At 53.9% G+C, this 115,343-nt stretch carries 101 protein-coding genes and 1 tRNA gene (2 of these 102 cut by a window edge); 47 read left to right on the top strand and 55 right to left on the bottom strand.

What is annotated here, in order from left to right:
• On the bottom strand, positions 1-242 hold the 5' end (the start) of the coding sequence (locus BC440_RS20745; RefSeq protein WP_071241229.1) for a D-2-hydroxyacid dehydrogenase family protein. The gene continues 754 nt to the left of window position 1, outside the view; only the first 242 of its 996 coding nucleotides appear in the window; it begins with the start codon at positions 240-242; its stop codon lies beyond the left edge, outside the window.
• Between the two features lie 109 nt (positions 243-351).
• Entirely contained in the window at positions 352-672 is a 321-nt protein-coding gene (locus tag BC440_RS20740) for a hypothetical protein (protein WP_071241228.1), read from the bottom strand.
• Positions 673-796: 124 nt separating this feature from the next.
• Here BC440_RS20740 and BC440_RS20735 point away from each other — a divergent pair, with 124 nt between their 5' ends.
• Entirely contained in the window at positions 797-1,696 is a 900-nt protein-coding gene (locus BC440_RS20735) for a LysR family transcriptional regulator (protein WP_071241227.1), read from the top strand.
• Between the two features lie 102 nt (positions 1,697-1,798).
• Positions 1,799-2,887 carry a DMT family transporter gene (locus BC440_RS20730; protein ID WP_083379459.1) on the top strand — a complete coding sequence of 363 codons (1,089 nt, stop codon included), beginning with the start codon at positions 1,799-1,801 and terminating at the stop codon, positions 2,885-2,887.
• Here BC440_RS20730 and BC440_RS20725 read toward each other — a convergent pair.
• Positions 2,884-4,713 carry a GSCFA domain-containing protein gene (locus tag BC440_RS20725; RefSeq protein ID WP_071241226.1) on the bottom strand — a complete coding sequence of 610 codons (1,830 nt, stop codon included), beginning with the start codon at positions 4,711-4,713 and terminating at the stop codon, positions 2,884-2,886. The two genes, BC440_RS20730 and BC440_RS20725, sit on opposite strands and share 4 nt — an antisense overlap.
• 1,064 nt (positions 4,714-5,777) lie before the next feature.
• Here BC440_RS20725 and BC440_RS20720 point away from each other — a divergent pair.
• Positions 5,778-6,254, top strand: coding sequence for a hypothetical protein (locus BC440_RS20720; RefSeq protein ID WP_071241225.1), 477 nt, complete (start codon positions 5,778-5,780; stop codon positions 6,252-6,254).
• 60 nt (positions 6,255-6,314) lie between these two features.
• Here the strand turns inward: BC440_RS20720 and BC440_RS20715 are convergent, their stop codons facing one another.
• Positions 6,315-7,211 (bottom strand): SDR family oxidoreductase, encoded by an 897-nt coding sequence (locus BC440_RS20715; RefSeq protein WP_071241282.1) that lies wholly within the window; start codon positions 7,209-7,211, stop codon positions 6,315-6,317.
• Between the two features lie 124 nt (positions 7,212-7,335).
• On the opposite strand from BC440_RS20715, the gene BC440_RS20710 reads away from it, so the two are divergent.
• Complete coding sequence (locus tag BC440_RS20710) at positions 7,336-8,322, top strand: AraC family transcriptional regulator (RefSeq protein WP_071241224.1); 987 nt, start codon at positions 7,336-7,338, stop codon at positions 8,320-8,322.
• A gap of 300 nt (positions 8,323-8,622) precedes the next feature.
• On the opposite strand, the gene BC440_RS20705 is transcribed toward BC440_RS20710, so the two are convergent.
• Both BC440_RS20705 and BC440_RS20700 read right to left on the bottom strand, forming a co-directional pair.
• Complete coding sequence (locus BC440_RS20705) at positions 8,623-9,366, bottom strand: hypothetical protein (RefSeq protein ID WP_071241223.1); 744 nt, start codon at positions 9,364-9,366, stop codon at positions 8,623-8,625.
• A 9-nt stretch (positions 9,367-9,375) separates the two neighbouring features.
• Entirely contained in the window at positions 9,376-10,029 is a 654-nt protein-coding gene (locus tag BC440_RS20700) for a hypothetical protein (RefSeq protein ID WP_139192162.1), read from the bottom strand.
• A 649-nt stretch (positions 10,030-10,678) separates the two neighbouring features.
• On the opposite strand from BC440_RS20700, the gene BC440_RS20695 reads away from it, so the two are divergent.
• The 10 genes from BC440_RS20695 (at position 10,679) to BC440_RS20650 (ending at position 21,890) form a co-directional block, all read left to right on the top strand.
• A complete protein-coding gene (locus tag BC440_RS20695) occupies positions 10,679-11,929 on the top strand; it encodes an integrase arm-type DNA-binding domain-containing protein (protein ID WP_071241221.1) in 1,251 nt (416 codons plus the stop codon).
• On the top strand, positions 11,922-12,632 hold the full coding sequence (locus tag BC440_RS20690; protein WP_071241220.1) for a hypothetical protein: 711 nt from the start codon (positions 11,922-11,924) through the stop codon (positions 12,630-12,632). The genes BC440_RS20695 and BC440_RS20690 overlap by 8 nt, the downstream gene beginning before the upstream one ends.
• Before the next feature lie 71 nt (positions 12,633-12,703).
• Complete coding sequence (locus BC440_RS20685; RefSeq protein ID WP_071241281.1) at positions 12,704-12,892, top strand: helix-turn-helix domain-containing protein; 189 nt, start codon at positions 12,704-12,706, stop codon at positions 12,890-12,892.
• Positions 12,892-13,380: a helix-turn-helix domain-containing protein gene (locus BC440_RS23015; RefSeq protein WP_139192161.1), complete on the top strand. Its 489-nt coding sequence runs from the start codon at positions 12,892-12,894 to the stop codon at positions 13,378-13,380. Before BC440_RS20685 ends, BC440_RS23015 begins: the two co-directional genes overlap by 1 nt.
• The gene (locus BC440_RS20675; RefSeq protein WP_071241218.1) at positions 13,377-14,456 is read left to right on the top strand and encodes a site-specific integrase; all 1,080 of its coding nucleotides are present in this window, start codon (positions 13,377-13,379) and stop codon (positions 14,454-14,456) included. Before BC440_RS23015 ends, BC440_RS20675 begins: the two co-directional genes overlap by 4 nt.
• A gap of 133 nt (positions 14,457-14,589) precedes the next feature.
• A complete protein-coding gene (locus BC440_RS20670) occupies positions 14,590-16,152 on the top strand; it encodes a type I restriction-modification system subunit M (protein ID WP_071241217.1) in 1,563 nt (520 codons plus the stop codon).
• On the top strand, positions 16,149-17,366 hold the full coding sequence (locus BC440_RS20665) for a restriction endonuclease subunit S (RefSeq protein ID WP_071241216.1): 1,218 nt from the start codon (positions 16,149-16,151) through the stop codon (positions 17,364-17,366). Before BC440_RS20670 ends, BC440_RS20665 begins: the two co-directional genes overlap by 4 nt.
• Position 17,367: 1 nt before the next feature.
• Positions 17,368-18,546: an anticodon nuclease gene (locus tag BC440_RS20660; protein ID WP_071241214.1), complete on the top strand. Its 1,179-nt coding sequence runs from the start codon at positions 17,368-17,370 to the stop codon at positions 18,544-18,546.
• Complete coding sequence (locus tag BC440_RS20655; protein ID WP_071241212.1) at positions 18,543-21,644, top strand: type I restriction endonuclease subunit R; 3,102 nt, start codon at positions 18,543-18,545, stop codon at positions 21,642-21,644. The genes BC440_RS20660 and BC440_RS20655 overlap by 4 nt, the downstream gene beginning before the upstream one ends.
• Before the next feature lie 18 nt (positions 21,645-21,662).
• Positions 21,663-21,890, top strand: a complete 228-nt coding sequence (locus BC440_RS20650) for a hypothetical protein (protein ID WP_071241210.1) — start codon at positions 21,663-21,665, stop codon at positions 21,888-21,890.
• 108 nt (positions 21,891-21,998) lie between these two features.
• Here BC440_RS20650 and BC440_RS20645 read toward each other — a convergent pair.
• From BC440_RS20645 to cysE, 13 genes are all read right to left on the bottom strand, one after another.
• Positions 21,999-22,075, bottom strand: a tRNA-Met gene (locus BC440_RS20645).
• A gap of 170 nt (positions 22,076-22,245) precedes the next feature.
• The gene (gene mnmA, locus BC440_RS20640) at positions 22,246-23,406 is read right to left on the bottom strand and encodes a tRNA 2-thiouridine(34) synthase MnmA (RefSeq protein ID WP_071241208.1); all 1,161 of its coding nucleotides are present in this window, start codon (positions 23,404-23,406) and stop codon (positions 22,246-22,248) included.
• Between the two features lie 290 nt (positions 23,407-23,696).
• A complete protein-coding gene (gene tenA, locus BC440_RS20635) occupies positions 23,697-24,395 on the bottom strand; it encodes a thiaminase II (RefSeq protein ID WP_071241206.1) in 699 nt (232 codons plus the stop codon).
• Positions 24,396-24,542: 147 nt separating this feature from the next.
• Positions 24,543-24,740: a Fe-S cluster assembly protein IscX gene (iscX, locus tag BC440_RS20630; protein ID WP_007091921.1), complete on the bottom strand. Its 198-nt coding sequence runs from the start codon at positions 24,738-24,740 to the stop codon at positions 24,543-24,545.
• 50 nt (positions 24,741-24,790) lie between these two features.
• Positions 24,791-25,126: a ferredoxin family 2Fe-2S iron-sulfur cluster binding protein gene (locus BC440_RS20625; protein ID WP_007091922.1), complete on the bottom strand. Its 336-nt coding sequence runs from the start codon at positions 25,124-25,126 to the stop codon at positions 24,791-24,793.
• 115 nt (positions 25,127-25,241) lie between these two features.
• Positions 25,242-27,143, bottom strand: a complete 1,902-nt coding sequence (hscA, locus tag BC440_RS20620; protein ID WP_071241205.1) for a Fe-S protein assembly chaperone HscA — start codon at positions 27,141-27,143, stop codon at positions 25,242-25,244.
• A gap of 26 nt (positions 27,144-27,169) precedes the next feature.
• Positions 27,170-27,814, bottom strand: coding sequence for a Fe-S protein assembly co-chaperone HscB (hscB, locus tag BC440_RS20615; RefSeq protein ID WP_083379458.1), 645 nt, complete (start codon positions 27,812-27,814; stop codon positions 27,170-27,172).
• Positions 27,815-27,972: 158 nt separating this feature from the next.
• Positions 27,973-28,314, bottom strand: a complete 342-nt coding sequence (locus BC440_RS20610) for an iron-sulfur cluster assembly accessory protein (RefSeq protein ID WP_007091925.1) — start codon at positions 28,312-28,314, stop codon at positions 27,973-27,975.
• Between the two features lie 43 nt (positions 28,315-28,357).
• Complete coding sequence (gene iscU, locus BC440_RS20605; RefSeq protein WP_007091926.1) at positions 28,358-28,762, bottom strand: Fe-S cluster assembly scaffold IscU; 405 nt, start codon at positions 28,760-28,762, stop codon at positions 28,358-28,360.
• 59 nt (positions 28,763-28,821) lie between these two features.
• On the bottom strand, positions 28,822-30,045 hold the full coding sequence (locus BC440_RS20600) for an IscS subfamily cysteine desulfurase (RefSeq protein ID WP_071241204.1): 1,224 nt from the start codon (positions 30,043-30,045) through the stop codon (positions 28,822-28,824).
• 27 nt (positions 30,046-30,072) lie between these two features.
• Complete coding sequence (locus tag BC440_RS20595; protein ID WP_071241203.1) at positions 30,073-31,203, bottom strand: cysteine desulfurase family protein; 1,131 nt, start codon at positions 31,201-31,203, stop codon at positions 30,073-30,075.
• 57 nt (positions 31,204-31,260) lie between these two features.
• A complete protein-coding gene (locus BC440_RS20590) occupies positions 31,261-31,743 on the bottom strand; it encodes an Rrf2 family transcriptional regulator (RefSeq protein ID WP_063095783.1) in 483 nt (160 codons plus the stop codon).
• Between the two features lie 136 nt (positions 31,744-31,879).
• Entirely contained in the window at positions 31,880-32,608 is a 729-nt protein-coding gene (gene cysE / locus BC440_RS20585; protein WP_037988060.1) for a serine O-acetyltransferase, read from the bottom strand.
• Positions 32,609-32,852: 244 nt separating this feature from the next.
• On the opposite strand from cysE, the gene BC440_RS20580 reads away from it, so the two are divergent.
• Positions 32,853-33,491, top strand: a complete 639-nt coding sequence (locus tag BC440_RS20580) for an alpha/beta hydrolase (protein WP_007091931.1) — start codon at positions 32,853-32,855, stop codon at positions 33,489-33,491.
• 38 nt (positions 33,492-33,529) lie between these two features.
• On the opposite strand, the gene BC440_RS20575 is transcribed toward BC440_RS20580, so the two are convergent.
• Entirely contained in the window at positions 33,530-34,660 is a 1,131-nt protein-coding gene (locus BC440_RS20575) for an anhydro-N-acetylmuramic acid kinase (RefSeq protein ID WP_071241202.1), read from the bottom strand.
• A 109-nt stretch (positions 34,661-34,769) separates the two neighbouring features.
• On the opposite strand from BC440_RS20575, the gene BC440_RS22505 reads away from it, so the two are divergent.
• The 3 genes from BC440_RS22505 (at position 34,770) to tyrS (ending at position 36,785) form a co-directional block, all read left to right on the top strand.
• Positions 34,770-35,060 carry a BrnT family toxin gene (locus BC440_RS22505; protein WP_083379457.1) on the top strand — a complete coding sequence of 97 codons (291 nt, stop codon included), beginning with the start codon at positions 34,770-34,772 and terminating at the stop codon, positions 35,058-35,060.
• Positions 35,020-35,406, top strand: a complete 387-nt coding sequence (locus tag BC440_RS20565) for a helix-turn-helix domain-containing protein (protein ID WP_247643628.1) — start codon at positions 35,020-35,022, stop codon at positions 35,404-35,406. The genes BC440_RS22505 and BC440_RS20565 overlap by 41 nt, the downstream gene beginning before the upstream one ends.
• A gap of 125 nt (positions 35,407-35,531) precedes the next feature.
• The gene (gene tyrS / locus BC440_RS20560) at positions 35,532-36,785 is read left to right on the top strand and encodes a tyrosine--tRNA ligase (RefSeq protein WP_007090264.1); all 1,254 of its coding nucleotides are present in this window, start codon (positions 35,532-35,534) and stop codon (positions 36,783-36,785) included.
• Between the two features lie 69 nt (positions 36,786-36,854).
• Here tyrS and BC440_RS20555 read toward each other — a convergent pair whose 3' ends face one another.
• Entirely contained in the window at positions 36,855-40,391 is a 3,537-nt protein-coding gene (locus BC440_RS20555) for an AsmA-like C-terminal domain-containing protein (RefSeq protein ID WP_071241200.1), read from the bottom strand.
• Between the two features lie 284 nt (positions 40,392-40,675).
• Here BC440_RS20555 and BC440_RS20550 point away from each other — a divergent pair, with 284 nt between their 5' ends.
• From BC440_RS20550 to adhP, 5 genes are all read left to right on the top strand, one after another.
• Positions 40,676-43,645, top strand: coding sequence for a bifunctional [glutamine synthetase] adenylyltransferase/[glutamine synthetase]-adenylyl-L-tyrosine phosphorylase (locus BC440_RS20550; RefSeq protein ID WP_071241199.1), 2,970 nt, complete (start codon positions 40,676-40,678; stop codon positions 43,643-43,645).
• A gap of 130 nt (positions 43,646-43,775) precedes the next feature.
• Entirely contained in the window at positions 43,776-44,240 is a 465-nt protein-coding gene (gene bcp / locus BC440_RS20545; protein WP_071241198.1) for a thioredoxin-dependent thiol peroxidase, read from the top strand.
• Positions 44,241-44,481: 241 nt separating this feature from the next.
• Positions 44,482-45,252, top strand: a complete 771-nt coding sequence (locus BC440_RS20540) for a hypothetical protein (RefSeq protein ID WP_037988051.1) — start codon at positions 44,482-44,484, stop codon at positions 45,250-45,252.
• Between the two features lie 144 nt (positions 45,253-45,396).
• Positions 45,397-46,215, top strand: coding sequence for a ferritin-like domain-containing protein (locus BC440_RS20535; protein WP_007090269.1), 819 nt, complete (start codon positions 45,397-45,399; stop codon positions 46,213-46,215).
• A 140-nt stretch (positions 46,216-46,355) separates the two neighbouring features.
• Positions 46,356-47,378, top strand: a complete 1,023-nt coding sequence (gene adhP, locus BC440_RS20530) for an alcohol dehydrogenase AdhP (RefSeq protein ID WP_007090270.1) — start codon at positions 46,356-46,358, stop codon at positions 47,376-47,378.
• A 71-nt stretch (positions 47,379-47,449) separates the two neighbouring features.
• Here adhP and BC440_RS20525 read toward each other — a convergent pair whose 3' ends face one another.
• The 9 genes from BC440_RS20525 to BC440_RS20485 all read right to left on the bottom strand — a co-directional run bounded on the left by BC440_RS20525 (position 47,450) and on the right by BC440_RS20485 (position 58,672).
• Positions 47,450-48,085 (bottom strand): glutathione S-transferase family protein, encoded by a 636-nt coding sequence (locus BC440_RS20525; RefSeq protein WP_210766379.1) that lies wholly within the window; start codon positions 48,083-48,085, stop codon positions 47,450-47,452.
• 101 nt (positions 48,086-48,186) lie between these two features.
• Positions 48,187-48,714, bottom strand: a complete 528-nt coding sequence (locus BC440_RS20520; protein ID WP_071241197.1) for a methylated-DNA--[protein]-cysteine S-methyltransferase — start codon at positions 48,712-48,714, stop codon at positions 48,187-48,189.
• A complete protein-coding gene (locus tag BC440_RS20515) occupies positions 48,711-50,237 on the bottom strand; it encodes a DNA-3-methyladenine glycosylase 2 family protein (RefSeq protein ID WP_071241196.1) in 1,527 nt (508 codons plus the stop codon). Before BC440_RS20515 ends, BC440_RS20520 begins: the two co-directional genes overlap by 4 nt.
• A gap of 82 nt (positions 50,238-50,319) precedes the next feature.
• The gene (locus BC440_RS20510; RefSeq protein WP_071241195.1) at positions 50,320-50,922 is read right to left on the bottom strand and encodes a nucleoside deaminase; all 603 of its coding nucleotides are present in this window, start codon (positions 50,920-50,922) and stop codon (positions 50,320-50,322) included.
• A 156-nt stretch (positions 50,923-51,078) separates the two neighbouring features.
• Complete coding sequence (locus tag BC440_RS20505) at positions 51,079-51,330, bottom strand: hypothetical protein (protein ID WP_007090275.1); 252 nt, start codon at positions 51,328-51,330, stop codon at positions 51,079-51,081.
• 243 nt (positions 51,331-51,573) lie between these two features.
• A protein-coding gene (gene prfB / locus BC440_RS20500) for a peptide chain release factor 2 (protein WP_139192160.1) occupies positions 51,574-52,702 on the bottom strand; the annotation gives its coding sequence in 2 pieces (ribosomal slippage) (positions 51,574-52,632 and positions 52,634-52,702; 1,128 coding nt in all).
• Between the two features lie 171 nt (positions 52,703-52,873).
• The gene (locus BC440_RS20495) at positions 52,874-54,457 is read right to left on the bottom strand and encodes an alkaline phosphatase D family protein (protein WP_071241193.1); all 1,584 of its coding nucleotides are present in this window, start codon (positions 54,455-54,457) and stop codon (positions 52,874-52,876) included.
• A 213-nt stretch (positions 54,458-54,670) separates the two neighbouring features.
• Complete coding sequence (locus tag BC440_RS20490; RefSeq protein WP_040059878.1) at positions 54,671-57,100, bottom strand: penicillin-binding protein 1A; 2,430 nt, start codon at positions 57,098-57,100, stop codon at positions 54,671-54,673.
• 276 nt (positions 57,101-57,376) lie between these two features.
• Entirely contained in the window at positions 57,377-58,672 is a 1,296-nt protein-coding gene (locus BC440_RS20485; protein WP_007090279.1) for an N-acetylmuramoyl-L-alanine amidase, read from the bottom strand.
• Between the two features lie 179 nt (positions 58,673-58,851).
• Between BC440_RS20485 and BC440_RS20480 the strand changes: the two genes are divergently transcribed.
• The gene (locus BC440_RS20480) at positions 58,852-59,031 is read left to right on the top strand and encodes a hypothetical protein (RefSeq protein ID WP_139192159.1); all 180 of its coding nucleotides are present in this window, start codon (positions 58,852-58,854) and stop codon (positions 59,029-59,031) included.
• A 297-nt stretch (positions 59,032-59,328) separates the two neighbouring features.
• Positions 59,329-62,340 (top strand): ribonuclease E/G, encoded by a 3,012-nt coding sequence (locus tag BC440_RS20475; RefSeq protein WP_071241191.1) that lies wholly within the window; start codon positions 59,329-59,331, stop codon positions 62,338-62,340.
• An 80-nt stretch (positions 62,341-62,420) separates the two neighbouring features.
• On the opposite strand, the gene BC440_RS20470 is transcribed toward BC440_RS20475, so the two are convergent.
• Complete coding sequence (locus tag BC440_RS20470) at positions 62,421-63,572, bottom strand: aminotransferase class I/II-fold pyridoxal phosphate-dependent enzyme (RefSeq protein WP_071241190.1); 1,152 nt, start codon at positions 63,570-63,572, stop codon at positions 62,421-62,423.
• Between the two features lie 75 nt (positions 63,573-63,647).
• Complete coding sequence (locus BC440_RS20465; protein WP_071241189.1) at positions 63,648-65,051, bottom strand: gamma-glutamyltransferase; 1,404 nt, start codon at positions 65,049-65,051, stop codon at positions 63,648-63,650.
• Between BC440_RS20465 and BC440_RS20460 the strand changes: the two genes are divergently transcribed.
• The 3 genes from BC440_RS20460 (at position 65,038) to BC440_RS20450 (ending at position 67,919) form a co-directional block, all read left to right on the top strand.
• Positions 65,038-66,384 (top strand): M48 family metalloprotease, encoded by a 1,347-nt coding sequence (locus BC440_RS20460; protein ID WP_071241188.1) that lies wholly within the window; start codon positions 65,038-65,040, stop codon positions 66,382-66,384. The two genes, BC440_RS20465 and BC440_RS20460, sit on opposite strands and share 14 nt — an antisense overlap.
• Positions 66,381-67,070, top strand: coding sequence for a hypothetical protein (locus BC440_RS20455; RefSeq protein ID WP_071241187.1), 690 nt, complete (start codon positions 66,381-66,383; stop codon positions 67,068-67,070). The genes BC440_RS20460 and BC440_RS20455 overlap by 4 nt, the downstream gene beginning before the upstream one ends.
• An 87-nt stretch (positions 67,071-67,157) precedes the next feature.
• Positions 67,158-67,919 (top strand): DsbA family protein, encoded by a 762-nt coding sequence (locus BC440_RS20450; RefSeq protein ID WP_071241186.1) that lies wholly within the window; start codon positions 67,158-67,160, stop codon positions 67,917-67,919.
• 112 nt (positions 67,920-68,031) lie between these two features.
• Here BC440_RS20450 and thiS read toward each other — a convergent pair whose 3' ends face one another.
• Positions 68,032-69,027: a sulfur carrier protein ThiS gene (gene thiS, locus BC440_RS20445; RefSeq protein ID WP_063095751.1), complete on the bottom strand. Its 996-nt coding sequence runs from the start codon at positions 69,025-69,027 to the stop codon at positions 68,032-68,034.
• A 243-nt stretch (positions 69,028-69,270) separates the two neighbouring features.
• On the opposite strand from thiS, the gene aroQ reads away from it, so the two are divergent.
• From aroQ to accC, 3 genes are read left to right on the top strand one after another with little or no spacing between them, the layout of a single operon-like run.
• A complete protein-coding gene (gene aroQ, locus BC440_RS20440; protein WP_037988093.1) occupies positions 69,271-69,717 on the top strand; it encodes a type II 3-dehydroquinate dehydratase in 447 nt (148 codons plus the stop codon).
• An 11-nt stretch (positions 69,718-69,728) separates the two neighbouring features.
• Entirely contained in the window at positions 69,729-70,175 is a 447-nt protein-coding gene (gene accB, locus BC440_RS20435) for an acetyl-CoA carboxylase biotin carboxyl carrier protein (protein ID WP_007090289.1), read from the top strand.
• A gap of 17 nt (positions 70,176-70,192) precedes the next feature.
• Positions 70,193-71,536 (top strand): acetyl-CoA carboxylase biotin carboxylase subunit, encoded by a 1,344-nt coding sequence (gene accC / locus BC440_RS20430; protein ID WP_007090290.1) that lies wholly within the window; start codon positions 70,193-70,195, stop codon positions 71,534-71,536.
• 84 nt (positions 71,537-71,620) lie between these two features.
• Here accC and BC440_RS20425 read toward each other — a convergent pair whose 3' ends face one another.
• Complete coding sequence (locus tag BC440_RS20425; protein WP_071241185.1) at positions 71,621-72,235, bottom strand: LysE family translocator; 615 nt, start codon at positions 72,233-72,235, stop codon at positions 71,621-71,623.
• A gap of 156 nt (positions 72,236-72,391) precedes the next feature.
• Between BC440_RS20425 and aat the strand changes: the two genes are divergently transcribed.
• The gene (gene aat / locus BC440_RS20420; RefSeq protein WP_007090292.1) at positions 72,392-73,039 is read left to right on the top strand and encodes a leucyl/phenylalanyl-tRNA--protein transferase; all 648 of its coding nucleotides are present in this window, start codon (positions 72,392-72,394) and stop codon (positions 73,037-73,039) included.
• A gap of 70 nt (positions 73,040-73,109) precedes the next feature.
• Positions 73,110-73,592 carry an N-acetyltransferase gene (locus BC440_RS20415; protein ID WP_071241184.1) on the top strand — a complete coding sequence of 161 codons (483 nt, stop codon included), beginning with the start codon at positions 73,110-73,112 and terminating at the stop codon, positions 73,590-73,592.
• A gap of 67 nt (positions 73,593-73,659) precedes the next feature.
• Here the strand turns inward: BC440_RS20415 and serA are convergent, their stop codons facing one another.
• Positions 73,660-74,901 carry a phosphoglycerate dehydrogenase gene (gene serA / locus BC440_RS20410; RefSeq protein WP_007090294.1) on the bottom strand — a complete coding sequence of 414 codons (1,242 nt, stop codon included), beginning with the start codon at positions 74,899-74,901 and terminating at the stop codon, positions 73,660-73,662.
• A 228-nt stretch (positions 74,902-75,129) separates the two neighbouring features.
• Between serA and BC440_RS20405 the strand changes: the two genes are divergently transcribed.
• On the top strand, positions 75,130-76,278 hold the full coding sequence (locus tag BC440_RS20405; RefSeq protein WP_007090295.1) for a GNAT family N-acetyltransferase: 1,149 nt from the start codon (positions 75,130-75,132) through the stop codon (positions 76,276-76,278).
• Positions 76,279-76,359: 81 nt separating this feature from the next.
• On the opposite strand, the gene BC440_RS20400 is transcribed toward BC440_RS20405, so the two are convergent.
• The 7 genes from BC440_RS20400 to BC440_RS20370 all read right to left on the bottom strand — a co-directional run bounded on the left by BC440_RS20400 (position 76,360) and on the right by BC440_RS20370 (position 84,944).
• Positions 76,360-78,042 (bottom strand): methyl-accepting chemotaxis protein, encoded by a 1,683-nt coding sequence (locus BC440_RS20400; protein ID WP_037988022.1) that lies wholly within the window; start codon positions 78,040-78,042, stop codon positions 76,360-76,362.
• A 12-nt stretch (positions 78,043-78,054) separates the two neighbouring features.
• A complete protein-coding gene (locus BC440_RS20395; protein ID WP_071241183.1) occupies positions 78,055-78,672 on the bottom strand; it encodes a hypothetical protein in 618 nt (205 codons plus the stop codon).
• 506 nt (positions 78,673-79,178) lie between these two features.
• Positions 79,179-79,733 carry a hypothetical protein gene (locus tag BC440_RS20390; protein WP_007090298.1) on the bottom strand — a complete coding sequence of 185 codons (555 nt, stop codon included), beginning with the start codon at positions 79,731-79,733 and terminating at the stop codon, positions 79,179-79,181.
• 101 nt (positions 79,734-79,834) lie between these two features.
• A complete protein-coding gene (gene clpA / locus BC440_RS20385) occupies positions 79,835-82,156 on the bottom strand; it encodes an ATP-dependent Clp protease ATP-binding subunit ClpA (protein ID WP_071241182.1) in 2,322 nt (773 codons plus the stop codon).
• A 3-nt stretch (positions 82,157-82,159) separates the two neighbouring features.
• Positions 82,160-82,486 (bottom strand): ATP-dependent Clp protease adapter ClpS, encoded by a 327-nt coding sequence (gene clpS, locus BC440_RS20380; protein ID WP_037988091.1) that lies wholly within the window; start codon positions 82,484-82,486, stop codon positions 82,160-82,162.
• Positions 82,487-82,747: 261 nt separating this feature from the next.
• Complete coding sequence (locus tag BC440_RS20375; protein ID WP_175484513.1) at positions 82,748-83,977, bottom strand: phasin family protein; 1,230 nt, start codon at positions 83,975-83,977, stop codon at positions 82,748-82,750.
• Positions 83,978-84,281: 304 nt separating this feature from the next.
• Positions 84,282-84,944: a hypothetical protein gene (locus BC440_RS20370; RefSeq protein WP_071241180.1), complete on the bottom strand. Its 663-nt coding sequence runs from the start codon at positions 84,942-84,944 to the stop codon at positions 84,282-84,284.
• Positions 84,945-85,206: 262 nt separating this feature from the next.
• On the opposite strand from BC440_RS20370, the gene BC440_RS20365 reads away from it, so the two are divergent.
• Positions 85,207-86,517, top strand: coding sequence for a D-alanyl-D-alanine carboxypeptidase (locus tag BC440_RS20365; RefSeq protein WP_223305133.1), 1,311 nt, complete (start codon positions 85,207-85,209; stop codon positions 86,515-86,517).
• A 71-nt stretch (positions 86,518-86,588) separates the two neighbouring features.
• On the opposite strand, the gene BC440_RS20360 is transcribed toward BC440_RS20365, so the two are convergent.
• The 6 genes from BC440_RS20360 to BC440_RS20335 form a co-directional block, all read right to left on the bottom strand.
• Complete coding sequence (locus BC440_RS20360) at positions 86,589-88,004, bottom strand: phosphomannomutase/phosphoglucomutase (protein ID WP_071241179.1); 1,416 nt, start codon at positions 88,002-88,004, stop codon at positions 86,589-86,591.
• Between the two features lie 9 nt (positions 88,005-88,013).
• Positions 88,014-89,330, bottom strand: a complete 1,317-nt coding sequence (locus BC440_RS20355) for a UDP-glucose/GDP-mannose dehydrogenase family protein (protein WP_063095731.1) — start codon at positions 89,328-89,330, stop codon at positions 88,014-88,016.
• 75 nt (positions 89,331-89,405) lie between these two features.
• Positions 89,406-90,293 carry a UTP--glucose-1-phosphate uridylyltransferase GalU gene (gene galU / locus BC440_RS20350; RefSeq protein ID WP_007090306.1) on the bottom strand — a complete coding sequence of 296 codons (888 nt, stop codon included), beginning with the start codon at positions 90,291-90,293 and terminating at the stop codon, positions 89,406-89,408.
• Between the two features lie 114 nt (positions 90,294-90,407).
• Positions 90,408-91,118 (bottom strand): DnaJ domain-containing protein, encoded by a 711-nt coding sequence (locus BC440_RS20345; protein ID WP_071241178.1) that lies wholly within the window; start codon positions 91,116-91,118, stop codon positions 90,408-90,410.
• Positions 91,119-91,216: 98 nt separating this feature from the next.
• On the bottom strand, positions 91,217-91,978 hold the full coding sequence (locus tag BC440_RS20340; RefSeq protein WP_247643627.1) for a VWA domain-containing protein: 762 nt from the start codon (positions 91,976-91,978) through the stop codon (positions 91,217-91,219).
• A gap of 52 nt (positions 91,979-92,030) precedes the next feature.
• Positions 92,031-92,930, bottom strand: coding sequence for a division plane positioning ATPase MipZ (locus BC440_RS20335; protein ID WP_007090309.1), 900 nt, complete (start codon positions 92,928-92,930; stop codon positions 92,031-92,033).
• 209 nt (positions 92,931-93,139) lie between these two features.
• On the opposite strand from BC440_RS20335, the gene BC440_RS20330 reads away from it, so the two are divergent.
• The 4 genes from BC440_RS20330 (at position 93,140) to BC440_RS20315 (ending at position 97,250) form a co-directional block, all read left to right on the top strand.
• The gene (locus BC440_RS20330; RefSeq protein WP_247643626.1) at positions 93,140-94,174 is read left to right on the top strand and encodes a hypothetical protein; all 1,035 of its coding nucleotides are present in this window, start codon (positions 93,140-93,142) and stop codon (positions 94,172-94,174) included.
• A gap of 21 nt (positions 94,175-94,195) precedes the next feature.
• A complete protein-coding gene (locus BC440_RS20325) occupies positions 94,196-95,329 on the top strand; it encodes an NAD(P)/FAD-dependent oxidoreductase (protein WP_071241175.1) in 1,134 nt (377 codons plus the stop codon).
• Complete coding sequence (locus BC440_RS20320; protein WP_247643625.1) at positions 95,326-96,516, top strand: endo alpha-1,4 polygalactosaminidase; 1,191 nt, start codon at positions 95,326-95,328, stop codon at positions 96,514-96,516. Before BC440_RS20325 ends, BC440_RS20320 begins: the two co-directional genes overlap by 4 nt.
• 140 nt (positions 96,517-96,656) lie before the next feature.
• Entirely contained in the window at positions 96,657-97,250 is a 594-nt protein-coding gene (locus BC440_RS20315) for a 2-hydroxychromene-2-carboxylate isomerase (protein WP_007090313.1), read from the top strand.
• An 89-nt stretch (positions 97,251-97,339) separates the two neighbouring features.
• On the opposite strand, the gene BC440_RS20310 is transcribed toward BC440_RS20315, so the two are convergent.
• Entirely contained in the window at positions 97,340-97,573 is a 234-nt protein-coding gene (locus BC440_RS20310; protein ID WP_007090314.1) for a hypothetical protein, read from the bottom strand.
• 576 nt (positions 97,574-98,149) lie between these two features.
• Between BC440_RS20310 and BC440_RS20305 the strand changes: the two genes are divergently transcribed.
• Positions 98,150-99,196, top strand: a complete 1,047-nt coding sequence (locus BC440_RS20305; protein WP_071241173.1) for a Glu/Leu/Phe/Val dehydrogenase dimerization domain-containing protein — start codon at positions 98,150-98,152, stop codon at positions 99,194-99,196.
• A 109-nt stretch (positions 99,197-99,305) separates the two neighbouring features.
• Here the strand turns inward: BC440_RS20305 and BC440_RS20300 are convergent, their stop codons facing one another.
• The 3 genes from BC440_RS20300 to putA form a co-directional block, all read right to left on the bottom strand.
• Positions 99,306-99,539, bottom strand: a complete 234-nt coding sequence (locus tag BC440_RS20300; RefSeq protein WP_065702021.1) for a (2Fe-2S)-binding protein — start codon at positions 99,537-99,539, stop codon at positions 99,306-99,308.
• Positions 99,540-99,696: 157 nt separating this feature from the next.
• Entirely contained in the window at positions 99,697-100,326 is a 630-nt protein-coding gene (locus tag BC440_RS20295; protein ID WP_071241172.1) for a BON domain-containing protein, read from the bottom strand.
• A gap of 264 nt (positions 100,327-100,590) precedes the next feature.
• Positions 100,591-104,400 carry a bifunctional proline dehydrogenase/L-glutamate gamma-semialdehyde dehydrogenase PutA gene (gene putA, locus BC440_RS20290; protein WP_071241277.1) on the bottom strand — a complete coding sequence of 1,270 codons (3,810 nt, stop codon included), beginning with the start codon at positions 104,398-104,400 and terminating at the stop codon, positions 100,591-100,593.
• A gap of 185 nt (positions 104,401-104,585) precedes the next feature.
• Here putA and BC440_RS20285 point away from each other — a divergent pair, with 185 nt between their 5' ends.
• The 7 genes from BC440_RS20285 (at position 104,586) to BC440_RS20255 (ending at position 111,940) form a co-directional block, all read left to right on the top strand.
• A complete protein-coding gene (locus tag BC440_RS20285) occupies positions 104,586-105,059 on the top strand; it encodes an Lrp/AsnC ligand binding domain-containing protein (RefSeq protein WP_007090318.1) in 474 nt (157 codons plus the stop codon).
• Positions 105,060-105,092: 33 nt separating this feature from the next.
• Positions 105,093-105,794: a 2-hydroxychromene-2-carboxylate isomerase gene (locus tag BC440_RS20280; protein ID WP_247643624.1), complete on the top strand. Its 702-nt coding sequence runs from the start codon at positions 105,093-105,095 to the stop codon at positions 105,792-105,794.
• Positions 105,795-106,055: 261 nt separating this feature from the next.
• Positions 106,056-107,666 carry a carboxyl transferase domain-containing protein gene (locus BC440_RS20275; protein WP_071241170.1) on the top strand — a complete coding sequence of 537 codons (1,611 nt, stop codon included), beginning with the start codon at positions 106,056-106,058 and terminating at the stop codon, positions 107,664-107,666.
• Between the two features lie 7 nt (positions 107,667-107,673).
• Positions 107,674-108,495 carry an enoyl-CoA hydratase/isomerase family protein gene (locus tag BC440_RS20270; protein WP_071241169.1) on the top strand — a complete coding sequence of 274 codons (822 nt, stop codon included), beginning with the start codon at positions 107,674-107,676 and terminating at the stop codon, positions 108,493-108,495.
• A gap of 2 nt (positions 108,496-108,497) precedes the next feature.
• Complete coding sequence (locus tag BC440_RS20265; protein WP_071241168.1) at positions 108,498-110,501, top strand: acetyl/propionyl/methylcrotonyl-CoA carboxylase subunit alpha; 2,004 nt, start codon at positions 108,498-108,500, stop codon at positions 110,499-110,501.
• Position 110,502: 1 nt separating this feature from the next.
• Positions 110,503-111,432: a hydroxymethylglutaryl-CoA lyase gene (locus BC440_RS20260; RefSeq protein WP_071241167.1), complete on the top strand. Its 930-nt coding sequence runs from the start codon at positions 110,503-110,505 to the stop codon at positions 111,430-111,432.
• 58 nt (positions 111,433-111,490) lie between these two features.
• Positions 111,491-111,940 (top strand): GNAT family N-acetyltransferase, encoded by a 450-nt coding sequence (locus tag BC440_RS20255; RefSeq protein WP_223305140.1) that lies wholly within the window; start codon positions 111,491-111,493, stop codon positions 111,938-111,940.
• Here the strand turns inward: BC440_RS20255 and BC440_RS20250 are convergent.
• From BC440_RS20250 to BC440_RS20240, 3 genes are all read right to left on the bottom strand, one after another.
• Positions 111,937-113,604 carry a methyl-accepting chemotaxis protein gene (locus BC440_RS20250; protein ID WP_071241166.1) on the bottom strand — a complete coding sequence of 556 codons (1,668 nt, stop codon included), beginning with the start codon at positions 113,602-113,604 and terminating at the stop codon, positions 111,937-111,939. The genes BC440_RS20255 and BC440_RS20250 overlap by 4 nt on opposite strands.
• A gap of 199 nt (positions 113,605-113,803) precedes the next feature.
• Positions 113,804-115,078 carry an MATE family efflux transporter gene (locus tag BC440_RS20245; protein WP_247643623.1) on the bottom strand — a complete coding sequence of 425 codons (1,275 nt, stop codon included), beginning with the start codon at positions 115,076-115,078 and terminating at the stop codon, positions 113,804-113,806.
• A gap of 91 nt (positions 115,079-115,169) precedes the next feature.
• Positions 115,170-115,343 carry the end of a hypothetical protein gene (locus BC440_RS20240; protein WP_071241164.1) on the bottom strand. The gene runs 1,176 nt beyond the window's last position, so the window shows 174 of its 1,350 coding nt (coding positions 1,177-1,350); its start codon lies off the right edge, out of view; it ends in the stop codon at positions 115,170-115,172.

Raw genomic sequence — 115,343 nt, 5'->3', positions numbered from 1 at the left:
TGGGGATAAGCACTGCGCTGGCTGATCAGTTTTACACCGGGCAAATGCGATAGCAATTCATCGGTGATTTTGGTGCGTTCACGAAAAAGCACGACCGCCTCCGCATCGCCAATTGCGACCGCCAGATCGGCCGGATCATCATATTTCTGCCGAAGGATCGTCACGTCATGCCCGGCCAGTTTTTCATAGCACGGCAGATGAAAAATGCTGTCGAGATAGTCGTCAAGAATTGCGATCTTCATTCTTAATCCCGCTATATTTTGCGCCATGATTACGGCACTTTAGGCAATACTCGCATCACGGGAATACCGACGCAAGACAGATCACCCTGATCCGGTTTTCTCATCCCGGTCACCTTTGCTTTGTCATCGGGTTTTGCGGTGTACGATCCTGCAAAAACCTTGAAAGCTGCCAACCCGGATTGTGCCGATTGGCCAAAAGGCTGTGTTTCGCCGCGATGATATCGCCATGCCCGACCCCATAGACGTCTTGCAGCATCCAGTCTTCCATCGCCAGCATGGCATTAACCCCGTGCAGGTTCCTGCGATAGGACTCCCGACGCGCGCGCCATTTGGCCCACAAACCCGCCATTCTGCCCCACACCCCATCGGACCTGCTGGTCACGTCGGTTTTGGCGGCTACCGTCGGTTCGCATGAAATTTGCGCTGCCATGGCCATCATCCTTTTCAAGTTTTCCCAATCACTGATAACGGGATGATGAGGATTTCTTATTGATGAGACAAACGAGAAGATTTAACATCTTCCATTGAGAAAACTCACAAATTGGCAATCACACATGTCCTCTCTGCCCGAAAACCTGCCAAATCTTGACCTTGATCTGGCGCGGACCTTCGTCGCGATTTGTGAAACCGGCAATTTTTCGCGCGCGGCAGAGCGGGTCAATCGCAGTGCCTCTGCCATCAGTCTTCAGGTCAAAAAGCTTGAGGATATTATCGGATGCAGCCTGTTTGAACGCGAAACCCGCCGGGTGCGACTGACCCCGGATGGCGAGGTTTTATTGGGATTTGCACGACGTCTTCTGCAGCTTAACGACGAAGCCATGTCGCGCTTCCGCACGCCTGATTTTGCAGGGAAAGTGCAGCTTGGCGTGCCTAATGACAATGGCATCATCGCCATTCCCGAAATTATGCGCCGCTTTGCCATCAGCCACCCGCATGTCGAGGTCGATGTCTTTCTCGGTCCGACCGCAAGCCTGCGCCAGCGCATTGCCGACGGCACCACCGATATCGCCGTTTTCAGCCATGACCCCGAACTTGATCCGCAACCGCCAATCCATAGTGAACCGCTTGTCTGGCTTGGCGCACGCAACGGAATGGCGATTGAAAAACGCCCGCTTCCGGTCGCACTGGCCGAACCGGGATGTTATTGGCGGGCGATGGCATTACGGGCGCTTGACGAAGCGGGGATCAATTACCGCGTTGCCTATACCAGCGAATTTTGTCAGGCCCAGATTGCCGCAACCGAGGCTGACCTTGCGATCTGTCCGGTCCCGATCAGCGTGATTTCCGACCGCCTGATCCATCTTGATGCCCGCCACGGACTGCCTGAGCTTGGCGAATACCGCATAACCCTGGCCAAGCGCCCCGGTACCGGCCCGGCAGGGGATGCTTTGGCCGAGCATGTCGTTAGCAGCTTCAAGATGGCGGCAGAGCGCGGCATGCGTCTTTTTGCCTGAGCATTTTTACCATTCGGCGTTGATGTCCGAATCTGGCCAGCCAGCCATGCCAACACGCTTTAACATCCACCCCGTCACCACACATTTTGACGGATCATGGATATGAGCACGGATACCTGGATTGCCCTCAACCCGGAACATGACCGCGACCGCACACGAGTCCGGCGTATTTCGGCGAGCCCGAAAACACTGCCGCCAGAACCGGAAAACATCGACCAGAACAATGACCTATCCCCGCGCATGGATGGGCAAAGCTGGGTGATGCTGATTGTGCTTTCGGTACTTTGGGGCGGGTCGTTTTTCTTTACCGAAATCGCCCTTGTCGATTTGCCACCCTTTACGCTTGTGCTCGGGCGGGTGGCGATTGCGGCAATGATCCTGTGGTGGGTGGTTCTGTTGCGCCATATCGACATCCCGCGTGATCCGAAGATATGGTTAAGCTTCCTTGTTATGGGGGTCCTTAACAACCTGATTCCGTTCAGTCTTATCGTCTGGGGACAAACCCATATCGCAAGCGGTCTGGCGGCAATCCTGAATGCGACGACACCGCTTTTCACCCTGATCATCGCGCATCTGGCGACCCGGAATGAAAAGCTGACGCGGCGGAAAACGCTTGGTGTGCTGACCGGTTTTGTCGGTGTGATGATCGTGATCGGTTTGCCGGACGGAATTGTTCCCGCGATTGAGCCCAGCGCGAATACCAGCTCACCGGCGGGCGTTTTTGCCCTCGCCCCATTTGCCCCGCTGGCGGTCCTGATCGCCGCAATTTCCTATGGCTGTGCCGGGGTGTTTGGCCGCCGATTCAAAAACACACCGCCGATCCTGACCGCGGCGGGGCAAACCAGTGCATCGAGTCTGATGCTGCTTCCTATTTGTATGATGATTGATACGCCGTGGCATTTGCCGTTTCCCAAAACCGAAACCATCCTTGCCGTTCTGGGCATCGCGGCGTTTAGCACGGCGCTGGCCTATATCCTGTATTTCCAGCTTCTGAAACGTGCGGGGGCCAGCAACCTTCTGCTCGTCACCTTCCTGATCCCGGTCAGCGCGATCCTGCTGGGTGTTATGTTCCTCGGCGAAACGCTGGCACTACGCCAGATTGGCGGGATGGCCGTCATAGGCGCGGGGCTTGCCGTGATTGACGGGCGGCTGATCGCGCGCCACGCACGCCAGCGAAAGCCCCGAACCTAATCTGCTTTCATCAGTTCCATTAACCGTGTGACCGCATATTCGTAATAATCCTTGTTAACGTGAATATTGGTCAGATTGTCACTCCCGGCGAACTCGTTTTTGGTAAAGCCGGTTTCGTTGCAAAGGTCCGGCCAGGGATGAAGAATGAATTTTGTCCTGCCCAGATTATGGGCGAGTATTTTAAATGCCTCTGTGTATGCCCGTTTGTGGACATTGTAATAACCGCCATCGACAAAGTGATCCCCCAACCGAAAGCGTGCAGTTTGTTCGGGCATGTCAGGCGAAACGATCCAGAATATCCGTTTATAGGCGGTCAGCTTTTCAAGCTGCATGCCGAAGACAAGATTGGGCGTGATTTTCTGGACATACATCTTTACCAGCTCAGGCGTGACTGCATCCAGACACGGCAGGGACGGTGTAATATCGCTGCCGCCCGCGCCCTTGATTTCAGGTTTCATCTCCCCGTGTGCACGGATGATGTTATCGCCAAACAACCCCACCCCGACCAGAACCAGATCCTGCGGATTCTGGACAAAAAAATCTTTGAAGTTGAAATGTTCCTTTCGGAACACAAATGTCCTGAAACGATGGATATTTATTTCGCGATGAGGATTGTTGGCAAGAAGCCGGATCGGGGCAAAGGCAAATTTTCCCTGCCGATCATATTGATCGATCATCTGGCTGCATCCCGTCAAATGGCTGTCACCGAACGCGACAATAACGTCCTTGCCATCCCCCCCGTTTTCATATTGCCGGTTGGCAAACCCTTCGAGCATTTCTTCCTCGCAATCGGCATCCATTGATTTTGGAACCGTTGTTGAGGCGCGCTTGTTATTTGCGAGCGGCAATTCTTCTTTGGCGGCGGTGCTGTCCTGATTTCGCACGATGCCATCGGGAAAGTAGCATGTCATGAAATGGGTCATGACAGTTTCGACCGCATCGGATTTTACGGATCGGAGATTGTCTTCGAAAAAGCTGCTTCTGGCGGCCGGATTATTGATGATCTCGAACGACGGAAAATAATCGGCAAACCCGTTTTCCGATGCAAAATCCCCGGCAACAGCACGCAACACTGCCTTGGAATAGGTTGTGGATTGCAGGATGTGCCGTTCTTCATAAGTCGCGGTCAAAGGTACTGGCGACACCGTCAGGATCAGCTTGAAATCCCGCCCCCCGCGCATTTCCCGGATTGCCGTGCAAAACTGTTCAAGGTCGGCACGTATTTCAGGATAGGTGAAGTTTACAAAACTGTATTTGAGCGGATCAAAATCTCCGCCCGCAACGCCGGGCGCGACCGGAAGAACCGTGCCACAGGCATTCACCTGCCATGCCTCAGTCAGACCAAGGGTGAAAACGAGAATATCAAGATCGGTAAATGCCTTCTCGACCGCCTTGAGATGGGCTTTGCGCAATTCACCAATCGCATCACCGCTGGCCACCGGTGCCACAAACACATTGGGGCGCAGCGGATCGACAAAACCATCTTGCGCCTGCCAGGCCGTATCGGAGCAGCGCCGCAGCCCGGCGATTTCCGCAGTCAGTTGCAGGGCCTGCCTGACCGTATAGATATTGCCGTAATTGGCCGAGAAATTCCGCGATTTGATATTGTCATCGGTATCAAAGAACGGAACATTCAGATCACGTTCGCGCAGCCATGTTGCAATATGCTGGGCAAAGCAACTGCCCATCGTCACAACCGTATCGTCCGGCGCAATTCCCCATTTCGGCGCATGAATATTGGCAACATTGCGCGGGTCAGAAAGCGCAACCCCGTACCGCCAGAAACGTTCCTGTTTCAAATCTTTATAAGGGTTGATCAATGTCATTTCTCGCTGCAAAAGCCATGTAACACAATATTGGAAACAGTTTTTATCGGATGGTCGATAAAATCAAATCCTTTCCCCCAGATTCCCGTTTCCAGCCGCATATAAAATTTCATGAAAAAGTTCTTGATTTGTTCTTTTAACTATGTCATAAGATAAAAGTCAACGGGAGAAATGCACCCGGACCGAAACCCGCAAGGCCTTGTGCCTAGCGGGTTTTTGCGTTTGGGGCTGGATGAAAGAGGTGATCGGGATGCAGGGACAAAGACACAAAACGGGCGGCGGGGCGATCCGCAGGATGTTGATCGGGGGATGGCGGAGCCATTACGGCGGCGTTCTGCCCTAGGATTAAGGGGGCTAACCCGGTCATTTGTCATGACGGGAGAGGTGCGTCTTTTTGGCAAGGGAGCGTTAAATTCGCCGGGAGCGGCGGCAATGGCAGCATGAGCGGCAGCGGGCGATGACCCGCCGACGATGGACGGGGCTGACAAGTGTGAGGACCGTGTGCCCGAAAACCGTTTGTGGGTGAGTTTGGCGCAAGCCCGAGGTTTGTCTGGAGGCCAGAGCGGCACGTTGCTGCCGGGACCGGAAGGTGAGCGGCGTGGGCCGGGAGCCCGATGGTGGTCCGTCGGCGAGGTTGGTGAACGCCTGAGGTTTATCTGAGCACCGGAGAAGCAGGTTGCCGCCACCGCCCGAAAGTGAGCGACGTAGCCGAGAACCCGAAAGCCGTCCGTCGGCGAGGCTGGCAATGGCCCTTGGTCTGTTCGGGCGTCGGTGGTTGCGGCAAGTCGGGTTTTGGGGGCCGGTTTTGGGTGGCGCGCCCTACCCCTTCGGGGTCGCTGGCCGATCTGGGATGGTGACCCTGCCGCCGAATGGGCGCATCGAAAATGATCAGCACGGAGCCAGTCTGTGCGGGCCGTCGAACCGATGATGCCAGAAGCAGGCAATCCCGGCCGGGCGGCTTTATGGTGCTGTGCGGCACCCTCCTGCCCACGACCCTCATCACAAGCCAGTTTCAAAACCGTCTTTGCAGATCAGCATAAATACCATCGGCAAAGAGGTAACCAATGAAATTCAAAACAGATGACGATGCACATAGTTTTGACATCTCACCAGAAGGTGCAGGTCTGGAAGGAATATATGATGGCGACAGCACGCAGAAATCATCGCTTGAATTCACCAATACCCTGCCAACAAGCGACGGTAAATTCAGCAAAGTTCCCAAAGGATGGATTGCACAGGACGGCTATATGACAACCAACCCCAAACAACAGGGACTTGGTTACATGATGTCATTTGCCGGCGCGACCATGGCCGCACAAGGCGGCATCGAAAATGTGTTTGTGTCTTCTGGCAGTGTGGGGGGCGGCGGACAGGCCGTTATTGCCGCACTGGGTGGTGCAAAATACGACCTTTCCGTTACCATGCAGGACGGCAAGACTGAAATCTTTGGCGGTTATGCGATCCCGGTCGCCAGCATGCTGGAAAAATCCGCACAGGGATGGAAGGCAAAAGGCTGGGTGATCACGGACGAGACGCTTTAATCGACCGATCCCAGATATTTCAGCCCCGGGCAGTTCAAGCTGACCGGGGCGACAACATCCTTACTGGTCGAAATAGCAATCCTGATCGATATCGGCGAGCAATCCGGCCTCTGTCGGGGACCAGCCCAATTGCCGACGCGTGATGGTATTTGCCGCCGGGCAATCGAGTTTGGCGAAATGGGTGAACCAGCCGAAATGATCGGCGGCCTCGTCGGCGGTTTTGGAAACGACCGGAACGCCCAGCCGTTTGCCGATCACCCCGGCGATCTCGCGAAAGGCGATGCCGGTCTCGGCAACGGCGTGATAGACGCTTCCCGGCATCGCGACCTCGACCGCGCGGACATAGGCGCGTGCGGCGTCAAAGCGATGCACGGCGGGCCAGGCATTGTTGCCATCGCCGATATAGGCCGAAACGCCGGTCTGGCGTGCAATGCCAATCAGGATCGGCACAAAGCCATGATCGCCCTTTCCATGTACCGAGGGCGGCAGGCGCATGAGCGAAACATTAAGCCCCTGCCCGACAAGCTCGGCCACGGCGCGTTCGGTCGCGACGCGGGGCATGGCGTTTGGGCCGAAATCGGGCATGTCCTGCTCCGTCACCTGCATCCCGCCGGCCAGAAGCCCGAGGCCAGAGGTCACGACAAGCGGCTTTTGCGTGCCGGCAATCGCCTCGCCAAGGGCGGCGATGACCTCCGCATCCTCGGCACAGCTTTGGGCGTAGCGTGAAAAATCGTGATTGAACGCGGTGTGAATGATCCCGTCGGCCTCAAGCGCCCCGGCGTGCAGGCTTTGGCGATCATCAAGATCACCGCGATGCACCAAAGCCCCGGCCGCCAGAAGCGCACCTGCCGACGCATCGGACCGTGCGAGCGCCAAAACCTCATGCCCGGCCGCGATCAGCTTTTCCACCACCGCCGATCCGACAAAGCCACTCGCCCCGGTTACAAAAATACGCAATTCCGTTCTCCACTTCACATTGCACATGATCAATGAGCAAACGATAGGCGATGGCGATTGGACGATCCATGCGCTATGATCCATATTAATTTCGCAATCGTCCAAAAGAAGGCTCCCCCATCCCATGGATCCGCTTTCCGATATCCTGTCGCTGCTTAAGCCGCGCAATTACATGTCGGCCGGGTTTGACGCCGCCGGTCCCTGGGCCATCCGTTTTGCCGATCAGGCCAATTCCATCAAATGCGGCACCATCGTTTCCGGGCAATGTTATGTCAGCGTCGAAGACCTTGCGGGTCCGGTGCTGTTGACGTCGGGAAGTTCCTTTGTCCTGCCGCGCGGGCGGACCTTCTTTCTGGCAAGCGATCCCGATTGCCCGCCGGTTGAAGCGCCGCACATCTTTGCCAAGGCCCAAAGCGGCGGGATCGTTAAGCATAATGGCGGCGGCGAATGCTTTATCGTCAGCAGCCGCTTTGTCCTTTCGGGGCCGCATGCCGACATGCTGATGGCGGCCCTGCCGCCGATTGTGCGGATTGAGAGTGATCAGGATGAAGCCAGCCTGCGCTGGCTGGTCGAACGGATCATGCAGGAATTGAGCAACCCGCAGCCGGGCGGCTTTCTGGTGCTGCAACATCTGGCGCATACGGTGCTGGTGCAGGCGCTTCGGCTGCATCTGAGCAATGCGCAGCAAGCCAGCGGCCAAAGTGATCGGGCCGCCGAAACCGGCCAAACCGCCACCCACGCGCCCGACATCCCCGACTGGTTTGCAGCGCTATCGGATAAACAGATCGCAACCGCGATTGCCTGCATCCATGAGGACCCCGCCCATCCCTGGACGCTCAAGGAACTGGCCCGCCATGCGGGCATGTCGCGCTCGGCCTTTGCCGCGCGGTTCCGCGATGTCGTTGCCGTCCCGCCGATGGCCTATCTGACCCGCTGGCGGATGCTGCTGGCGGGGGACCGCCTGACCCATTCCGGATTGCCGATTTCAGAAATTGCCCTGTCGGTGGGATATGAGTCTGAAAGTGCGTTCAGTACGGCGTTTAAACGTGTGATGGGGTGTGCGCCGCGGAGGTTTGGGCAGGCTGGCAGCCATATGCAAAGTATGTTCTAAACTAACGCTTAAGTGTAGACGCCTCGCGGGGACACCGGGCAATTATGTCGCTCTTTAGAGAAACATGCGCGAAACTGCTACGAACAGTACCGCCCTTGCTGCAAAAATATGGACTGGCCGGAACAAAAATCCGCAGAGTCTCTATCCCCTATCAAACAACGAATCCCCAACAAGCAACTAACACAATTTGTCGTGTTGAAACGGATTATTTTAGCAGTTGAAGAGATGGATTAACTGAGAGGAAATTCTCTCACAAATAATTATAGAAAACATAAAATCAACTTTCTCCAGCCGCTGAATTCACGAAAAACTACGCATCCTTGCCTCAAGGAGATTTATTTCCAAAAGTGACATCCAATTGTTAATTACCTCTTCTCGTTTTAAGTATTTTTTTCCAGAACGAGCAAAACGTCGCTGAATTATTACTCTGGCAAAATGTAAATTCAAACTTCCGATAGAAATATCCTCCTCCGCTCGAAACTTCTTAATTTCCTCAAACATTTTTCTTTGAAAATCTCTAAGAAAAATTAGATCAAAAACCCCAAACTCAACCACGCTCTGAGAGCGGAAGAATGCATTCAACTGCAACTCTCCATTGTGAACAAGAAAACTTCCCGATACTAAACAAGGAACATAACCAGGACGCTTCCTGCGGATCAAATCCATCGGATCAAACACAGAAAAAACCAACCCACCAGAGTTAAATTCCTTTTCTGATATACTTAAAATATTTTCAAATTGATCAATCCCATCATCATTGTAGTTATTTATCCTTTTCAAATAACTAGGCTTCGTAACACTATCAACCTCATTACCAAAAGCTTTATAAGCCCTTCTTTTGCCAAAACTATATAAATCGGAGATCTCCTCCTCTATGGAATTTGCAAATTTTTTCATGTCCTCATAGCTATCTTCTGAAAATGGAATTGAGCAGAAAAAGGGAGCAACTTGCCACGCACCATCTGCACCCTCCTTCCTCTCGATGCATATGTTGGCCGCAGAAAATAGATAAGAGAGCTCACTATCAACAAAAATATTTGACAAACAAAAACCTCAAAAATAAAAACTATACAAAGAAAAAGACACTAAAACAAACGACAAATAATAAACAAAATAACGCATAACAACCCTCATATTTTTGAGAGATTCACTTTTATGCTTCTGAAGTATTTGAAGTATAAATATTTGCTCCAAATCCTCTCTTAAGCTAAAAACATTGTCAAAATTTCTCAAAGCCCTTTTAAAAAATAATTTCCTTTGCTCAGAAACACCAAAAACCCTCTCCCGAGGATTACTAACACTCGTTTCAGATAAATTATATTTAAAGTACCAAAACCGTATATCTGATATACTTCTGTATGGACGATGAGCATCTAGCTCTTCATTGAATAGGTAAATGTTTCTACAAATTGTCACGCAAGACGAAACTAAAACGCACATGACAACAGAAATTACTTCATCATTTGGCTCAATAATTTTAGCGGATGCAACAGAGGCTAAGCCAGCAATAACAACAGCACATATTGTTGTCGATATATTAAATACTACTGTTCTTTGATGCTCATACCAGTCATGTCGGTTTATTGCATAATCAATAGCATGAAATATTTTATCTCTCAAATACCCATCTTGAATTTCATTCTCACCTGTAGATTTAATTTCCTTTCTTAACTGCTCCCTCTCTAAACACTGAAGCTCTTCGCGCAATCTAGTATACTCCTTCTGATCTTCCTCTTGCCTAGAAGAACAGTCCGTACACAGTTTATCGCGAACCTTACTCTTGAGCCACTCCAGTCCATCTGGATATACAAAAAGAACTGTCAAATAAATAACAGAAACCGTGTAATAAAAAAAACCGACCACAGAACCCCCAAACATAAAAAATATAGAAAACTATGAACACCTCAAGAAACTATTCAATACGCCCAAAACACCACCCTCGCCACCCAATGAAATCTCGCGCTCCCTCCACAATAAGGTCATCAGGCTGGAATGAGTAGTGCTACGTTTTAAGACGAATAATCCAAAAAAATAATGATCCAAACATCAAGTTCTGACAAAGAAAAAATCAAAGCACTAAAGGCAATTCACCTCGAAAGCTGCCTACATCGCTTTCTCGCGAACCAGGGGGGTTAAAGCCCTCTCCGAGGGTGCCAATTAAAAACCCCGCCAGGCTTTGCCTGACGGGGTTTTTAATTGGTAGCCGAGGAGGCTACCTAACCCCTATCTTTTGAGGTCCACTGAAACTAAATTAATCATTGTAAAACAACATAATGTAACCAAACCTTGTTTACTGGCGTCCATAACCATATACTACTACCCACAAATTGTTTGTGGGTAGTTTTGTGGGTAGAATATGGCGCGCCAGATAAACAAGCTCTCAGATCGACAGGTAAAAGCCGAGAAACGCCCCGGCAGGTTTGCTGATGGCAATGGGTTATATCTGCAAGTCAGCCAATCCGGGTCAAAATCTTGGCTGTTCCGCTTCATGCAAGACGGCAGATCCCGCGAAATGGGGCTTGGCTCAACAAACGCCGTTTCCCTTGCTGAGGCCCGCACAACCGCGATTGAATGTAAAAGGCTTTTGCGCGATGGCATCGACCCTATCAATGACCGCAACGAGCGCCTATTTAAGACCAAAGCTGAGAAGAAAGACGCCCTGACATTCAAACACTGCGCCAAAGAATACCTGAAGGCTCATTCAGCTAGCTGGAAAAGCGACCGACATGCGGAAATATGGGCCAGCTCGGTAAAACGGTACGCTGAGCCGGTCATTGGCGAAATGCCGATCAATTTGGTAGACCACGGCCATATCATGCGGGTACTCGACCCTATTTGGCGGACCAAAACCGAAACGGCAAAAAAGCTGCGTGGTCGCCTGGAGAGCATTTTGGATTGGGCCACGGTACAGGATTACCGGAAGGGCGAAAACCCTGCACGCTGGAAAGGGCACCTAGACAAACTTCTTCCCAAACCTAGTGAAGTTTCCAAGGTGAAACATTTCCCAGCCCTGCCATACCAAGAGATAAACGCCTTCATGGATGAACTGCGCCAAAGGGAGGCCCCCAGCGCTCTGGCACTCAGGCTTATCATCCTGACAGCAACGCGTAGTGGCGAGCTGCGTGGGGCGGTATGGCCAGAATTTAATCTGGCCAATGCAACATGGACAATTCCGGCAGAACGCATGAAAGCAGGAAAGGAGCACACTGTACCGCTGTGCCCCGAAGCAGTTTCGATATTGGAGGCGCTGCCGCGCATGGCTAACACAGACCATCTTTTCACCGGCGCGAAGTCTGGTAAGCCCCTATCTGACGTAGTTTTCAAAAAGCTGATGGAACGCATGAACCGCGTCGGCATCACAACGCATGGATTTCGATCCACTTTCCGGGACTGGGCAGCCGAGCAAACATCTTTCCCACGCGAAGTCATTGAAAATGCTTTGGCGCATCGACTCAAGGACAAAGCTGAAGCTGCCTATTTCCGCAGCAACCTTTTGAATAAGCGGCGTGAGTTGATGAACAAGTGGGGCAAATATACAAGGATTCCTACCGTACAAGAAGCCAATGTTATTCAGCTTTCGTCAAGGGAGGGGGGTTCAAATGGATGACGATGAGTACCACCGCCTGTCAGACCGCGTTGCACAAAATTTTTCCATTGATGACTATTTAAAGCATCGCGACAAGTTCCCTGACCACGACACATACCTACCCCTTTTTGTCGCCAACGAGGGCTATGTTTCGATGACAGGGTTAGATATTGCCTTCAAATTCGAGCAACAGTTCAAAAATTTAGGAATATCGCCAGAGGATTTTGTTGGTGTGCTTGATGGCGATGAAGCGTGCATTGAAAGATTATCCCTATCCTGTTTGCGCGCAATATCTGACCGGGAAAAGCAGGAACTAGACAAGCCCCATATTGTTGCAAACGGCCAAGCTATCAGCAATTCGCTTCTGGATATGTTGATTTGCACCATGGCTGAGGCGATCTCCAGCTTCTATCTGACACCACCGTCTTCTTGGACCGTCTTGTTAAAGGTGCGCCTTAATGCATTTAGCCACAGCGTGCTGGAAAAGGTGCACACCAGCAACCGCCGAAGTAATGCCATTGGCCTATTTGCTGCTAATTCTGAAATCAAGGACGCCTTAGTTGCAAAAATTGTTGGGGTGAATAAAAGCACTGTATCTAGGTGGAAAAGCGACCCGGATTTCATCCGGTGCATAGAACAAAGTCGCAAGTTCTCAGGCATTTCTGGTGACGACCATCCATTGAAACTAACAAACCTATTGAGACCGTTGCGCACGGAAGAATGAGCGCAACTAACTGAAGTCCTATATGTCGTTTCCATAGCCACCTGAACACAGGCAAACACATGGAGACGAAAATGGCCACCGCCCATACCCCGCTCTTGCTATCCCTCAATGACGCCGCGAAATCAATCGGCGTTTGTCGCGCCACCTTCTATAACCTACTGGACCAAGGGCTGATCGAAAGCGTCAAGATAGGCACGCGCAGATTGATTGTGCAGGAGAGCCTCGTTGCTTACGTGAAAAGCCTGCAAACCGCAGACTGATGAGTATTAGCAAGCGCACATACAACACGCGGCGGATTAAGCGCAATTATCCCTATTATCTGCAAGAAATCGCCGAGCTTTTTGATATCCACAAAAACAGCGTGCGCAATTGGGTAAAGTCCGGGTTACCCCTAGTCGACCAGATACGCCCGCATATGGTTCATGGGTCTGCGCTGATAGCATTCCTCAACGAGCGCCAGTCAAAACGCAAGCATCGATGCCTGACTCATGAGTTTTTCTGTTTCAAATGTCGCCAGCCGCGTCCACTCTGGGAACGCCTTGCTGATATCACGATTACCAGTGCAACACGGCTTCAGCTTTCCGGCATTTGCAACACCTGCAACACCCAGGTTTTCAAAGCCGGATCGGTCGCAAAAATCCCCGAATACACCAAAACCTTCAACCTCCAGAAGGTGCAAGGGCGACACATAATAGAGCACAGCAACCCCAGCCTTATGTGTCACTTTGAAAGGCCAGAAAACACATGACAAACATCAATCCCCAGAATGAGCGGATCAAGAAGGCGTATTTCATCTATTTGAAGGAAGCCGACCAGAAGGCCGAAACCACGATAGACGCCATTCGAAAAGCAATCCTGCGGCTGGAGGAATACACCGGCTTCAAGTCATTCAAGAGCTTCAACAAAGAGCAGGCCATTGCGTTCAAGAAATGCCTTCTACAGACAAGAGGTACACGATCCGACACCCCTCTTGCCAAGGCAACAGTTCTCAGCACACTAAACGCCTTAAAATCGTTTCTGGCCTGGTTGCGGTTTCAACCTGGCTATAAGTCACGCATCCACAAGCATGACATCGACTATCTTAATTTGTCAGAAAAAGAGACCCGAGCGGCCAAAGCGGTGAAAACCAAGACCTTTCCAACCATTGAGCAAATACGCGCTGCGCTTTTTGCGATGCCGAACAAGACTGACATTGAAAAGCGTGACCGCGCTCTACTCGCCTTTACCATCCTCACCGGCATGCGGGATAGTGCCATTATCAGCTTGAAGATAAAACACATTGACCTGACAAGGGAATATGTTGACCAAAACCCCGCCGAAGTGAAAACCAAATTCAGCAAGAAGATTGACACTTTCTTTTTCCCTGTTGGCGATGACATCAAAGCTGTTTTTGTCGGCTGGGTAGCGTTCCTGCGCAATGACAAGCTTTATTGCATGGATGACCCGCTATTCCCGCAAACAGCGCTCAGCCACGACGAAAACAGAGCCTTCACCCCTTCGGGCCTGGAGCCAAGGCACTGGAGCACCGCAACAGCCATGCGCAAGATTTTCAAGGATGCTTTCGAGCGAGTTGACCTCCCCTACTTCAGCCCCCACCGCTTTCGGGATACGCTGACCCACCTCGGCCAAAAACTTTGCACCACCCCCGAGCAATTCAAAGCCTGGAGCCAGAATTTAGGTCACGATAGCCCGCTGACTACTTTCACAAGCTATGGCCATATCGCCCCAAACCTGCAGGGGGAATTGATTGCCCACGTTGGCAAAAGGGATGAAGAGCAGATCACCTTGCAAAAGCTGGCCAAAATGCTGGAAAGCCAAAAATGACACGTGCTACAACGCCATGGCGCTCGGCATCACTCTGCGACAAACTTCGATTGCAGTCTGATGATGTTTGCTTAAACTTCGGGCAAGCTTCAGCTACCGAAGCATATTTTTTAGTTGAAACAGGAAGATTTTCATGACCGGCAACCAACAACGCGCCGCCCTGCAACGCCAAATATGGGCCATTGCCAACGATGTGCGTGGCGCGGTGGATGGCTGGGATTTCAAGCAATATGTGCTTGGCGCCCTGTTTTACCGTTTTATCAGCGAAAACTTTGCCAGTTATATCGAAGCCGGAGACAGCAGCATCAACTATGCAGCTCTGCCCGATAGCGTCATTACACCGGAGATCAAAGACGACGCTATCAAAACCAAAGGCTACTTCATTTATCCAAGCCAGCTATTCGTCAATGTTGCAAAAAATGCGAACACTAACGAAAACTTAAATACCGACTTAAGCGAAATCTTTGCTGCAATCGAAGCCTCAGCTAGTGGCTATCCTTCAGAAAGTGACATCAAGGGACTGTTTGCTAGCTTTGATACAACCAGCAACCGCCTTGGTAATACGGTAACACAAAAAAATACCCGCTTGGCTGCGGTACTCAAAGGTATGGCAGAGCTGGAATTTGGCAATTTTGAAGGAAGTCAGATTGATCTGTTCGGTGACGCCTATGAATTCCTCATTTCCAACTATGCCGCCAATGCAGGTAAATCCGGTGGTGAATTTTTTACCCCGCAACATGTCTCCAAACTGATCGCGCAGTTAGCAATGCACAAGCAAACCAGCGTCAACAAGATTTATGACCCGGCCTGTGGTTCGGGCTCGCTGTTGTTGCAAGCCAAAAAGCATTTTGATGCCCACACTGTTGAAGAGGGATTTTTCGGTCAGGAGATCAACTATACGACTTACAACCTGGCTCGGATGAACATGTTTTTGCACAATATCAACTATGACAAGTTCAATATCCAGCTGGGAAACACCCTGATCGACCCGCATTTTGGGGACGACAAGCCCTTTGATGCCATCGTCTCCAACCCGCCGTATTCGGTAAAGTGGATCGGCAGTGACGACCCCACCCTGATCAATGATGACCGCTTTGCTCCGGCGGGTGTTCTCGCACCAAAATCAAAAGCCGATTTCGCCTTTGTTCTTCATGCGCTCAGTTACCTTTCCAGCAAGGGGCGTGCGGCCATTGTGTGTTTCCCCGGTATTTTCTACCGTGGCGGGGCGGAACAAAAAATCCGGAAATATCTGGTGGATAACAACTACGTGGAAACCGTGATTTCATTGGCACCCAACCTATTCTATGGCACCACAATCGCAGTAAATATTTTGGTACTGGCAAAAAACAAGCCCAACACAGATATCCAGTTTATTGACGCGAGTAGCCTGTTTAAAAAAGAAACCAATAACAACGTACTCACCGATAGCGAAGATCAGCAAAACCCAGGTCACATTCAGCAAATAATGAAGGCGTTCGACAGCAAAGCGAACATAGATCACTTCGCCAAGTCAGTGAGCTACGCAGCAATCACCGCCAAAGACTACAACCTTTCAGTTACTAGCTACATTGAGGCCGAAGACAACCGCGAAGTGATTAATATTACTGAGCTCAATGCTAAGATTGAAACCACCACCGCCAAAATCAACCAGTTGCGCGCAGGTATTGAGACCATTGTGGCGGAGATTGAAGCATGAGCGATTTAGGCTTTATGGACAAATTGCTGAATGGTGCTGAGGTAGTCTGGAAGCCATTGGCTGAGATCGCAATTATTGGAACAGGAAGCCGTAATACAAATGAAGCTACTAATGACGGTAAATTTCCCTTCTTTGTGCGCTCCCAAATGCCAAGATCAATCAATGAATATGAGTTTGATGAAACTGCGATTATTACAGCAGGGGATGGTGTGGGAGTTGGAAAAGTCTTCCACTACATGTCAGGGAAATATGCCCTTCACCAAAGAGCATACCGCATTGTTGTAACGAAAAATCACATTAGCCCCAAATACTTATTCCATTATATTAGAAGTAATTTCGCTCAGTATTTAAAACAGATTTCTGTTCATGCGTCTGTAACTTCGCTTAGAAAGCCGATGTTTGAAAAATACCCGGTTCCAATCCCCTGCCCTGACGACCCGGAAAAATCGCTAAATATCCAAGCGGAAATCGTCCGCATATTGGACGCCTTCACGGAGATTACAGCCGAGCTTAGAGCCGAGCTTAGAGCCGAGCTTACGATGCGCAAAAAACAATACGACCACTATCGGGATCAGTTGTTCACCTTTGATAAGAACGATGTACCTCAACTGCCTATGGGGCATAGCGATATAGGCACGTTCATTCGTGGTAGCGCATTGCAGAAGAAAGACTTTACTGAAAAGGGCGTGGGTTGCATTCACTATGGTCAAGTTTATACACATTACGGGACATATACCTACGAGACGAAGTCTTTTATTTCAGAGAGTTTTGCTATGAAAGCCCGCAAAGCTAAAGCCGGTGACTTGATCATTGCAACAACAAGCGAAACTGATGAAGATGTTTGCAAAGCTGTTGCTTGGCTTGGTCCTGATCAAATAGTGGTTAGTAGTGATGCATGCTTTTATACTCATAATCTGAACCCAAAGTATGTCGCTTACTTTTTCCAGACAGAACAATTTCAAAAACAAAAACGACAATACATCACAGGCACAAAAATAAGGCGTGTAAATGCTGACAATCTAGCCAAGATTTTAATTCCTGTGCCGTCGAAAAAAGAACAAACACGGATCGTCTCAATTCTCGATAAATTCGATACGCTCACGGACGTGATCCAAGAAGAACTTCTCGGAGAAATTGAGCTGCGCCAAAAGCAATATGAACACTACCGCGATTTGCTGCTGAGATTCCCGAAACCTGAAGAGGTGGCTGCGTAACATGAGCAAAACGCTGATGGAAATTGCGCAGCAATTAAATGCGCCACAGGCCGTAAAAAAGAAGAAAACTACTGAGGTTGAGGTGGTCAATCAGGTGCCCAAAGTGCAATTGATATATGCATTCAACGGCACAGGTAAAACGCGACTTTCTCGGGAGTTCAAACATCTGATTGCACCTAAACGCAATGATGAAGGTGGCGAAGTAATTTCGCCACGCGAAAGAATCCTTTATTATAATGCCTTCACCGAAGATTTATTCTACTGGGATAACGATTTAGAAAATGATGCTTCACCCAAGCTAAGAATCCAGCCGAATACGTATACCGACTGGCTGCTCACTTTGCTTAAAGACTTGGGGCAAAATGTCAATATTGTCAGCTACTTCCAGCACTTTACGAATGACAAGTTAACCCCGCATTTCAGCGAAGACTTTGCTGAGGTTACGTTCACGATGGAGCGAGGGAATGACAAGGGCACTGAGCCCCTCAAAATATCCAAAGGCGAAGAAAGCAACTTTATATGGAGTGTTTTCTATACCTTGCTCGATCAGGTGATCACTATCCTCAATGTAGCAGAACCTGCAGAGCGAGAAACTGGGCAGTTTGATCAGCTAGAGTATATATTTGTTGATGATCCTGTGAGTTCGTTGGATGAAAATCACTTGATTGAATTGGCGGTCAATTTCGCTGGGCTTATCAAATCCAGCAAATCTGACCTGAAATTTATCATCACCACCCACAGCCCATTATTTTACAATGTTCTTTATAACGAATTTAACAATAAAACGTGCTACATGCTGGAAAAACATGAGGATGGCACGTTTACGCTTTTGGAAAAACACGGCGATTCCAATCAAAGTTTTTCCTATCATCTGCACCTGAAAAAGACTTTGGGAAAAGCAATCGCAGACAACAAAGTCGAAATGTATCATTTTACGTTGTTGCGTAATCTTTATGAAAAAACCGCCAGTTTTCTTGGATATGAGAAATGGGGTGACTTACTCGATACTGCGCCCGGGGATAAAGACGCCTATTTAAAGAGAATTATTACTTTTAGTAGCCATCGCACATTGTCAAGTGAAGAGGTCCGTGAGCCTACCGAGCAGGAAAAACAAACCGTAAAGCTGCTGCTAGACAATCTGGACAATTATGGCTACTTCCGAGAAGGCACGGCACGATGATCGAAACAACCAAACCCATTGCAGAATCAAACCGCTTTATCGTTCTTGATAAATACAGCAGGGAATGGTCGGTTGCTGAAAGCTACCAGAGCGAAGCTGATTTGGAGCGTGAGCTTGTTCTAGACCTCCAAAATCAGGGCTATGACTATCTATCGGACATAACAACGCCAAAGGCGATGCTTGCCAACGTGCGTGTGCAGTTACAAACCCTTAATAATGTGCAATTTGCGAATGGTGAGTGGCTGCGATTTGTTGAGACCTATCTGGACAAACCCAGCGATGGCATCACCGACAAGACCCGCAAAGTTCATGATGACTATATTCATGACTTTGTTTTTGATGATGGCCGCATTCACAACATCTATCTGTTCGATAAAAAGAAAATTGCCCGCAACAAAGTGCAGGTCATAAAACAATTTGAACAAACCGGCGCTCACGCCAATCGCTATGATGTCACTATTTTGGTAAATGGCCTGCCGCTGGTGCAGATTGAGCTGAAGAAACGCGGCGTTGCCATTCGTGAGGCCTTTAATCAGATACACCGATACAGCAAAGAGAGCTTTAATAGCGAACATTCGCTGTTTAAATACCTACAGCTGTTTGTGATTTCAAACGGCACCGATACACGCTATTTCGCCAATACCACCCAGCGCAATAAAAACAGCTTTGACTTCACCGTGAATTGGGCGAAGGCTGACAATACCCTTATCAAAGACCTGAAAGACTTTACCGCCACCTTCTTTCAGAAAAACACCCTGCTCAATGTGCTGCTGCATTACTCGGTGTTTGATGTCAGCGACACCTTGCTGGTGATGCGTCCGTATCAGATTGCCGCCACTGAGCGCATCTTGTGGAAGATTGAAAGTTCGTACAATGCCAAAAACTGGAGCAAACCCGAAGGCGGTGGTTTTATCTGGCACACCACCGGCTCCGGTAAAACGCTAACCAGCTTCAAAGCAGCGCACTTGGCGACCGAGCTTCCGTATATCGACAAGGTGTTTTTTGTCGTGGACAGGAAAGACCTCGATTACCAAACAATGAAGGAATACCAGCGCTTTTCGCCTGATAGTGTTAATGGATCGGACAGTACTGCCGGGCTCAAACGCAACATGGATAAAGACGACAATAAAATCGTTGTCACCACCATCCAGAAGCTTAACAACCTTATGAAAAGCGAAGGCGACCTGCCCATCTACAACAAGCAGGTCGTGTTCATTTTCGATGAATGCCACCGCAGCCAGTTTGGTGAAGCGCAGAAAAATCTAAAGAAGAAATTTAAACGGTTTTATCAATTTGGCTTTACCGGCACACCGATCTTCGCGCAGACAGCCTTGGGTGCGGAGACCACTGCCAGTGTATTTGGCCGCGAGCTGCATTCATATGTCATCACCGACGCCATTCGCGATGAAAAGGTGCTTAAGTTCAAGGTGGACTACAATGATGTTCGCCCGAAATTCAAGGCCATTGAGACTGAGCAAGACCTAGACAAGCTAAGTGCGGCGGAAAACAGGCAAGCCCTTTTGCATCCTGAGCGCATCCGCGAAGTATCCGAGTACATCTTAAAGAACTTTCGCCAGAAAACCCATCGTCTACAAGCAGGAGGCAAAGGCTTTAATGCCATGTTTGCCGTCAGCAGTGTCGATGCTGCCAAACTGTATTATGAAACGCTAAAAAATTTGCAGGCAGGCAGCGAAAGGCCGCTGAAGATTGCCACTATTTTCTCGTTTTCCGCCAATGAAGAGCAGGATTCGGTGGGTGAAATCACCGACGAAAGCTTTGACGTGTCGGCCATGAATAGCACTGCCAAAGAATGCTTGAATGCTGCGATTGGCGATTACAATTCGTACTTCAAGACCAATTTCAGTGTTGATGGCAACGGTTTCCAGACTTACTACCGCGATCTGGCCAAGCGGGTTAAGGACAGGGAAATAGATTTGCTGATCGTGGTTGGCATGTTCCTGACCGGCTTTGATGCACCCACACTCAATACCTTGTTCGTGGATAAAAACCTGCGTTATCACGGCCTGATGCAGGCCTATTCGCGCACCAACCGCATTTACGACGCCACCAAAACCTTTGGTAATGTCGTGACCTTCCGCGACCTAGAACAGCCCACCATCGACGCCATCACCCTGTTTGGCGATAACAACACCAAAAACGTTGTGCTGGAAAAGAGCTACAAGGAATATATGGACGGCTTCACCGATGCTGTATCCGGCGAAGCGCGGCGCGGTTTTACGGATGTGGTGCAGGAGCTCGAACAGCGCTTTCCTGACCCTTCGGCTATCGAAAAGGAAGCCGACAAAAAGGCGTTTGCCAAACTATTTGGCGAATATCTGCGCGTCGAAAACGTTCTGCAAAACTATGATGAATTTGCCAGCCTGAAAGCCCTTCAAGACGTTGATACAAATGACCCGGAGGCAGTCGAGGCATTTCAGGATGAGTACTATTTGAGTGATGAAGACCTCGTCACATTGCAGGGAATAAAGTTACCTGCCGAGCGGAAAATTCAGGATTACAAATCCACATATAACGACATCCGCGATTGGCTACGCCGCGAGAAATCAGCAGCAGAAAAAGACCAGTCTAAAATCGACTGGGATGATGTGGTGTTTGAGGTGGACCTGCTGAAATCGCAAGAGATCAACCTAGATTACATTCTGGAGCTGATCTTTGAGCACAGCAAAAAAACCAAGAGCAAAGCCGATCTGGTTGAAGAGATGCGCCGCGTGATTCGCGCCAGCCTGGGCAACCGCGCCAAAGAGAGCCTTTTGGTGGACTTTATCAACCAAACCGACCTTGACCAGCTTGGCGATAAAGCGAGCGTGATCGAAGTTTTCTTTGCCTTTGCGCAGGCTGAGCAACAACGGGAAGCGGAAGAACTGATTAAATCTGAGAATCTTAATGCGGAAGAAGCCAAGCGCTATATCATCACGTCGCTTAAGCGGGAATTTGCCAGTGAAAATGGTACGGAACTCAATGCCATCCTTCCCAAAATGAGTCCTCTAAACCCTCAGTATTTGACCAAGAAACAAAGCGTTTTTCGAAAAATCGCTGCATTTGTTGAGAAGTTCAAAGGTGTCGGCGGGAAGGTTTAGCCAGAAAAAGGGGAAACCATGAACATTGAGTCAGCTTCAAAACTACTTGCCACAATGTACAAGAACGCACCAACAGGCAAAAAGGTTGTTGCAATCCATCTTTTCGGAATCAAATACGCAGATGAGATAAGAAATATGTCCACAAAAGACATAACCATAGGCGCTCAATTGCCGGAATCATACAAAACAGAGATCAACAAAGGCATCAATTTGGCCGATTACGTCTCAGTCACAAAAGACATATGAACTTGCTGAAACCGTGTTTGGTTTGTGGGTGATTTTGTGGGTAAATTGACAAGCCGCACATCGAAAAAGAAAAAAGCCTAGAGAAATCAAATCTCTAGGCTTTTTAATTGGTAGCCGAGGAGGGACTTGAACCCCCGACACGCGGATTATGATTCCGCTGCTCTAACCAGCTGAGCTACTCGGCCACAGAGTATGTATAGGGTATATATTCTGCGGGTTCCGTAAGCGCCGGAACGGGGCGGTTTTTACGTCAGGGAACCGCCCCCGTCAAGCGCCTTTTTGGTGTTTTGCGGAAAAAAGATATCCGCAAAACCGGCAGGTGAGCAAATGCCCCGCCTGCCCGCTTTATGGATGATCAGGCCGCCGTCGGTGCATCCTGTACACGGGCCGCCGCCAGAAGTTCCTGACGGGTGATCCAGCCGCCGCCCATCACCCGGTTGCCAGAATAGAAAACGCCCGCCTGCCCCGGTGCGATGCCAAACTGCGGGTCGTGCAGTTCGATGCGCGCTTCGCCAGTACCCTCGGGGTAGATGGTGGCCGGGGCCGGGGCCATGGCGGAGCGGAGTTTGACTTCGACCTCGACCCCGTTCGGGTCAATCGCATCGCCATCAAGCCAGTTCAGTTCCTTGACATAGACCATCTGGATCGCAAGGGCCGATTTCGGGCCGACCACGACCTGCCGGGTTTCGGGCAGGAGTTTGACGACATAAAGCGGTTCTGCGGTGCCACCGATGTTAAGACCGCGCCGCTGGCCGATGGTGTAATGGATCAGGCCGCGATGATCGCCCAGCACATTGCCATCAAGATCAACAATCTGGCCCGGTTCACCGGCTTCGGGGCGGAGCTTTTCGACCAGACGGGCATATTTGCCATCCGGGACAAAGCAGATGTCCTGACTGTCGGGCTTGTCGGCCACTTCAAGGCCGAATTTGGCGGCAAGCGCACGGGTTTCGGCCTTGCTCATCAGATGACCCAGCGGGAAGCGCAGGAAATCGAGCTGTTCCTGTGTGGTGGTGAACAGGAAATAGCTTTGATCGCGATTGGGATCGGCCGCGCGGTGCAGTTCGGCATGGCCGTTGGCACCCAGTTTGCGCTGCACATAATGGCCCGTCGCCATGCAATCCGCACCTAGGTCATGTGCGGTTTCCAGCAGATCGCGGAATTTGACCGTCTGATTGCATTTCACACACGGGATCGGGGTTTCGCCACGCATATAGCTGTCGGCAAAATCGTCGATCACTTCTTCACGGAAGCGTGATTCGTAATCGAGCACGTAATAGGGAATGTCGATATCCTCGGCCACCTTGCGCGCATCATAGATATCGCGCCCGGCACAGCAGGATTTGGCGCGTGACGGCGCATTGGCCCCCATATCGTAAAGCTGAAGGGTAATGCCTACCACGTCATAGCCTTCGGACTTCAGAAGGGCCGCAACGGCGGAGCTATCGACCCCGCCCGACATGGCAACAACCACGCGGGTATCTTTCGGGGCTTTGTCAAAGCCAAGAGAGTTCATTTTTCCCACCCATCCGCGGGTCAAGGCCGCGGCGACAAGAAGTTGATGTAAAATAGCGGCAGACCGAGACCAGTATCGGCGTCCGGTCCATGATCCCTGCCCCGCGTCATTCCCGCGAAGGCGGGAATCCAGCCCTATCCGGTATGCCGCGACTTGCGGCAAGATGGCACTCGGGTCTGCGCTTCGCTTCGCCCGGAATGACGGGAAGAGCAAAGCGGGAAGAGATCAACAAACCGGGCGGTTTTAACCAGCCCAGAAAGCATGTTCGCACTCATATAAGGCATCTGCGCCTATTTTGCCAGATCAAGCCCCATCTGCCAGAAATCGGCTTCAAGGCGGCTTGCCCTGGCGAAGATTTCCGTGAGCCCCGCGATCCGTGCATCGCCACCGCGGGTTTGCGCGGTATGTTCCAGAAGATCGATTTCGGCCTTTGCCACGTCCTGGAATTCGGTCGAGGCATACATCTCGATCCAGGGGCGGTACGGATTTCCATCCAGCCTTGTATCAGAACTTGCCATCAGGCGGTTTGCGATTTCGGCATAGCCAACCATACAGGGCATCAGGGCGACCTGAAGATCAACCACATCGCCCCGCAGCCCACAATCAAGCACATAACGGGTATAGGTGATGCAGGCGCGGGATTCGGGTTCTGCCACGATGTCGGCCTCAGACAGGCCCCAGCCTTTGCAGAAGTCGAGATGCAGGCTCATTTCCATATCAAGGATCGCGTGGACGGTGCCGGAAAACTGGCGCATGGCGTGCAGATCATCGGCCTTGTAGGTTGCCAGCGCATAGGCACGGGCAAACTGGATCAGGAACAGGTAATCCTGAATGAGGTAGTGCTTAAAGGCGGCTTCCGGCAGGGTTCCGTTGCCAAGCTGTTTGACGAAGTCGTGGCAGACATAGCTTTGCCATGCATCGGGGGCGTTGGTGCGCAGTCGGCCAAACAGGCTTTGGGCCGGGATGATATCGGTGAAGGTGTCGGTCATGGTTGTCAAAGCCCCTGCCCGTGGTGATGTCGAAATACGGATAAAACAAAGCCAGCCTGCGGAAGGGTCCGGGCTGGCTTGTATCGATGCGGGTTCTACCGGTTTTGCGGGTGCCTAAGAAGGCGGGCATCCCGCATGGCAGAAATCCTAATCGTCGCGTTCATCGATCCATGCCATCTGGATGGCTTCGAGGATCTTCTCGTTTGATTTCGCGGGATCGTCGTCAAAGCCGTCAAGTTCACAGATCCATTTATGCAGATCGGTATAACGCAGATTGACGTTATCCTTGTCGGGATGGGCTTCTTCGAGCTCGATCGCGATATCCTGAATATCTGTCCAGCGCATGGGTGTCCCCCTTTGGGCTTGGGCGGATTAACGGGGCGGAAATCTTGGTGTTACTTGTCGACCATCATGTTGCGCGTGGCAGACGGCAGCATGACGCGCAGGCCGTCGAGCTCGTCGCTCATGATGATCTGGCAGCCAAGGCGCGAGGTCTCGGTCAGGCCGAATGCGAGGTCGAGCATGTCTTCCTCGTCTTCGCTTGGCTCGTCGAGCCTGTCAAACCAGCTATCGTCAACAACGACATGGCAGGTCGAGCAAGCGAGTGATCCTTCGCAGGCACCTTCAAGGTCGATGCCATTCTTGTGGGCAGCTTCCAGAACGGACAGACCGTCGGCAACGTCAAATTCCTTTTCGGTGCCATCGGGTTCAACAAAAACGATCTTAGGCATCTGTGCCTTTCTCCTCGGTAATACTTTTTCGTTCGATCTCTGGTCCGACCTGACCTTGGCGGTTGCACGGGACAATCGCCGCAGTTGGCCGGTTTGTCAATTATGTCTGGTCCGTTTAATGCACCTGATCGACATTGCGACCGGCAAGGGCCTGACGGATGCGGGCGTCCATACGGGCCTCGGCAAAGGGACGCGATGCGTCTTCCAATGCCTCGGCCTGTTCGTTGATAAGGTCGCGATCCGTGCCCGACATGGCGGCTTCGAGTTTGGCAATCGCGCCTGCGATATTGTCTTCGTCCTCCGGCGTCAGAAGCGCACGGTCAGCATTCATCGCGGCCTGCACGGCCAGAACATTACGGCGTGCCTCGACCCGTGCCTCGGTCAGGAGGCGCATTTCCATATCCTCGCGGGCATGAACCATGCTTTCGCGCAGCATGTTGGCCATATCAAGCTCGTTAATGCCATAGGTCGGCTTGACGGCGACTTCCTGTTCGGTACCGGTGGTTTCCTCGCGTGCCGATACGGTCAGAAGGCCGTCGGCATCGACATTAAACGTCACCTTGATGCGCGCAGCACCAGCGGCCATTGACGGAATGCCGGTCAGGGCAAAGCGCGCAAGCGACCGGCACTGATCAACCATTTCGCGTTCACCCTGCACCACATGGATCATCATGGCCGACTGACCATCCTGATAGGTGGTGAATTCCTGTGCCTTGGCGACCGGGATCGGGGTGTTCCGGTCAATGACCTTTTCGACAATCCCGCCCATGGTTTCAAGGCCGAGCGACAAGGGTGTCACGTCGAGCAGAAGGTTGTCAGAGCCGCCCGTCAAAGCCTCTGCCTGCAGGGCAGCGCCAAGGGCGACGACTTCGTCCGGGTCAATATCGGAAAGCGGTTCCTGTTCGAACAGATCGGCCACAGCCTTACGCACGGCGGGCACACGGGTGGAGCCACCGACCAGCACCACGCCCTTGACGTCATCGGCCAGAATATCGGCGTCATCAAGGACCTGTTCGGTGATCGCAATCGTGCGCGATACCAGCTTGGCGATCATGGCATCGAACGCGGCACGGGTGACGGTATGGGTGGTTTCCGCGCCACCGAGCAAGACGGTGATTTCGGTTTCATCGGCATCGGTGAGCGCCTCTTTGACCTTGCGCGCGGTTTTAAGCAGACGTTTGGCATCCGACGCATCAAGATCATCGGTGGTGCCGCCGTCTTTACGTTCCGCCAGAAGATGTTCGGCAATGGCGTGATCGAAATCATCCCCGCCAAGGGCGGCATCACCGCCGGTTGCCTTCACCTGGAAGACGCCCTTTTGCATTTTAAGCAGGGAAATATCAAAGGTGCCGCCGCCAAGGTCATAGACGGCATAAAGGCCCTCCGCCCCGTTATCAAGGCCATAGGCAAGGGCGGCCGCGGTTGGCTCGTTCACCAGACGCAGGACTTCGATCCCGGCCAGACGGGCGGCGTCCTTGGTCGCGGTGCGTGCGCCATCATCGAAATAGGCCGGAACGGTGATCACCGCCTTTTCGACCGGCTTGCCAAGGCTTTCCTCGGCGCGCGCACGAAGCGCACGCAGGATATCGGCGGAAACCTCCACCGGGGTCAGGACGCGGTCGCCGACATTAAGGCGCACCATCATCGGTTCGCCCGATGGGGTGGCGTCCTCGGCCGGGACTTCGACATGATAGGGCAGCGTGCCGGCAATCGATTTGACATCGGCAATGCCGCGCCCCATCAGACGTTTGACCGATGATACGACGCGATCCGCATTATCGTTGATCTGATCGCGCGCGGCCTCGCCCACCACCGGATCGGCATCCGCGCCATAATAGACGACGGATGGCACGATGGCATTGCCGCCGGATGTATCGCGGAGCACCTCGGGTTTTTCATCGTTCGAGATCGCGACGACGGAGTTCGTCGTGCCCAGATCAATGCCAACGGCAAGCTGGCGTTCATCTTCGTGGGGCAGCGGCGTCTGGCCCGGTTCGTGGATCTTTAGCAAAGCCATGAATTCTATCCGTTCTTTTTAAATGATCAGGCGGCGGCAAGACGCGATTTCTTCGCGCGCGCTTCCTCGGTCATTTTCATCAGGTATCTCAGCCGGGTTGTCAGTTTTCTGGCCCGGTCATAGGCGTTCTGGTCAAGTGCCTCGGCAACGTCCTGCTCACACGCACGGGCGGCCTTTCGGGTATCCTTGATCATGGCGTCGACCGTATTGCGATCTTCGGCATCATGCAGGGCCTCGCGCATTTCCATGGCTTCCATCAGAAGGGCGGGATCGTTGACCGTGTGCCCCTCGCCGCCTTCGGGTTCGTGACCGGCCAGACGCAGAAGATATTCGGCACGTGCGACCGGGTTTTTAAGGGTTTCGAACGCGCCATTCAGGGTTGCGGCCTGCTGGGATGACAATGCCTGTTCACGGGCGGATTTCGATGCGAAGCGGTCGGGATGGAGCAGTTGCTGCTGCTTAAGATAGGTTGCCTCTATCGCATCGACATCGATGATGAAGGTGCGTTCCAGGCCAAAGCGCGTGAAATGGTCAAGCTGGCCGGGGGGCTGGATGGCATTGCAGGTATCGCAAAACAGGGCTGATGCCTCGACCGGGCCCTTGCAGGACCAGCAGACTTTATGCTGCGGCTGTTCTGCGGTGCGCGTTTCTGAGGTACCGGTATTGCTCACGCTATGCACTTTCAAGATTTAAAAACAAATGACAGAACGACAAAATAGCGGCGACCGGGGCTGCTTTCAGTCGATGGCCCCGGTGATCGGAACGTCCATCAGAACATCCATCACCGGGGCCATGACCGATCAAGAAGCAGGGAAAACCCGGCAGACCGTCAGACGTGGAAGGATTCCCCGCAGCCGCAACGCCCCTTTTCATTGGGGTTACGGAAGACGAAACCTTCTTCCAGACTGGTGACCTCGTAATCCATCTCGGTGCCAAGCACGAACATGATGGCTTTTGGGTCAATCAGAAGCTTAACGCCATCCTCCAGCTCGACGACTTCTTCGAAGCCCGATGCATCATCTGCATATTCAAGCGTGTAGGACAGACCCGAGCACCCTTTGCTGCGCACGCCAAGGCGGATGCCTTCGGATGGTTTGCCGCGGCTATCAAGCAACGCCTTGATATGAACAAGCGCCTCAGGGGTGACACTGATCGGGGACGGTAATGCCATAGTCTTCTCCTGAATTCCCGAAAACGAAGGGGGTAGAAGCTGCTTATTCAGCAGCTTCGACTTCGCCCTGACCGTTTTTGGTCTTGTAGTCGGCAATCGCTGCCTTGATGGCATCTTCTGCCAGGATCGAGCAGTGAATTTTCACCGGCGGCAGAGCCAGTTCTTCGGCGATCTGCGAGTTCTTGATCGAACCGGCTTCGTCAAGCGACTTGCCCTTGACCCATTCGGTGATCAACGAGCTTGACGCAATGGCCGAACCGCAACCGAACGTCTTGAACTTTGCATCCTCGATGATCCCGTCGGCGGTCACCTTGATCTGCAATTTCATGACGTCGCCACAGGCCGGTGCACCGACCAGACCGGTACCGACAGACGTTTCGTTCTTGTCCATCGAACCGACATTGCGCGGGTTTTCGTAATGGTCGATCAGCTTTTCACTATAAGCCATGGTAAAAGTCCTCCTAAAAGTCCTGTTTCTCTCTCACGAGAAGGAATAGTTCGTTACGCTTAGTGTTCGGCCCACTCGATCGACTTGATGTCGATGCCTTCCTGGGCCATTTCCCAAAGCGGGCTCATTTCGCGAAGGCGTTCGACAGCGACACAGATCGAATCAATCGCCTGATCGAGCTCTTCACGGGTCGTATAACGGCCAATACCGATGCGAAGCGAGGTATGGGCGAGTTCTTCGTCAACACCGAGCGCACGCAGAACATAAGACGGTTCCAGCGATGCCGAGGTGCAGGCCGAACCGGACGACACCGCAATGTTCTTGATGTCCATCAGAAGGCTTTCGCCTTCGACATAGGCAAAGGAAACATTGAGGTTGCCGGCAACGCGCTGCGTTTCATCACCGTTGACATAGATATCGGCCAGGCGATCCCGGAAACGTTTCATGGTGTAGTCCCGCAGCTCCATGATGCGGGCGTTTTCTTCGGCCATTTCGTTCATGGCGATGTCGCATGCCTTGCCCAGACCGACGATCAGCGGGGTCGGCAGCGTACCGGAACGCATGCCGCGTTCCTGACCACCACCGGTGATCTGTGCGATGACGCGAACGCGCGGACGACGGCGGACATACAGCGCACCAATGCCTTTCGGGCCATAAATCTTGTGGCCGGAAATCGACATCAGGTCGATTTTCATGTCATCGACATCAAGCGGAATCTTGCCAACCGCCTGCGCGCAATCGGTGTGGAAGAACACGCCACGTTCGCGGCAGATTTCGCCGATTTCTCTCAGCGGCTGGATCACGCCGATTTCGTTGTTCACGCCCATGACCGACACAATTGCGGTTTCATCGGTGATCGCGGCTTTCAGCTGTTCAAGGTCGATCAGGCCGTTATCCTTGACGCCAAGATAGGTTACTTTGAAACCTTCCTGTTCAAGGTGACGGGCACTGTCGAGCACGCATTTATGTTCGGTCACGACCGTGATCAGGTGCGGCTTTTTCTTGCCGTAGAACTTCATCACGCCCTTGAGCGCAAGGTTGTTCGATTCCGTCGCACCCGAGGTGAAAATGATCTCTTTGGACGAGGCGCCAATGATCTTGGCGACCTGGTCGCGTGCGACCTCGACCGCGTCTTCCGCTTCCCAGCCAAAGCTGTGGTTACGCGAATGCGGGTTACCGAACTTCTCGGTGAAGTAGGGCAGCATGGCATCCACCACACGCGGATCGGTCGGCGTCGTTGCCTGGTAATCCAGATAGATCGGCTTTGCTTTAAGCTCGTTCATAATTAAGGCTTCCTCACTCACTCTTTTTCAGGCCGCGTGGCGCGCACTTTTCTTACGCACTGCATTGCCCCGCATCCGGCTCCAAACGCGGATAAATGTATCAATCTCTTCATCGGTGGTTTCCAGTCCCAGACTGACCCTTATGGCCGATCCGGCATCCGTAACCCCCATTTCCTTCAATACGTGGCTTTCACGTACCTTGCCTGATGAACAGGCTGATCCCGAACTGATCGCAACCCCTGCAAGATCAAGCGCCATCACCTGGGTTTCCCCTGGCATGCCCGGCAGGATCAGGCAGCTGGTATTGACCAGTCGATCCGTTCCTTTTCCGGCAATCAGAAGTTCGGGGGCTTCTGATGCCAAAACCGTTTCCAGACGGTCGCGCAACGCACGGACATCGTCCATTTTCGCCCGGCTGGCCTCGCACCGTTCGGCCGCAGCACCAAAGCCTGCGATACCGATCACGTTTTCCGTGCCGCCACGGCGGTATTTTTCCTGACCGCCACCGCGGATCTGCGGTACCAGCATCACGCCGGGCGCAATCGCCAGGGCACCAATCCCTTTGGGGCCGCCGATCTTGTGGGCCGAAATCGACACCATATCGACCAGAAGCTGGCCCATATCGACCGGCAAACGACCCAAGGCCTGAACCGCGTCACAATGGACCTTTGCGCCATATTCGCGCGCCAGAAGGCCGACTTTGGCGACCGGCTGAGTAACGCCGGTTTCATTGTTGGCCAGCATCACCGAAACCAGAACCTTCTGCCCGGCATCGGATGCCGCACGCAGCATGGTTTCAAGGGCGGCCAGATCAATGACGCCATTGGCATCAACCGGAATACGTTTCGCATCCGACCGGGCTTCGATCACCGAAGGATGTTCGACCGCACTGGTAAATACGGTGACATCTTCCAAACCGTTCAGGGCCAGATTGTTGGCTTCGGTACCCCCGCTTGTGAAAATCACGCGTTCGGCATCACCACCGATCAGATCGGCAATTTTACGACGGGCGTGATCGACAATCTTGCGGGCTGCACGACCGGATGCATGAACAGATGACGGGTTGCCCGCGATTTCCATCGCCACAAGCATCGCCTGCCGTGCTTCGTGGCACAGTGGCGCGCTGGCGTTGTAATCAAGGTAAACCGGGTTGGTCATCTGTTTATAATCATCCTTATTCGCATTTTCTGATCTGCCCTCGATATAGAGGACAAGTTACTGGGCCGCAACCTGGCTCGGCTCTTTGATTTTCGTGGTTCTGGGCTCGAACATGCGTGCCCCGCCCGGAACACGACGATCCACAACATCAGCCAGACTGACAGAGGCCAGATAAAGATAAATCTGGTTGCCCAGTTCTTCCCACAATTCATGGGTCAGACAGCGGCCCTGATTGGCCTTGCAGCCCTTTGGCGAGCCCGATTTGCAGCGGGTTGCGCGGATCGGTTCGTCAACAGCCAGAATAACATCGGCAACGCGGGTTTCCTCGGCCGTGCGGGCCAGAAGATAACCGCCACCCGGACCCCGGACAGATCGGACAAGTCCGCCTTTGCGCAATTTGCCAAAAAGCTGTTCCAGATAGGACAGGGATATTTCCTGACGGTCCGCAATATCGGCAAGCGCGACCGGCCGGTCCCTGCTGCTATCAGCGAGATCGACCATCGCCATGACGGCATAGCGGCCTTTTGTACTCAGCTTCACGGTGCGTCCTCCTACCTGTTGATCAGACCCCGAACTGTCGGGAAATGATCACAAGCTCTGTATTTCCTTTATGGGCGATCAACATGTCTATTTGATGCCCGAACCTGTCTCCGCCCGATTGGGACGGTTACAAATATTACTCTGATGCCGCGACAATCCGCGGCTTTGCCGGTGTATCCGCACCGGCGGCTGTACCTGCCCTGTCGGCTTCAAGGGCGGCAACCTGATTGCGCAACGTCTGGACTTCGCGGCCCAGTTCTTCAAGCGCGCGCGCAACCGGATCGGGCAGATCGCCCAGCGGCGTACCATAGGCACAGAAACGGTCGTCCTTTTCCCGACGGACGATCTTGGCCGGAATACCGACCACGGTTGCGCCTTCGGGGACTTCGGACAGCACGACGGCGTTACCGCCAACACGTGCATTTTTGCGAACAATGAACGGACCAAGGATCTGCGCGCCAGAACCGACAATCACGCCATCTTCAAGCGTCGGGTGACGTTTCAGGCCACGCTGGCCATCGCTATTGACGCTGGGTGATGTCCCACCAAGGGTAACCCCCTGATAGAGCGTAACGTCATCGCCGATTTCGGCGGTTTCGCCAATCACAACACCCATGCCATGATCAATAAAGAACCGTTTTCCGATGGTCGCGCCGGGGTGAATTTCGATCCCGGTCAGCCAGCGCAAAATCTGCGACAGGAAGCGTGCGGTTATACGAAAACCGCGCTTCCACAGCCAGTTTGTGCCGCGATATCCCATGATGGCATGGAACGCCGGATAACAGAGCGCGATCTCCCAGCGGGAGCGTGCCGCTGGATCGCGGGCGATCATCGCGTCTATTTCCTGACGAATTAGCTTGAACATCGGGCTGTCCACTGTGTAATTAGTAGCTTCGATTCCCGGCAGCCGACATCGTTGCCCGCAGCGCGAACCGCGCAAAACGGACAGCAATGATGCCATCGGGTTAGCCGGAATATAGGATAACCGAGTAACCTGGTCAAGTATTTGCCCAAAGCAATTTATGCACAAGAACGAAAAAACCTACAAAAATACTCGGATATATTCTTTACTCACCCCATTCCATTCGTGGACAGGAGCAGTCTGATCCATGCCTGAGGTCATTTTTAACGGCCCTGAAGGCCGCCTTGAAGGTCGCTATCACCACAATGGCGCAGACGATTCGCCCATTGCGCTTATTCTTCATCCGCACCCCCAGCAGGGCGGCACCATGAACAACAAGCTGTGCTTTAACATGTTCAACATGTTCAAGGATCGCGGCTATTCGGTCATGCGTTTCAATTTCCGCGGTGTCGGACGCTCGCAGGGCGTTTATGATCAGGGAATTGGTGAATTGTCGGATGCGGCATCCGCCCTTGACTGGATGCAGACCTATAACGCCAATGCGCGCGCAACCTGGGTTGCGGGCTATTCATTCGGTTCGTGGATCGGCATGCAGCTTTTGATGCGCCGCCCGGAAATTGACGGTTTCATTTCGGTTGCAGCCCCGGCCAGCGACTATGATTTCACCTTCCTGGCCCCCTGCCCGTCATCGGGCATCATGATCCACGGGTCGCACGACACCAACATCCCGCTGGCGTCTGTCAACAAGCTTGCCGACAAGCTGAATGCCCAGAAAGGCATCGAAGTTGATATGTGCGTCATCGAAGGTGCCGATCATTACTTTGCCAAGCAGCAGGACGACGTGATCAAGCATACGGCTGCTTATCTGGACAAGCGCAGCGCGTAAGCACTGCCAGCCGGACAAAAAGACCAAAGGCCGCCTGATCAGGCGGCCTTTTTGCTGTGATAGAGCTTTCCGCCCCGGCATGGTTCGGGAACGCCGGTTGTGCCGGGAAAACTAAGCGGCAGATCGCAAAGATGACGGACTGCAAGATAGCCGAAGCATTCGGCCTCGACCGCATCACCGTCCCAGTCCAGATCGTCAACGGATCGTACTGGTACACCCAGCCGATCATTCAAATGTGCCATCAGATAATCATTGTGACGCCCGCCGCCGCAGACAAACCATTGCAGGGGAGCCGCAGGCAGGTGATTTACCCCGGCAACAACCGCCGCCACGGTGCATTGCGCCAGTGTTGCCGCCCCGTCGGCAACGCCCAGCTTTGCCTCTGCCACCAGCCCATCAATGCGGAGTGCCATATCTTCGCGATCAAGCGATTTGGGCGGGATGCGGTCGAAATACGGGTCTTCAAGGAATTTGACCTCGATCATCGGGTCCGGCAGGCCGGATGCGGCGGTTGCACCGTTCAGATCGACCGGATTGCCGGTATGGCGCAACATCCAGTCATCGATACGTGCATTGCCCGGCCCGCAATCAAAAGCCAGCAATTCTTCATCGGCACCGATCCATGTGACATTGGAAACGCCGCCGATATTCAGGACAGCCACCGGCATATCAACACCGGCACTTTTCATCAGGGCGGCATGATAAACCGGGGCCAAGGGCGCGCCTTCGCCCCCGGCGGCAACATCGGCCAGCCGGAAATCGGCAACCACCGGAATGCCGGTTTTTTCGGCCAGCATATCGGGCGTTCCGATCTGGCGCGTGATCCCCGATGCCGGTTCATGAAACACGGTCTGGCCGTGAAAACCGACCACACCAATTTCGGATGGGGAAATCGCCGCACGATCCAGCAACATGTTAACAGCATTCACATGCACCAGCGTCAGATCATCGGCCACAACATGCTCGCTGTTGGTGGCAGCACGATTGCCAAAGCAGGCGCGCATGCGTTCGCGCAATTCGGGACTATACGGCACGAAAACGGCATGACCGGTACGCCGGACATCGACGCCGTCGGTTTCAATCAATGCCGCATCCACCCCGTCAAGGGATGTGCCGCTCATCATGCCGATGGCCTTGATCCAGTTCTTTTGCGCGTTTACCACCGCCATTATACTCGCCTTAATTGCAATTCCAAATTATCGTCTATCCGGCAACATCAAGAATAGCGCGCCCACAGCCTCAAATCCACATCTGTACAAACTACGGAATTCCCGTATAATGAACTTTGAATGGGACACAGAGAAAGACGCCCGCAACCGCCAGAAACATGGCATAGGCTTTGATTATGCCTGCTATATTTTTGCTGATCCCAATCGTCTGGAACACGCGCAGTCCCGCAATGGTGAAGACAGATGGAAAATACTGGGGCAGATTGAAAATGGCGTATTCGTCGTCATTACGCATGACAGAGTGACACGCGACGGCATTGAAGTCATCCGGATCATCTCGGCACGTAAGGCAACCAGCAATGAACGACACTATTACTTCAAAAACCGTTCTCAATTTTGAAAACCCGCCGAAACTCTCGCGTGATGACAGAGCGCGCCTTGATGCCATGGACGATAACGCCATTGCGCGGGCAGCAAGTGATGACCCCGACAATCCTGTGCTGACATATGACGAGTTACAGGAATTTCGCCCTGTCTCGGACGCCAGAGAAGTCAGGCTGAAGCTGAAACTGACGCAGGAAGCGTTTGCAAAACGTTTTCATATTCCGGTCGGAACGCTGCGTGACTGGGAACAGCATCGAACCGAACCCGACACAACAGCGCGCAGTTTAATCAAACTGATAAGCGTTGCACCGGAGCTTGTCGAAAGCGTCCTTGCGCAGGATAAATCCCCTCGGAATACATAACCCAACATTGACACGGGTTTCGTGGATCGAGCGCGTTGCCCTTCCGGGGAAGAATGTGCTAGATCATCGCCTCCGCACATCAAGCGGTTCGCATTTTCTATCACAACCAACATAGCGCAAAAACCATGACTGAACTGAAGTCTGATTTTCTCCGCGTCATGAATGACCGCGGTTACATCCACCAATGTACTGATCTTGAAGGGCTTGATGCCTATGCGTCAGAAAAAAAGGTGGTGTGCTATGTGGGCTATGATTGCACCGCAGACAGCCTGCATGTCGGGTCGCTTGTTTCGATCATGATGCTGCGCTGGTTGCAGAAAACCGGCCACAAGCCGATTGTCCTGATGGGCGGCGGCACGACCCGTGTTGGTGATCCGACCGGCCGTGATGATGCCCGCCCGGTTCTGACCGATGAAATCATTGCCGCCAATATGGCCGGCATCAAGAAGGTGTTTCAGCAGTTCCTGACATTTGGCGATGGCCCGACCGATGCGGTCATGGTCAACAATGCCGACTGGCTGGACAAGATCAATTACATCGAATTCCTGCGTGATTTCGGGCGTCATTTCTCGGTCAACCGGATGCTGAGCTTTGATTCCGTCAAGCTGCGTCTGGAACGTGAACAGTCGCTGAGCTTCCTTGAATTCAACTACATGATCCTGCAGGCCTATGACTTTGTCGAACTGCAGCGCAAATATGGCTGTGTGCTTCAGATGGGCGGTTCGGACCAGTGGGGCAATATCGTCAATGGGGTCGAGCTTGGCCGTCGTGTGGATGACAGTGCATTGTTTGGCCTGACCACGCCGCTTATGACCACCGCATCGGGTGCGAAGATGGGCAAGACGGCATCGGGTGCGGTGTGGCTGAACGAGGAACGCCTGTCGGCGTATGATTATTACCAGTTCTGGCGCAACAGCGAAGACGCCGACGTGATCAAGTTCATGCGTCTGTTCACCGAGCTGTCGCTTGAGCAGATTGCCGAATATGAAAAGTTCGAAGGGGCCGAGATCAACGAAGCCAAGAAAATACTGGCGTTCGAAGCGGTCAAGCTGTGCCGTGGGGAGGAAGCCGCCCTTGCGGCAGCAGAAACCGCGCGCAAGACCTTTGAGGAAGGCGTTCTGGCCGACGACCTTCCGACTGTCGAAGTTCCGAAATCGGAAATTGATGCTGGTATCGCGGCATTTGATCTGTTCCGTCGTGCCGACCTTGCCAAATCGGGGGGCGAAGCGCGCCGCCTAATCAAGGGTGGTGGTGCCAAGATCAATGACGAGAAAGTCGATGATGAAAACATCATCATTGGCGGTGATGCGGTCAATTCTGATGGCGTGATCAAGCTTTCGGCGGGTAAAAAACGCCACGTTCTGATCAAGCCGGTTTGACCCAGCCACCCGGTTTTATCGGATTGAACATCAAAGGCCCCGGGCATGCGTCCGGGGTCTTTGTTTATCTCATCCCGGTTCAGCGCCGGTTATCAGATTGCGGAACACGCCCGGCACAAAGGTCGATAACGGATTGACCGTGACTTCCGGGTCTTCAAGTGCGCCTTCGATGGTGTAGGTCGGGGCGAAAATACCGCCGCCTTCCTCGCCCACCAGCAAATCCCCCAGAAGCGGGATCGCACCAAGGGCGGAATTAAGCGCATAGATCGGCACGATTGACCCCGCCAGCCGGATTTCGGCCTTTGCCATGTCAATCGAGCCATTGCTGGTCACGCCAACCGCCGAGCCGTTGGCGGCAAATTTGCTGAGCGCGAGCACATCATTGGCATAGGTGAAATCGCCGTTCAGTTCGTCAAAGGCAATGCCGTTTCCGCCCAGCACATCGGCAAGACCGGTAAGCGATGCCGCGCCCAGAACACGGGCGGCAAGCGGTGCATTCACCGCCCGGAAAGCCGTAATATTGACCTTGCCCGTGAAGGGTTGCGACCATGTGCTATCATCAACCGTCCCCTCGATGGCAAGCGCGCCCCCCAGAAGATTCTCGTACAAATCCACCGCACGCAGGAACTTGCCGGCATCTTCGCTGGTCAGGCGGACATTTCGCGTTTTCGCATCCTTGCGTTCGACCTGGACAAAGACGTTTGACCGATCCCCCAATGTGCCGTTCAGAACCAGTCCGTCCCATTCATCGCCAACGACGTGAATGGAACCTTCAAGATCGCCAAGCAATTCGGAATTGGCCATGATCACCTGATCAATCGACAGGAAGATATCGGTCTTCCCGCCAACGCGCGAGGCATTCTGGCCGATGCCGCCACTATTGGGGCTTTCGACGGGGCCGGGATCACGCGGTGCATCGTCATCGGCGATCCATGGCTGCGCATCGGCCTGACGGGCGGCGATTTCAACCTCGCGGTTTTCGCCGGTCTGGTTAAGCAGGATCGATCCATCGCGCAGAACGGGACGGTCCCCCTTGATCAGGAATTCGGAGGCTTCGAGCCGGATATCCATCGCATCGAAATCCCCCGCCGGGCTGGCCGATTTTTGCGCGCCGTCCTTTGGGCTGTCTTCGACGAAGGAACGCAGATCAAACTGCTTGCCCTTGAGATCGACCAGAAGCTTGCCCCCCTGATCAACCGTGATGGCCCCGGATACGGCAAGGTTTTCGCGGAACCGGGTATCATTCAGATTGATGGTGAACTTATCGGCAATCGGGCTGTCGCCGCGCCAGCGCCCCTTGGCCTTGGCGACCAGTTCAGGCGCCATCAGATCAAACGACCGGACTTCACCCGCCCCATTGGCCTTGACGGTCAGGTCAAACGCAAGGCTGGCATCCTGCCCCGGTGTTTTGTGATAATCGACCATATCAAGCTTAATGTCGGCGGCAGACAGGCTGGTTTGCGCCTTGATCACGACATCGCGGCTGCGCAGATGTTCGATGGTGACCTTGCCGGTGGCGACACCGCTTGCATAGGGATCGGCGGCAAAGCCGACCTGTTCCAACGCGGCAAGATCAAGATCGCCTTCAAGGTCATAGTGGCTGATGACGGGCGTATCATCGGCAAAGCTTTCGATCCATTTGATGTTTGTCCGGCCCTTGCCAATCGCGGCCTCGCCTGACAGTTCGAGCCCCTTGGTATTGACCTGCAATTCAAAGGTGCCATCGGAAAGATCAAGTTCACGGAACGCATCGGTAATCGCGGCATTTTCGATGCGCGAGGCAGCGGCGACTTCGACATCGTCAAACGACAGGTCTTTGAGCAACGGGAAATGCAGTTTCACGCGGGTTGCCTGTTCGCCATCGACCTGTGCGGGATCGATGCCAAGCTTGGTTGCGAAACCAAGCGGTTCTTCATCGATCATTTCAAGCACATTGCGCGCGCCGCCGTGGGCGACAACCTCGATATCGGCCATTTCGGTGTCGGTATCAAGCTGCGAGAAGACAAGCGTTGCCTCGTCAACCACGATCCCGTCGGCTTCGCCTTCATTAACGAAAATGCTGAAACTCGACTGATCAAACTCCGCCCGTCCGCCGGCACCCAGAACCGATGGCATATCGCCAAGGTAATGCACGGTAACACCGGTCATGTTCATTTCGCCGTCCAGATGATCGACAACGATGTTTCCGGTTTCGTCCTGATGCAGTCTGGTGCGCAGTTCGGCCTGATGAACGATCCCGTCTGTCAGGTTTTCAACCACCCAGGTGCGTGCATTATGGCCAATGGTTTCGGGCCACAATTGCGGCAGGTCATTGGTCCGCACATCGGTTGCCGTCGCCGTGATATCGATGGCCCACTGGCCAAGCGGGTTTAGCGCAACACCTTTAAGCACCACGGCGGTTTCCCCGGCTTCGATCCGGACGTCATCAAAGCTGAGCCGACCGGGTACGAAGCTCAGATCCGCCTTGCCACCGGTGACATGATAGGAAGCGGTCATGGGGGCGGGAAAATCAACCCGCCCGACCCCAAGATCAAGATCGGTGCCAAGTTCGATCACGCTGCCATCCGCGCCAAGTTTTGCGGTGACACGCCCGGTTACCGGCACCTCGATCCCGGCCAGATCGGCAAACATATCGGAAATGCTGGTCAGTTGTGATGGAACGACTTCGCCCAGATCGACCGCCATATCGATTTCTTCGATCCGGCTGTCATATTCGGCGGTGACATTCACATCGGTCGAGACCGTCCCGGCATTGACCTTCATCGTCGCATCCGCGTGGATGCCCATGGGTTTACGCGACAGTCGAATATTGGCAGACGGTGCAGACCAGACGATATCAAGCGCCTCGTCACGTACTTGAAGATCCGCGCCAGACACCCCGAACGATTCAAAATAGGCTGCTGCCGGGAAATCGGCGGCCTCGCCCGACAGGATCGCAACGATTTCGCGCATTGCACTGCTGCCGTCGCGGATGCCGCGCTGTGCTTCGCTTAACGGTTGATCGGGTTCGGGCGATGGGTTTTCCGAGGCGGTTGGCATCGGCATGGTCACGACGGGTTGATCGGGATTGTTCTGGGCTGGTGCCGTACCTGCCACGTCATCTGCGCTATCGGTTTCTGCCGCAGGCACAGGTGCGGTATCAGATTTCACCGCATCCGTGGTTTCGCGGCTTGCCTGTTCGTTCGCGGTATAGCCGATATCGATCTTGCCATCGGCACGGCGCACAAGGCGTAATTTGGGGCCGATCAGGTTGAGTTCGCGCAGCGCCAGAACGCCGTCAAACAATGCGCGGCTGGAAAACACCACGTCGGCCTCTGGAACATGCAGCATTTCATTGTCCGCACCGTCGCGGACCGAAACATCGCGCAATCGGATATCGAACCGTTCCTGCCATCCGCGCCAGAACAGGATCATATCGCCGACATCGAAACGGGTGTCGCCGCTGCTTTCATTCAGTTCGGCAACGACATAAGGTACGAGACGATGCAGGGAAACCGGGCCTTGCGAGATGCGCCAGACCAGTACACCAAGGAAAACGCCGACAAACAGGACCACGGCAGCAAGAAGCAGCCCACACCAGCCGGTAAAAATTTTGATGCGACGCACCTGCCTAAAGATCCCGAATTTACGATGCCATGAATGACTTTTCAATCAATGCAATAACGCCGTCAAGCCAATGAAGTTTCGCGGATGGCGAAAAACCTAATAAATGTAAACTGATACTGTTTCCCTGTCGCCTTTTTGGTATCGTCGGAAACAAAGGAAACAATCTGTGTCATGTCCTGCCCCTGACCGGATGCCGGAAATAGCCAGCAAAGCACGACAGGCCAAGGGATAGCCCGGTTCGACGTCCAAGAGCAATAACAAGAGCAACACAAGGAAAGCAAAAAGTGTCTCTTTCCTGGATTACACCTGATCTGCCGAAACCCTTCGATGCGGATCGCTGCAATAACGGTTTCGAAAGATGGTCAGCACTTGCCGATCGTCCCGTCTTTGAACATCTGGCACAACAGATTGGCGACATTGCGGCCAACAGCCCGAAAAAAGATGTTCTGGCGGCAATGTTTGGCAATAGCCCGTACCTGACAAACCTGTGCCTGCGCGATCCTGATATCGTCTGTCTGACCTTTGATCAGGGACTTGATGCCGCCTTTGATGCCGCCCTTGACCCGGTGCGCAAAAGTGCCAATGCCAGCGCCCTGGACCAAACAAACACCATGGCCGAAGTGCGCAAGGCGAAACGCCGGGCGGCTTTGGTTATTGCGATGGCCGATATCTGCAAGGCGTGGACGCTTGATAAAATCACGAGCGCGATTAGCACCACAGCCGAGGTCACGCTTGAATTCGCCTTGGCGCATTGCCTTTCGGCAACGGCCAGACAGCGCAAATTCGACCTGCCCCATCCTGACGATCCGTTGCGCGATTGCGGGATCTTTGCGATTGGCATGGGAAAGCTTGGCGCCAAAGAGCTTAACTATTCATCCGATATCGACCTGATCTTCCTTTATGATCACGAGGTTGTCACCTATATCGACCCGGATCGTTTGCAGCAGGATCTGGTGCGGATGGTGCGCGATGTCACGCGCATCATGGAAGAACGCACCGGTGATGGCTATGTTTTCCGCACCGATCTGCGCCTGCGCCCCGATCCGGCATCAACGCCGCCGATCCTGTCGATGCTGGCGGCTGAAACCTATTACGAGACGGTTGGCCAGAACTGGGAACGCGCGGCCATGATCAAGGCACGCATCGTTGCAGGCGACAAAAAATCAGGGGATATATTCCTTGAAATATTGCGCCCTTATGTCTGGCGCAAGCATCTTGATTTCCTTGCCATTCAGGACATTCATTCGATCAAACGCCAGATCAACGCCCATAAAGGCGGCAGCAAGGTCGTGATTCCGGGCCACAATATCAAGCTTGGCCGTGGCGGCATTCGCGAGATCGAATTTTTCGCCCAGACCCAGCAACTGATCTGGGGCGGGCGCGAGGTTGCGCTCCGCTGCAAGGCGACCTGTGATGCGCTGCGCGAATTGACCGAATTTGGCCAGATTACCGAACAGGTTCGCGACGAAATGCTTGTCGCCTATGAGTTTTTGCGCACCGTCGAACATCGTTTGCAAATGACAAACGACCAGCAGACGCAGACATTGCCCGACAATGACGAAGGACTGCACGGGCTTGCGACCTTCCTTGGCTATGCCACGCTTGATGGTTTCAAAGCCGATCTGTTGCATCATCTGCGCAAGGTCGAAAGCAATTATGCCGAACTTTTCGAAGATGATATTCCCCTGGTCGCATCCGACGGCAATCTTGTCTTTACCGGGACGGAAGACGACCCTGATACAATTGAAAATCTGCGCCAGATGGGGTTCGAGAACCCGACCAATGTTTCGGTTACCGTGCGCGGATGGCATCACGGGCGTTATCGTGCCACCCGGTCAAGGCGGGCACGTGAAATCCTGACCGAGCTGATGCCGACCCTGTTGAAGGCATTGTCGCAAACCACCAACCCGGATATGGCGTTTCGCGCCTTTGATGAATTCCTCAAAGGGCTGCCTGCTGGCGTTCAGCTTTTCTCGTTGCTGACGGCAAATCCGGAACTGCTTGAGCTTCTGGCGCAGATTGCCGGTACGGCACCGCGCATGGCCAAATATCTGGGGCGCAATGCCGGGGTGCTTGATTATGTTCTGATGTCAGGCTTCCACGACGAACTGCCCGATGCCGATACGATGCTTGAGGAACTCAACAGCCTTCTTTCGCGCGAGGATATGGTCGAAGACTGGCTTGATACCGCACGGCGCTGGGCGAACGATCAGAAGTTCCGCATTGATGTGCAAACCATCCAGAACCGCCATACCCCGCATCAGGCAGGCCGGGCATTGGCCGATGTCGCTGATGTGGCCATTCGCGCGCTTTTCCCGCGCATTGCCGATGATTTTGCGCAAAAGCATGGCAAGTTTGACGATGGCGGGCTTGCGGTCTTTGCGCTTGGCAAACATGGCGGGCAGGAACTGTCGCCCGGTTCCGATCTTGATATGATCTTTGTCTATGAAGTGCCCGAGGATGCCGAAGAATCAAATGGCGAAAAGCCGCTTAGCCCCGGCCATTATTACATCCGGCTCAGCCAGCGTTACATCAATGCCCTATCGGCACCGACGGCCGAGGGGGTCCTGTTTGAAACCGACCTTCGCCTGCGCCCGAGCGGCAACAAGGGACCACTTGCCACCCATTTCAAAAGTTTCGAGGCCTATCAGCTTAACGAGGCCTGGACGTGGGAGCATATGGCACTGACCCGGTTGCGTCCGGTTTATGGCCCGCAGGCCCTGTGTGACAGGGTCATGGAAACCACCAATTCGGTCTTGCAGAAAAAGCGCAATCCCGATGATCTTCTGCGCGATGTTTATGACATGCGCAACCGCATGGATGCCGGTAAGGGGGATAGCCACCCCTGGGCGATCAAGATGCGGCGCGGCGGGTTGGTTGATCTGGAATTCATTGCGCAATATCTGCAACTGGCACATGCCCATACCCATCCCGAAATCCTGTCGCCCACCACGCGCGAGGTTTTCAAAAACCTGTCATCCGCCGGGATACTGGAGGCCGAAGAAGCAACCTTCCTTGCCAATGCCGGATCATTCTGGCTGGCGTTGCAGGCAATGCTGCGCCTGACGACCGAAGGGCCGTTTGATCCCGCAAATGCCAGTACCGATTTGCGCCGTATGCTCGCACGCGCCGGGCAATGCGATGATTTCGATGCCCTTCAGGCCAAGCTTGACGAAACCGCGGGCCGGATCAAGGCGATCTATGATCGTCTGATTACCGAACCGGCCGAAAAACTTCCGCCCCGTTCGGAATGAGCAGAGTGATCCGGAACAATTTGCAATGCTTATAAGGTTTTGTATTTTCGCAAGCACGGTCTGGAGAAACTTCCTGACATGGCTTTCCGAAGCTGGTCAGGGACGTGCAACTTTGAACAAGGATAGAACAATGGCACTTGATGTTGGTGACAAAGCCCCTGATTTCGACCTGCCGACCGACGGCGGCGGTTCGGTCAAATTATCGGACCTTAAGGGCAAACCGGTTGTGATCTATTTCTATCCCAAGGATATGACGCCGGGCTGCACGACGGAATCGTGCGAATTCCGCGATGCCGAACCCGATTTCAGCGCGGTCAACGCCCAGATCATCGGTATTTCCAAGGACAGTGCCAACAGTCACGACAAGTTCAAGGCCAAACATGACCTGAACTTTATCCTCGCATCGGATGAAAACAGCACGACCTGCGAGGATTACGGTACCTGGACCGAAAAAAGCATGTATGGCAAAAAATTCATGGGAATCGAGCGCAGCACATTCGTCATTGATGGTGATGGCGTGATCCGGAATGTCTGGCGCAAGGTAAAGGTCAAGAACCACGTGGCAGAGGTTCTTGGCGCGGTCAAAGCACTGTAATTTACCGCCCCAGTCTTACGAATAGGGACCGGTCGGATGAGAATCCGGCCGGTTTTGCATTTTTATAACAATTAAAAACGGATATTTTTCAGGCACCTAATAAACCCTACCCTTATTCAATATGTTGCCTTGCCTTGTTTGTCGGGCTAAGAATCCGGATATGGGAGTATAAGGTGTATCGATTTTTACACTTCCTGGTGAATGGCGAACGACCGGGGAACCGGCAAGGCAGGGTAAAACAATGAACAAGAATGTTATCGATCTCGACGATCAGATGCTCGCCGATTTCCGTGATGAGGCGAACGACATCGTCAACAGCATCGGCGTGCATCTTCAGAATGCGCGCAGCAAATCCGATCCGGCGATCCTGACATCGATCCAGCGCGAAATTTTCAATCTTCGATACAAGGGCAAGTCGGTTAACGCGCCGCTGGTCAATCTGACCAGCCACCGTCTTGCAGATTATGTCACGACATGCCGCGAACTGACCGAGGACGCGATTGCCGATATTCAGGCCTTTATCGACAAGATCGAGGGGCTGCTGGATGGTGACATGTCCGGTGGCGGTGCCGATTCAGCCGAATTCGTGCGTGAACTGCCGTCCAAACGTGCCCCTGACATTGATCCGAACTGGCTTAAAAAGACCAATGTCGAAGCCCTTCTGGTCATTCCGCAACGTTCCATGTCAGCCATTGTCGAACGCGAACTGGCGGCTTGCGGTTATCGCTGTTCGGTCACGCAAAGCTCGTTTGAGGCAATTGAACTTGCCGTGCGCACCCGCCCGGATTTCATCATCGTTGCCAAAACCATTGATGAGCTTGGCGGTGTTGACGTTGCCAGTGCGTTGCAGGCCATGCCGAAAACCCGCAGCATTCCGACCGCGGTTCTGACATCGGATGCCCCGAACCACCCGTCCCTTCAGGACCTGCCATGCCGAACCGCGATCATCCGTAAAGGCCCGGCCTTTGGCGAAGATCTGGCCGAAGCACTGGCGCGCTTCAACATTACCTGAGACATCATCGATATATCCGGGTTTGACGGGGCGGCCGTGATTTTTCCGGTCGCCCTTTTTCGTACCATCACCACGCCGGGATTGACCCGTTATCCTGCACATGGCACAGAATGCCGGTAATCCTTCATGTTCCGGAAAAGCCTCATGTCCCGCCTGACCCTTGCCGAAGCAGCCAAACGCGCCCTTCTGACGGCGGATGCCACGGAAAAAGCCGATGTCACCGCCGAAATGGCGGCGATGTGGCGCAATGGCGAGATTACCGAGGTGGGTTCAACCGATCTTCCAGATCGCCCCGGACGCCCGGCAAAACCGGAACTGCTGCCGCCCAACAAAATGCCCAAACGCAAAAAAGGCAGCGTTCAGGGCCGCATCGGGCTTCTGCATGCCCTGGCCCATATCGAACTTAATGCCATTGATCTGGCGTGGGATCTTTGCGTGCGGTTTCCCGAAGCCGACATGCCCAAGCATTTTCACGATGCCTGGGTTCAGGTCGCCGACGACGAAGCCCGCCATTTCAAGATGATCAACAAACGTCTGGGTGAAATGGATGCGGCCTATGGCGATTTGCCTGCCCATGATGGCCTGTGGCAAACATCGATGGACACGGCCTATGACATTCTGCCGCGTCTGGCGGTCGTTCCGATGGTGTTCGAGGCACGCGGCCTTGATGCCACCCCACCAACCATCGAACGGTTGCTGTCGCATGGTGATACCGAAAGCGCGCGCATCCTTAAAATCATCGCCCATGATGAAATCGCCCATGTTGCGGCGGGACGTAAATATTATGAATATGTCTGCGATCAGCGCGGCCTGCCCTATTACACGACATGGCATGACATGCTGCGCAAACATTTCCGCGGGCCGCTTAAACCGCCCTTTAACGACGAAGCCCGATACGAAGCCGGAATGCCGCCCGATTATTATCAGGACTATGTTCTGGAACTGCCGGGCGAGGATGAATAGGCTCAGGGCCAATGCGGTTTTTATCCCGTTCCTTGATACATCGCAAAGTTTAGAATCATATTATCCTATACCCTTCCTGCGCGCTTAATGCATGCCCGCTACCGGTGGGCATAAAATCATTCCGCAAGGAGGATATGAGCATGCCTGCTACCATGAAGGCCGCCGTTGTGCGGGAATTCGGCAAGCCATTGTCGATTGAGGAAGTCACCGTCCCCAAAGTCACGCCCGGCAAAATTCTTGTAAAGATCACGGCATCCGGCGTTTGCCATACCGATCTTCACGCTGCGGAAGGCGACTGGCCGGTCAAGCCGAACCCGCCCTTTATCCCCGGCCATGAAGGTGTGGGCATCGTTGCCGAAGTTGGCGAAGGCGTCACATCGGTCAAGGAAGGCGACCGGGTTGGTGTGCCGTGGCTGCATTCGGCCTGCGGGCATTGCCATCACTGCATTACCGGCTGGGAAACACTTTGCGGCGAACAGCTTAATACCGGTTATTCGGTCAATGGCGGATTTGCCGAATATGTTCTTGCCGATCCGAACTATGTCGGCCACCTGCCCGATCCGCTTGAATTTGGCAATGCGGCACCGGTGCTTTGCGCCGGGGTAACGGTTTACAAGGGGCTTAAGGAAACCGAATGCAAACCGGGCGAAACCGTTGTCATTTCCGGTGTCGGCGGGCTTGGTCACATGGCCGTGCAATATGCCAAGGCCATGGGCATGAAGGTGATCGCGGTTGATATCAGCCCGGAAAAACTGAAGCTTGCCAAGGACCTTGGCGCGGATTGGGTTCTGAATGCCAAGGAAACCGACGTGGTTGCCGAAGTGCAAAAACAGATGGGCGGTGCGAACGGGGTTCTGGTAACTGCCGTTTCCAAATCCGCCTTTGCGCAGGGTGTTGGCATGCTGGGCCGTCATGGCACCATGGCATTGTGCGGCCTGCCGCCCGGCAAGTTCGAGCTTGATATCTTTGACACCGTCCTGTCGCGCAAAACCATTCGCGGCTCCATCGTCGGCACGCGCGCCGACCTTCAGGAAGCATTGGAATTTGCGGGCGATGGCAAGGTGCATTCGCACTTCACCACCGAACCGATGGAAAACATCAATTCGATCTTTGATCGCATGCGGGCCGGAACCATTGATGGCCGTATCGTGATGTCAATCTGAGCAACCCGATTTATCGCTGAAATAGCCAAAGGGCCGCCCTGAAAAGACGGCCCTTTGGCATTTCACCACATTTATTTCAAATCCTGCCCGCTTAGCGGATCTTCGCTGTAATAACGCACCGGCACCGCATCGCCAACGATGTTGCCCACCCGCCTAATCCAAGCGGTAAGCCCATCGTAAGGCACTATATCCAGATCGGCTTCATGCGCCAGATGCGTGTAGGCATAAACGGCGATATCCGCGACGGAATAGCGCGAATTTGCAAGAAAATCCTGATTACTTAAGTGACGGTCAAGCATCGCCAGCACATTTTTGGCGCTAGCACGTCGGTTTGGTAGCTGTGCATGATTGGCGTCATTTTTTCCCGTCAAATTCCAGTATCGCAAGCTTGCGATAGTTGCCTGGACATAGTCAGCTTCGAAAAACAGCCACTGGCAGACCTTGGCGCGCTCAAAGGCGTCCGAGGGCAAATAATCCGTCCCATCCGCCAGATAAAGCAGGATGGCATTGGATTCAGCAATAAAGCGCCCATCATCAAGTTCAAGCACCGGCACCGCCCCCGCCGGGTTCATTTTATAGAACCCATCGGTATGGCTTTCACCGGCAAAAATCGAAACCCATTGTGTTTGGTATTCACGGCCCAGATGAGCGCAAAGCTGGCGTATCTTCCACGCGTTTTGTGATCCGGCGTAATCATAAAGCTTCATCAGATGAGACCTTTCAGGCAAAGAAATAGCGTTCCGGCACATGGACCGCCGGTCAGCATTCAGGAAAGCTCGGAATTATCGGGGATCAGCCCCCCCAAGGATCAGGCGGCCTTCGCAGCCATGGCCGCCTCGTGGTCAAGCAGCCAGCGTTTGCGATCAAGCCCACCGGCATAACCGGTCAAAGTCCCGTCCGATCCGATGACCCGGTGGCAGGGCACAATGATCGAAACCGGGTTAAGCGCATTGGCACGCGCGACCGCGCGGACCGCTTTGGGGTTGCCAAGGATATCGGCCTGCCCGGCATAGGATCGGCTTTCACCGCTGGGTATGGCGATCAGGGCATCCCAAGCCGATTTCTGAAAATCGGTGCCGATCATCCGGACATCATCCATCGGCAAGGGCATGAGACGACCGACAAAATAACTGTCCAGCCAATCGGTGACGGATTTTGGGGCAACACCGCCTTCGTGCCAGTCGACATTTTTAAAACGTCGGGTCTGGATGGTGTGCAGGCGGTCATCGTTGTTTTCGAAATCCAGATGCACCAGTTTGCCATCCACCATCGCAAGGCTGAGTTTGCCAATCGGGCTGTTGTAACGGGCAACGTCAATACGCGTTGTCATGGTCATTTCCCTCTCTTTGGTTTCGGCTGGGGCTTTGGCGCATGTTCCTGTTCAAGTGCCGACCACAGATATTGCGCGGCATAGGCACGCCAAGGACGCCAGCGTTCGGCGTGCTGTTCCAATGGTTTGGGCTTTGCCGGGCCACCGCCGATTTGCGATGCCTTCAGGATGCCAAGGTCGGGGGCCGGGAAGGCATCCGGGTCGCCAAGCCCGCGCAGGCCAAAATAATTCAACGTCCACGGACCAATCCCCTTGGTCGCGGTCATTTCTGCCAATATGTCATCGCCCGATTTGCGATCACATTGCGGATCGGCAAACAGATCGATGATATCGGCAAGCGTTTGCGCACGGCGTGTTGTCAGCCCGATGGATATCAATTCCTGTTCCTGCATGGTTGCGGGTTTCGGAAACAGATGGGTGATGCCGGTTCCAGCGATCAGGTTTTCAGGCAAAACCTCGCCAAAGCGTGCCACCAGTCGCCCGGCCAAGGTACGGGCGGCGACAACCGAAACCTGTTGGCCCAATACCGCCCGGATCGCCAGTTCAAACCGGTCCCAGCATCCCGGCACGCGCAGACCGGGGCGTTTATCGACCAAGGGACGCAGCAATTCATCATCGGCAAACAGGGCCGTGATTGAGGGTACATCGGCATCCAGATCAAACAACCGCCGCACCCGCCCCCCAATTTCAAGCACGGCGTCACGCGCCGGACCGCGCAGGATGACGTCCACCCCGCCCTGATCGGCTGCGAACCGGCAAATCATCAGACCGACGGCATCATTGATGCGAAAGCCGCGGGCATAGGTGCGGTCGCCCACCGCCTCCAGCCCCGGAATGGCGCGTGCCCGGAAGAATGTCAGAAGATAGTCGGCGTCAAAGGGTTGGCGGGCGCGCAGGCGCAGGATCAGATCGTCGCTTTTGGGCGCGAAGGGATCGTTATCGTTTTTATCTGACACGGGTTCGGCCTTTATGCCGCGCCGGAACGCGGTTGGTGCGTGGCCATAGGCGGTTTTCATCGCATCGTTAAACCGGCGCAGACTGCCAAATCCGGCAATATCAGCGATTTCCGTCATCGACAGGTTGCTGTCGACAATCAGTTGCCGGGCACGCAGTAAACGACGAGCCTTTGCATGATCCTGCGGGGTGACGCCGGTATGTTCCTTGAAAATACGGCGCAGATGACGATCTCCGACGCCAAGCCGGTCGGCAAGCTGTTCGACCGATCCGGTTTCAAGGGCGCCTTCCTCGATCAGCCTTACCGCCCTTGCAACCGTGGCGTGAACCCCGGCACTGGCCGGTGATCCGGGGGCGGCTTCGGGGCGGCAGCGCAGGCATGGGCGGAACCCATGGGCAATTGCCGCCTCGGCACTGGGATAAAATTGCACATTCACGCGCTTTGGCGTGACGGCTGGGCATATCGGACGGCAGAAAATCCCGGTGGTCAGAACGGCGGTGTAAAACCGACCGTCAAACCGGCGATCCCGGGCCTTTAATGCGTGATAGCAGATATCGTCATTGAGCTGTTCCATGCCCGGCAGCTTAGCAGATCGCGCAGATAAAACTCGCCAGATTCGGACTCAAACGTGAAACCGCCGGAACCCACCGGCAGTCTTAGTTCAGCGGAATATCGTTTGCGCCCTTGCCGTCCTGATACTGATCAGAAAGCACGTCATATTGCGCGGCAATCGATTTTGCCTTTTCACGCCACGCTGCACGGTCGGCTTCGGGTAGGTCGGCGATCATGCCCATCATGGAATGACTTTGCCAGAATGCGTTGGATTTGTTGTATTCCCCGGCATCAAGGGTGAAGACCTCTTTGAGGATTTTAAGGTCATGGGGGATTTCAAACGCGTCGCGGGAATCTTCATGGCTGAAGAAATAATAGAAATTATCAAACCCGGCCCAGGTGATGGCGGATAAGCACATTGAGCACGGCTCGTGCGTGGAAAGAAAAATCAGATCCGACGTTGCAGGGCGCGCATCGGCAGGCATTTCGTAAAACCGTTTCAGACAATGCACTTCGCCATGCCAAAGCGGGTTTTCGGTTTCATTGTTGGTTTCGGCCAGCACCAGCGAATGATCGGATTTGCGCAACAGGGCCGCCCCGAAAATCTTGTTTCCAGCGGCGACACCCATGCGGGTTTTAGGCAGGATATCGTTTTCAAGTGTGGCAAACAGGGTGGCAAGAAGGGCGTTTCTGTCGTCGCGTGGCATAAGGGCGGTTCCCGATGAAATGTTTGATGCTTTTTGATGGCTTCCATTTCATCGTCAATGAACCGCCCTGCCAACAGAATTTATTGCAGGTTTTGTGACCGGACGGGAGAAACACGATGTGCGGCATATTGATAGCGGCAGGAACCGGATGGTTTCCTAACCACGCAGGATGCCATCATTGATGTCTTCGTAACGCTGATCGGCGGGAACAGGGCGATAGAAATCCGGGTCCAGCAAGGTCGTAACCGCGATAAGCGTCGGCGATTTTCGATCCCGAACCTTGGTGATCAGGGCATGATCAACCGGTCTCATTTCGCGGATTTTGATGACCTCGAAAATGGGACCATTCGGGGTGGCAAGTTTGAACTGGTCGCCAACAGCGACCTGGCCATGGGACTGACGCGGCATTTTTGGACTTCACCTGACTGATAGACGTTTACTCAAGATGCAAAACCCGCCGAGGCCCTATTTTTCAAAGACTTGGCCCTTTCGTTTTTCAACGGATTTTGCTTATCGGCAACACACTGCCACACATATCAGGCGAGACTATGACAGAAGCGGGATTTTTACGGGCAATCGACGACCCTTTTTGCATAAAAACACCCCGCCAGTTTCCTGTGCGGGGTGTTTTGTTTAGCAATCCGGTTCGGATCAATCGATGTCTTCGACTTCACCGGCAGAGCCGGTGACCTTGGCGGCCAGGGCGGCGGCCATGAAGGCATCAAGATCGCCGTTCAGAACGCCCTGGGTGTCGGATGTTTCGACACCGGTGCGCAGGTCCTTGATCATCTGATAGGGCTGCAACACGTAGGAGCGGATCTGATGGCCCCAGCCGATATCGGATTTGGTATCCTCAAGCGCCTGGGCTTCGGCTTCGCGTTTCTGAAGTTCGGCCTCGTACAGGCGGGCTTTGAGCATCTTCATCGCGGTATCGCGGTTTTTGTGCTGTGAACGGTCGTTCTGGCACTGGGCGACAATACCGGTCGGAATATGCGTGATACGCACCGCCGAGTCCGTTCTGTTAACGTGCTGACCACCGGCACCCGATGCGCGGTAGGTATCAATCCGAAGGTCCTTGTCCAGCACTTCGATATTGATGTCGTCATCAATCACCGGATAGACCCAACAGGACGAGAAGCTGGTATGGCGGCGCGCGGCACTGTCATAGGGCGAAATACGCACCAGACGGTGTACGCCGACCTCGTTTTTCAGCCAGCCATAGGCATTATGACCGGTGACTTTATAGGTCACAGATTTGATGCCGGCTTCCTCGCCATCGCTTTCTTCGAGCATTTCAAGCTTGTAGCCCTTGGACTCCGCCCAGCGCACATACATGCGGGCCAGCATGCTGGCCCAGTCCTGTGCCTCGGTCCCGCCGGCACCGGCGTGGATTTCGAGATAGGCGTCATTGGCATCCGCCTCGCCCGACAGCAGGCTTTCAAGTTCACGCTTGGCGGCGATTTCGCGAATATCGCGCAGGCCCTGCTCGGCCTCGGCAACGGTTTCGGCGTCACCTTCAGCTTCACCAAGTTCGATCAGACCGATATTGTCTTCGAGTTCCTGGGCAAGAGCCTTGTAACCATTGATGGCGTCGTCAAGCCGGGTGCGTTCCTGCATGACTTTCTGCGCGTTTTCCGGCTTGTCCCACAATGTGGGATCTTCGGCCAGCGCGTTCAGTTCGTCGAGGCGTCTAAGAGCGTTATCCCAGTCAAAGATGCCTCCTCAGCAGTGCCATCGACTGCTTGATTTCATCGACCAATGCCTGTGCTTCGGCGCGCATTGATGTCTCCGTTATTCATATGAAATTCTGTAAGGCCGCGAAGGATCGCAGCAACTTCGGCGGCGCTTATAGCAGTTTTTGCCCCGATTGAAACCCCCGCGGGGACGCGCAGCAGACATGGAAAAACCCGGCACATCAAATGCGCCGGGTTTAAAGGGGGTATTGCGTGGGTTAGCTGTAAACCGGATCAAGTGTCACGGTATAGAGTTCTTCGTCGGCCACATCACGAAGCGACACGCGGAACTGTTCGGTTTCGGCGTCGATATCGACAAGGCCAAAGAATTGCAGACCAAAGGATGGCGGCAGATTAACGCCCTGTTCCTCAGTTGGATGTTTGGTAAACATCACCTGCGGGCCGAATGTATTATCCATGTCATTCGGGCCAAACGTTCCGGCATGCAGCGGGCCGGAAACGAACTCCCAGAACGGATCGAAATCCTGGAACCGGGCCTTGTTCGGATCATAGTAATGGGCCGCTGTGTAATGCACATCCGCTGTCAGCCAGACGGTGTTGCGAATACGCGCCGATTTGATGAAACGCAGCAATTCAACAATTTCAAGTTCGCGCCCGGCCGGTGCACCATCACCATTGGCCAGATTTTCAAAGGTGCTTTTGTTTTTCCAGTCATCATAGACAATCATGCCAATTGGCATATCCGCAGCAATAACTTTCCAGGTTGCCTTGGAATTCAGCAGGCTGCGTTTAAGCCATTCGATCTGCTCCCGGCCAAGGAAGGTGGTCTTGTCATTGGGTTCCGGGCTGTTATTGGCATCGTTCGCAGCGCGGTAGGTGCGCATATCAAGGAAGAATATCTCAAGCGACGGACCATAGGACACCTTGCGATATACCCGCCCCGGTTCGGTTGCATGTTCGGTGATCGGCAGCATTTCACGAAATGCCCGGTTGGCGCGTGCGGCCAATAGGGATACCGATTTTTCGCTGTAACGATCATCCCCGGTCAGCATTTCACCGGGATACCAGTTGTTGGTCACTTCGTGGTCGTCCCACTGGTAATAGACCGGGATCAGGCGGTTAAATTCACGGACATTCTTATCAAGCATGTTGTATTTGTAATTACCGCGGAATTCGGCAAGGGTTTCGGCGACCTTGCCGGTATCCTCGGTCGTGATGTTTTTCCAGATATCGCCATCGGGCATTTTTGCCTGTTCGGCAAACGGGCCATCGGCATAGATGGTATCGCCGGAATGGATGAAGAAATCCGGGTTGTGTTTTGTGATCGTGGCATAGGTTTTCATGCCGCCGCGATCCTCGTCAATGCCCCAGCCCTGCCCGGCCGTATCGCCCGACCAGCCAAACCGGATATTGCGTTTTGCCGCCGGTGCGGTGCGGAAATGACCGATCACCGGTTCGGACGATGCCCGTCCATCATCAAGATTTTCGAAATGGATTTTATAAAACACGTCCTGCCCGGCCGGCAGATCATTCAGGGCAAGCTTGCCGGCAAAATCACGTTCCGGCAGAACATCGACATGCGGAATTCTGACGGATCGTGAAAAGTTTTCCGTTGTGGCGATTTCGGTAATCATCCGTGACGCACGATCCGCACGGCCCCAGATACAGGCGGAATTGGCGGTGACGTCACCACTTTGCACCCCATGGGTGATCATTGGACGATCCGCCGCACGCGAAATGGACGGCATGAAAAATCCACCCATCGCCGATGCCGCACCGGCCGTGGCGGTTACAGAGGCGGTTGTGGTCAGGAATTTTCGGCGGGAAAGACGAAAAGACATTGAAAGAACCCCTTCAAAATTTGAAGTAACACCTTGAAGAGTATGACAAATTCAAATGACAGGACCGTTGCGGCCTCTTGATGGTTTTATCAACATTTGATGACACTGGCGCGCGCAATACGACGTTTGCAGCCCCGCCTCGTTTTCAAATGAAAAAGACCGGATGCGATTGCATCCGGCCCCTTAAACATTCCCGCAAAAGCGCGGCAAAGATCAGTAAATACCACCCGGGCTTGAAACGCCGCCAGTATTGCCTTCGGCACCGACGCCGCTGTAACCGGCATCGCCGCCATCAATGACGTTGTCATTCGATGACGGAATGGTGCCGGGTTTGAAAGCTTCCCAGATCACATTCTGATCCCCCGGGCGGGCCGGAAGGCCGGAACGGGCTTCAACGCGCACCATGCGAATGCCCGGCGGTGTACGGAATGGCACGGCCTTTGTGCCCTTTAACGCATCGCCCATGAACTGTTTGAAGATCGGGGCCGCGGCACTTGCCCCCTGCTCCTGATCGCCAAGCGAGCGGTTATCGTCGAAGCCGACATAAACACCAACCGCAAGGTCGGGCGAAAAGCCGACAAACCATGCATCGCGGCTATCGTTCGTGGTGCCGGTTTTACCCGCCAGCGGATAACCGAGTTCGCGAATGCGACGACCGGTTCCGCGTTCAACCACACCTTCAAGCATCGATACCATCTGGAACGCGCTTGCCGGGTCGGTAAGCTGTTCACGGGTATCGGGCAGTTCAGGGGGCATCTGATTACGGAAATCGACATCCTGACATTCAGCACACTGGCGTTCGTCACGACGATAGATCACTTCACCGCGACGGTTCTGAATGCGGTCAATCAGGGTCGGGGTGATTTTCTTGCCGCCATTGACAAATTCCGCATAGGCCGCCGTCATGCGCATGACGGTGGTTTCCGCCGCACCAAGCGCCATAGAAAGAACCTGTGGCATATCATCGACAACACCGAAACGTTGCGCGTAATCGGCAACCTTGTCCATGCCGATGGTCTGGGCCAGACGTACCGTCATCAGGTTACGCGACAGTTCGATCCCCAGACGCATGGTCGAAGGACCATAGAACTTGCCGCTATAGTTGCCCGGCTTCCATTTACCAAGCCCAGGCCCCTGATCAATCACGAATGGTGCATCCAGCACCAGGGTCGACGGGGTAAAGCCCTGGTCAAGGGCGGCCAGGTAAACAAACGGTTTGAAGGCAGAACCGGGCTGACGACGGGCCTGGGTCGCGCGGTTGAATTTCGACATGTCATGCGAAAAACCGCCCGACATTGCCAAAACACGCCCGGTATGCGGGTCCATCGCGACAAGCGCCCCATTGACCGCAGGAATCTGGCGCAGGCCATAGGTATTGGGCGGCAGTTCTTCGCCATCAAGTTCCGCAAAATGCCTCACATAGATCACATCACCCGGCGACAGAACATCTGATGGGCTGTTGACCGCAGCACCAAGCTTCTGGCCTTCTTTCCAAGGACGCGCCCATGTCAGGAAGCGAAGCGGAATGCGGCCCTGCTTGCCCGACAGAAGGCCAAGGGTTGCTTCTTCGGCACTGACACGCAGAACAACGGCCTTATCCCATGGCAAATCATTGGGTGTTTCGACTTCGCGCAGTTTCTGCTGCCAGTCATCGGCCAGATCGATATTAGTGATCGGACCGCGCCAGCCATGACGACGGTCATATTCCACAAGCCCTTCGACCAGCGCCTGATCGGCAATGGTCTGCAGGCGCGGATCAACCGTCGAGCGGACCGACAGCCCGCCATCATAAAGCATGTTTTCGCCGTAACGGTCGACCAGCTGGCGGCGGACTTCCTCGGCGAAGAAATCAGCACGATAGGTATCGACAGACTGGCGTTCCTTGGCGATCAGCGGGCTTGCCCACGCGTTCTGGGCTTCGGCCTCGGTGATGAATTTTTCTTCGAGCATCCGGCCAATCACCCAGTTACGGCGCGCTTTGGCTTCGTCATGATTGCGGACCGGATGATAATTCGACGGTGCCTTTGGCAGGGCGGCAAGATAGGCCGCTTCCTCGATATTGATTTCATCAAGAGATTTATCGAAGTAACGCAAGGCGGCGGCGGCAACGCCATAGCTGCCATTGCCAAGGTAAATCTCGTTCAGATACAGTTCAAGGATATGTTCCTTGGAAAAGGCACGCTCGATCCGGAAGGAAAGGATTGCTTCCTTGACCTTGCGTTCATAGGAAACTTCGCTGGTCAGAAGGAAGTTTTTGGCAACCTGCTGGGTGATGGTCGATGCACCGACCGGACGCTTACCCGTGCCCATATTGACAACGTTGGTCACGGCTGCGCGCAGCACGGATGCGAAATCGATGCCCGGATGGCTGAAAAAGTTTTTATCCTCGGCCGCGACAAACGCGTCGACAACAACATGCGGGATCGAGGTGATCGGCACGAAAACGCGTTTTTCACGCGCATATTCGGCGATCAATGCCCCGTCACTGGCATGGACGCGTGTCATGACTTCGGGTTCGTAGTTTTCAAGCTGGGTGTAATCGGGCAGGTCCTGACCGAAATGCCAGAAGATCGCCAGAACGCCAATCCCGCCAGCAATTGCCATCAGGAAAAGCACACCGAAAATACTTAGTAAAATACGCATAAACAGGTCTTTATCATTTTGCTGTTTTGGCCTGATCCGGTTTGGCGCGCACCAAAGCGCACATTTCGGAGAATTGCAATCAGCCTTATCATAGCGGCAAAAAAGTGACGGCGTTGTGACACTGCGCACGGCCACCGTATTTTCTGTTCCGACCGGGCAAAGATTATAGCCCTACCGCCCCATCAAAGCGAGAGCCGGAAATTCCATTGCACGTAAAAGTTATGCAAATTGCCAATATGCTTTTCGAAATCCGGGGACGAAGCCGTTGAACCCGACCTAGAATTTATGTTTTTCGAAATAGATATCGATGGCGCGCAGTATAGCTTCGGCGACCTTGCGACGATGTGCCGGGCTTTGCAACAGCTTGGCATCCGTCGCGTTCGATAAATAGCCCATTTCAAACAGGGCTGAGGGGATATCAGGAGCCTTGAGCACAGCAAAGCCCGCGAACCGATGGGTCCGGCGTTGCAGTTCGATGCTTTTGCCCAGTTCGGTGACCATATTGGCCGCAAGGGTCGCCGACAGGTTCATGGTTTCGCGCTGTGCCAGATCGATCAGGATGCTTTGCACCAGCGAGTTTTCTTCCGATAGGTCAATACCGGCAATCACGTCGGCCTTGTTTTCCTTTGACGCCAGTGCGGCGGCTTCTTTGTCCGACGCGTTTTCAGACAGGGTATAGACCGATGCACCGCGATGCTTGGAATTGCCAATCGAGTCTGCGTGCAGCGAAATAAACAGATCGGCCCCGTTTTTACGCGCGATTTCGGTTCGCTGGCGCAATTTCAGGAACACGTCCTTGTCGCGTGTCAGAAGCACACGATACCGACCGGAATCGGTCAGAACCTTTTCAACTTCGCGGGCGGCGGCAAGCGTCAGGTCCTTTTCATAGACCCCGCCAACCCCGATTGCGCCGGGATCAACCCCGCCGTGACCCGCATCAATCGCAATCAGCGGCTTTTCCGAACCACCACGACCGGACTCAACCGCGACATCGGCACTTTGTTCGGTGGCACTGGTGTCGTTGCGGCTGCGTGCGGAATAGGCGACCATGCTTTCGCGTGATGCCGCCATAAAGGCATCACGCTTGGCGGGCGACAAATCAACGACAAGACGATGGGGCTTGCCATCGGATGCAGGCAGCGTGAAGATTTTTGAAACAAGTGCCGGTTCGGCAACGTCAAGAACCACACGGAAGGTGCCCGGTTTGAACAGGCCGTAACGCAATCCCGAAATCAGGCCGCCGCCCGATGTTACCTTACCCGGGGGGGCGGTCCATTCGATTTCGGGCATGTCGATGATGACGCGATATGGATCGGGCAGCAGAAAATAGCTGAACTCGACACTGCGGTCGAGATCAATGACAAAGCGGGTATAGTCGGGATAAACGCCAAGGCGCGCGCCAAGAACCTTGGTTTCCTGCGCATTTGCCGTGGCAGAACCGCCGACACAGATCATCATCGCCAGAAAAAGCGACAAACAGAGTGCAGCAACAATCCGGGCCGGTTTTTGCCCGACCAAGAACAGCGTTTCTGCCGTCGCATTCACCTGCGAACCCGTTTGAACTGATACCATCGTCCTGCTGCGTTTATCCTGAGAATGCGGAGTAGTTTTAGACTGGTTGTCTGCGTTTATAACAATGCGTTGGTTAACGGGCAATTGACTGCCCGCGAAACACGCGACGCGCACAACATTCTTCGTTTCGATGTCCATTACATTAATGTAAACGGTAAAAACATTGCAGGATCATGGATTTGGCAGAAGGCATCCGTGATTGGCGCAATCAGGCGAAAAACTTCGCGATTTTGAATTCAACCACAACAAAGTCATCGGACAACGTAACAAAACTGTTTGTCGCGGGACTTCAAAAGGGATATGTTGCACCCGAGATTCCTATGCCTTGCGGTGTGAACCTTATTAATCCGCCAGGCTGAGGACGCGACGAGGCCAGTTCTCGGGTCGGTGTCTCGGTGACGCGGCAATTCCCGCTCCCGATAGAGCCCTCCCATTCAAGGCTGTCTTGGCGCGCTCGAGATTACGCAACCAATTTTTGTTTCAACACCAAAACCAGGTCCGAACCGGAAGAGCAGCCGAAACGCGATGAACCAGATATATACAGGACATATCGCGACCTTTATGGACGGCGCCTCCGGATACGCCGGTTTATTTGCATACCAGCGCAACATCGCTTTACGCAGGAAACTGGCGGGACCTTTAGGAACAGGTTCCGAATGGTCAAACGCATGCTCATCGATGCAACGCACACGGAAGAAAGCCGTGTCGTTGTTATTAATGGAAATCGCCTAGAAGAATACGACGTCGAAACTTCGACCAAGAAGCAGATAAAAGGAAATATCTATCTCGCGAAAGTGACGCGTGTAGAACCGTCCCTGCAGGCGGCCTTCGTCGATTACGGCGGAAACCGCCATGGTTTCCTCGCCTTTAGCGAAATTCATTCCGACTATTACCAGATCCCGGTCGCAGATCGCGAAGCCCTTTCGCGTAGTCATAGTGACGTCAAGGATGCCGACATCGTCGAAGACAATATCGGCGACGCATCCGAGGGTAACGATACCCCGAAAAAAGAAAAGAAACCGGCCCGCACCCGCAATCGCCGCAAACCGCGTGCGAAAGCATCGGACGAAACCGCGGCTGAAACCGATGCAGAAGCACCGGCAACCGACGAAAACGCCGATAGTGCGGAAACTGTTGCGGCCGACGCCCCGCAGGAAAATGACGCTGCGGCAAGTGATGATGCGAACGATGAGGACGCAAAACCGCGCCGTCGTCGCCCCCGCAACCGTCGCAAGAAATCCGACGAGGTCGAGGCATCTGGTGATGGCACCGCCGACGCATCGTCGAACGATGGTGATGATACCGATGGTTCGGGCGGCGGAAATGCTGCCATGTCAGCAGAAATTGCCGAACTGACCGTCGATATCGAAACCGAGCCGGCCGGTGCCGCCGAAGAAGAAGACATCGATGATCTGGGCGGCGATGACGGGGATGAATTCTCCGACAGCCATCGCCCGCAGATGCAGAAGCGCTACAAGATTCAGGAAGTGATCAAGCGCCGCCAGATCCTGCTTGTGCAGGTGGTCAAGGAAGAACGCGGTAACAAGGGTGCTGCGCTTTCGACATTCCTGTCGCTGGCGGGTCGTTATTGCGTTCTGATGCCAAATACCCCGCGCGGTGGCGGCATTTCGCGCAAGATCACCAATGCACAGGATCGCAAGCGCCTTAAATCCATTCTGGCCGAACTGGAAATTCCGGATGGCATGGCCGTTATCGTGCGTACCGCAGGTTCGGAACGCACCAAGGCCGAAATTAAACGCGACTTCGATTATCTGATGCGTTTGTGGGATCGTATTCGCGAAACCACCCTTCAGAGCCAGGCACCGTGCCTGATTTATGAAGAAGCCGATCTGATCAAACGGTCCATCCGTGACCTTTATGCACGCGATGTTGATGAAGTTCTGGTCGAAGGTGACGAAGGTTACCGGATCGCCAAAGACTTCATGAAGATGCTGATGCCGTCACATGCGAAGCGTGTGCAGCCCTACAAGGATCAGGGTGTTCCGCTGTTCCACCGCTTCCAGGTGGAAAGCCAGCTTGATGCGATGCTCAATCCGGTCGTGCAGCTGAAATCGGGTGGCTATATCGTCATCAACCCGACCGAGGCACTGGTCGCGATTGACGTGAACTCGGGCCGTTCGACCCGTGAACGCAACATCGAAGAAACCGCATACAAGACCAACCTTGAAGCCGCCGAAGAACTCGCACGCCAGCTGCGCCTGCGCGATCTGGCCGGTTTGATTGTGGTCGATTTCATCGACATGGAAGACCACCGCAACCAGGGGGCGGTTGAACGCAAGCTTAAAGAAGCCATGCGCAATGACCGGGCCCGCCTGCAGATCGGCCGTATCAGCCCGTTCGGCTTGCTTGAAATGTCGCGCCAGCGCCTGCGCCCGTCGCTTGTTGAAAGCGCGTTCGAGGTTTGCGCACATTGTCGCGGTGTCGGCCTTGTACGTTCAATCGAAAGTGCCGCCCTTCATCTGCTGCGTGTGCTTGAAGAAGAAGGCATGCGTCGTCGTTCCGGTGCGCTTACCGTTCATGTTGCAAGCGAAGTCGCGCTTTATATCCTGAACCGCAAACGTGACACGCTGGCCGAAATCGAACAGCGTTACGGCTTCACCGTGATGATCTTTGGTGATGACAGCCTGATTTCGCCAGATCACCGGATTGAACGGTCACGTGCGAAAAAAGGTGACGAAGAAGAAGCCCTGCCGGTTCTGAACACCGACAGCGTATCTTTGACCGCGATTGAAAGCCCGGTTGAACCGGACGAAGACGAAGAAGAAGAAGACGTTGCAGAGGCACGTGATACCCGTGATCAGCGCGACGACGATGATCAGGGCAACAAACGTCGCCGTCGCCGTCGCCGCCGTCGTGGCCGCAATGATGAACGTGATGACCGTGATGATCAGAACCAAGCCGATGATGCATCAGATGATGCGGCCGGTTCGTCGGATCGCGGTGATCAGGACGATAACGAAGATGACGACGACGACGAAGCACAGCGCAAACGCCGCCGTCGCGGCAAGCGTGGTGGACGCCGTCGTTCACGCCGTCAGGAATTTGAAAACGCGCCGCGTGTCAAATCGCCTGCCGATGATGCACAGGCAACTGCCCTTCGCCGGGATCGTGATCACAGCGCACCGGAAGGTCAGGTCGAGGATCAGGTTGTTGATGCCGACAGCGAAGGTCAGGATGCCGACAGCTTCGATCAGGAAGGTGTCCGTGTCGGCCGTGAGCGCAGCGCAACCGCCCCGGCCCCGGCACGGCCGCGTCGCGAACGTCGTGATCGCAATGACAATCGCCGCAACAGGCGGGATCGCAATGACCGGGGTGATGTGAAAAACATCCCGATCCAGAGCGGCCCTGCCCCCGAGACTGCGGAAGAAATCGCCAAGGAAACCGTTTCGGCACCAGCACAGAGCCCAGCCGAAACACCCGTAGAAAGCCCAGCGGAAATCGTGGCGGAAAAACCGGCAAGCCCGGCCCCTGCCCCCGCAGCAGCACCGGCAGCGGAGCAATCCGAACCGAAGGCAGAGCCGAAAAAACCGGCACCAAAAGCCGAAAAAGCACCGGAACCGGTGGCGAGTGAACCCGCTTCTGCCGAACCGGCAAAAGATGAAAAACCCAAGTCGAAGAAACGCGGCTGGTGGAGCCTTGGTCGTTAAGATCAGGACCCGATAAAACCCAAAAGGGCTGCCGAACATTCGGCAGCCCTTTTCGTTGCGGTCTGTTTGAGATCAGGGGCTTATCGCTGCCAGTTCTTCAATGCCTTTACCGCACCCAGCATGGTCGCCTCGCTATGTGCAAATGAGAATCGGACATAGTGTTTGCCGCGAAGCCGATCAAAATCAGTGCCCGGCGTGGTGGCAACACCGGTTTCGTCAAGCATGCGGCGACAGAATGCCTCGCTATCATCCGTCAGATCGCGGACATCGGCATAGAGATAGAATGCACCATCCGCCGGGGCGAAGTTGCCAAATCCGGCTTTGGGCAGTTCATTGAGCAGGATTTCACGATTGCGGGCATAGGCCGCGACATTGGCCTGCAATTCGTCCTCGCAATCAAATGCGGCGACGGCGGCGATCTGTGATAATGCCGGGGCCGAAATAAACAGGTTCTGTTGCAGGCATTCAACCGCGCGCATCAGATCAGGCGGCACCACCGCCCAGCCCAGACGCCAGCCGGTCATCGAGAAATATTTCGAGAAGCTGTTGATGATGATCGCATCATCGCCGAATTCAAGTGCGGTGCATTCGCGGACATCGCCAAACGAAATGCCCTGATAAATCTCGTCACTGATCAGGCGAATACCGTTTTCCCGGCAATAGGTCGCCAGTTCGCGGTAAGTTTCAACATCAATCATGCTGCCCGCCGGGTTGGACGGGCTTGCAACAATCAGACCGTCAATCGGGGCTTCGAGGTCACGCAGCATGGCCACGGTTGGCTGATAATGGCTTTCGGGGCCAGCAGGCAGATTGACGGTTTCAATGCCGAGTGCAGTCAGGATGTTGTGATAGGCCGGATAGCCTGGTGCCGCCATCGCCACCCGATCCCCGGCATCAAAGGCCGCCAGAAACGCCAGCACGAAGATCGAGGAAGAACCGCTGGCGACACAGATGCGTGACGGATCAACCGATGCGTTGAATTTACGCTGATAATGCCCGGCGATGGCTTCGCGCAGGGGATCAATCCCCATGGCATTGGTATAACCGATCAGATCGTTATCAAGGGCGCGGGCCGCGGCCTCGCGGACCTTGCGTGGGGCCGGTGTGCCCGGCTGCCCGACTTCAAGGTGATAGACAGCCTTGCCGTCGCGTTCGCGCGCGTTGGCGGCACGCATGACATCCATAACAATAAACGGCGAAATGGCACCGCGGCGCGATTGTTTCAAAGCCATTTGTGGGGTCCTGCTTTGTATCGTGAAAATCGGGGCAGGAAATCCTGCCCCGATGAAATGTCTGTAAAGGGTGGCTTACTGGGTGCCCGCCATACCGCCGCCCGCAGGATCGGCAATGAACTGGCAGCTTTCAGGATGCGGCGGCACCCCTTCAAGGCAACGCACGATATTGACCGCCGGTTTGCCCGCCGAATTCATCGGGACATTGGCAGCCGCCCCCTTTTCGATCAGGTCTTCGGCCATGGTGGCAATCTGTTTGGTGGCAGCAGCCGGAGTCCCGGTGCCAGCGATCCCATAGTAATATTCCCAGACAAACGGGTTGACCATAAGTGCCGGGCCCATCAGCGGGGTCTGGGCATAACCCGCATCCCCGGCGGCAAGGTTAAGGCCGAACGCATCGGCACCAAGCCCCGCACCAAACTGTTTGTTCATCGTGGTCATGCAGGCAACCGCATTGGCCTTGCGGTCCAGCACGACAAAGCCGCTGCGCCCGGTATTGGCTTGAATGTTGCTGTCAGCAGCTTCGATATCGGCCAGATAGCGGTTCAGGATCGCGCCAAGTTCCGTTTCCGCGTCAATAACCGAACGCCCGTTATCGGAACGCGGCGGATAGGCAAGATAAAGCGTTTCGTTGCCAACCTTGACCTCGGTCGCGGTTTTCCATTGCGGTTTGTAGGAACGCATGTCTTCGGCCGTCAGCGTGCCACCGGCATTCTGAACCGCGGTTGCGATCTGGGCGCCAAGGGCACCGTTATAAAACTCGCCCGGTCCCTTGACCCGAAGAGAGGTCAGAAGTGCGCCAAGATTGACGGAACGAATCCGGTCACCGACCTGTAATGTTTTGCCATCTGGCATGAAAACATCGCGCAGGATCGGACTTGCTTCGATCCGGTCGCGATTGGCTTCGATATCATCAACCATCGAACGCGATACCGGCACACCAAGGCGGGCATACTGTTCGGCGGCCGAAAGAAGCTGCGGCCATTGCAGACGACCATAACGCGCACTAAGTGCGTAAAGGCCGCGCGGGACACCCGGAACGGTCGTTGCGACCTGGCCATCTGCGGTGCGAGTCCCCGGACGTGGCCAGAAATCAAGGACTTCGACCTTCTTCGATTCCCGATCATGGACAACGCAAACCCCGCCACCACCGATACCGGCAACCGATGATTTGGTCACCGTCATGGTGGCATAAAGCGCAACAGCCGCATCGGCCGCCGTGCCGCCAGCCGAAAGAACATCGCGCGCAATACGGACCGCACGGGGTTCGTCGGCAACCACGCCACCAAGGAAACCACTGACGGCCCCGATTTGGCCAAGATTATCAGTATTATCAGTACCGCAGGCAGCAAGACCGGCAGTCATTGCGATTGCCGCCATGATCCGCCATGATGGCTTGCGCGTCGGGAACCTGTCCGCACGGGTCGGGTCGACATAAGATGAACGAGAACACGGAACGCACATTTTGCTCAGACGCATTATTACTCTCACTGCCATTTTCCTTGTTGCCCTGCCCAGCACAGTTTTTGCGCAGGGTCGTTCTTTTATCCGGGATACCGAGATTGAGGAAACCCTTCATCTCTATGCGACCCCGATATTCAAGGCTGCCGGGCTCGATCCGCGCGGCGTTACTGTCTATATCGTCTCAGATCCCAGCCTGAACGCATTCGTTGCAGGTGGCCAAAAGCTTTTTATCAATACTGGCCTCTTGTTGAAAGCCCAGACTCCCGAACAGGTTATGGGCGTGATGGCCCACGAGACCGGCCACATTGCGGGCGGGCATCTTTCACGTGTTCATGATCAGCTTCGAAATGCATCTGCTGTGTCGATTCTGTCAACCATCGTTGGGGTTGCTGCCGGTGTTGCTGCCGGACGTGCCGATGTGGGTACGGCAGCCGTGCTTGGCGGCCAGAACGTGGCGGAACGCAATTTTCTGGCCTATTCGCGAACACAGGAAAGCAGTGCCGATCAGGCCGGCGTCAAATTCCTGAGCGAAGCAGGCATATCATCGCGCGGCCTGATGGAATTCATGGAAACGCTTGAAGGTCAGGAATTGCTGAGCACCGCGCGTCAGGACCCGTATCTGCGCAGTCACCCGTTGACGACCGAACGTGTTGATTTCCTTGAAAACTATACCGCGAATTCACCGTTAAAAGACGCCAAGGTCGATCCGGTTCTGTATGAACGTCATGATCGTATGCGCGCCAAGCTGTATGCGTTTACCAACCATATCCAGCATACTTTGCGCACCTATCCCGAGTCCGATACCAGCGTTTCGGGGCGCTATGCGCGCGCCATCGCCTATTACCGGGACTCGCAAATCGAACCGGCGATGAAACTGATTGACGGGCTGATCGCCGAAGAACCCGAAAATCCGTATTTCGAAGAGCTTAAGGGTCAGGTCCTGCTGGAATTCGGCAAGGCCAAGGAAGCCACCGATCCGCTGCGCAAATCCGTCGAATTGTCCAATGGTGCCCCTTTGATCCGCCTTCTGCTGGCGCATGCCCTGATTGAAAGCGGCGATGATGCGGTTCTGGGCGAAGCCAAGGAAAACCTTCTGGGGGTTCTTTCGGTGGAACGAGGCAATGCATCGGCATGGCGTTTCCGGGCGATCATTGAAAACCGTCTTGGCAATGAAGGCGAAGCATCGCTGTCGCAGGCGGAATACAGCCTTTTGACCGGGGACCGGGAAGCGGCAAAATATCATGCGGTGCAAGCCGACCGGAAACTTGAAAAAGGCACCGCGACCTGGCAGCGCGCACAGGACATCATCCGGGCGACCGATCCGGAAGGCAAGGACAAGCCCAATTGATATCGGTTCTGTCGCCGCGGGCGGGCGTCATTTCGATGATGTCGCGCCGTCTGGGCGTTGCTTTTATGGCGGTTTACGTCCTGGCCGGATGCAGCCTGCCCGATGCCGGGGTCAGCGTCGAGGGAGACCTGAAGCTTCTTTACGGCCCCTTCTCGCTTGGCAATCCGCCGCGCTACTGGCATTACGCCGACCGCCCGGCAAAGCTTGATCAGGGTGAACAGTCAAAGGCCAACAGCCTTTACTGGGACGATATTGATGGGCGCATCGCCCTTGCCATGCGCCCGGCCATTGCCCCGTTTGAACTTGGCCGTCGAACCAATATTTCGGTTCTTGCATCCCCCTATCTGTCTTTTGACTGGTTGATGAACGCATCCGCCCTGCCCGGCGATACCGAGCTTGTGCTTGGTTTCCGGTCGCAGTCACAAGGGGATTGGGGCGAAAGTGATCTGGGGGTTGGCAAACCGCCGATTGATCACGTAATCCGCCTGCCGATCGGGGGCGATATTTCGGGCACTGTCGGCTGGCAGCGGGATTATTTCGATCTTTCGACCCTGCATCGACGATACTGGCCCGACACAGACACTGTCGATGTTCGTCTGGTATGGATCGGCGTCGCATCGTCACATGATCAGCGCCCCGATGTGGCCGGTGTCACATATCTCTCGCATATTTTACTTTCCCGTTAGGGTGCCCGTCTCGTATCAATGATTTAAAGAAATCAGGTCCTGCGCGATGTCAGAAACATCCGGGACGAAGACAACAGAGGATTTTCGATGAATTCGCTTATGATCAAACGCCTTCTGGGCGGTGCCGCCATTATGCTTTCTCTGGGTTTTGCCATGGGGGGCCCGGCACAGGCAGCAGACCTTAGCGACGCGCAGAAGGCCGAGATCGAAGGCGTGATCGAGCAGTATCTGATGGAAAACCCGGATGTTCTGCTGCGCGCCATCCAGAATGTTCAGGTCTGGCAGACAACCGAACAGGCCCGTCAGCAGGCCGAAGCCATTCAGCCGGTCTGGGATGCGCTGGTGGCTGACAGCTCCGTGCCATCGGTTGGCCCGCTTGATGCACCGGTTACCGTGATCGAATTTTTTGATTATCACTGCGGTTATTGCAAACGCGCCTTTGACGGTGTGAAGGAACTTGCGGAAAATTCCGACGGCAAAATCCGCACCATGTTTGTTGAATTCCCGATCCTGCGCGAAGAAAGTGCCATTGCGGCACGTGCCGCACTGGCCGCTGCCAAGCAGGGCAAATACATGGAAATCCACGCGGCCTTCATGGAAAGCCGTGGTGTGCTTGACGAAGCACAGATCAATAAGCTGGCCGAAGATGCCGGTGTTGACGTTGATCAGATGCGCAAGGACATGCAGTCGCCGGAAATCAACGGCATGTTGCAGCAATATTCCGCCATGGCGCGCAGCATCGGGGTTAATGGCACCCCCGCCTTCCTGATCAATGGTCAGATGGTGTCGGGGGCGGATATGGAACGGGTCAATGCGCTGGTCAAAGCCGGACTTGAAGAAGCGTCCTGATTTTTAAATCACCTGCGACTACGGATGCAGTCAATCCGTTTCGCAGCCTTAATAAAACAAAAGCCCCCGTTTCGGTATCGAAACGGGGGCTTTTTATCGGGCGTTTGCGCGATCAGATCAAACCAGCCAGCGGCGAGGACGGATCGGCATATTTTTTCTTGGGCATACGACCGGCAAGGAAAGATTCCCGACCAGCGATGATTGCGTGTTTCATGGCGCGCGCCATACGGATCGGGTCCTTGGCACCGGCAATCGCGGTATTCATCAGAACACCGTCACAGCCCAGTTCCATGGCAAATGCCGCATCGGACGCGGTACCGACACCGGCATCGACGATCACGGGCACCTTGGCGTTTTCCTTGATGAGTGCGATATTGACCGGGTTCAGAATCCCCATGCCCGATCCGATCAGGGAGCCCAGCGGCATGATCGCGACACAGCCCATATCTTCAAGCATCTTGGCCTGAATGGGATCGTCGCTGCAATAAACCATCACGTCGAAACCGTCCTTGATCAGGGCTTCGGCCGCCTTGAGGGTTTCGGGCATGTTGGGATACAGCGTTTTCTGATCGCCCAGAACTTCAAGCTTCACCAAGTTCCAGCCGCCGGCTTCGCGGGCCAGACGCAGGGTGCGAACCGAATCATCGGCCGTAAAGCAACCCGCCGTATTGGGCAGATAAACGTATTTTTTCGGATCGACATAATCGACCAGCATTGGCTGCGACGGGTCGGTCAGGTTGACGCGACGCACCGCAACCGTGACCATTTCGGCACCCGAGGCATCAATCGCGATGCGGGTTTCTTCGAAATCCTTGTATTTGCCGGTACCGACGATCAGACGCGATTTGAATTTGTGACCGGCAACAACAAAGCCCGCGTCATCGGCCGATGCAAGATCGGCATCCGATGAACCGCCACCAATGAAATGAACGATTTCAAGTTTATCGCCATCAGCAAGGGCGGTATCGCCATAGGCCGTTTTCGGCACGATTTCGAGATTGCGTTCCACCGCGACCTTGGTCGCCGTGATCCCGAGTTCGCCGAGAAGATCGGCAACGGTTGCTGCGGTATCGATGGTGCGGTCTTCACCGTTGATGGTCAGGCGCATCTGTTCGTCTTGTCCTTGTGGTATCAAAATATTCATCTATTGGCGCGCAGTATGCGCAGCTGCCGGGCGAGAGGCAAGCTGTGATCGGCGGATTCTGCCATGCGGGGCACACAAAGCTGTGCCGATGGCGATGATGCAGGCATGATCTTGCGGCTACAGTCATAGCCTCGTCCGAATGCAACGTTGCGTCAGACTTTGGTCGTGCTATAAACGCATCACTATATGTTGGGCATGTGGGAACGGATGACAAAACCCGTCTACATTCTGAATGGGCCGAATTTGAACCTGCTGGGACAGCGTCAGCCGGAAATTTACGGTTCGACCACCTTGCGGGATATCGACAGCATGTGTTCGGCACATGGGTCGCAAATAGGCCTGCCCGTCGTCTTTCGCCAAAGCAATCATGAAGGCGAACTGGTTGACTGGATTCAGGAAGCCCGGCAAGAAGCTGCTGGCATTATTATCAATGCTGGGGCATATACGCACACATCGGTTGCGATCCTTGACGCCTTGCTGGCATCCGATTTGCCGGTCGTCGAGGTGCATCTTTCAAATATTCATCAGCGGGACGCATTCAGACATCATTCTTACGTCTCAAAAGCTGCAAAAGGCATGATCTGTGGTTTTGGCGCGCAGGGCTACATTCTTGGCCTTGATGCCATCAGATCACTGATCCACACACCATCATAAAAGATATCGAAATGAGCAAGTTCAACATCGACAACGATACCATTCGCCAGCTCGCCGAGCTGCTGGACGAGACCAACCTGACCGAGATCGAAGTTGCCGCAGGCGACAATCGCATTCGCGTCGCCCGTCAGGGCACCATGGTTGCAGCCGCTCCGGCTGCTGCACCGGTTGCGGCTCCTGCTGCGGCGGCTGCTCCGGCGGCACCAGCTGATGCAGGTTCCCATCCGGGTGCTGTAAAATCGCCGATGGTTGGCGTGGTCTATTTCGCACCGGAACCCGGCGCTGCACCGTTTATTTCGGTCGGTTCCAGCGTTTCCGAAGGCCAGACCCTGATGCTGATCGAAGCAATGAAGACCTTCAACCCGATCCGCGCGCCGAAATCTGGCAAAATCAGCCAGATCATCGCAACCGACGGCCATCCGGTCGAGTATGACGAGCCGCTGGTCATTATTGAATAAGCCGGGGTAAACACCGCATGTTCGACAAACTACTGATTGCCAACCGTGGCGAAATCGCGCTGCGTATTCAGCGCGCCTGCCGCGAAATGGGCATCAAAACTGTCGCGGTGCATTCCACCGCCGATGCCGATGCCATGCATGTCCGCCTGGCAGACGAAGCCGTCTGCATCGGCCCGGCCGCATCGAAAGACAGCTATCTGAATATTCCGGCGATCCTGTCGGCTGCCGAAATCACCGGGGCGGAAGCCATCCATCCGGGTTACGGCTTCCTGTCGGAAAATGCCGACTTTGCCGCCATGGTCGAAGAACATGGCTTTGCCTTTGTCGGTCCGTCGGCGGAACATATCCGCATGATGGGTGACAAGATCACCGCCAAACTCACCGCAGCAAAACTGGGCATTCCGGTTGTTCCGGGGTCGGACGGAGAAATCACCACCGTTGCCGAGGCGCAAAAATGCGCCAAGGAAATCGGCTATCCGGTTCTGATCAAGGCATCGGGCGGCGGCGGCGGTCGCGGCATGAAAGTGGTCGAGCGCGACGAAGACCTTGCCGAAGCCTTTTCCATGACCCGCAAGGAAGCATTGCAGAACTTTGGCAATGCCGCGGTTTATATGGAAAAGTACCTTGGCAAACCGCGCCATATCGAACTTCAGGTTATCGGCGATTCCCACGGAAATGCCGTCCATCTGTTCGAACGTGACTGTTCCTTACAGCGCCGTCACCAGAAAGTGCTTGAAGAAGCCCCTTCGCCGACGCTGACACCGGAAGAACGCGAACGGATCGGATCGACCGTTGCCAACGCGATGCGTGGCATGGGATATCGCAATGCCGGTACGATTGAATTCCTGTATGAAAATGGCGAATTCTATTTCATTGAAATGAACACCCGCCTGCAGGTCGAACATCCAGTGACCGAAGCCATTTCGGGCGTTGACCTTGTGCGTGAACAGATTCGCGTTGCCGCGGGCCTTGAACTGTCCTTTACACAGGAAGATCTGGAAATTCACGGCCATGCGATTGAATGCCGCATCAATGCCGAAGATCCGGAAACCTTTGTGCCGTCACCGGGCAAGATCAAGGAATATCATGCACCGGGCGGTTTGGGCGTGCGTGTCGATAGCGGTATCTATACCGGTTATTCGATCCCGCCCTATTACGACAGCATGATTGCAAAGCTGATCGTGCATGGACGTGACCGCGAAGAATGCATGATGCGCCTGCGCCGTGCCTTGGCCGAATATGCGATTGGCGGGATCAAAACCACCATTCCGCTGCATCAGAAGCTTCTGGCGCAGCCTGATATCCAGAAAGGTGATTACGATATTCACTGGCTGGAAAAATTCATGGGCATGAAGAAGTAACCTTCTATATCCCGATCAAAAAACGGGGCTTCCTTTCGGGAGTCCCGTTTTTGTTTGGGAATTTCCGTTAGCCCAGCAACGCCCCTAGCGAGACGCGATGGCGACCGCCGCCCCGGCCATCACCGTTGCACTGGTGCGGTTGGCGATTTTCATAGCACGTCGGCTGCGGATCAGGTGGCGCAGACGCGACGCCATGAAAACCCATGTCAGGTCGACCGCGACCAGAACCACCATCAGGGCGACGGAAAGTTCGAACCAGCCAAACAGCGACACGGATGCCAGATCAATCACGGTCGGAACCAGCGCCATATAGAACAGCATGATTTTCGGATTGCCCATCGTCACCGTCATGCCCGCGATGAACATCCGAACACCGGATTTTGTATCGGGGATGGTTTCGGCATCGACATCAACAGACGCGTGCCACATCTTCCACGCCAGATACAGAAGATAGGCCACACCAACATATTTGATGATGGCGAACAGAAGATGGAAGCTGTTTGCGATGGCCGACAGGCCAAGTACGGCAAAGCTGAGCCAGGTCAGTTCGCCAATCCACAATGCGGCCAGAAACGGCAGGATATCGCGGTATCCACGTGCAAGAACCCGGGCCACCAGTGCCGCAACACTTGGCCCCGGCGATCCTGATGCCACCAGCAACGCCCCGGCAAAAATAATCAGCGAAGAAATTTCGAGCATTTTACAATTCCGGCGCGAAAGAATTAATCATACATTTCGATTATCATGCCAAACATAGCCGATGGACTGCAAGCTGCTATCTTGTCAGAACAGTGCGCGTTCACATATGTAAACAGACGATTTGCAAACAGGACCGAAACCATTATCACCGCGATCATGTCGAACCAACTGACCCCTGATCTGTTGATCCGTGCCTATTCGGTCGGCCTGTTTCCCATGGCCGAAAGCCATGATGACCCGACCCTTTACTGGATTGACCCGGAATGGCGTGGCGTATTGCCGCTTGATGGCTTCCACGTGCCCAGAAGCCTGCGCAAAGCGGTGCGCAAGGGGACATTCAAGGTCCATGTAAACAAAGCCTTTCCCGATGTCATTCGTGCCTGTGCGGAGCCAACCGACAGCCGGGATGATACGTGGATCAATGACAATATCCTTGATGCCTATTGCGCGCTTCACAAGATGGGGTGCGCCCATTCGATCGAGGCATGGCTTGATGGCAAGCTGGTTGGCGGTCTTTATGGCGTCAGCCTGGGGCAGGCGTTTTTTGGCGAAAGCATGTTTTCGCGTGCGACCAATGCATCAAAGGTGGCATTGGTGCATCTTGTCGCCCTTTTGCGGCAAGGCGGCTATACCCTGCTTGATACCCAGTTCGTCAATGATCACCTAAAACAGTTCGGGGTGGTCGAAATCCCACGGGAACGTTATCGTTCCGAACTTGCCCGCGCGCTTGCCGGACGGGCGAGCCTGCCGTTTGAAGCGGACCCCGAATTTATCGAACAGGTCTTGCAACAGGGCGACCGCTAACACCTGCCCGCGTCGTGTTTTATCCCCTGCCCCGCGCGGGCTTGTCCCCCACGAAAGACTGACCGTTACAATGCAGATACGCCCCGCCACCCAGAATGATGTCGCGAAAATCCTTGAAATCGTTGCCCCGGTCCTTCGGGCCGGTGAAACCTATGTCATGCCCATCGACATGACCGACACGGATGTGTTGGCCTATTGGATGGGCGCGGACAGGGAAACCTTCGTTGCCGAGGAAGACGGGCAGATTGTTGGCACCTATTACCTGAAGGCCAATCAGCCGGGCAATGGTGCCCATGTCGCCAATTGCGGCTATATGACCGCCCCCGATGCGGGCGGGCGCGGGATTGCGCGGCGAATGTGCGAAGACTCGCTGATCCGTGCAAGGGATCGGGGCTTCAAGGCAATGCAGTTCAATTTCGTCATCGCCAGCAACAAGGCCGCGGTGCATCTTTGGCCGCAGCTTGGCTTTGAAATTGTCGGGCGTTTACCCGGTGCCTATATGCACCCGACACACGGCGAAACCGACGCACTGATCATGTATCGCAAACTATAAGAAAAGGGCGGAAACAATGATGTTTCCGCCCTTCTCAGTTTGATTGCATTGCGCAACTATAGATAGATCAGAACAGGAAGCGAACCCGAAGCGTACCGTCGATGGCTTCGAGTTCCTTGCGGATGCCAAGCCCCGGCTGGATTTCCTCGTCGACTTCGACAACCACGTAACCCACGCCGCCTTCGGAACGCAGATACTGACCGCTGATATTCATGCCACGCGTTGCAAACACGTCGTTGATTTTCGACAGAACGCCCGGAACGTTGCGATGAATATGCATGAAGCGGGTGTGCTTGCGATCCTTGACCGGCAGCGAAACTTCCGGGAAGTTGACCGCACCCAGCGTCGACCCGTTATCGGAATAGGTGATCAGCTTGTCGGCAACTTCGACACCGATATTTTCCTGTGCTTCCTGGGTGGAACCACCGATATGCGGGGTCAGGATCACGTTCGGCATACCGCGAAGCGGGCTCTGGAATTCCTCGTCCTTGCCCGCAGGCTCGACCGGGAACACGTCAAGGGCTGCACCGGCCAGATGGCCGCGTTCCAAGGCCGCAGCAAGGTCTTCGATCACGATGACATTGCCACGTGCCGCGTTGATCAGGTGCGCCCCCGGCTTCATCTTGGCGATTTCGGTCGCGGTGATCATGTTTTTGGTCTGTTCGTTGGCCGGAACATGCAACGAAACGACATCAGATTTCGCCAGCAATTCATCCATCGAACTGCACGAGGTGGCATTACCCATCGCAAGCTTGTTGATCACATCATAATAAATGACGTTCATGCCAAGCGATTCCGCCAGAACCGACAGCTGCGATCCGATATGACCATAGCCGATGATGCCCAAAGTCTTGCCGCGCGCCTCGTACGAGCCCTTGGCATTTTTAAGCCAGCCACCGGCATGGGCAGCCTTGTCACGCTGCGGGATACCGCGCATCAGCATGATGATCTGACCCAGAACCAGTTCGGCGACCGAACGGGTATTGGAATAAGGCGCATTGAAGACCGGAATACCGCGCATCGCAGCGGCTTTCAGATCAACCTGATTGGTGCCGATACAGAAACAACCGATAGAGGTCAGCTTGGGTGCAGCGTCGATGACTTCTTCGGTCAGTTTGGTGCGGGAACGGATGCCCAGAAAATGCGCTTCGGAGACGACGGATTTCAGTTCATCCGCATCCAGAGCAGCAGGGTAGTGGTCGACATTTGAGTAGCCGGCCTCTTTGAACATCTTTACAGCGTTTTCATGGATACCTTCGAGCAGGACGATCTTGATCTTGTCCTTCTCCAACGAAAGCTTGCTGTTCACGGCGCACCATCCTTTTCTTTGCGAGGGCGACACGGGCATTTCCCGAGCCGTAGGGCCGTAACGTTACGCGCCCTTGGCCCAATGAAATAGGGCCTAAGGCAACGTCCGTCAAAGGCTTTCCCTTGCGCAAACATGCAATGCGCCTATCTTCTGAACGCATATACCGGCTATTGCGTATAGAATGCAGGCCCGAACGGCGACCAAGGATTGAACACAGGGGACCCCATCTTGCCTGCCGAGATAAGAACCGTTACCGATATCCATAAAATCGGCGAAGCCGACTGGGACAAATGCGCAGGCACGGCGAACCCGTTTGTCAGCTTTGCCTTTCTTTCCGCAATGGAAGATAGTGGCTCGGCCAATGCCGATACCGGTTGGCAACCCTTTCATCTGGTGGTTACCGATGATGACGATACGGTTGCCGGGATTGTGCCGCTTTATGTCAAATCGCATTCCTATGGCGAATATGTCTTCGACTGGAGCTGGGCGGAAGCCTATGAGCGGGCGGGTGGACGGTATTATCCGAAATTACAGGCCGCCGTACCCTTTTCACCGGTTCCGGGCCCGCGGCTTCTGATACGGTCCGATCATCCAGCCCCTGAGCGCGTTCGCACACTTCTGATTGGTGCGCTTTGTGCCCTGCCCGAACGGCTTGGCATTGCCAGCCTGCATGTAACGTTTTGCAGTGGCGATGAAAGCCGGGCGATGCAAGATGCCGGATTTCTTCCGCGAACCGGCATTCAATATCACTGGTACAATCGTGGTTACGACAGTTTTGACGATTTCCTTGGCGCGCTGAATTCGCGCAAACGCAAAAATCTGCGCAAGGAACGCAAACAGGTGCGCGATGCGGGATACAGCTTTGAAGTTCTATCGGGTGATGACCTTAAAGCCGCCCATTGGGACCGGTTTTATGCCTTTTATCACGACACATCGGATCGCAAATGGGGGCAGGCCTATTTAACGCGGGAGTTCTTTGATCTTCTGCATGAACGGGTCCGGGACCGGACCGTTTTGGTGGCTGCCTTTCGTGACGGCGACATGGTTGCCGGGGCGCTCAACCTGATCGGCACGGAAACCTTATACGGACGCAACTGGGGCACTGTTGACCGGACCCCGCTTTTGCATTTCGAGACCTGTTACTATCAGGCGATCGATATCGCGATTGAACGCGGCCTTAAAACGGTTGAGGCCGGGGCACAGGGTGAACACAAAATCCAGCGTGGCTATGAACCGGTTCTGACCCATTCGGCACATCTGATTGCCGATGCCGGTTTACGCACTGCCGTGGCCCGTTTTCTGGATCAGGAACGCCATCATATCGCGCAGGATCGCGAATTTATCGTGGCCGAACACAGCCCGTTCAAACAGGAATGAACCGGCAGCTCCACCAAGCAAAAAGGAGCACGATGCATCAGCATCGCGCCCCTTCCTGACTGCCCAACCAACTCAGTATTTTTAGACGGCTCTGACGTCGTTCAGGAAGCCATTTACATGGCTTCTCAGCTCATCATTGGCGGCCGCAAGACGACCGACACAGTCAAGCTGACCATTCGAAAGATCACCGCTTTCGGTTGTGGCCAGGGCAACACTTTTCACCGCATTTGAAATCGCGACGTTGCCATTGGCAGCCCCTTCGACACTGCGTGAAATTTCTTCGGTTGCAGCGCCCTGCTCTTCCACCGCACTGGCAACAACCGACATCAGTTCATCAATTTGATGAATGGTTTCGGCAAAGCCGCGAACGGCTTCGGCGGCGGCACCGGTTTCACCCTGCATTTCGGTAATTTTCGCAGTGATCTGTTCGGTTGCCTTCACCGTCTGGGCAGCAAGGTTTTTGACTTCCCCCGCCACCACCGCAAAGCCCTTGCCTGCATCGCCGGCACGTGCGGATTCAATTGTCGCGTTAAGTGCCAGCAGGTTTGTCTGATCAGCAATGTCGCTGATCAGGCTGACAACTTCACCAACACTTTGCGCCGCTTCGTTCAGCATTTCGACACGCTGATTGGTGCGTTCGGTTTCCGCAACGGCATGCTGGGTAATTTCGGTAACACGTGCGATCTGCGATGCGATTTCAGAAATCGACGCGGAAAGCTGCGCGGTTGCCGATGCAACGGTTTCGATGTCTCCCGATGATTCTTCGGCCTGCTCTGCCACACTTTTCGCATCCTGATTGGCGCGAACCGAATGTGACGAAAGCGTTTCCGATGCACTGCGGACTTCGTCCAGCGCAACATTAACCGCCGAAAGAACTTCCTGGATTTTATGATCGAAACCGGCAGTCAGTGTACCCATACGCTTGCTGCGTTCGATCTGGCGTTCGGCTTCAATCCGTTCCTGTTCGGCCATCCGGGCACGTTCACGGGCGTTTTCACGGAACACTTCAAGCGATTTGGCCATCGCCCCCACTTCGTCGGCGCGCTTCATATCAAGGATTTCGATATCAAGGTTGCCAGATGCCAGACTTCCCATCGCATCCGTCATCTTGCGGATCGGTGTCGCAATAAGGCGCGACAACGTGCCACCAAACAATGCCGCCATGGCGATCAGCAAAACAACACCAATGCCCAGTGTGGTCTGGAACAGCATCATGGCCCGTTCGACACGGTTTTCGACATCCAGGTTCATCTGGTCGATATTTTCTGCCAGTTCCAGGGCAATCTTCGATACGCTGTCGGACAGTTCGCGCGGTTCGCCGGAAGCTTCAATCGCACGCGCATGGTTGACGGTCAGATAATGACGCATCAGTTTCGCCTGTTCGCTGGCGATCTCTTCCCAGCGATCAATTGCGCTGTCCATCTGTTCGATAAGATCGGCAATTGTCGGGTTAATCGTCGCGTAGGCTTTCAGAACATCGGTGCGGGTATCGATTTCAGCCAGCGATTCCTGATAACTTTCAAGTCCGGTCCGGTCACCGGTTGTCAGGAAATAAACCAGTTCCTGACGCGCCATCAGATAGGAGCGGTCCAGGTTGCGATAGTCGCGTTCGAAATCAGAAAGATAATCACGTTGATCATTGGCAGACTTGACCTGGAAAGTCGCAAACATCCCGGCACCCGCAACCATCAGGATGACCACAATCATCACAGCAAAGCAGGTCGTCAGCTTGGCTGGTATGGAAAGGTTTTTGAAGAAGTTCATTGTCCGTCTCCCTTACAACTGCTGACGACGCGCGAGTTCATTAAGATTGACCTCGATCGTGACGGCACCGATTGGTGCCCCTTGCTGATCGCTCATGGTCATATTGAGCTGCGAACGCCAAGTGTCGGATTCTTCGTTATATTCAGCTTCATCAATGAAGACGGCGTTGGCTCCGTTGGGGAAGGTGTTTTTGAACTTGGCCTCGTCCCCCTGCCAGAAATCGGAAGTGATCGAGCTTTGCCCGACATTGAGGCCGACAGCGTCCATGACAAATATTTCGGCAAACAATCCGCCGGAACGCGCCTGGATCTGCGTCAGATAACTGGAAAGAGGATTGGTCAGAATGGCTGCGACCAGCGGCTGGTCCTCAGCTTCGCGTTCCGCCACCCATTGTTTGTCGGCAGCATCGATCTGATCCTGCGTCATACCTTTGCGCAACCGGTTCTGCGACGAGATTGAAAGTTCGACCACCGGATTTGCAAGCCATTCCCGAACATCACGGATCGTGTCATCCGTAATCAACTGGTCCGGTGCCCCGGGCAAATCTGACTTGGCATTGGCGGCAGTGACACCAAACGAAGTGCCAATCATCAGACCCGTCACCAGAACAAGGTGTTTTTTTATCTTCATAACCCTTCCTACCCCTCCGTATGCAAATACTATCCCTTGGTATAGATTATACAGAGAAAAATCTGTTCATCAACTACTTTTAGACGCAGGAAAATATATACAAACACGCATACATTATCCGATATCCCCATATGGGGATGCCAGTTAAGCCATTGGAGGGCTGGATGATAAGAAAAGGGGGACAAAAGAAAAAAGCGGCGGAAAAACCGCCGCTGAGTTTGGTTGGGACACGAGCAAACTGCAGAAGATTACGTTGTTCCAGGCGCAAGATGCGCCCCTGCAAAGAACAACTGTCCGATCACACATATGCATAGGGTGTGCCAGTTTTTGGCATCACCTTAAAATCGCAGAATTTGGCCGATTATTGATTGAAAAAACTCTGATAAGACAACTACTTCAAAATTAATTCGCAATTTGCGACAGAAATATTTGCAAAATGCGATAGTCATTCTTTGCATTTTGCAAAACGCAATTTAAGTCAAATGACAGCAGGATTGATCTGCAGATCAACCGGCGTTGCGGCGTGCCGGCTTACGCTTTTTTCGATTTCCGAAATTCAGCAAAGCAGGAGCGTTTTCAATGATTTCCTGAAGAATTTCCTTGGCAATCTCAAGATCATCCTTGGCACCTTCATCAAGGTGGCTGATATATCGCGGATTGGAAATCATGCGCTCTGCCTCATAAAGCGTGCGAAGCTCGCTTTGAAACATCTCGCGCGCACCAAGCGGCAGAACCGGCTTGGCACTCATCACAAAGAAGAATTTCAGGCTGGTTTTGATCACGATGCGCAGCATCAGGATCTGCAATTTATGGAATTGCTCTTCAAGCTCGTCCTTTTTCGGATGCTTTTCAAGCTTTGCAAGGCGGTCGGTGATCACCAGCGAAAGCGCTTTGAAATTATCGACTTCCTCGCGGAAAGGCCGGTAACCTGTCACTTCCGTTGTATCGACCGTCTTCTCGATCACATCTGCCAAAGCCACAAGCCTGCGCGCCTGCGATTCAAGTTTGGACAGAAACTTCTCGACTTCATCCCGATATTTTCGCTGTGTCGCCTGGTTCATTGTTTTTATATGCCACCAAAAGCAATTGCCCGAAACAACTGTTCCGGGCAATCACAATAACGCGCCAAAACTTAATGACAAGGTAATCGATCACAGGGCAATCAGTTTGCCATTTCCGGATCTTTTTCCTTTTTCGACCCGCCACCATTTTCTTCCGGATAACGGAAGATAACGGCATCGTCTTCGATATCGACCAGAACGGCCCCGCCCTTTTCGAGTTTGCCAAACAGCAATTCCTCGGCCAGCGGCTTTTTGACGTGTTCCTGAATGACACGCCCCAAAGGACGCGCCCCAAAGGCCGCATCATAGCCCCGTTCGCCCAGCCAGGTCCGCGCTGCTTCGGTCAGTTCGATCGAAACATTGCGATCTGCAAGCTGGACTTCAAGCTGCAGGATGAACTTATCCACCACCATCTTGACGACCTCAGGCTTGAGGTTTTCAAACGGAATGACCGCGTCCAGACGATTACGGAATTCCGGCGAGAAAGTCCGCTTGATCGCCTCTGCATCCTCGCCGGTACGCATTTCGCGTTTGAAACCGATGGGCGGCTTTGCCATATCCGATGCGCCCGCGTTGGTCGTCATCACCAGCACAATATTACGGAAATCAACGGTCTTGCCGTTATTATCCGTAAGCTTGCCGTGGTCCATCACCTGCAAAAGAATATTGAACAGGTCCGGATGGGCTTTCTCGATCTCGTCAAGCAGGACAACCGCATGCGGATGCTGATCGACGGAATCGGTCAGAAGCCCGCCCTGATCGAAACCGACATAGCCGGGCGGCGCACCAATCAGGCGAGAAACGCTGTGGCGTTCCATATATTCGGACATGTCGAACCGTATGAATTCGATCCCCATGACATGCGCCAGCTGCTTGGTCACCTCGGTCTTACCAACACCTGTCGGGCCGGAGAACAGATAGCTGCCAATCGGCTTTTCCGGTTCGCGCAAACCGGCACGTGCGAGCTTGATCGCACTGGCAACGGCTTCAATCGCCTTGTCTTGACCAAATACAACGGTCTTGAGGTCACGTTCCAGATTGGCCAATGCCTTACGGTCATCCGTCGACACCGATTTTGGTGGTATGCGGGCAATCTTGGCGACGATTTCTTCGACATCGCGTTTGGAAATCGTGCGCTTGCGCTTGCTTGGTGCCACCAGCATCCGGGATGCCCCGACTTCGTCAATCACATCAATCGCGCTATCGGGACGTTTGCGGTCATTGATATAGCGTGATGCCAGCTCGACCGCAGACCGAATGGCCTCGTTGGTGTATTTGACGTGATGATGTTCCTCGTAATAGGGCTTGAGTCCCTTGAGGATTTTAATGGTATCTTCGGGAGACGGTTCTTCGACATCGATTTTCTGGAAACGACGCACAAGGGCGCGGTCCTTTTCGAAATGACCGCGGAATTCCTTGTAAGTCGTGGAACCGATGCACCGAAGCGAACCGCTGGCCAAGGCCGGTTTCAACAGGTTCGAGGCATCCATTGCCCCGCCCGATGTCGCGCCCGCGCCGATCACCGTGTGAATTTCATCAATGAACAGAACCGCGCCATCAAACTCTTCAAGTTCCTTGACGACCGCCTTCAGGCGCTCTTCGAAGTCACCACGATACCGTGTCCCGGCCAGAAGCGCGCCCATATCAAGAGAGAAAATGGTGGCATCCGCAAGAACCTCGGGGACATCACCATCAACAATGCGACGCGCCAAGCCTTCGGCGATGGCGGTTTTACCAACCCCCGGATCACCAACATAAAGCGGGTTGTTCTTGGTGCGACGGCACAGGACCTGAATGGTGCGTTCAATTTCGCTTTGGCGGCCGATCAACGGATCAATCTTGCCATTCTGCGCCTTGACATTAAGGTTCACGCAATAAGCCTTGAGCGCCTCGCCCTCGCCAGCGGCGACACCTTCTTCAGCGTCGGTTGTCGCACCGGGTGCAACTTCTTCTTCGGCACCACGCGGAATGCGGCGTTCGTTCAGTTCTGGCGCCTTGGCAATTCCGTGGGAAATGTAATTGACCGCATCCAGACGGGTCATGTCCTGCAATTGCAGGTAATAGACCGCATGCGATTCACGTTCGGAGAACAGTGCAACCAGCACATTCGCCCCTGTTACCTCTTCTCGCCCGGAAGACTGAACATGAATGGCTGCGCGCTGTATCACGCGCTGGAAACCAGCCGTCGGCTTGGGGTCCACCAAACGCGCACTGATCAGGCCGGAAAGTTCGCTATCAGCAAACTCCAGCAGATCCGAACGCAGACGATCAACGTCCACCCGGCACGCTTTCAGAACAGACAACGCGTCCTGATCTTCGGTCAATGACAACAGAAGATGTTCCAGCGTTGCATATTCATGACGCCGCTCAGAGGCATATGCCAGCGCACGATGTAAGCTTTCTTCAAGGTTACGTGAGAGCATGTTTCACTCCTTCTCTAACGTGCACTGCAGCGGATGCTGATTTTGCCGCGCCAGATCCATGACCTGGTTGACCTTGGTTTCCGCGATCTCGTAGGTGAAAACCCCACAAATTCCGACCCCCTTTCGGTGGACCTGAAGCATGATCGCGGTCGCCTCTTCCCGGCCCTTTTCAAAGAACCGTTCTAGCACATGGACAACGAATTCCATGGGGGTGTAGTCGTCATTCAGCAACAACACCTTGTACATGGACGGCTTCTTCGTCTTTGGCCGTGTCTTCGTTACGATCCCCGTATTCGGGAGACCACCACCGTCATTGTCCTGATCACTCATAATCTGCTTACCGGAACCCTTTTGTTCTGCATTGTCTCCATGATAGGTCATTGAACATCTGTTTCAAAGTCCGCAGCGACAAAACGTTTCTAACCTCATCCCAAATTCATGTAGGCCGAGAATGCCGTGCTGCAAGATCATTGATCAAACTTCGTCATCTTTGCCGTAAATATCGGTACAAAAAATAAAAACGGACATGGCTGCCAGCCATGTCCGTCCCGATACATTCATTACGGCAAAATCCTAAGTGCGTCGGTTTGCTTACTTAAGCGGAACACCAGCAGCCTTGGACATTGCAGCAAATCCGTCGGTGAAAGCAGCGAACATCATTTTCTGAATTTTTTCGCCTTCGGACATGCCGGACTCGACATAGCGTTTCAGTATACGCTCGTTCAGCTCCTGCAGTTCAGAAAGGCTTTCGACCTTTGAAAGCGCTTCGAAATCAGCTTGGGATGCATCAACTTCCCGCTGCGCCCAGGATGCCAGCTCAGCACCGAAGGAACCGCTTTTTTCCATCAGCTCAGATGAAACCTGCCATACGCCTTCGAAACTTTTTTGCTGCGTTTCGATCAGTTCTTCGTATCTGGCCATCATTTGCGTTCCAGCATCGGAGAATATGTCAGCCTGCTCGGTAATCTTTTCTGTCACCTGAGCAAGAACATCATTGACCGCCGTTAGACTTCCTTCGAGAGCATCCTGGGTTGCTGCAACCATGGTATCGACTTCCGGTGCTTTCCAAAGCTCTGTGAACGGCTCAAGGCTGACCGCACCAAACGCAGCCACATCACCAGCGGCTGTCGGCTGGGCTGCAACCTTAACCTCGACAGCAGTTTTTTGGGCATCTTTAGTATCTTTAGTATCTTTAGCTTTCGTCTCGGCCTTCGCCGCAGCTGTCACTTTGGCCGGAGCAGCCGCTTTCTCTTGCTCTGTCACGATGGAAGCCTTCTTTGCTGGGAGGGGCGTTTCGGAAATCGCACCAGATGCCTTCTCGCTGGAAACCGAAACTTTGGGTTCACTGACGGCTTTGGAGGCAGGCATAACCGTATTCTTTTTCGATGTGGTTGCCGCCTTCGGACGGCTTGCCGGTTTGGGGCCTGCCGTTGTCTTCTTTCTGGCTTGTTCGGGCGCAGGCTTGCTTTCCGCGGCTTCTGCTTTTACCGGGTCATCAGCCTTGGCCGGAGCCTCAGCCCCTTGAGCGGCAACAGGTTCTTTATTCGCCTCCGGCACTACAGCATCCGGTTTTGAAGGCTCCGCAACCGGAGGATGGCGCAATGCCTCTGCCTCAAGCGCGCTTGCGGTTGTGACGACACGCTTCGGCCGCTCTGTTGCAGCCTCGGAAATTTCAGCTGTCGCGGCCTTTGCCGGGGAAGCAGCAGACTTTTTAGCGCCATCAGAAGCTGTTTTTTGAGTCACCGCTTTTGGGCGAGAAGAGACCTTCGCCGGATTAGCATTTGTTGAAGCGGGCGCAGATTTTTTGCGAGGAGTCACCATGTGCCGACCTCCTTGAATTGGGCTTGGCATTCAGAAATTATGCTGCATCGCAACATAACCCTAGATGGAATAGAGGTGCGCCGTCAAGGTTGCTTTGGTGACATTTTAAAAGTCGTGAATGGGTCAAGCACGTCTGGGAGAACGGATTATCTTGATTCCCGGGAACCGATTGTAAAAAACCGGCATAGGTTCAATCGTTTAGCCGGGAAATTACGTTAATCCTGATATTCAGGACGCTAAAAAAACAAAAATGGCACGAGTTATGCCGTGCCATTTTCATCGAAGATTCCTGAAACGGATCAGCTTATTTCAGCTGATTTCCGCGCACAGTGCGATAGAAATGGCGAGACTCGGCTTTCTTGTCATTCTTGCTGAAAAACGGATCAGGCTGCTTTGGCGCCCCGAAAGCTGGCGGCTGTGGAAGTGTTTTTTCCAAACCCGACAGGTTTTCGAGCACATTCGGGAAAGTCAAAGCGCGCAGATCATCCTTGGTAGATGTCCAAGCAGCAAGCGTGATGCTTTGCGACGAACAGCCAATCGCAACCCAGTAATAATCGTCAGAATGCAGGCGCAATCCGTCGCGGCTTTGATATCCGAAACCATCGGCCTGAAGCGCATCGGTTAGTGCAAGATATTGTCCACGCGACAGGTTTTCCCGCGATTCCGTCCCGCCGAAAGCACCAAGGGGGGCTGTAACCTCGATATTGACCTCGCTTACGTCAAGCGGACCGAATATCCGCGACACCATCTCAAACTGCTCTGCACCGTTCCTGGGAATAAGGTCGTAACTGCGCGTTTCTTTATAATAATCAGCATTATAGACGATGCGAATCCGTCCTTCTGCATCCCCGGCAGAACATGCGGTTCGAATGTCATCCGCATTGATAAACGAGAACCAGCTACCCTTGCGCACCAGTGGATTTTCGATATCGCTTGTACCGGTAAAACTGCATGCAGAAAGCGCCATCAAACCTGCGGCACACAGTGCGCCACCACTTAAAATTGATGATTTTGTTCTTATGTTACTGACAACAGACATTATTTTTTTACGCATTCGATCCTCGATTTTTAACCTTCTGGCGGATATAAATTGAGTCTGACGAAAAAATGAGACCGCAACAAGGCGGCAAATCAGATTATCTGAACAAGCGTTAAGCATTTTTTTAATGCCGCGATGAGACACTGACCATATTTCGTCTTGGGGATCACCGTAAAGCCGAGCCCGTCAAATGCGTTTTAAGACCCGTCTTGGGCCAAAAGCGATGGCCACCGTTAGTACTGATCAAAGTCGACCGATGTGGCAATCGCAGGGTCGCAGGATTTACTGCGTCCTGTCCGTGATGCTGCTGATCATCGCGGCTGTTGTATTCACAACACCGGCAGCAATGGCACGCACCTATACAGCGATGGTTATCGACGCCGAAACCGGCGATGTCCTTCATGAATATCGCGCCGACCACAAAGTTTACCCTGCGTCACTGACCAAGATCATGACGCTTTACATGCTGTTTGATGCGCTGGATTCCGGTAAGGTATCGCTTTCGACACGCATGGAAGTTTCCAAACGCGCTTGGGGACAGGCCCCTTCGAAATTAGGCCTTCAGCCTGGTGAAAAGATTTCGGTCGAGGATGCCATTCTGGCACTCGTTACGAAATCGGCAAACGACATTGCCGTTGTGGTCGCCGAACATCTTGGCGGAACCGAGGTGAAATTCGCGCAGATGATGACCGCGAAAGCGCGCCAGATCGGCATGAAGAACACCACCTTTCGCAATGCATCAGGCCTTCCGAACCGTGGCCAGTTGACCACAGCCCGCGATATGATCCGGCTTGCGGTGTCGCTGCGCAAGGATTACGGCAACTACTACCATTATTTCAGCACCCAGAAGTTCAGCTATGGTAAGCGCACCTATGGCAACCATAACAATCTTCTGGCGTCCTATTACGGTACGGACGGCATCAAGACCGGCTATATCAATGCGTCGGGCTTTAACCTTGTCGCATCGGTCAACCGCAATGGTCGCCGTTTGATCGGCGTTGTCTTTGGTGGCCGGACAGCGCGGTCACGCGATGACCAGATGAAGAAGCTTCTTGATCAGGCCTATCTTGAACTGAAAAAAGACGGCGAAATCATCGCGCCACGTCCGCGCATCAGCCCGGATGGCAAAATTCTTCCGGCTGATACCCAGCTTCTGATGGCCAAGCAGAACAACGCCAATGAAGTCGAACAGCCCGGCCGCATTGATACCGAAACCGTTGTCGCCCGCCTGTCGCCGGAAACCGGCGGATGGGGCATTCAGGTTGGCGCGTTCAGCGATCAGCGTCGTGCACAGGAAGCCGTCCTTGCCGCAGCACGCACAGCGCCGGAAGTCCTTCGGCTGACCCGTGCCGCTGTCGAGCAGCAAAGCAACGGATCGGGTGTTGTTTATCGTGCCCGCCTGCTTGGGTTTGGTGGCGAACAGGAAGCACGCAGTGCCTGTGCTGCGCTGCGCAAGGAAAAGGTCGCCTGTATCCCGGTTAATGCCGGTGATGCCGGGTAAACAGCCTGCCTCAAATCAAAAAGCCCGCTGAAGCAATTCAGCGGGCTTTTTTGTACCTTCCAGAAAACGGCCTAGTGGCCGCCACCGGGTGCAAAGAAATCATCCGAAGTCAGACCGCTTTTTTGCAGCTGTGCGGTTACCTGTGCTTTCAACCGCAACAAACCGCTTTCATCAGCGGCCTCGCAACGGGCCACGATCGCAGGCTGGGTATTGGAAGCACGCAGCAACCACCAGCCGTCATCCGTGCTGACACGCACACCATCAATTCCACTGACTTCAGCACCAGCTTCGGACAAACGACCACGTACTTCTTCGATCAGGGCGAACTTGCGGTCATCAGGGCAGTCGATGCGGGTTTCCGGGGTATTGACGGCCACCGGCATCGCATCACGCCATTCATCAAGGCTTTTGCCACTCTGAACCAGAATGCGATACAGCCGGACCGCGGCATACATTGCATCGTCATAGCCATAGTAGCGTTCGGCAAAGAAGATATGACCGCTCATTTCACCGGCAATCGGTGCCTTTGACTCAACCATTTTGGTTTTGATCAGCGAATGGCCGGTCTTCCACATGATGGCGTTACCACCAAGGCGGGTAACCTCGTCAAACAGCGTCTGGCTGGCTTTGACATCGGCAATGATCGATGCGCCTGGCAGACGCCCGAGAACGTCGGCAGCATAAATCTGCAGCAGCTGATCGCCCCACAAGACACGCCCCTGCCCGTCAACAACACCGATACGATCACCATCGCCGTCAAAGGCGACACCCCAGTCGGCATTCAGCGATGCCACCTTGGCCTTGAGATCGACCAGATTGGCCTCGACCGTCGGGTCCGGGTGATGGTTTGGGAAAGTGCCATCGATCTCGTCAAACAGCAGATGGTGGTTGCCCGGAAGCTTTGCAGTCAGTTTGCGAACCACATCGCCCGCAGCACCATTGCCGCAGTCCCATACAATCGTCATAGGCTTGGCAACATCACAATCAAGTTCGGTCAGCAATCGTTCGACATAGTGGTCTTCGATATCAATGTCGGTAACCGAACCAGTACCGGTTTCGAAATCACCCGATGCAGCAATACGGCCCAGCTCCTGAATGGCTTCGCCAAACACCGACTTTCCGGCATTGAGCATCTTGAAACCATTGTAATTCGACGGATTATGCGACCCGGTCACCATGATGCCAGCATCGGTTTTCTGATCATAAACCGTGAAATAGAGCATCGGAGTTGGCCCACGCCCGATCCGGACAACATCACAACCGGTCGAAACGATCCCTTCGACAAGCGCACTTGCCAGTTCAGGCGAGCTCAGCCGTCCGTCCCGGCCAACGGCAACCCGTTTTCCGCCAGACTGGCGCACTTTCGTACCAAATGCCTTACCAAGAGCAAGCGCATCGACCGCATGCAGGGTTTTGCCCACGATACCGCGCACATCATATTCGCGCAGCACGGAAGGATCAAAATTGTGTCCGGCAGAGATGGTCATAGTTCTAACTTAGCCTCCGATTGATGCACGCCCGATGCAGGAATAGCTGAAACCCTGTTCTGCCATCTCGCCGGGGTCATATACATTTCGCAAATCCACCACGATCGGGTGTTTCAGCGCAGATTTGATGCGATCCAGATCCATCCCGCGGAACTCGTTCCATTCGGTCAGAACCACCATCGCATCGGCACCTTCAAGGGTGTCAAAGGCGGTATCGCAATAAATTATGTCTTCAAGAAGCTTTTTTGCTTCTGTCATGGCTTCCGGGTCATAGGCCTTGACAGTTGCGCCCGCCGCAATCAGGGCCGGCACGATATCAAGGCTTGGCGCATCGCGCATATCATCGGTATTAGGCTTGAACGCCAGCCCGAGGATACCGATGGTTTTGCCAGAAACCGAGCCACCACAGGCCGAAATGATGCGATCAGCCATGGCCTTTTTGCGCTGCGCATTTACATCGACCACAGTTTCAATAATACGCAGCGGGCTGTTATGTTCCTGTGCGGTGCGTACCAGCGCCAAAGTATCTTTCGGGAAGCATGACCCGCCATAACCCGGCCCGGGATGCAGGAATTTCTTTCCGATACGTCCGTCAAGCCCGATACCGCGCGCAACATCATGAACGTCGGCACCAACCTTTTCACAAAGATCGGCGATTTCGTTGATGAAGGTGATTTTGGCTGCAAGGAAGGTATTGGCCGCGTATTTGATCATTTCCGACGTTTCGCGCGAGGTGAAGACAATCGGTGTTTCAATCAGATAAAGCGGACGATAAAGATCACGCATCACGTCACGGGCGCGTTCGTCGGTCGTTCCGATCACAACACGATCCGGCCGCATGAAATCGCCAATTGCGGACCCTTCGCGCAGGAATTCGGGGTTGGAAACCACCGCGAATTCCGCATCCGGTCGCCGTTCACGAATAATGCGTTCGACTTCGCGCCCCGTGCCGACCGGTACGGTCGATTTGGTCACGATGACGGTAAAGCCTTCCATTGCGTCTGCAATTTCTTCGGCTGCGGCATAAACGTAGCTGAGATCGGCGTGACCATCACCACGACGGGTCGGCGTGCCAACGGCAATAAAGATCGCCTCGGCACCTTTCACGCCTTCCTTAAGGTCGGTCGTGAATGTCAGACGCCCCGCCTTGACGTTATTTTCAACAAGAACATCAAGGCCCGGCTCGTAGATCGGCATGATGCCGTCTTCAAGACGGGCAATCTTTGCTTCGTCCTTATCAACACAGATAACGTCAGTGCCAAATTCCGAGAAACAGGCACCGGAGACAAGCCCCACATATCCGGTCCCGATCATTGCTATGCGCATGGATGCTTTACCCCAATAGTCGTCATTGGCAGGAGTCTGTCCCGGCTCCTGCCAAAATATATTAAGTGAATTCTATTATTCCGCGGCTTCGCCCGCGGCGAATTCGTGAATAAGATTGCGAACGTCATCACGCATGTCTTCGCGTGCCAGCGCGAAAGACATGGTGGCCTTCAGGAAACCGATCTTGTTGCCGCAGTCAAAACGACGGCCTTCGAAGCGATAGCCGTAAAACGGAACTTTTCCAATCATGGCCGCAAGCGCATCCGTAAGCTGGATTTCATTGCCCGCACCGCGCGGAATATTCTCAAGGACCTCAAAGATACCCGGATCAAGGATGTAGCGGCCAATCGCCGACAAGGTCGATGGCGCGTCTTCGGGCTTGGGCTTTTCAACCATGCCGCAGGCGCTGACCAGTCGGCCATTGGTGCCTTCGACTTCAAGCACGCCGTAACGCTGGGTTTCCTCGCGCGGGACGTCCATAACGGCAACCATATTGCCACCCGTCCGGCCATAGCTTTCGACCATCTGCTTCATGCAAGGCACTTTTGACTGGATCAGGTCATCGGCCAGAAGAACGACGAAGGGCTCGTCACCGACAAGAGATTTGGCGCACAATACGGCATGACCAAGCCCCAGAGGATTGCCCTGACGGGTATAGGTCACACGACCATTTTCCGGAATCATCGCAAGCGAGGTTTCAAGCGCATCATGTTTGCCGCGCTCCATCAGGATCGCTTCGAGTTCGGCAGAACGGTCGAAATGGTCTTCGATTGCGGTTTTGCCACGACCGGTTACGAAGATGAATTCTTCGATGCCCGCCGCGATTGCCTCTTCAACGGCATATTGAATAAGCGGCTTGTCTACCACTGGCAGCATTTCCTTGGGCATTGCCTTGGTTGCTGGCAAAAAACGGGTTCCCATACCCGCAACCGGGAATACAGCCTTTTTGATTCGCTTCGACATGCCTTTTTTCCTCTGTTTTGACCGCGTCATACCCGCCTCATTCGCATTCGGCCAATCTTATGCTTCTGCCACATTTCAAGAACGCGGATCAAGCGAGTGCGCTGTTTATTCAGTTCAATCTTTAAAAAGCTGTAACAGGAGGCTCCGGGCCGCATTGATTTTGGATGCAAGATAATCTGATCCGCCATGATCCGGGTGAACGGCCTTGATCAGGACCTGATAGGCCCGATTAATCTCCTCGCGCGTCGCCTGTTCGGAAACACCAAGGATTCTTCGGGCCTCACCTGCATTCATCTCTCCGCTGCGAAATCCACTGTCAGCTTGCTCGTAATCGTTTCCGGCACGGCCGTTTCCATTATCATTTTCATCCCGGGACGCCTGCCAGTTCTGCCATCCTGAACAATCCGGTCGGCGTTCCAGATAGGTTTCCAGAACAGTCTGGCTTTGATCTTGTGCGCCGCAACATTCAACATAAAGCACGCGCATCTCGTCAACCCCGAGCGTATCCAGATCCCGCCCAATCATCGAGCCGCGCACGATTGTGCCAGCCAGTTGACCGCTGTCGTGATCAAGATACATGCGCAGATAATCCGTTTTTATCTCCGATACCCGTCCTGAACTGGCAGACGCACGCCCGGAAGGCCTGCCGCCGCCAGAGCGGGCAAAACCGAACATCCTGCGCAATAATGGCCACAATAAGCCAATTTTGAGGATTCTAGAGAGGAAGGGTATGGCAGCAACAAGGGCGGCAACCATGGCCGCAAGCTTTCCGGTCAGAAGCAACCACGCTGCCAGCACGCCCAGCGACAGAACGGCGACCCACATCCCGATCTTTCTGACGTGCTTTGGCTCGGCTGACGATAACCATCTGATGATAAATCCGGCAGCAACGAAAAGCCCTATCCCCAACAAGAACCATTGCATTATCGGGGTTTCCGCAGTTGGGAGCCCAGCAATTTGACATCCTGCGATGATGTTTTGTGGCCGTATTCCTCGAGCGCGTTGATCCCGCCAACCGCATAACTTGCAACCGCGCCAAGCAAATCGCGTAAACGGTCTGCTGCGCTGGCATCAAAACGGGCAAAAGCACCACCGGTGATCCGGGCAATTTCGCGGAAGGCAGTCTCGGCTTTCACGTCATATCCTTCCTGAAACATGAATGCCTTGATCCCCTTTAACGCCAGCTGCCCCGCCAGCCCGGCAAGATTATCGATATCTTCCTCGAGGCAATCCCCGACATAAATCAAGGCGTTGATCTTTTTATCCTTCGCCTGACTTTCAACATGGCCAAGCACCCGGGCAAGCTGTGTATGCCCCGCACGACAGGTGACTTTTGTCATGGAGTCACGCAACCTTGCCGCATCCCGATACCAGGCACTGGCCTTGCATTCCGAAATACCACGGAAGAAAACAAGCTGAATATCCAGTGTGCTGCCAATGCCTGCGACGGCATCAAACATTTCAGCCTGCAGAACTGCGGCACTATCCCAGCTTGGCTGACGGCTGGCCGTTGCATCCATCGCAAAGATCAAACGCCCCTGCGCAGGACCAGAAGCCGGTGCAACAGCAGCCAAAGTGCGCGCCTGCTTCACAAAGGCGGTCACGTCTGTATGGTTTGAAACATCAGACGCAACACGGCTTTGCTGTTTGGCTTGTGTTTCGGGTGTCGATTTGTTTCCGGGCACGGGCACTAACCATTTTTCAGGGCACTATCACCCTGATATAGGGGCGCTTATATCAGATCGGCAACTCTTCGCCATCTGCCGGTGTGAAGCCGATTATTTCAAGCAACGCACGAACTTCCTGCCGGGCTGCCATGTGCGACATGCTAAGCGGGATTCCCACCCCCTTCTCGCGAAGGTCAAGCAGGGTCAAACCTTTCAGGAACAATTCCCGGTAGATCACGCGTTCGCCAAAGCCCGGTGCAACACGAAAGCGTATGCGAGCGGCCAGTTTGTCGACGATTTCGGCGATATCACGTTTATTGCGTGCATCAAGATGTGACAGACGATTACGCATGACGATCCAGTCAATCGTGCCGCCATCTACCGCTGCACGGCGTTTACGTGCATCCCAGACCATTTCGGCATAGATACTGGGTCCTTTGATATCAAGGGTGTCCGGATCGATCCGGGCGAGCATATCAAGATCGATATAGCTGTCATTAATCGGGGTTACCAACGTATCGGCGCAGGAATGCGCAAGACGCGACAGGTAATTGTCACTGCCCGGGCAATCCATCACCACAAAATTGCAGCCCATTACCAGTTCGCCAAGTGCATTGGTGAAACGCTCCCGCTCGTCAAGCTTGGCGGCATTGCCATCATCAAGCTCGCTGCGGTAAATCGGACGATGATCCGGAACAGGCAGTTTCAGCTTTTTCTGTTCGTTAAATGAAATCCGGTTTTCAACATATCGGGTCAGTGTCCCCTGACGGGCGTCAATATCGAGCGAACCAACGGAAAATCCCATTTTCATCAACGATACGATCAAATGCATCGCCGTTGTCGACTTTCCGGATCCACCTTTTTCGTTGCCAATCACGATCACATGGGCGCGCTTCGCGCCTGGCTGCTTGGCGGTAGCGATCTGTTGGCCTGCGCTTTCCCCGGTTGCGCTGGTCTCGTGCACCGTCATTGAAGTTTGCTCCGTTATTCAGGCAATTTTCTGTCCCCAGGGCCGAAACCCTGCTTCCAATGAGCGTCTTTGCCCGTAAAAATCAAGAACAAAGAATTTCATTGAAGGCAAGTTGTCTACTGGCCCCTAGCCAATCTATCACCGTACAGGTAAAGATAGGAGTAGGGAAAAATGATTTCACCAGCAATAACATGAAGGAAGGACGCAAAGTGACCAATCGGGGGGCCCTTTGGGGTGGCGTAATTGCCGGCACTTTGATGATGACCGGAATGTCGTCTGCGAACGCGCAGGATGTTGGCGGGTTTGAGCAGATTCCAGCGGATCAGAGCCCGCTTTCACTTAAATCCGATATACCGCTTACAACGGTCTTTCTGCGCCAATATCGCGAAAACAGTACCGTTTTTGTTGGTCGCTGGCTGTCGCCTGCGGCGGAAGGCAGTATCAAAGGCGCAAGCGATGATTTGTTTGTTGAAAGCGTTTTTTCGACTTCCGCCCCGGGCTTTGCCTTTAACAATGAAATGTCGTCCGAACAGCTTTTGGAAATGTTTGACGGATTACGCGGACGAAGTACCACCAATGGCATGAATTTCATACAAGATACCCGATACGGGCCGATTGCAATGACCCCCTTCATTCGCGCCGGTTCACAATGCGTGTCGTTTGTCGGTCAATGGAACCCGGATAAACCAACGGTGCGTGGCAGTCGCCTGCTTGGTTATTATTGTGACCCGGTCGCGCGCCAGACCATGACAGATTTCACAGCTCCACCTAAACAGCTTGATGTGGTTGATGCCCAGCTGTTCGGGGCTAATTTCTTTGCACGGTTTGACGTGCAGCTTCCCGACGGTGTCGTGATCCCGTCAACGCAAGCAACCCCGGAAATTGTCGAAACACCGTCACCAGCGGCACTTCCAGATAGCAATACGACAGACACACCGTCCGAAGGATTACCGATCAGCACCAACTGGCAAGGATCACGCGGACAGGGAATGCTGAAATTTGATCAGCCCTCCGGCGAAGGCACGATGATTATCGATAGTGACCTTCGCCATTGTGAAGGCATATGGCGGCATGATGGCGGCGCTTATCAAAGCAACACATTGCCGTTTGGCAGCTGGTATGTGTTCTGTGACGACGGGGCATCTGCACGTGGCCATTACACAAGCGAAGACCCCGGCAGTGTGACCGGCGAAGGTCAGGACAATCAGGGCCAGGCCGTTTATTTCCGTCAGATCAACTCTTAAGCCCCGGACAATTTTTTCAACATGACCACCGATATTCAAACCGTCATTATCGGCGCCGGCGTTGTCGGCCTTGCCTGCGCACGCGCCCTGGCCAAAGCCGGCCGGGAAGTTCTGATTATCGAACGTCACGATGCAATCGGAACCGAGACCAGCGCACGCAATAGCGAAGTCATCCATGCCGGCATTTACTATCCGAAAAACAGTCTGAAGGCGAGGTTCTGCGTGGCAGGACGCGATATGCTGTATCGCTATTGCGCAGAAAACGGCATTGATCATAAACGAACCGGCAAACTGATTGTCGCAACCCACGACGATCAGATACCCGCCCTGCGCGACATTGAAAAACGGGCACATGAAAATGGGGTCCATGACCTTGTCTGGCTTGACGGACTTGACGCGATTGCGCGCGAACCGGCCCTGAATTGCGTGGCAGCACTTGAAAGCCCGTCAACCGGCATTGTTGATTCCCATCAGCTGATGGTGACCCTATTGGGCGAGGCAGAGGCAAACGGGGCAACTTTGGCACTTAATACCGATGTTGTGGCCGCGAAATTTGAAAACGGCATTTTTGCCATCGAAACGCGTGACCGCGACGGTCAGGAAATGAGCCTGACCTGTGCCGAGCTTCTGATCGCCGGGGGCCTGCATAGTCAGACATTGGCGCATAATTTTACCGGCCTGCCAGAACAGAGCATTCCGCCACAGCATTATGCGCGCGGATGCTATTTCACGCTTTCGGGCAAGGCCCCCTTCTCCACCCTGATTTATCCGGCCCCCGAACAGGCGGGGCTTGGCATTCATCTGACCCTTGATCTGGGGGGACAGGCGCGTTTTGGCCCGGATGTGACCTGGGTTGAAGAACCGAACTATGACGTGCCCGAAGAAAAACGTGCGGGATTTGCAGCTGCCATTCGCAAATACTATCCGGCACTGGACGAAAATGCCCTTCAAACCGGTTATGCCGGCGTCCGACCAAAAATTCAGGCACCGGGCGAAGCCGCCCGCGACTTTCTGATTTCGGATCGCGAAGCCCATGGCATTGATGGTCTGGTGATACTCTATGGCATTGAATCACCGGGATTGACGGCATGCCTTGCAATAGCGGACCATGTCGAAAATGTCCTTTCACGACCGCAGGCAAAGGCAGCGTCATGATGGCAGAAGCAAACTGGCAAAAAGTACGCGATTTGAGCCGGGGAAAAGTTTCGGGCAAATTGACCAGCAATCCGCAAAGCAGATTTCGCTGGAAACGCAGCCTTGTCGCCTTTGGTTTGGTAGTTGGCAGCCTTTGCGCGCCTGTCACGTTGACTGCTCCGGTAAACGCCCAGCAGTTGGAGCCTTTCGTTCCGCCCCCCAACAGTCTTAGTTCACCGAGCAAGCGAAGCGAGGCAACCGGAACGGAAAAGCCGGATGTTCAGTTTGCCGATGAAATGCGAAATTTCGTCATTCAGCTTAGCCGGTGGGCGAAATCCTATCGCAGCGATTTTTCGATCATTGCCCTTAATGGTCTGGAACTGACGGAATATCTTGAAACCACGCTGTTTGCATCGCGCGGGACGGCAGAGCCTGCACGCAATTATCTGCGTGCGCTTGACGGTATCATGATCGAAGCCCCGTTTTACGGTTTCGACAAATATGGCGAGCCCACAGATAGCGAGGAAACCAAATATATCCTTGGCTATCTGGATCGTATGAAATCATCCGGGCTTGAATATTTCGCGCTGGACTACACCGATAAAAGCGATGCACAGCAGGCCGCACGCCAGAAGTTGCGGGACCTTAACGCACTTTATTACGCGGCTCCGCCGCCCGATAAGCAGCTTTCGACATTGGCGAAAGTACCGCGCACACCAATTGGTGCGAACCCGCATATCATCGATAATATTCGCGAAGCCAAAAATTACGCGATCGTGCTCGACAGTTCACCTTATGGAACCAAGGACGCGTTTATCAACGCAATGATCGACACCAATTACGATGTCCTGATCATTGATCCGTTCCATCGCGGCACAATCCCGCTGACCTATGACGACATGAAGCGTCTGCGCTATAAAAAAGTCGGCACACCGCGCACCATCCTTGCCTATCTGAATATCGGAACGGCTGAAACATATCGCTACTACTGGCAGAATAACTGGCGTGCGGGCAGCCCTGAATTCATCGGCGAAGGCAACCTTGATGCGCGCTGGGGGCAGGAACACCATGTCTATTACTGGTCACAGGCATGGCAGAATATTCTGTTCGGCAGCGAAAACAGCTATCTGGGCGGTATCATGAAGCTTGGGTTTGATGGTGTGATGCTGGGCGGGCTGAATGAATATAGCTGGTGGCTGGATTACTAGATCCTGATCATGGCCACCTGCGAATTCATCACAAATCCGGGATATGCCGTCAGACCATTTGACGGTGACAGAGCAGATCGGGCAATCTTGCATCATTCCAAAACAATATGCCGCTGACAGGCAGCCCCTGGAGGTTTTGAATGTCTACGCCCATCATCCATTATTTCTTTGTTCAGTCCCCCTGGTCGTTCTTCGGGTTTAACCGCGTTGTCGAAATCGCACGCAAACATGATACACCGATCATCCATAAGCCATGCCGTGCAGCGGATGTCTGGCAACATGGCGGCGGTGTTCCCTTGGCGCAACGCCCCAAACCGCGCCAGGAATATCGCATGGTCGAAATGAAGCGCTGGGCAGACTTTTTGAACATTCCGGTCAATCTGAACCCTGCCGCGTTTCCCGTGGACGAAACACTGGCCGCGCGCACCATTATCGCGGTTCAGGACGAAGGCAAGGACCCGACCGGACTGATCCATACGCTGATGGGGGATGTCTGGCTTCGAGATCGCAATATTGCCGAGCCACAAGTCGTCCGCGAGGCGCTTGTGACGAACGGATTGTCGGGCGAATACATCGAACATGCCGATTATCCGGCGATTGCCAAAATTTATGATGCCAACAGCGAAGCTGCAAAAGCAGACAATATCTTTGGCGTTCCAACATATTTTGCCAATGGCGAAATGTTCTGGGGACAGGACCGACTTGATTTCCTTGATCGCGCACTTGCGAAGTAAGGCATTCCGATCATTACAGAAAACAACAAGGGCGGGTTGAAACCCGCCCTTGTTGTTTTGGCCGCTGGCCGGAAATCCCGTTGTGCCGGTTAGTCACGGCGTTTGACGTGATCGACAACAAAACCGTCGCAAGACGGATAGGTGTTTTCGATCATGGCAAGTGCCTTGTATTCGTCCTTGGCAGCAACTTCGTGGGTCTGCACATCGGCCCAGCGATCATCAAAAACCTCGTGGGAACGATTCTCTTTGACGCATTCACGAACGGCCTGGTTGTGCAGTTCAACCTGATAAACGGTTTGGCGTGGGTCTGTGAAAGCAGACATGTCCACCCGGTCTCCTTACTTTTGCCTGCGGCGCCCGCCCGACGCCGCCTGTGTCCTGAACCGGGAATTTCATAAAAATGAAACGCCCAACCACGAGTGTGGAACAAGTGGCTTAACGAGCCGTAAATCATCCGGCTGGATTCCATATTTAAATGAATTGATCCGGATTGAAGTGTGACGGTTTTGCATGGCTGGGTCCAAAATGGCGTAATTCTGCGGTGCAGCACGAATTCCTATCGTAGCGCAACTTGTCTATTTCAGTTTATCCTTATGTCTGGATTTCGACCTTTCAGGCGCCGTTTGAACGACAAAAACGGGATCGCGACGCGCAACGACAAATGCACAAGATAACCATAAATCGCAAAATACGCATTTCAGTACGCGAAAGATTATTTCAAAGCATTCTCCTCACGATCACAAAATTCCATCTTTTGTCGCGCGTTTTACCGAAACGGTCTTTTTTAACCCAAAGGTGATTTTGAAATTGATCAGAAGCCCGAAGCATCAAACATAAAGGAATAACCAAGGGACCGACCCTTGCAGAATAACGAGCTTGCGCCAGGAGGCGACACCAGGATGAACGTTTTTTCCGACACCGCATTTGACGGCCATGAACAGGTTGTTTTCGCCAGTGATCCCGACACCGGCCTCAAGGCCATTATTGCCGTGCACAATACCAATCTTGGCCCATCGCTGGGCGGATGCCGTATGTGGCCTTATGCGTCGGAACAGGAAGCCATTCACGATGTGCTGCGACTGTCCCGTGGCATGACCTATAAATCAGCGCTTGCAAATCTGCCGCTTGGTGGCGGCAAATCGGTTATTATCGGTGATCCGCGCAGTCAGAAAACGCCCGAGCTGTTTCGCGCAGTAGGTCGGGCTGTTGAACGGGTTGGCGGTCGCTACATCGTGGCCGAAGATGTTGGCACCAGCCCGGCTGACATGGAACAGATCGCCAGCCAGACCAAGCATGTCGGTGGTATTAATGACGGCAAAGATCCAGCACGGACCGGTGATCCATCCCCCTTCACCGCCTACGGCGTTTTTATCGGCCTGAAAGAAGCGGTTCGCTTTAAAAACGGTCATGACGATCTTGCGGGGTTACGCGTTGCCGTTCAGGGGCTTGGCAATGTCGGCTATCACCTGTGTCGCATGCTGCATTCGGCGGGTGCACGACTGGTTGTGTCGGACCTGAATGCCAACAGCGTTAACCGGGCGGTCGAAGAATTCGGTGCTACTGCGGTTTCAACCGACGAAATCCTGTTCATTGATGCCGATATTCTGGCACCCTGCGCGTTGGGGGGTGTCGTTAACGACCGCAGCATCGATAAAATCCGCGCCCGCATCATTGCCGGTGCTGCCAACAACCAGCTTGAAGCCGACCGACACGGCGAAATGCTACGCGACGCGGGCATTCTTTATGCGCCGGATTATGTGATCAATGCGGGTGGCGTTGTCGAAGTCTATTATTGCCGCGAAGGCAGGCCGGTGAGCGAAACCAACAAGCATATCGAAGGTATCGCCGCCACCGTGCGCGAAATCTTTGAACGTGCAGACCGCCAAAACCTGTCGACCGGTTTTGTTGCAGACCGTCTGGCGGAAGAACGTTTCGGGAAGCACTGATTTTCAAGCCTGCCTGCATTCCCGGAACGCAGGCAGGTTTCCGGGTCTGAAAACAACAAAGCCCCCGCTTGCGGAGGCTTCATCAAAATTTCCCGATCTATATTGGAGCTTATTCGGCCGCAACAGGCATCGCGTTTGCCGTAACCGCCGCCGCATCATCGCAATCGCAATTGCCGCATGTTTTCGCCTGAAGCAATTCCGCGCGCATGTGGCAGGCGCATTTCCCGCATTGCGGGGCACAGCCATGAAAACGGAATACGTCCGCAGGGCGGGTTGCACCACCTTCCTCGGCGGCACGACGAACATCGCGTTCTTTTATGGCGTTACAAATGCAAACATACATCGGCGTAATTGCAATCAGTTATTAATGACAGCAACCTACCTGTAATCCACATGCGAATAGTTTTCAAACACTTTTGCAACACGCAGATAAAAAAAGATCCCCCGCAAACCGGCAGATTTGCAGGGGATCGCGAGAAAATCTTTTAATCACAAGGTGATCAGACAGTTGCGATATGGCTGACGACGCGCTTGACACCCTTGATACGACGAACGATTGACAGCACTTTGTCGAGCTCTTCGCTGCTTTGGGCATCACCCATGATGTAGACGATATTGTTTACGGACTGCCAACGGTAGTTCACCGAACTGACACCTTTTTCGGCCAATAACAATGCCTTGATCTGGCTTTCGATCCAAACGTCTGAACCTGTCTGGGTCGCCGAATCCGCCGGCACGGCATTTTTGCCATATTCGTCTTCTGCCTTGTGATAGGCCTCGATGGTTGCCGCATCGGCGACTTCAAGATGGTCATAGACAGTCTTGATGCGGCTGTCCTGTTTGACCAGCGACATCACATCAAAATATTTGCCTTTGGAATCGACCATGCCGGTGACCATCACCTGCTGTTTCCAGATATCGACATTCACGTCGATAAGATAGGTATGATCGACCTTGGAGAACTCGCCAAGGATGCCTGACTTGATCTGGGTATCAAGCCACTGGTCATTCCCGGTCCGGTCTTCCAGCGGCATCTGTAACGGCCCACAGGCCGCAAGCGGCGTCGCCAGCAAGGCACATACCGAAACAGCCTTCATCGCTTTGCGCCAGCCTCGGGAAATCGTGATCATCTTTGAGCTCCTTCTCATGCCGATGGATCGACATATCCAAATTCTTTCGAACCACTAATACAGCAGATCGCAATAAAGCTTTAACGCCCTGAACTGCCCGTGGTTCCGGCACATCTTGTGGCAGGCGATTATGACGAAAAAAAGCCCGCGCACAATTGCCCAGGCATGTTTCGTCGCAACACAAAGGCACAATATCGCCCCCCAAAGAAAAAGACCGGGGCGATATGCCCCGGCCTCTGGTGACGGATATAGCGATCCGTAAGATCAGTTTTCTTCCATCGACATCAGCGACGCGTTACCGCCCGCCGCCGTCGTATTGATGGTAATGGTTTTTTCGGTCGCAAAACGATGCAGGAATGTTTCGTCAGGCAACGCACCGTCATCGTCAGCACCGCTATCGGAAATCAGCGACAGGATCGCGCCGTCACGTTTTGCCAGAAGCTGCTTGAACGCCGTTACACGATCAAGCGGCGCAATACAGGATACACCGGCGACATCGCCATCATACATCACGGCAACGCCGACCTTAGATGACACAACGCCGATAAGCTTTATCGGGAGGCCTGCTTCGAGCGCAAATACCGGAAGATCACCAAGCCATTTCTGATCGCCTGCCACAATTACCGCATTGCCCGCAGCAAGGGCTGCGGCGATATGACGGATAATCCGGGATGGCTCGGCATCCTTTTCGGCCTGAACCAGATAGACACCACGTCCCAGCATATAAAGGTCGTTGGTTTCACCGGTCGGCCCGGGCATCCGGGTCGGCGCAACAAAGCCGTTTTCCGAAATTGCGGCAAAATTCGCGATCAGTTCGGCATTTTCCGACAGTTCGCTGGCCGGGGCGGCTGCCAGTTTGGCCGCGAAATTTTCCAGAAGACGAACACGTTCATTGCCATCCGTCGCCTGCCATTTGACCTGTGCTGCCTGCAGGAAGCGGTATTCCTCGTCTGCCAGCGATGCCTTGATCACGATTGGCGAACGGTCATCGGCAATGGCAGCACTACCAGCGGCCTTTTGACCGGCTTCAGTCACCGGCTTGGCAAAGCGTTCGACATAGTGCGGACCGCCTGCTTTCGGGCCGGTACCAGATTTACCCTGACCGCCGAACGGCTGCACGCCAACAACGGCCCCAATCATGTTGCGGTTCACATAGCAGTTGCCAACACGCAGCTTTTGCGAAATCTGGCGCACGGTGCTGTCGATACGCGAATGGATGCCCATCGTCAGGCCATAACCGGACGCATTGATCTGATCGAGAACCTTGTCCAGATCGCGCGCCTTGTAGCGAACAACGTGAACAACCGGGCCAAACACCTCACGTTCAAGAACATCAAGCGACGGAATTTCAAAGCAATGCGGCGCAAAGAATGTGCCGTCCTTGCATTCGGGCAAGATGTCACAGGCATGCAGCAGCTTGGCTTCCTTGGTCATGCGTTCGGCATGCGCGACAAGGGTTTTGCGCGATTTTTCGTCAATCACCGGTCCGACGTCGATATCAAGGAATTTCGGGTCACCAACGCGCAGTTCCTTCATCGCCCCGACCAGCATGTGGCAAAGTTTATCGGCGATGTCTTCCTGAACGAACAGGACGCGCAGGGCCGAGCAACGCTGCCCGGCGGACTGGAATCCGGAAATGATCGCATCCTGAACAACCTGTTCAGGCAATGCGGTTGAATCGACAATCATCGCATTCTGGCCACCGGTTTCGGCGATCAAAGGCAACGGAACACCCGGGCGCTTTGCCAGCGCCTGATTTATGACCTGTGCCGTTTCAGTCGAACCGGTAAACGCCACCCCGGCAATACGCGGGTCATTGATCAGGATGTTGCCAATCACCCGCCCCGGCCCCGGCAACAGCGTGAATGCCGCCCCCGGCACGCCCGCAGCAAGAATAAGTTCGGCGGCCTTAGCCGCGACAAGCGACGTCTGTTCAGCCGGTTTGGCAATCACGGCATTCCCGGCGGCAAGTGCCGCACTGACCTGGCCCAGGAAAATCGCAAGCGGGAAGTTCCACGGACTGATGCAGACGAAAATGCCGCGCCCTTCAAGGATTCCGCCCTCGCGGAAGCTTTCTTCTGCCCGGTTGGCATAATAACGGCAGAAATCGACAGCTTCGCGGACTTCGGCAACACCGTCGGAATAGAGCTTTCCTGCTTCGCGCTGACAGAGCGCGATGAATTCGTCCATGTTGTCTTCAAGAAGATCACCAAGACGGCGCAGGCACGCGGCACGCTCAGTCGCAGCGGTCTTGTTCCAGATTTCATAACCTTTGGCGGCGGCAACAATCGCGGCCTCGACATCGGCTTCACCGGCCTGAACCAGTTCGCCGACTTTTTCGTTCCGGTTTGACGGATTGAGGACATCAATAGCCTCGCCCGAGACAAGCTTGCCACCAATCAGCGGCGCAGCATGCCAGATTTTACCCTGAATCGAGGCCAACTTTTCCGCCAGCGGCAGAAGCTTGGTCGTATCGGTCAGATCAATGCCCTTGGAATTGACGCGCCCCACACCATAAAGATCAATCGGTGCCGGAATTTTCGGATGGGCCTTGCGTGGCAGGGCGGCCATCTTTTCCACCGGGTCGGCAATCATTTCCTCAATCGGGAGCTGCTCGTCCTGAATGCGGTTTACAAAGCTGGTATTGGCACCATTTTCAAGCAAACGGCGGACGAGATAGGCCAGCAAATCCTCGTGGGTGCCAACCGGTGCATAAACACGGCACGGCACGTTTTCACCGTTTCTATCGACGATCTGTTCGTAAAGGGCTTCTCCCATGCCATGCAGCCGCTGGAATTCAAATGTCCGGTCATTGCCGGCCATTTCCAGAACCGATGCCACCGTGTGGGCATTGTGGCTGGCGAACTGGCAATAAAATGCATCACGACGCGACAGCATGAAACGCGCGCACGCCAGATAGGAAACATCGGTTGCTGCCTTGCGGGTAAAGACCGGATAACCTTCGAATCCGTTTTCCTGACTGTTTTTGACCTCGGTATCCCAATAGGCCCCTTTGACAAGGCGCACCATCATTTTGCGGCCAACCTTGACCGACAGGTCGGCAAGCCATTCAAGCACGTGATACGCCCGTTTTTGATAGGCCTGCACCGCCAAACCATAGCCTTCCCAGCCATCAAGATCAGGGGCGGCAAAGACCGCCCCGATCACATCAAGTGACAGGTCTAGGCGGTTGGCTTCCTCGGCATCGACAGTGAAACCGATGTCATATTTCTTGGCCAGTAGCGCAAGCTGTTTGAGGCGCGGCACAAGTTCATTCATGACACGGTCATAATTGGCGAAATCGTAACGCGGATGGATCGCGGAAAGTTTTACCGAAATACCCGGGCTGTTGATCGGGCCACGGTTATTGGCGACCTTGCCAATATCGTTGATCGCATCAACATAGGATTTGAAATAGCGATCAGCATCTTCCATGGTGCGGGCGGCCTCGCCCAGCATGTCATAGGAATAACGATAGCCTTTTTCTTCGTTTGCTTTTGCCCGTTCGGCGGCCTCTGCGATTGTGCGGCCCATAACGAACTGACGCCCCATAATGCGCATGGCATGGTTGAATGCCTTACGGATGACCGGTTCACCCGAACGTGCGATCATGCGCTTAAGCAATGCGCCCGGATCGGCCTTTTCCGCCTTGCCGAACTTGATCACCTTCCCCGTCAGCATCAGCCCCCAGGTCGATGCATTGACAAAGAAGCTGTCGGAATGGCCCAGATGGCTTTGCCAGTTGGCGTCAAACAGCTTGTCCTGAATAAGTTTATCAGCGGTCACCGCATCGGGAACGCGCAAAAGTGCCTCTGCAAGGCACATCAGGATGACGCCTTCCTTGCTGGATAGCTCATATTCATGAAGCAGTGCATCGATGCCGCTTTTGCCATTGTCGGCTTTGCGGACACGGGCGACCAACTGATAGGCGCGATCCTGAACACGGGCTGACTGCTCGGGTGCCAGTCGGGCGGCATTGATCATGCGCTCGACAACGGCTTCTTCGTCAGTGCGGTAGGTTTCGCGAATTTTGGCGCGGATTTCGTTAGCCTGGGGCATATCAATGCGAAACATGGCGATGGCTTCTCCCTGCAAATGCGATCCTCCGGTTCCTTATGGGAACGCAGAGCTTTCTCCTCATGTGGCCACAGACAATATATATGCACTCAAAAAATGTGCTGCCATTTTCGCTAAAAATACGATATATCATCCACAGAAAAACTTTAAGTGCAGTCATTATCACTGGTTAATAGATAGAAATGCAGAAGAATCATAAAAGCCTGGACAAGATCGACAAACAGATCCTGCGCGAACTTCAAAACGACGGACGCATGTCGAATGTCGAACTGTCACGCCGCGTCAATCTTAGCCCGACACCTTGCCTTGAACGTGTCCGTCGTCTTGAACAACACGGCTTCATCACCGGCTATATGGCCCTGCTCGATCCCCGTAAGCTTAACCAGTCGCTGGTGGTTTTCGTCGAAATCACGCTTGATCGAACAACCCCGGACGTGTTTGACGTTTTCGCAACCGCGATCCGCAAATTGCCGGAAATCGAAGAATGCCACATGGTAGCAGGTGGTTTTGATTACCTGATGAAACTGCGGGTTGCTGATATGTATGCCTATCGTGAATTCCTTGAACGCCTGTCTTCGGTTCAGGGCGTGAGCCAGACTCATACATATGTCGTCATGGAAGAAGTAAAAGTCCGCCCCGGCATAACGATCCCGTAAATTCGATCATTTTGATTGCAATACAAATGCTTAGTGGCACACTATGACCAAGCCATCCTGCCGATGGCTTTGCCGGTATCGCCACGTGGCACACCGTTTCGCGTCATTATTTACGGGCCCCACAACATGTCGGAAGTCACTTTCTATTTCGATTTCTCGTCACCTTATGGTTACCTTGCGGCGGAGCGGATAGACGCCTTTGAGGCCAGAACCGGCGTTACGGTCAATTGGTATCCATTCATGATCGGGGCAGCCTTCAAGCAGACCGGACAAAGCCCGCTGCTGGACCAGCCAATCCGCGGCGACTATTTCAGGCACGACATGGAACGCTGCGCAAAGATGCAGAACACGCCGTTCTGCATCCCCGAAAAATTCCCCTATGCCGCACTGGTCCCGACCCGCGCCTATTACTGGATTGCATCAACCAAGCCCGCATTGGCGATCAAGTTCGCCAAGGATGTCTATCGCGGATATTTTGCCGACGGGCTTGATATGTCGGACCCGGAAGTTGTCTTTGCCACAGCCACCCGGCACTCCATCAATGCCGGGGAAATCCGCGCTGCCGTCGAAAACCCGAAATGGAAACAACACGTCCGCGAAGTTACCGACGAAGCCATCGCACGCGGCGCCTTCGGGTCGCCGTTCTTTTTCTATGAAGACGAGGCATTTTTCGGCAATGACCGGCTTGAACATCTTGAACGCTGGATCAAACTGCGCAAGCAGATCGACGACTGATCCGATCAGAAAACGTGTCCATCAAAAATCCATAACCAATTAAAATATATACGAATTTTGCGACACTTTACCTCACTCGAGATATCATTTCACGATCCCAATATACTGTCTATTTTTGATATACGTAAATTCGGTACTGGATTACCTATTTAATCTTGACGTTTACGTAAACTTCCACCATAACAGCAGTCATAAACGCCATTCATCACGGGGCCGTTTCCTTGCATAAACAGCCCCGGCAACAAACGGTGTCAATTGACGATGACGGTTCTGAAATCTGCGATAAATCCCCGCTCGGAAGATTTCCGCAACAATGCCGAACAGATGGAAAAACTGGTTGCCGATCTTCGTGATCAGATCACGCAGATCAAACTTGGCGGCGGTGAACGCGCGCGCGACCGCCACACAGGGCGCGGCAAACTTCTGCCCCGTGAACGTATCCGTCAATTGCTGGATATCGGGTCCCCGTTCCTTGAACTGTCACAGCTTGCCGCCTATGGCATGTATGAGGATGAAGACGTTCCTGCTGCGGGCATCATCACCGGGATTGGTCGGGTTTCAGGCGTTGAATGCGTCATCGTTGCCAATGATGCCACGGTCAAAGGCGGCTCCTATTATCCGATGACGGTGAAGAAGCACCTTCGCGCGCAGGAAATCGCGCTCGAAAACAATCTGCCCTGCATTTATCTGGTCGATAGCGGAGGGGCGAACCTGCCACGGCAGGATGATGTTTTCCCGGATCGCGACCATTTCGGCCGCATCTTTTTCAATCAGGCAACCATGTCTTCCAAAGGCATTCCGCAAATCGCGGTTGTCATGGGGTCCTGTACGGCGGGTGGCGCTTATGTACCGGCAATGTCCGATGAAAGCATTATCGTTCGTAAACAGGGCACGATCTTTTTGGGAGGCCCGCCCCTGGTGAAGGCCGCAACCGGCGAAGTTGTCTCGGCCGAGGACCTTGGCGGTGCCGATGTTCATTGCAAGACATCGGGCGTGACCGATCACTATGCACAGGACGATGCCCATGCATTGTCGATTGCGCGCAATATCGTCAAGAACCTGAACTGGACGAAAAATCCCGGTTTGACCCTGACCACGCCGCGCGACCCCGCCTATGACCCGCGCGAAATTTATGGCGTTATTCCAAGCGATTCCAAGAAACCCTACGACGTGCGCGAAGTCATTGCCCGCATCGTAGACGGATCAGACTTTGACGAGTTCAAGGCCCAGTATGGTACAACACTGGTTACCGGCTTTGCCCGCATTTTCGGCTATCCGGTCGGGATCATTGCCAATAATGGCATCCTGTTTTCCGAGAGTGCACTTAAAGGTGCACACTTCATTGAACTCTGTTGCCAACGCGGTATTCCACTCGTGTTCTTGCAGAACATCACCGGCTTCATGATTGGCCGAAAATATGAAAGCGGCGGAATCGCCAAGGATGGCGCGAAGCTTGTGACCGCGGTTGCGACCGCCAATGTTCCCAAATTTACCGTCCTGATCGGTGGATCATTTGGTGCGGGCAACTATGGCATGTGTGGCCGTGCTTATAGCCCGCGCTTCCTTTGGATGTGGCCAAATGCAAGAATTTCAGTCATGGGCGGGGAACAGGCGGCAAACGTTTTGACCCAAATCCGCGCCGATGCACAGGAAAAGCGCGGTGAAACATGGCCCATAGAAGAACAGGAAGCCTTCAAAGGCCCGATCCGCTACCAGTATGAAGAACAGGGTCATCCCTATTACGCGTCTGCGCGACTTTGGGACGATGGGGTAATCGACCCGGCGGATACCCGCATGGTTCTTGGGCTTGGTCTTTCGGCAGCACTTAACAAACCGGTCGAGGAAACGCGCTTTGGCGTGTTCCGGATGTGAGGCTGGCATGAGCAATGTAAACACCGATAACACCAATCCATCAACCGATGCCGTGATTTGCCAGATCAGCGCATCGGGCGTTGCCCGCATCACGCTGAACCGTCCGGAAATCCACAACGCGTTTGACGATATCCTGATCGGCGATCTGACGGCCAAGCTGGAATCGCTGAATGCCGATCCGCTTGTGCGGGTAATCATTCTGTCCGGCGCGGGCAAAAGCTTTTCTGCCGGGGCCGACCTGAATTGGATGAAGCGCATGGCCAGTTACAGCCATGACGAAAATCTTGAAGATTCCCACAAGCTTGCAAAACTGATGAAGGTTTTGAACTTTGCGTCAAAACCAACCATCGGGCTCATCAACGGGGCGGCCTTTGGTGGTGGGGTTGGGCTGGCAGCATGTTGCGACATTGTGATTGCGTCTGATCGCGCCAGTTTCTGCCTGTCAGAGGTCAAACTGGGCCTGATCCCAGCGGTTATTTCTCCCTATGTGGTTGAGGCCATTGGCGTCTCGCACGCCCGTCGTTATTTTCTGACAGCGGAGCGTTTTGATGCCGCTACCGCCCACGCCATCGGATTGGTCCATGAAATTGTTTCAGGTGACGATCTGATAGCGCGTGGCGACGCCATGGCAAAGCTTTTGCTGGCGAATGGCCCGGGTGCCATGGATGCAGCAAAATCGCTGATTTATGCAGTTGCCAACAAACCGATTGACGATGATGTCATTGACGATACCGCACGACGTATTGCCGATCAGCGCGCAAGTGCCGAAGGCCGTGAAGGTGTCAGTGCATTTCTTGAAAAACGCCCCGCGAAGTGGAGTGAGAATTAATCATGCCGCGCAAAATACTGATCGCCAACCGTGGTGAAATTGCCTGCCGCGTGATTGAAACCGCACGCCGCATGGGCATCCAAACCGTCGCGGTTTATTCCGACGCGGATGCCAATGCCCTGCATGTCCAACGGGCCGACGAGGCCTATCACATCGGCGGTCCAGCCCCGAAAGACAGCTATTTGCGCGTTGATCGTTTGCTTGATGTCATTGCACAATCGGGGGCAGATGCGGTTCACCCGGGTTATGGTTTCCTGTCGGAAAATGCAGGGTTTGCAGATGCCCTTGAAAAAGCGGGCTGTGTCTTTGTTGGCCCACCGGCAAGTGCGATCCGCGCGATGGGATCGAAATCCGAAGCCAAGAAAATCATGGGCAAGGCGGGTGTTCCGCTGGTTCCCGGTTATCACGGCGAAGATCAGGACCCGGATCTTCTGGCCGCAGAAGCAGACAAGATCGGATATCCGGTTCTGATCAAGGCATCGGCGGGTGGCGGCGGCAAAGGCATGCGGGCGGTTGAAAAACCCGCCGATTTCAAGGATGCCCTTGTCAGTTGCAAACGAGAAGCCGCCAGCAGCTTTGGCGACGATCATTGCCTGATTGAAAAGCTGATCGTCAAACCACGCCATGTTGAAATTCAGGTCTTTGCCGATAGTCATGGCAATGCGGTTTATCTGTTTGAACGCGACTGTTCCCTGCAACGTCGCCACCAGAAAGTCATTGAAGAGGCCCCGGCCCCGAACATGCCCGAAGATCTTCGGGCACAGATGGGCAAGGCCGCCGTTGATGCCGCAAAGGCGATTGGTTATCAGGGGGCTGGTACGGTCGAATTCCTGCTAGATGCGTCTGGTGCGTTCTATTTCATGGAAATGAACACACGCCTTCAGGTCGAACATCCAGTGACCGAGATGATCACCGGCGAAGACCTTGTTGAATGGCAATTGCGTGTTGCTGACGGTGAAAAGCTGCCCAAGGCACAGGAAGAACTGACCATTAACGGCCATGCCTTCGAAGTCCGACTGTATGCCGAAGACCCGCATAATGATTTCCTGCCCGCCACCGGCACACTTGTGCATATGCGCATGCCCGCGGCCAATGATCACGTGCGGATAGATACCGGCGTTTACGAAGGCGGCGAGGTTTCAATTCATTATGACCCGATGATCGCAAAGCTGATCACCTGGGATACGGATCGCATATCGGCACTGCGCCGGATGGCAACCGCACTTAACGATGTACAGATTGTCGGCGTAACAACCAATACCGGTTTTCTTGCCAATATTGCGCGTCATCCGGCCTTTGAGCGCGGCGAAGTCGAAACCGGTTTCATCGGCCAGTATCTTGACGATCTGATCCCTGCCCCGGCGGTGCCTGATAATGACGCATTGGCCTTTGCCACCCTTGATATTCTGATGCGTCGCGATGCCGAGGCCAAAAGCCATGCGGCGCAAAGCAGCGACCCCTATTCCCCGTGGCACAGCACATCGGGATGGCGGATGAATGATGACAACCACCATAATCTGATCCTGCGCCATGACGGTGCAGAACTGAAAATCAGGGTGCATTACCGCACGCACGGTTATGTCATCGATATGCCTGACGGCAATTCGGTTACGGCCCATGCCGAATTCGGCAGTGATGGGACCATTCATGCAACACTTGATCAGGTGCGCAAACGCGCAAGTGTCCTTCGCGATGGCAATCGACTGACGATCTTCCGCGAAGGACGTTCTGACCGGTTGGAGATTTTTGATCCGGTTGCCGCCGCAGGCGGGCAGGAAGGTGCCGGTGGCGGGTTAACAGCGCCGATGCCCGGTAAAATCATTGCCGTGCTGGCGGAACCGGGGCAATCTGTTGCCGCAGGCGATAAGCTTGTGGTGATGGAAGCAATGAAAATGGAACACACTATTTCAGCACCGGTTTCGGGCTCGGTCCGCGAGATATTCTTTGCCGTTGGCGATCAGGTTGATGATGGCGTGGAATTGATCGCCATCGAGGAGGCAAAATAGAATGCCCCGCCTTTCGGGCTTGCCCGCGCATGTCAAAATCGTTGAAGTCGGTCCGCGTGACGGGTTGCAGAACGAAAAGGGGATGGTTGCGACCGACATCAAGGTCGAACTGATCCATCGCCTTTGCAATGCAGGCCTTTCGGTCATCGAAGCCACCGCCTTTGTCAGCCCGAAATGGGTTCCACAAATGGCCGATGCATCCGACGTCATGGCCCGTATTTTGCGTAAACCGGGCGTCACCTATCCGGTTCTGGCCCCCAACCTCAAAGGGCTTGAAGCCGCCATCGAAGCAGGTGCAACCGAAGTTGCAGTTTTTGGTGCGGCATCGGAGAGCTTTTCGCAGAAGAATATCAATTGTTCCATCGCTGAGAGCCTTGATCGGTTCCGTCCGGTGGTCGCCGCAGCGCGTGATGCCAACATCGCCGTGCGCGGGTATGTTTCCTGTGTTCTCGGATGCCCTTACGAGGGTGAAATTGCCCCACAGAAGGTTACAGACGTCGCCAAAGCCCTGTTTGATATGGGGGCTTATGAAATCAGTCTGGGCGATACCATCGGCACCGGCACACCCGGCAAAGCACAGGCCATGATCGAAGCCGTTGCAAATCAGGTTGCCATCGAAAAACTTGCCGCCCACTTCCATGATACATATGGCCAGGCATTGGCAAATCTTCTGGCCGTATTGCAGATGGGGGTTGCCACGATTGATAGCTCCGTCGCCGGTCTTGGCGGATGCCCCTATGCCAAAGGGGCCAGTGGCAATGTTGCGACCGAAGACGTCGTCTATATGCTGAACGGTCTTGGCATCGAAACCGGTGTCGACCTTGAAAAGCTTGCAGAAACAGGTAGCTGGATTACCGGAAAAATCGGCCGCCAGTCCGGATCAAAGGCCAATCTGGCGCTTGCCACCAAACGCGACACTGTCGGGATCTGATCGCATGGCCGCCGCCGAGACATATCGTTTCCGGCGGGCCGTCCCCAGCGATTTGCCCATGATACGACGCTGGTTGCGGGTACCCGAAGTGGCGCGATGGTGGGGTGCACCGGACGAGCAGATCGAACTGATCACCGAAGATATCGAGCTGCCGGAAATGGCAACGCTGATTGTATCCTATCGCAATCGACCATTTGCCTTTGCCCAGCATTATGACGCGCATCAGTGGCCGCAGCCCCATTTTGCTCACCTTCCCAAGGGCACACGATGCATTGATGCCTTCATTGGCGTGCCCGACATGATGGGATGCGGCCACGGCAAAATGTTTTTGCGATTATTGGCGCAAATGCTGATCGAACGCGGCGCACCAATGGTCGCGATTGACCCGGATCCGGAAAATGTGCGGGCGCGAAAAAGTTACGAGGCCGCCGGTTTCATCGGTAATACCGAATATGAAACCGGCGATGGTCCGTGTGTGTTGATGCAGTTTAAACAAAACGAAGATTAAGCTGCCTTGACCGCTGTCAGGAAAGATTCAACTTTCAGACGCAAGGTTTCTGCCTGCTCAGACAGCTCACCCGATGCATTCAACACTTGCTCGGCAGCGGCGCCGGTTGATGTCGCCGCCTCGTTAACACCATGAATGTTTTCGGTTACCTCGCTTGTTCCGGCTGATGCTTGCTGAACATTTCGGGTGATTTCTTCGGTGGCAGCCCCCTGCTGTTCCACAGCACTTGCAATCGTTGCCGCAATTTCGCTGATCTCAGCAATCGTACCGCCAATAGAGTCAATCGCAACCACCGCACCTTCTGTTTCCGCCTGAATTCCTGTGATCTGGGCAGTAATCTCTTCGGTTGCTTTTGATGTCGCGTTTGCGAGATTTTTGACCTCGGCAGCAACAACAGCAAAACCTTTCCCTGCCTCACCTGCCCGCGCAGCTTCAATCGTTGCATTCAATGCCAAAAGGTTGGTCTGCGCAGCAATATCGCTAATCAACCCAACCACATCACCAATCTTCTGGGCAGCTTCCGCAAGGCCGCGTACCTGAGCGTTGGTATTTTCCGCCTCGGAAACAGCCTTGTTTGCAACTTGCGATGATTGATTGACCTGATGACTGATCTCCGAAATCGAAGCACTCAATTCCTCGGATGCACTCGCAACGGTTTGAACATTGTTGGATGCCTGTTCAGCCGCCGCTGCGACCACAGTTGACTGACGATTGGTTTCTTCTGCCGTTGCTGTCATAGATGAAGCTGTTGCCTGCATTTCTGTTGCCGCAGATGATACGCTTTTCAGCACCAGAGACATGTCGGCATCGAAATCATTGGTAAGCTTCTCGATGACTTTCACGCGGGCTTCTCTTCGCTTTTGTGCCTCGGCCTCCTGTGCGGCAAGCTGTTCAGCCCGGATCATGTTTTCTTTGAAAACCAGCACGGCTTTGGCCATATCGCCGATTTCATCCTTATGATCCTGCCCGGGGATTGGTGTTTCTTTATCGCCGGCGGCAAGAACCGTCATGGCTTCCGTAATATTCCGGATAGGATTGGATATTCCCGTCCCAATCAGCCAAGCAGCACCAATACCGCAAACCACCGCAGCAACTGAAATTGACGTCACAAGCATGATGGTATTCTGGATATCCTCGGTAACCATCGGCCCGAGCTTATCCTGCTCTTGCCTGATTTCAAGTTTCAGGTTTTCAAGATTGGATGCAACCTCTGGACCGATACGGTCCAGACCTTCAATAACAAGCTGGTCTCTTTGAGGATCACCAGCCGGAATTTTGACAACTGATTGAAAGACTTGAAGATAGTCAGCCAAATCATCGTTCGTTTCCTCGATGAGGGCTTTTCGCGCACCCTGATCAACCAGCGTGCCGAGTTTTTCATTCAATTCAGATGCTGTTTGCAGACGCGTGAGCACAGTGCTGATGGCTGTTTGCCGCCCGGTCAGCAGATAGTCTCTAACGCCAACCCTGGCTTCGAGCATGTTGGCCTGTACCCGGCCTGCCTCGTTAGACTGTATTGCAATAGATCGGTATCTATCAAAATCGCTACCTATCCCGGTTAACGTGACGAACCCCAGTATGGATATCGACACCAGAAGCAAAAGAACGAGCCCGAAGCCACCAAAGATTTTAGGCGCTATTTTAAGTCTTTTTAAAATTAACATGTTTCCCTCCAAAGATGCAGACGCACTCCTTTATGTTGTTTGGTATGGAATAAATTCAACCAGAACAGCTGTGTTCAGACAGCAAAAGAAAACCGCACTTTAGCGGGCCATTTTCAGGGCATTGAGCGCCGTCAGCGGAATATTCTTTGGTTATAAAATCTTAGAACTACCATAAGCTGTCTGCAAGCCACCCTCCCTATCAGATGCCCCCCATGCGGCGGGCCAGACGGTAACTGACGATTCCGGTGATGGTTCCAAAAAGAACAATTCCGGCGGCCTGCCCGAACAAAACACCGGTTGCGCCCAAATAATAACTGCCAAGCCATACCAGCGGGATCACCCCCAGCAGTTCCTTCGCAAGATCGAAGATCATCGCGAGATTGGGGCGCCCGGTAACGTTAAAAAAGGTATGTGATGAAAATTGCAGACCGAGGAACATATAAAAGGGGGCTGTAAAACTGCAAAAAATCGATAGATACGCCGTTGTTTGATCGGTCGCGCTGAAAAGCTCCGCAATCTGGCTTTGAAACAAGAACAGGGCAGCGCAGACAATAACCCCGTAAACCACCACCAGTGCCCAGACATTATGCCAGATGCTGCGCACCCGTTCGGCCTTTGCCGCAGCAAAATTCTGGCCGATGATCGGGCCGATTGCCTGCGGTAACGCCATGTAGCCAACAAAGACGAATGGCGCGATACGTTCAATGATCGCCATGGCGGCCACTGCATCGGGCCCATACTTTGCCATGCTGGACATGATAAAGGCGCTGGCAATTGGCGGGCCAACCTTTGCCAATCCGACTGGTACGGTTACACGGGCAATATCGCGGATGTCTTTGTGGAAAAGATTCGCATCAAACAGGCCAAGCATGTGATGAACGTTTCGAACACCGTAAAATGCAACTGCCATGATTACGATCCGTGACACGACGGTTGCCCATGCCGCCCCTTCGACACCCCAATCAAAACCAAAGATGAAAATCGGATCGAGGACTGAATTGACCGCCGCCCCGGCCATTTTCGACCACATGGCGCGCTGCTTTGCCCCGATGGCACGCAACAACGCGCCCGATGACATGCTAAGCACCAGAACCGGCAAGCACAGGATCACGATCTGTACATAAGTGATGCCGATATCACGGGCCTTGCCAGTCGCCCCGAACATATCAAGCATCCAAGGTGCCGACAGCCACAAGACGACCGTCATCACGCCCGATAGCACAAGACCGAATACCAGAACATGTGTGGCATAGACTTTTGCCCTGTCCCGATCACCTAGCCCCTCGGCACGGGAAACAAGTGCTGTCATTGCGGTCGATATGCCAAGCGACACGGCAAGTGTGAAAAAGATAATCGGCCAGGCAAAGCCAAGACCAGCAATGATTTCCACATCCCTCAGAAGGCTCAGGAAAAACAGATCAAGCGCATCAACCAGAACCATCGCCACCAGCGCAAGCATGCTGGTATGCGACATTGAAAAGATGTGACGCAGGATTGAACCCGAGACAAAATATTGCGACTGCATAGCCATCGAGTTTCACACTATGCAGAGCTGAGAAGCGCGTTCAGCCATCATTATTTGGCCGCAGGATAAATTCAAATTCGCGTTCTTCGGTGGTTGCACAATCATCCCCGGAAAGCAGCGGCATGCGTGAAAGTCCTTCGCGGTTCACTGACGATGCCGATATTCTGGCGGCATCCGGGCCGATTTTCCATTTGGCGGCAATCACGCTGGGATT

Origin of the sequence: Thalassospira sp. MIT1004, from assembly GCF_001858545.1 — a bacterium.
Lineage (GTDB): Bacteria > Pseudomonadota > Alphaproteobacteria > Rhodospirillales > Thalassospiraceae > Thalassospira > Thalassospira xiamenensis.
The sequence above is the reverse complement of the archived record's forward strand: the minus strand, read 5'-3'. Positions and strand labels throughout refer to the sequence as shown.

Excerpts from the sequence above, each read along its gene's own strand:
- BC440_RS20370 (WP_071241180.1), bottom strand. The coding sequence starts at position 84,944 with ATGGCGCTTTCTGCATGCAGTTTTACCGGTACAAGCGATATCGAAAAT.
- BC440_RS20270 (WP_071241169.1), top strand. The coding sequence starts at position 107,674 with ATGAGCAATGTAAACACCGATAACACCAATCCATCAACCGATGCCGTG.
- BC440_RS20740 (WP_071241228.1), bottom strand. The coding sequence starts at position 672 with ATGGCAGCGCAAATTTCATGCGAACCGACGGTAGCCGCCAAAACCGAC.
- accC (WP_007090290.1), top strand. The coding sequence starts at position 70,193 with ATGTTCGACAAACTACTGATTGCCAACCGTGGCGAAATCGCGCTGCGT.
- clpA (WP_071241182.1), bottom strand. The coding sequence starts at position 82,156 with ATGCTCTCACGTAACCTTGAAGAAAGCTTACATCGTGCGCTGGCATAT.
- BC440_RS20400 (WP_037988022.1), bottom strand. The coding sequence starts at position 78,042 with ATGAACTTCTTCAAAAACCTTTCCATACCAGCCAAGCTGACGACCTGC.
- BC440_RS20710 (WP_071241224.1), top strand. The coding sequence starts at position 7,336 with ATGGATCCGCTTTCCGATATCCTGTCGCTGCTTAAGCCGCGCAATTAC.
- BC440_RS20655 (WP_071241212.1), top strand. The coding sequence starts at position 18,543 with ATGATCGAAACAACCAAACCCATTGCAGAATCAAACCGCTTTATCGTT.
- BC440_RS20580 (WP_007091931.1), top strand. The coding sequence starts at position 32,853 with ATGCCTGAGGTCATTTTTAACGGCCCTGAAGGCCGCCTTGAAGGTCGC.
- adhP (WP_007090270.1), top strand. The coding sequence starts at position 46,356 with ATGCCTGCTACCATGAAGGCCGCCGTTGTGCGGGAATTCGGCAAGCCA.
- BC440_RS20425 (WP_071241185.1), bottom strand. The coding sequence starts at position 72,235 with ATGCTCGAAATTTCTTCGCTGATTATTTTTGCCGGGGCGTTGCTGGTG.
- BC440_RS20730 (WP_083379459.1), top strand. The coding sequence starts at position 1,799 with ATGAGCACGGATACCTGGATTGCCCTCAACCCGGAACATGACCGCGAC.
- BC440_RS20595 (WP_071241203.1), bottom strand. The coding sequence starts at position 31,203 with ATGACCAACCCGGTTTACCTTGATTACAACGCCAGCGCGCCACTGTGC.
- BC440_RS20490 (WP_040059878.1), bottom strand. The coding sequence starts at position 57,100 with ATGCGTATTTTACTAAGTATTTTCGGTGTGCTTTTCCTGATGGCAATT.
- BC440_RS20325 (WP_071241175.1), top strand. The coding sequence starts at position 94,196 with ATGACCACCGATATTCAAACCGTCATTATCGGCGCCGGCGTTGTCGGC.
- BC440_RS20260 (WP_071241167.1), top strand. The coding sequence starts at position 110,503 with ATGCCCCGCCTTTCGGGCTTGCCCGCGCATGTCAAAATCGTTGAAGTC.
- BC440_RS20610 (WP_007091925.1), bottom strand. The coding sequence starts at position 28,314 with ATGGCATTACCGTCCCCGATCAGTGTCACCCCTGAGGCGCTTGTTCAT.
- BC440_RS20675 (WP_071241218.1), top strand. The coding sequence starts at position 13,377 with ATGACAAACATCAATCCCCAGAATGAGCGGATCAAGAAGGCGTATTTC.
- BC440_RS23015 (WP_139192161.1), top strand. The coding sequence starts at position 12,892 with ATGAGTATTAGCAAGCGCACATACAACACGCGGCGGATTAAGCGCAAT.
- BC440_RS20515 (WP_071241196.1), bottom strand. The coding sequence starts at position 50,237 with ATGGAACAGCTCAATGACGATATCTGCTATCACGCATTAAAGGCCCGG.
- BC440_RS20390 (WP_007090298.1), bottom strand. The coding sequence starts at position 79,733 with ATGAACCAGGCGACACAGCGAAAATATCGGGATGAAGTCGAGAAGTTT.
- hscA (WP_071241205.1), bottom strand. The coding sequence starts at position 27,143 with ATGGCTTTGCTAAAGATCCACGAACCGGGCCAGACGCCGCTGCCCCAC.
- BC440_RS20470 (WP_071241190.1), bottom strand. The coding sequence starts at position 63,572 with ATGGCTTTGAAACAATCGCGCCGCGGTGCCATTTCGCCGTTTATTGTT.
- BC440_RS20510 (WP_071241195.1), bottom strand. The coding sequence starts at position 50,922 with ATGCCACGCGACGACAGAAACGCCCTTCTTGCCACCCTGTTTGCCACA.
- BC440_RS20245 (WP_247643623.1), bottom strand. The coding sequence starts at position 115,078 with ATGTCGCATACCAGCATGCTTGCGCTGGTGGCGATGGTTCTGGTTGAT.
- BC440_RS20310 (WP_007090314.1), bottom strand. The coding sequence starts at position 97,573 with ATGTCTGCTTTCACAGACCCACGCCAAACCGTTTATCAGGTTGAACTG.
- BC440_RS20625 (WP_007091922.1), bottom strand. The coding sequence starts at position 25,126 with ATGCCTAAGATCGTTTTTGTTGAACCCGATGGCACCGAAAAGGAATTT.
- BC440_RS20255 (WP_223305140.1), top strand. The coding sequence starts at position 111,491 with ATGATACGACGCTGGTTGCGGGTACCCGAAGTGGCGCGATGGTGGGGT.
- BC440_RS20415 (WP_071241184.1), top strand. The coding sequence starts at position 73,110 with ATGCAGATACGCCCCGCCACCCAGAATGATGTCGCGAAAATCCTTGAA.
- BC440_RS20600 (WP_071241204.1), bottom strand. The coding sequence starts at position 30,045 with ATGAACGAGCTTAAAGCAAAGCCGATCTATCTGGATTACCAGGCAACG.
- BC440_RS20520 (WP_071241197.1), bottom strand. The coding sequence starts at position 48,714 with ATGACCATGACAACGCGTATTGACGTTGCCCGTTACAACAGCCCGATT.
- BC440_RS20665 (WP_071241216.1), top strand. The coding sequence starts at position 16,149 with ATGAGCGATTTAGGCTTTATGGACAAATTGCTGAATGGTGCTGAGGTA.
- BC440_RS20660 (WP_071241214.1), top strand. The coding sequence starts at position 17,368 with ATGAGCAAAACGCTGATGGAAATTGCGCAGCAATTAAATGCGCCACAG.
- BC440_RS20495 (WP_071241193.1), bottom strand. The coding sequence starts at position 54,457 with ATGTCTTTTCGTCTTTCCCGCCGAAAATTCCTGACCACAACCGCCTCT.
- BC440_RS20315 (WP_007090313.1), top strand. The coding sequence starts at position 96,657 with ATGTCTACGCCCATCATCCATTATTTCTTTGTTCAGTCCCCCTGGTCG.
- BC440_RS20505 (WP_007090275.1), bottom strand. The coding sequence starts at position 51,330 with ATGCCGCGTCAGTCCCATGGCCAGGTCGCTGTTGGCGACCAGTTCAAA.
- clpS (WP_037988091.1), bottom strand. The coding sequence starts at position 82,486 with ATGAGTGATCAGGACAATGACGGTGGTGGTCTCCCGAATACGGGGATC.
- BC440_RS20365 (WP_223305133.1), top strand. The coding sequence starts at position 85,207 with ATGCGTTTTAAGACCCGTCTTGGGCCAAAAGCGATGGCCACCGTTAGT.
- BC440_RS20335 (WP_007090309.1), bottom strand. The coding sequence starts at position 92,930 with ATGACGGTGCACGAGACCAGCGCAACCGGGGAAAGCGCAGGCCAACAG.
- BC440_RS20295 (WP_071241172.1), bottom strand. The coding sequence starts at position 100,326 with ATGATCACGATTTCCCGAGGCTGGCGCAAAGCGATGAAGGCTGTTTCG.
- BC440_RS20275 (WP_071241170.1), top strand. The coding sequence starts at position 106,056 with ATGACGGTTCTGAAATCTGCGATAAATCCCCGCTCGGAAGATTTCCGC.
- BC440_RS20735 (WP_071241227.1), top strand. The coding sequence starts at position 797 with ATGTCCTCTCTGCCCGAAAACCTGCCAAATCTTGACCTTGATCTGGCG.
- BC440_RS22505 (WP_083379457.1), top strand. The coding sequence starts at position 34,770 with ATGAACTTTGAATGGGACACAGAGAAAGACGCCCGCAACCGCCAGAAA.
- galU (WP_007090306.1), bottom strand. The coding sequence starts at position 90,293 with ATGTCGAAGCGAATCAAAAAGGCTGTATTCCCGGTTGCGGGTATGGGA.
- BC440_RS20250 (WP_071241166.1), bottom strand. The coding sequence starts at position 113,604 with ATGTTAATTTTAAAAAGACTTAAAATAGCGCCTAAAATCTTTGGTGGC.
- BC440_RS20395 (WP_071241183.1), bottom strand. The coding sequence starts at position 78,672 with ATGAAGATAAAAAAACACCTTGTTCTGGTGACGGGTCTGATGATTGGC.
- BC440_RS20345 (WP_071241178.1), bottom strand. The coding sequence starts at position 91,118 with ATGTGGGTCGCCGTTCTGTCGCTGGGCGTGCTGGCAGCGTGGTTGCTT.
- BC440_RS20685 (WP_071241281.1), top strand. The coding sequence starts at position 12,704 with ATGGCCACCGCCCATACCCCGCTCTTGCTATCCCTCAATGACGCCGCG.
- BC440_RS20540 (WP_037988051.1), top strand. The coding sequence starts at position 44,482 with ATGAACAAGAATGTTATCGATCTCGACGATCAGATGCTCGCCGATTTC.
- BC440_RS20285 (WP_007090318.1), top strand. The coding sequence starts at position 104,586 with ATGCAGAAGAATCATAAAAGCCTGGACAAGATCGACAAACAGATCCTG.
- cysE (WP_037988060.1), bottom strand. The coding sequence starts at position 32,608 with ATGTTCAAGCTAATTCGTCAGGAAATAGACGCGATGATCGCCCGCGAT.
- BC440_RS20475 (WP_071241191.1), top strand. The coding sequence starts at position 59,329 with ATGGTCAAACGCATGCTCATCGATGCAACGCACACGGAAGAAAGCCGT.
- iscX (WP_007091921.1), bottom strand. The coding sequence starts at position 24,740 with ATGCGCTGGACAGATATTCAGGATATCGCGATCGAGCTCGAAGAAGCC.
- tenA (WP_071241206.1), bottom strand. The coding sequence starts at position 24,395 with ATGACCGACACCTTCACCGATATCATCCCGGCCCAAAGCCTGTTTGGC.
- BC440_RS20265 (WP_071241168.1), top strand. The coding sequence starts at position 108,498 with ATGCCGCGCAAAATACTGATCGCCAACCGTGGTGAAATTGCCTGCCGC.
- BC440_RS20575 (WP_071241202.1), bottom strand. The coding sequence starts at position 34,660 with ATGGCGGTGGTAAACGCGCAAAAGAACTGGATCAAGGCCATCGGCATG.
- aat (WP_007090292.1), top strand. The coding sequence starts at position 72,392 with ATGTCGAACCAACTGACCCCTGATCTGTTGATCCGTGCCTATTCGGTC.
- aroQ (WP_037988093.1), top strand. The coding sequence starts at position 69,271 with ATGACAAAACCCGTCTACATTCTGAATGGGCCGAATTTGAACCTGCTG.
- iscU (WP_007091926.1), bottom strand. The coding sequence starts at position 28,762 with ATGGCTTATAGTGAAAAGCTGATCGACCATTACGAAAACCCGCGCAAT.
- BC440_RS20535 (WP_007090269.1), top strand. The coding sequence starts at position 45,397 with ATGTCCCGCCTGACCCTTGCCGAAGCAGCCAAACGCGCCCTTCTGACG.
- BC440_RS20465 (WP_071241189.1), bottom strand. The coding sequence starts at position 65,051 with ATGCGTCTGAGCAAAATGTGCGTTCCGTGTTCTCGTTCATCTTATGTC.
- accB (WP_007090289.1), top strand. The coding sequence starts at position 69,729 with ATGAGCAAGTTCAACATCGACAACGATACCATTCGCCAGCTCGCCGAG.
- BC440_RS20375 (WP_175484513.1), bottom strand. The coding sequence starts at position 83,977 with ATGGTGACTCCTCGCAAAAAATCTGCGCCCGCTTCAACAAATGCTAAT.
- BC440_RS20695 (WP_071241221.1), top strand. The coding sequence starts at position 10,679 with ATGGCGCGCCAGATAAACAAGCTCTCAGATCGACAGGTAAAAGCCGAG.
- tyrS (WP_007090264.1), top strand. The coding sequence starts at position 35,532 with ATGACTGAACTGAAGTCTGATTTTCTCCGCGTCATGAATGACCGCGGT.
- BC440_RS20450 (WP_071241186.1), top strand. The coding sequence starts at position 67,158 with ATGAATTCGCTTATGATCAAACGCCTTCTGGGCGGTGCCGCCATTATG.
- BC440_RS20485 (WP_007090279.1), bottom strand. The coding sequence starts at position 58,672 with ATGGTATCAGTTCAAACGGGTTCGCAGGTGAATGCGACGGCAGAAACG.
- BC440_RS20725 (WP_071241226.1), bottom strand. The coding sequence starts at position 4,713 with ATGACATTGATCAACCCTTATAAAGATTTGAAACAGGAACGTTTCTGG.
- mnmA (WP_071241208.1), bottom strand. The coding sequence starts at position 23,406 with ATGAACTCTCTTGGCTTTGACAAAGCCCCGAAAGATACCCGCGTGGTT.
- BC440_RS20565 (WP_247643628.1), top strand. The coding sequence starts at position 35,020 with ATGAACGACACTATTACTTCAAAAACCGTTCTCAATTTTGAAAACCCG.
- putA (WP_071241277.1), bottom strand. The coding sequence starts at position 104,400 with ATGTTTCGCATTGATATGCCCCAGGCTAACGAAATCCGCGCCAAAATT.
- thiS (WP_063095751.1), bottom strand. The coding sequence starts at position 69,027 with ATGCGCCTGACCATCAACGGTGAAGACCGCACCATCGATACCGCAGCA.
- BC440_RS20670 (WP_071241217.1), top strand. The coding sequence starts at position 14,590 with ATGACCGGCAACCAACAACGCGCCGCCCTGCAACGCCAAATATGGGCC.
- BC440_RS20690 (WP_071241220.1), top strand. The coding sequence starts at position 11,922 with ATGGATGACGATGAGTACCACCGCCTGTCAGACCGCGTTGCACAAAAT.
- BC440_RS20525 (WP_210766379.1), bottom strand. The coding sequence starts at position 48,085 with ATGAAGCTTTATGATTACGCCGGATCACAAAACGCGTGGAAGATACGC.
- BC440_RS20720 (WP_071241225.1), top strand. The coding sequence starts at position 5,778 with ATGAAATTCAAAACAGATGACGATGCACATAGTTTTGACATCTCACCA.
- BC440_RS20650 (WP_071241210.1), top strand. The coding sequence starts at position 21,663 with ATGAACATTGAGTCAGCTTCAAAACTACTTGCCACAATGTACAAGAAC.
- BC440_RS20305 (WP_071241173.1), top strand. The coding sequence starts at position 98,150 with ATGAACGTTTTTTCCGACACCGCATTTGACGGCCATGAACAGGTTGTT.
- BC440_RS20355 (WP_063095731.1), bottom strand. The coding sequence starts at position 89,330 with ATGCGCATAGCAATGATCGGGACCGGATATGTGGGGCTTGTCTCCGGT.
- BC440_RS20320 (WP_247643625.1), top strand. The coding sequence starts at position 95,326 with ATGATGGCAGAAGCAAACTGGCAAAAAGTACGCGATTTGAGCCGGGGA.
- bcp (WP_071241198.1), top strand. The coding sequence starts at position 43,776 with ATGGCACTTGATGTTGGTGACAAAGCCCCTGATTTCGACCTGCCGACC.
- BC440_RS20360 (WP_071241179.1), bottom strand. The coding sequence starts at position 88,004 with ATGACCATCTCTGCCGGACACAATTTTGATCCTTCCGTGCTGCGCGAA.
- BC440_RS20300 (WP_065702021.1), bottom strand. The coding sequence starts at position 99,539 with ATGTATGTTTGCATTTGTAACGCCATAAAAGAACGCGATGTTCGTCGT.